At 32.3% G+C, this 115,343-nt stretch carries 113 protein-coding genes, 1 tRNA gene, 1 other RNA gene and 1 pseudogene (1 of these 116 only partly in view); 51 read left to right on the top strand and 65 right to left on the bottom strand.

Annotated features, from left to right (window positions below):
* The 3 genes from OZP07_RS11720 to OZP07_RS11710 form a co-directional block, all read right to left on the bottom strand.
* Positions 1-118, bottom strand: the 5' portion of a protein-coding gene (locus tag OZP07_RS11720; protein WP_194640605.1) for a hypothetical protein. 101 nt of this gene lie to the left of the window's left edge; 118 of the gene's 219 nt are visible here — the first part of the coding sequence; its start codon is at positions 116-118; the stop codon falls past the left edge of the window.
* 172 nt (positions 119-290) lie between these two features.
* Positions 291-731: a KTSC domain-containing protein gene (locus OZP07_RS11715; protein ID WP_194640606.1), complete on the bottom strand. Its 441-nt coding sequence runs from the start codon at positions 729-731 to the stop codon at positions 291-293.
* A gap of 169 nt (positions 732-900) precedes the next feature.
* Entirely contained in the window at positions 901-1,143 is a 243-nt protein-coding gene (locus tag OZP07_RS11710) for a hypothetical protein (RefSeq protein WP_281635214.1), read from the bottom strand.
* 286 nt (positions 1,144-1,429) lie between these two features.
* On the opposite strand from OZP07_RS11710, the gene OZP07_RS11705 reads away from it, so the two are divergent.
* Complete coding sequence (locus tag OZP07_RS11705; protein ID WP_281635213.1) at positions 1,430-1,972, top strand: hypothetical protein; 543 nt, start codon at positions 1,430-1,432, stop codon at positions 1,970-1,972.
* Here the strand turns inward: OZP07_RS11705 and OZP07_RS11700 are convergent.
* On the bottom strand, positions 1,969-2,364 hold the full coding sequence (locus OZP07_RS11700) for a response regulator (RefSeq protein WP_194640609.1): 396 nt from the start codon (positions 2,362-2,364) through the stop codon (positions 1,969-1,971). The two genes, OZP07_RS11705 and OZP07_RS11700, sit on opposite strands and share 4 nt — an antisense overlap.
* Positions 2,361-5,147, bottom strand: a complete 2,787-nt coding sequence (locus OZP07_RS11695; protein WP_281635212.1) for a PAS domain S-box protein — start codon at positions 5,145-5,147, stop codon at positions 2,361-2,363. The genes OZP07_RS11700 and OZP07_RS11695 overlap by 4 nt, the downstream gene beginning before the upstream one ends.
* A 320-nt stretch (positions 5,148-5,467) precedes the next feature.
* On the opposite strand from OZP07_RS11695, the gene OZP07_RS11690 reads away from it, so the two are divergent.
* The 6 genes from OZP07_RS11690 to OZP07_RS11665 all read left to right on the top strand — a co-directional run bounded on the left by OZP07_RS11690 (position 5,468) and on the right by OZP07_RS11665 (position 9,768).
* Complete coding sequence (locus OZP07_RS11690; RefSeq protein ID WP_194640611.1) at positions 5,468-5,626, top strand: hypothetical protein; 159 nt, start codon at positions 5,468-5,470, stop codon at positions 5,624-5,626.
* Between the two features lie 6 nt (positions 5,627-5,632).
* Entirely contained in the window at positions 5,633-5,866 is a 234-nt protein-coding gene (locus OZP07_RS11685) for a hypothetical protein (protein WP_194640612.1), read from the top strand.
* Between the two features lie 9 nt (positions 5,867-5,875).
* Positions 5,876-6,256: a YchJ family protein gene (locus OZP07_RS11680; RefSeq protein WP_194640613.1), complete on the top strand. Its 381-nt coding sequence runs from the start codon at positions 5,876-5,878 to the stop codon at positions 6,254-6,256.
* Positions 6,257-6,273: 17 nt separating this feature from the next.
* Positions 6,274-7,062 carry an META domain-containing protein gene (locus OZP07_RS11675; RefSeq protein WP_281635211.1) on the top strand — a complete coding sequence of 263 codons (789 nt, stop codon included), beginning with the start codon at positions 6,274-6,276 and terminating at the stop codon, positions 7,060-7,062.
* A gap of 84 nt (positions 7,063-7,146) precedes the next feature.
* Positions 7,147-8,265, top strand: a complete 1,119-nt coding sequence (locus OZP07_RS11670; RefSeq protein ID WP_281635210.1) for a vWA domain-containing protein — start codon at positions 7,147-7,149, stop codon at positions 8,263-8,265.
* A 45-nt stretch (positions 8,266-8,310) separates the two neighbouring features.
* Complete coding sequence (locus tag OZP07_RS11665; RefSeq protein WP_281635209.1) at positions 8,311-9,768, top strand: AAA family ATPase; 1,458 nt, start codon at positions 8,311-8,313, stop codon at positions 9,766-9,768.
* A 159-nt stretch (positions 9,769-9,927) separates the two neighbouring features.
* On the opposite strand, the gene OZP07_RS11660 is transcribed toward OZP07_RS11665, so the two are convergent.
* Positions 9,928-10,722: an RMD1 family protein gene (locus tag OZP07_RS11660; RefSeq protein WP_281635208.1), complete on the bottom strand. Its 795-nt coding sequence runs from the start codon at positions 10,720-10,722 to the stop codon at positions 9,928-9,930.
* Between the two features lie 215 nt (positions 10,723-10,937).
* Here OZP07_RS11660 and OZP07_RS11655 point away from each other — a divergent pair, with 215 nt between their 5' ends.
* Complete coding sequence (locus OZP07_RS11655) at positions 10,938-11,834, top strand: IS982 family transposase (protein WP_281635207.1); 897 nt, start codon at positions 10,938-10,940, stop codon at positions 11,832-11,834.
* Here the strand turns inward: OZP07_RS11655 and OZP07_RS11650 are convergent.
* A complete protein-coding gene (locus OZP07_RS11650) occupies positions 11,831-12,139 on the bottom strand; it encodes a hypothetical protein (RefSeq protein WP_281635206.1) in 309 nt (102 codons plus the stop codon). The two genes, OZP07_RS11655 and OZP07_RS11650, sit on opposite strands and share 4 nt — an antisense overlap.
* Positions 12,140-12,325: 186 nt before the next feature.
* Here OZP07_RS11650 and rnpB point away from each other — a divergent pair.
* Positions 12,326-12,651, top strand: an RNA gene (rnpB, locus tag OZP07_RS11645) — RNase P RNA component class A.
* 69 nt (positions 12,652-12,720) lie between these two features.
* On the opposite strand, the gene OZP07_RS11640 is transcribed toward rnpB, so the two are convergent.
* Positions 12,721-13,323 (bottom strand): RsmD family RNA methyltransferase, encoded by a 603-nt coding sequence (locus OZP07_RS11640; RefSeq protein ID WP_281635205.1) that lies wholly within the window; start codon positions 13,321-13,323, stop codon positions 12,721-12,723.
* Positions 13,320-14,132: a DUF3822 family protein gene (locus OZP07_RS11635; RefSeq protein WP_194640622.1), complete on the bottom strand. Its 813-nt coding sequence runs from the start codon at positions 14,130-14,132 to the stop codon at positions 13,320-13,322. Before OZP07_RS11635 ends, OZP07_RS11640 begins: the two co-directional genes overlap by 4 nt.
* A 550-nt stretch (positions 14,133-14,682) precedes the next feature.
* Between OZP07_RS11635 and OZP07_RS11630 the strand changes: the two genes are divergently transcribed.
* The 5 genes from OZP07_RS11630 to kdsB all read left to right on the top strand — a co-directional run bounded on the left by OZP07_RS11630 (position 14,683) and on the right by kdsB (position 18,387).
* Positions 14,683-16,107, top strand: a complete 1,425-nt coding sequence (locus tag OZP07_RS11630; RefSeq protein ID WP_281635204.1) for an ATP-dependent DNA helicase — start codon at positions 14,683-14,685, stop codon at positions 16,105-16,107.
* Positions 16,108-16,215: 108 nt separating this feature from the next.
* The gene (gene ygiD, locus OZP07_RS11625; RefSeq protein WP_281635203.1) at positions 16,216-17,046 is read left to right on the top strand and encodes a 4,5-DOPA-extradiol-dioxygenase; all 831 of its coding nucleotides are present in this window, start codon (positions 16,216-16,218) and stop codon (positions 17,044-17,046) included.
* A 76-nt stretch (positions 17,047-17,122) separates the two neighbouring features.
* Entirely contained in the window at positions 17,123-17,329 is a 207-nt protein-coding gene (locus tag OZP07_RS11620; protein WP_281635202.1) for a DUF2683 family protein, read from the top strand.
* Positions 17,320-17,589 carry a Txe/YoeB family addiction module toxin gene (locus tag OZP07_RS11615; RefSeq protein ID WP_281635201.1) on the top strand — a complete coding sequence of 90 codons (270 nt, stop codon included), beginning with the start codon at positions 17,320-17,322 and terminating at the stop codon, positions 17,587-17,589. The genes OZP07_RS11620 and OZP07_RS11615 overlap by 10 nt, the downstream gene beginning before the upstream one ends.
* Positions 17,590-17,658: 69 nt before the next feature.
* On the top strand, positions 17,659-18,387 hold the full coding sequence (kdsB, locus tag OZP07_RS11610) for a 3-deoxy-manno-octulosonate cytidylyltransferase (protein WP_281635200.1): 729 nt from the start codon (positions 17,659-17,661) through the stop codon (positions 18,385-18,387).
* Between the two features lie 21 nt (positions 18,388-18,408).
* Here the strand turns inward: kdsB and OZP07_RS11605 are convergent, their stop codons facing one another.
* Positions 18,409-19,074, bottom strand: a complete 666-nt coding sequence (locus OZP07_RS11605) for a spermidine synthase (RefSeq protein WP_281635199.1) — start codon at positions 19,072-19,074, stop codon at positions 18,409-18,411.
* 64 nt (positions 19,075-19,138) lie between these two features.
* Between OZP07_RS11605 and OZP07_RS11600 the strand changes: the two genes are divergently transcribed.
* Positions 19,139-19,708, top strand: a complete 570-nt coding sequence (locus tag OZP07_RS11600) for a 1-acyl-sn-glycerol-3-phosphate acyltransferase (protein WP_281635198.1) — start codon at positions 19,139-19,141, stop codon at positions 19,706-19,708.
* Between the two features lie 133 nt (positions 19,709-19,841).
* Here the strand turns inward: OZP07_RS11600 and OZP07_RS11595 are convergent, their stop codons facing one another.
* Positions 19,842-20,294 (bottom strand): helix-turn-helix transcriptional regulator, encoded by a 453-nt coding sequence (locus OZP07_RS11595; RefSeq protein ID WP_281635197.1) that lies wholly within the window; start codon positions 20,292-20,294, stop codon positions 19,842-19,844.
* Positions 20,295-20,604: 310 nt separating this feature from the next.
* On the opposite strand from OZP07_RS11595, the gene OZP07_RS11590 reads away from it, so the two are divergent.
* From OZP07_RS11590 to OZP07_RS11575, 4 genes are all read left to right on the top strand, one after another.
* Positions 20,605-21,759 carry a M14 family metallopeptidase gene (locus tag OZP07_RS11590; RefSeq protein WP_281635196.1) on the top strand — a complete coding sequence of 385 codons (1,155 nt, stop codon included), beginning with the start codon at positions 20,605-20,607 and terminating at the stop codon, positions 21,757-21,759.
* Positions 21,760-21,835: 76 nt separating this feature from the next.
* Positions 21,836-22,315: an Lrp/AsnC family transcriptional regulator gene (locus tag OZP07_RS11585; protein WP_024981770.1), complete on the top strand. Its 480-nt coding sequence runs from the start codon at positions 21,836-21,838 to the stop codon at positions 22,313-22,315.
* Between the two features lie 87 nt (positions 22,316-22,402).
* Positions 22,403-24,988 carry a phosphoenolpyruvate carboxylase gene (locus OZP07_RS11580; RefSeq protein ID WP_281635195.1) on the top strand — a complete coding sequence of 862 codons (2,586 nt, stop codon included), beginning with the start codon at positions 22,403-22,405 and terminating at the stop codon, positions 24,986-24,988.
* A 45-nt stretch (positions 24,989-25,033) separates the two neighbouring features.
* On the top strand, positions 25,034-25,555 hold the full coding sequence (locus OZP07_RS11575; protein WP_281635194.1) for a DinB family protein: 522 nt from the start codon (positions 25,034-25,036) through the stop codon (positions 25,553-25,555).
* Here OZP07_RS11575 and OZP07_RS11570 read toward each other — a convergent pair.
* From OZP07_RS11570 to aroB, 7 genes are all read right to left on the bottom strand, one after another.
* Positions 25,552-26,037, bottom strand: coding sequence for a DNA-deoxyinosine glycosylase (locus OZP07_RS11570; RefSeq protein ID WP_281635193.1), 486 nt, complete (start codon positions 26,035-26,037; stop codon positions 25,552-25,554). The genes OZP07_RS11575 and OZP07_RS11570 overlap by 4 nt on opposite strands.
* 4 nt (positions 26,038-26,041) lie before the next feature.
* On the bottom strand, positions 26,042-28,153 hold the full coding sequence (gene recQ, locus OZP07_RS11565; protein WP_281635192.1) for a DNA helicase RecQ: 2,112 nt from the start codon (positions 28,151-28,153) through the stop codon (positions 26,042-26,044).
* Between the two features lie 84 nt (positions 28,154-28,237).
* Complete coding sequence (locus OZP07_RS11560; protein ID WP_194640635.1) at positions 28,238-28,642, bottom strand: DNA primase; 405 nt, start codon at positions 28,640-28,642, stop codon at positions 28,238-28,240.
* A 94-nt stretch (positions 28,643-28,736) separates the two neighbouring features.
* Positions 28,737-29,708 (bottom strand): deoxyhypusine synthase family protein, encoded by a 972-nt coding sequence (locus tag OZP07_RS11555; RefSeq protein WP_194640636.1) that lies wholly within the window; start codon positions 29,706-29,708, stop codon positions 28,737-28,739.
* Positions 29,709-29,826: 118 nt separating this feature from the next.
* Entirely contained in the window at positions 29,827-31,224 is a 1,398-nt protein-coding gene (locus OZP07_RS11550) for a type III PLP-dependent enzyme domain-containing protein (RefSeq protein WP_194640637.1), read from the bottom strand.
* 54 nt (positions 31,225-31,278) lie between these two features.
* Positions 31,279-31,458 (bottom strand): hypothetical protein, encoded by a 180-nt coding sequence (locus tag OZP07_RS11545; RefSeq protein ID WP_281635191.1) that lies wholly within the window; start codon positions 31,456-31,458, stop codon positions 31,279-31,281.
* A 57-nt stretch (positions 31,459-31,515) separates the two neighbouring features.
* The gene (gene aroB / locus OZP07_RS11540) at positions 31,516-32,583 is read right to left on the bottom strand and encodes a 3-dehydroquinate synthase (protein ID WP_194640638.1); all 1,068 of its coding nucleotides are present in this window, start codon (positions 32,581-32,583) and stop codon (positions 31,516-31,518) included.
* Positions 32,584-32,676: 93 nt separating this feature from the next.
* Here aroB and OZP07_RS11535 point away from each other — a divergent pair, with 93 nt between their 5' ends.
* Positions 32,677-33,849: a proline dehydrogenase family protein gene (locus tag OZP07_RS11535; RefSeq protein WP_281635190.1), complete on the top strand. Its 1,173-nt coding sequence runs from the start codon at positions 32,677-32,679 to the stop codon at positions 33,847-33,849.
* Positions 33,850-33,974: 125 nt separating this feature from the next.
* Here the strand turns inward: OZP07_RS11535 and OZP07_RS11530 are convergent, their stop codons facing one another.
* A complete protein-coding gene (locus tag OZP07_RS11530) occupies positions 33,975-35,762 on the bottom strand; it encodes an ABC transporter ATP-binding protein (RefSeq protein WP_281635189.1) in 1,788 nt (595 codons plus the stop codon).
* A 208-nt stretch (positions 35,763-35,970) separates the two neighbouring features.
* On the opposite strand from OZP07_RS11530, the gene OZP07_RS11525 reads away from it, so the two are divergent.
* Positions 35,971-36,045 (top strand) — tRNA-Val (locus OZP07_RS11525).
* A 176-nt stretch (positions 36,046-36,221) separates the two neighbouring features.
* Here OZP07_RS11525 and OZP07_RS11520 read toward each other — a convergent pair.
* From OZP07_RS11520 to OZP07_RS11435, 18 genes are all read right to left on the bottom strand, one after another.
* Positions 36,222-37,376, bottom strand: coding sequence for a DUF7005 family protein (locus OZP07_RS11520; RefSeq protein ID WP_281635188.1), 1,155 nt, complete (start codon positions 37,374-37,376; stop codon positions 36,222-36,224).
* Between the two features lie 2 nt (positions 37,377-37,378).
* On the bottom strand, positions 37,379-40,276 hold the full coding sequence (locus OZP07_RS11515; protein ID WP_281635187.1) for an NHLP bacteriocin export ABC transporter permease/ATPase subunit: 2,898 nt from the start codon (positions 40,274-40,276) through the stop codon (positions 37,379-37,381).
* 10 nt (positions 40,277-40,286) lie between these two features.
* Positions 40,287-42,485, bottom strand: coding sequence for an NHLP family bacteriocin export ABC transporter peptidase/permease/ATPase subunit (locus OZP07_RS11510; protein WP_281635186.1), 2,199 nt, complete (start codon positions 42,483-42,485; stop codon positions 40,287-40,289).
* A 9-nt stretch (positions 42,486-42,494) separates the two neighbouring features.
* Positions 42,495-43,757 (bottom strand): NHLP bacteriocin system secretion protein, encoded by a 1,263-nt coding sequence (locus OZP07_RS11505; RefSeq protein ID WP_281635185.1) that lies wholly within the window; start codon positions 43,755-43,757, stop codon positions 42,495-42,497.
* A 14-nt stretch (positions 43,758-43,771) separates the two neighbouring features.
* On the bottom strand, positions 43,772-45,307 hold the full coding sequence (locus OZP07_RS11500; RefSeq protein WP_281635184.1) for a TolC family protein: 1,536 nt from the start codon (positions 45,305-45,307) through the stop codon (positions 43,772-43,774).
* Between the two features lie 39 nt (positions 45,308-45,346).
* Positions 45,347-45,886 carry a cyclic nucleotide-binding domain-containing protein gene (locus OZP07_RS11495; RefSeq protein WP_281635183.1) on the bottom strand — a complete coding sequence of 180 codons (540 nt, stop codon included), beginning with the start codon at positions 45,884-45,886 and terminating at the stop codon, positions 45,347-45,349.
* A 53-nt stretch (positions 45,887-45,939) separates the two neighbouring features.
* Positions 45,940-46,068, bottom strand: a complete 129-nt coding sequence (locus OZP07_RS11490) for a hypothetical protein (protein ID WP_281635182.1) — start codon at positions 46,066-46,068, stop codon at positions 45,940-45,942.
* 28 nt (positions 46,069-46,096) lie between these two features.
* A complete protein-coding gene (locus tag OZP07_RS11485) occupies positions 46,097-46,750 on the bottom strand; it encodes a helix-turn-helix transcriptional regulator (RefSeq protein ID WP_281635181.1) in 654 nt (217 codons plus the stop codon).
* 1,319 nt (positions 46,751-48,069) lie between these two features.
* A complete protein-coding gene (locus OZP07_RS11480) occupies positions 48,070-48,732 on the bottom strand; it encodes a helix-turn-helix domain-containing protein (protein WP_281635180.1) in 663 nt (220 codons plus the stop codon).
* 6 nt (positions 48,733-48,738) lie between these two features.
* Positions 48,739-50,793, bottom strand: a complete 2,055-nt coding sequence (locus tag OZP07_RS11475) for a tetratricopeptide repeat-containing sensor histidine kinase (protein WP_281635179.1) — start codon at positions 50,791-50,793, stop codon at positions 48,739-48,741.
* Positions 50,794-51,647: 854 nt separating this feature from the next.
* Positions 51,648-53,912 (bottom strand): alpha/beta hydrolase family protein, encoded by a 2,265-nt coding sequence (locus OZP07_RS11470; protein WP_281638439.1) that lies wholly within the window; start codon positions 53,910-53,912, stop codon positions 51,648-51,650.
* Positions 53,913-53,933: 21 nt separating this feature from the next.
* Positions 53,934-55,406, bottom strand: coding sequence for a type 2 lanthipeptide synthetase LanM (lanM, locus tag OZP07_RS11465; RefSeq protein ID WP_281638438.1), 1,473 nt, complete (start codon positions 55,404-55,406; stop codon positions 53,934-53,936).
* A 160-nt stretch (positions 55,407-55,566) separates the two neighbouring features.
* Positions 55,567-55,902: a hypothetical protein gene (locus OZP07_RS11460; protein WP_281638437.1), complete on the bottom strand. Its 336-nt coding sequence runs from the start codon at positions 55,900-55,902 to the stop codon at positions 55,567-55,569.
* Between the two features lie 85 nt (positions 55,903-55,987).
* Positions 55,988-56,323, bottom strand: coding sequence for a hypothetical protein (locus tag OZP07_RS11455; protein WP_281638436.1), 336 nt, complete (start codon positions 56,321-56,323; stop codon positions 55,988-55,990).
* 86 nt (positions 56,324-56,409) lie between these two features.
* Entirely contained in the window at positions 56,410-56,736 is a 327-nt protein-coding gene (locus tag OZP07_RS11450; RefSeq protein WP_281638435.1) for a hypothetical protein, read from the bottom strand.
* A gap of 111 nt (positions 56,737-56,847) precedes the next feature.
* Positions 56,848-57,183, bottom strand: coding sequence for an NHLP leader peptide family RiPP precursor (locus tag OZP07_RS11445; RefSeq protein ID WP_121323112.1), 336 nt, complete (start codon positions 57,181-57,183; stop codon positions 56,848-56,850).
* A gap of 360 nt (positions 57,184-57,543) precedes the next feature.
* Positions 57,544-59,517: an adenylate/guanylate cyclase domain-containing protein gene (locus OZP07_RS11440; RefSeq protein WP_281638434.1), complete on the bottom strand. Its 1,974-nt coding sequence runs from the start codon at positions 59,515-59,517 to the stop codon at positions 57,544-57,546.
* 257 nt (positions 59,518-59,774) lie between these two features.
* The gene (locus OZP07_RS11435) at positions 59,775-60,101 is read right to left on the bottom strand and encodes a hypothetical protein (RefSeq protein WP_281638433.1); all 327 of its coding nucleotides are present in this window, start codon (positions 60,099-60,101) and stop codon (positions 59,775-59,777) included.
* A gap of 1,175 nt (positions 60,102-61,276) precedes the next feature.
* Here OZP07_RS11435 and OZP07_RS11430 point away from each other — a divergent pair.
* The 10 genes from OZP07_RS11430 (at position 61,277) to OZP07_RS11385 (ending at position 70,933) form a co-directional block, all read left to right on the top strand.
* On the top strand, positions 61,277-62,248 hold the full coding sequence (locus OZP07_RS11430; protein WP_281638432.1) for a GntR family transcriptional regulator: 972 nt from the start codon (positions 61,277-61,279) through the stop codon (positions 62,246-62,248).
* Positions 62,249-62,709: 461 nt separating this feature from the next.
* A complete protein-coding gene (locus OZP07_RS11425; protein WP_281638431.1) occupies positions 62,710-63,939 on the top strand; it encodes an HD domain-containing protein in 1,230 nt (409 codons plus the stop codon).
* Between the two features lie 131 nt (positions 63,940-64,070).
* A complete protein-coding gene (gene lpxD, locus OZP07_RS11420; RefSeq protein WP_194640677.1) occupies positions 64,071-65,114 on the top strand; it encodes a UDP-3-O-(3-hydroxymyristoyl)glucosamine N-acyltransferase in 1,044 nt (347 codons plus the stop codon).
* The gene (locus OZP07_RS11415; protein WP_194640713.1) at positions 65,107-66,495 is read left to right on the top strand and encodes a bifunctional UDP-3-O-[3-hydroxymyristoyl] N-acetylglucosamine deacetylase/3-hydroxyacyl-ACP dehydratase; all 1,389 of its coding nucleotides are present in this window, start codon (positions 65,107-65,109) and stop codon (positions 66,493-66,495) included. The genes lpxD and OZP07_RS11415 overlap by 8 nt, the downstream gene beginning before the upstream one ends.
* A gap of 70 nt (positions 66,496-66,565) precedes the next feature.
* Positions 66,566-67,351 carry an acyl-ACP--UDP-N-acetylglucosamine O-acyltransferase gene (lpxA, locus tag OZP07_RS11410; RefSeq protein WP_100430762.1) on the top strand — a complete coding sequence of 262 codons (786 nt, stop codon included), beginning with the start codon at positions 66,566-66,568 and terminating at the stop codon, positions 67,349-67,351.
* 94 nt (positions 67,352-67,445) lie between these two features.
* Positions 67,446-68,012, top strand: coding sequence for an elongation factor P (gene efp / locus OZP07_RS11405; protein WP_194640678.1), 567 nt, complete (start codon positions 67,446-67,448; stop codon positions 68,010-68,012).
* A gap of 96 nt (positions 68,013-68,108) precedes the next feature.
* Positions 68,109-69,038, top strand: coding sequence for a UDP-3-O-(3-hydroxymyristoyl)glucosamine N-acyltransferase (locus tag OZP07_RS11400; RefSeq protein WP_194640679.1), 930 nt, complete (start codon positions 68,109-68,111; stop codon positions 69,036-69,038).
* A gap of 2 nt (positions 69,039-69,040) precedes the next feature.
* Complete coding sequence (locus OZP07_RS11395; RefSeq protein ID WP_194640680.1) at positions 69,041-69,400, top strand: nuclear transport factor 2 family protein; 360 nt, start codon at positions 69,041-69,043, stop codon at positions 69,398-69,400.
* An 89-nt stretch (positions 69,401-69,489) separates the two neighbouring features.
* Entirely contained in the window at positions 69,490-70,362 is an 873-nt protein-coding gene (gene sucD, locus OZP07_RS11390; protein ID WP_194640681.1) for a succinate--CoA ligase subunit alpha, read from the top strand.
* A 142-nt stretch (positions 70,363-70,504) separates the two neighbouring features.
* Positions 70,505-70,933, top strand: coding sequence for a hypothetical protein (locus OZP07_RS11385; protein ID WP_194640682.1), 429 nt, complete (start codon positions 70,505-70,507; stop codon positions 70,931-70,933).
* A gap of 53 nt (positions 70,934-70,986) precedes the next feature.
* Here the strand turns inward: OZP07_RS11385 and OZP07_RS11380 are convergent, their stop codons facing one another.
* The 3 genes from OZP07_RS11380 to OZP07_RS11370 form a co-directional block, all read right to left on the bottom strand.
* Positions 70,987-72,657: an IS1182 family transposase gene (locus tag OZP07_RS11380; protein ID WP_349293667.1), complete on the bottom strand. Its 1,671-nt coding sequence runs from the start codon at positions 72,655-72,657 to the stop codon at positions 70,987-70,989.
* A gap of 114 nt (positions 72,658-72,771) precedes the next feature.
* Positions 72,772-73,164 (bottom strand): peptide-methionine (R)-S-oxide reductase MsrB, encoded by a 393-nt coding sequence (gene msrB, locus OZP07_RS11375; protein WP_281638430.1) that lies wholly within the window; start codon positions 73,162-73,164, stop codon positions 72,772-72,774.
* Between the two features lie 101 nt (positions 73,165-73,265).
* Positions 73,266-74,135 (bottom strand): alpha/beta fold hydrolase, encoded by an 870-nt coding sequence (locus tag OZP07_RS11370; protein ID WP_281638429.1) that lies wholly within the window; start codon positions 74,133-74,135, stop codon positions 73,266-73,268.
* 194 nt (positions 74,136-74,329) lie between these two features.
* Here OZP07_RS11370 and OZP07_RS11365 point away from each other — a divergent pair, with 194 nt between their 5' ends.
* The 6 genes from OZP07_RS11365 to OZP07_RS11340 all read left to right on the top strand — a co-directional run bounded on the left by OZP07_RS11365 (position 74,330) and on the right by OZP07_RS11340 (position 84,209).
* Entirely contained in the window at positions 74,330-75,760 is a 1,431-nt protein-coding gene (locus OZP07_RS11365) for a glycogen synthase (protein WP_281638428.1), read from the top strand.
* Positions 75,750-77,030 carry a glucose-1-phosphate adenylyltransferase gene (locus OZP07_RS11360; protein ID WP_194640686.1) on the top strand — a complete coding sequence of 427 codons (1,281 nt, stop codon included), beginning with the start codon at positions 75,750-75,752 and terminating at the stop codon, positions 77,028-77,030. The genes OZP07_RS11365 and OZP07_RS11360 overlap by 11 nt, the downstream gene beginning before the upstream one ends.
* 200 nt (positions 77,031-77,230) lie before the next feature.
* Complete coding sequence (locus OZP07_RS11355; protein WP_281638427.1) at positions 77,231-79,162, top strand: alpha-1,4-glucan--maltose-1-phosphate maltosyltransferase; 1,932 nt, start codon at positions 77,231-77,233, stop codon at positions 79,160-79,162.
* Entirely contained in the window at positions 79,162-80,799 is a 1,638-nt protein-coding gene (locus tag OZP07_RS11350) for a maltokinase N-terminal cap-like domain-containing protein (RefSeq protein WP_281638426.1), read from the top strand. Before OZP07_RS11355 ends, OZP07_RS11350 begins: the two co-directional genes overlap by 1 nt.
* Positions 80,800-80,833: 34 nt before the next feature.
* Entirely contained in the window at positions 80,834-82,741 is a 1,908-nt protein-coding gene (glgB, locus tag OZP07_RS11345) for a 1,4-alpha-glucan branching protein GlgB (RefSeq protein WP_281638425.1), read from the top strand.
* Positions 82,742-82,880: 139 nt separating this feature from the next.
* Entirely contained in the window at positions 82,881-84,209 is a 1,329-nt protein-coding gene (locus tag OZP07_RS11340; protein WP_281638424.1) for an MFS transporter, read from the top strand.
* A 165-nt stretch (positions 84,210-84,374) separates the two neighbouring features.
* On the opposite strand, the gene OZP07_RS11335 is transcribed toward OZP07_RS11340, so the two are convergent.
* Positions 84,375-86,045, bottom strand: coding sequence for an IS1182 family transposase (locus OZP07_RS11335; protein ID WP_349293666.1), 1,671 nt, complete (start codon positions 86,043-86,045; stop codon positions 84,375-84,377).
* Between the two features lie 278 nt (positions 86,046-86,323).
* Between OZP07_RS11335 and OZP07_RS11330 the strand changes: the two genes are divergently transcribed.
* The 10 genes from OZP07_RS11330 (at position 86,324) to OZP07_RS11285 (ending at position 92,816) form a co-directional block, all read left to right on the top strand.
* A complete protein-coding gene (locus tag OZP07_RS11330) occupies positions 86,324-87,457 on the top strand; it encodes a hypothetical protein (protein WP_281638423.1) in 1,134 nt (377 codons plus the stop codon).
* Between the two features lie 228 nt (positions 87,458-87,685).
* Positions 87,686-87,874, top strand: coding sequence for a hypothetical protein (locus OZP07_RS11325; protein ID WP_281638422.1), 189 nt, complete (start codon positions 87,686-87,688; stop codon positions 87,872-87,874).
* Positions 87,875-88,195: 321 nt separating this feature from the next.
* Positions 88,196-88,933 (top strand): hypothetical protein, encoded by a 738-nt coding sequence (locus tag OZP07_RS11320; protein WP_281638421.1) that lies wholly within the window; start codon positions 88,196-88,198, stop codon positions 88,931-88,933.
* A gap of 63 nt (positions 88,934-88,996) precedes the next feature.
* The gene (locus OZP07_RS11315) at positions 88,997-89,404 is read left to right on the top strand and encodes a hypothetical protein (RefSeq protein WP_281638420.1); all 408 of its coding nucleotides are present in this window, start codon (positions 88,997-88,999) and stop codon (positions 89,402-89,404) included.
* A gap of 118 nt (positions 89,405-89,522) precedes the next feature.
* Positions 89,523-89,741: a hypothetical protein gene (locus tag OZP07_RS11310; protein WP_281638419.1), complete on the top strand. Its 219-nt coding sequence runs from the start codon at positions 89,523-89,525 to the stop codon at positions 89,739-89,741.
* Positions 89,742-89,856: 115 nt separating this feature from the next.
* The gene (locus OZP07_RS11305; RefSeq protein WP_281638418.1) at positions 89,857-90,033 is read left to right on the top strand and encodes a hypothetical protein; all 177 of its coding nucleotides are present in this window, start codon (positions 89,857-89,859) and stop codon (positions 90,031-90,033) included.
* The gene (locus OZP07_RS11300) at positions 90,002-90,562 is read left to right on the top strand and encodes a hypothetical protein (RefSeq protein ID WP_281638417.1); all 561 of its coding nucleotides are present in this window, start codon (positions 90,002-90,004) and stop codon (positions 90,560-90,562) included. The genes OZP07_RS11305 and OZP07_RS11300 overlap by 32 nt, the downstream gene beginning before the upstream one ends.
* Before the next feature lie 137 nt (positions 90,563-90,699).
* On the top strand, positions 90,700-91,275 hold the full coding sequence (locus tag OZP07_RS11295; RefSeq protein ID WP_281638416.1) for a hypothetical protein: 576 nt from the start codon (positions 90,700-90,702) through the stop codon (positions 91,273-91,275).
* A gap of 38 nt (positions 91,276-91,313) precedes the next feature.
* Entirely contained in the window at positions 91,314-92,369 is a 1,056-nt protein-coding gene (locus tag OZP07_RS11290; RefSeq protein ID WP_281638415.1) for a hypothetical protein, read from the top strand.
* Between the two features lie 195 nt (positions 92,370-92,564).
* A complete protein-coding gene (locus OZP07_RS11285) occupies positions 92,565-92,816 on the top strand; it encodes a hypothetical protein (protein WP_281638414.1) in 252 nt (83 codons plus the stop codon).
* Positions 92,817-93,019: 203 nt separating this feature from the next.
* On the opposite strand, the gene OZP07_RS11280 is transcribed toward OZP07_RS11285, so the two are convergent.
* Both OZP07_RS11280 and OZP07_RS22150 read right to left on the bottom strand, forming a co-directional pair.
* On the bottom strand, positions 93,020-93,616 hold the full coding sequence (locus OZP07_RS11280) for a carbohydrate kinase family protein (RefSeq protein ID WP_349293665.1): 597 nt from the start codon (positions 93,614-93,616) through the stop codon (positions 93,020-93,022).
* Positions 93,606-93,773 carry a hypothetical protein gene (locus OZP07_RS22150; protein ID WP_349293664.1) on the bottom strand — a complete coding sequence of 56 codons (168 nt, stop codon included), beginning with the start codon at positions 93,771-93,773 and terminating at the stop codon, positions 93,606-93,608. Before OZP07_RS22150 ends, OZP07_RS11280 begins: the two co-directional genes overlap by 11 nt.
* Before the next feature lie 146 nt (positions 93,774-93,919).
* Between OZP07_RS22150 and OZP07_RS11275 the strand changes: the two genes are divergently transcribed.
* Both OZP07_RS11275 and OZP07_RS11270 read left to right on the top strand, forming a co-directional pair.
* Complete coding sequence (locus OZP07_RS11275) at positions 93,920-95,149, top strand: multidrug effflux MFS transporter (RefSeq protein WP_194641730.1); 1,230 nt, start codon at positions 93,920-93,922, stop codon at positions 95,147-95,149.
* Between the two features lie 121 nt (positions 95,150-95,270).
* Positions 95,271-96,575, top strand: a complete 1,305-nt coding sequence (locus tag OZP07_RS11270) for a rhamnogalacturonan acetylesterase (protein WP_281638413.1) — start codon at positions 95,271-95,273, stop codon at positions 96,573-96,575.
* Positions 96,576-96,625: 50 nt separating this feature from the next.
* Here the strand turns inward: OZP07_RS11270 and OZP07_RS11265 are convergent, their stop codons facing one another.
* From OZP07_RS11265 to OZP07_RS11250, 4 genes are read right to left on the bottom strand one after another with little or no spacing between them, the layout of a single operon-like run.
* A complete protein-coding gene (locus tag OZP07_RS11265; protein WP_281638412.1) occupies positions 96,626-97,306 on the bottom strand; it encodes an ATP-binding cassette domain-containing protein in 681 nt (226 codons plus the stop codon).
* A complete protein-coding gene (locus tag OZP07_RS11260; protein ID WP_281638411.1) occupies positions 97,303-98,220 on the bottom strand; it encodes an ABC transporter permease in 918 nt (305 codons plus the stop codon). The genes OZP07_RS11265 and OZP07_RS11260 overlap by 4 nt, the downstream gene beginning before the upstream one ends.
* A 45-nt stretch (positions 98,221-98,265) precedes the next feature.
* A complete protein-coding gene (locus OZP07_RS11255; protein WP_281638410.1) occupies positions 98,266-98,748 on the bottom strand; it encodes a hypothetical protein in 483 nt (160 codons plus the stop codon).
* Between the two features lie 16 nt (positions 98,749-98,764).
* Positions 98,765-99,484: a DUF4261 domain-containing protein gene (locus OZP07_RS11250; protein WP_281638409.1), complete on the bottom strand. Its 720-nt coding sequence runs from the start codon at positions 99,482-99,484 to the stop codon at positions 98,765-98,767.
* A 104-nt stretch (positions 99,485-99,588) separates the two neighbouring features.
* Here OZP07_RS11250 and OZP07_RS11245 point away from each other — a divergent pair, with 104 nt between their 5' ends.
* Positions 99,589-99,822: a hypothetical protein gene (locus OZP07_RS11245; RefSeq protein ID WP_432419556.1), complete on the top strand. Its 234-nt coding sequence runs from the start codon at positions 99,589-99,591 to the stop codon at positions 99,820-99,822.
* A gap of 177 nt (positions 99,823-99,999) precedes the next feature.
* On the opposite strand, the gene OZP07_RS11240 is transcribed toward OZP07_RS11245, so the two are convergent.
* The 15 genes and pseudogenes from OZP07_RS11240 to OZP07_RS11175 all read right to left on the bottom strand — a co-directional run bounded on the left by OZP07_RS11240 (position 100,000) and on the right by OZP07_RS11175 (position 111,053).
* Positions 100,000-100,524 carry a hypothetical protein gene (locus tag OZP07_RS11240; RefSeq protein WP_281638408.1) on the bottom strand — a complete coding sequence of 175 codons (525 nt, stop codon included), beginning with the start codon at positions 100,522-100,524 and terminating at the stop codon, positions 100,000-100,002.
* A 163-nt stretch (positions 100,525-100,687) separates the two neighbouring features.
* A complete protein-coding gene (locus OZP07_RS11235; RefSeq protein ID WP_281638407.1) occupies positions 100,688-101,068 on the bottom strand; it encodes a hypothetical protein in 381 nt (126 codons plus the stop codon).
* A gap of 10 nt (positions 101,069-101,078) precedes the next feature.
* A complete protein-coding gene (locus OZP07_RS11230; RefSeq protein ID WP_281638406.1) occupies positions 101,079-101,261 on the bottom strand; it encodes a hypothetical protein in 183 nt (60 codons plus the stop codon).
* Between the two features lie 839 nt (positions 101,262-102,100).
* On the bottom strand, positions 102,101-102,496 hold the full coding sequence (locus OZP07_RS11225) for a c-type cytochrome (RefSeq protein WP_281638405.1): 396 nt from the start codon (positions 102,494-102,496) through the stop codon (positions 102,101-102,103).
* Between the two features lie 3 nt (positions 102,497-102,499).
* Positions 102,500-102,811, bottom strand: a complete 312-nt coding sequence (locus OZP07_RS11220; RefSeq protein ID WP_281638404.1) for an anthrone oxygenase family protein — start codon at positions 102,809-102,811, stop codon at positions 102,500-102,502.
* Positions 102,812-102,834: 23 nt separating this feature from the next.
* On the bottom strand, positions 102,835-103,731 hold the full coding sequence (locus OZP07_RS11215; RefSeq protein ID WP_281635207.1) for an IS982 family transposase: 897 nt from the start codon (positions 103,729-103,731) through the stop codon (positions 102,835-102,837).
* Positions 103,732-104,013: 282 nt separating this feature from the next.
* Complete coding sequence (locus OZP07_RS11210; RefSeq protein WP_281638403.1) at positions 104,014-104,838, bottom strand: NAD(P)H-binding protein; 825 nt, start codon at positions 104,836-104,838, stop codon at positions 104,014-104,016.
* Positions 104,839-104,919: 81 nt separating this feature from the next.
* Positions 104,920-105,684, bottom strand: coding sequence for a helix-turn-helix domain-containing protein (locus tag OZP07_RS11205; RefSeq protein WP_281638402.1), 765 nt, complete (start codon positions 105,682-105,684; stop codon positions 104,920-104,922).
* A gap of 185 nt (positions 105,685-105,869) precedes the next feature.
* Entirely contained in the window at positions 105,870-106,418 is a 549-nt protein-coding gene (locus tag OZP07_RS11200; protein ID WP_281638401.1) for a hypothetical protein, read from the bottom strand.
* A 788-nt stretch (positions 106,419-107,206) separates the two neighbouring features.
* A complete protein-coding gene (locus OZP07_RS11195; RefSeq protein WP_281638400.1) occupies positions 107,207-108,412 on the bottom strand; it encodes an IS4 family transposase in 1,206 nt (401 codons plus the stop codon).
* Positions 108,413-108,496: 84 nt separating this feature from the next.
* Positions 108,497-108,598: pseudogene (locus tag OZP07_RS22255) on the bottom strand (hypothetical protein); the annotation flags it as partial.
* Positions 108,599-108,761: 163 nt separating this feature from the next.
* Positions 108,762-109,301, bottom strand: coding sequence for a hypothetical protein (locus OZP07_RS11190; RefSeq protein ID WP_281638399.1), 540 nt, complete (start codon positions 109,299-109,301; stop codon positions 108,762-108,764).
* A 96-nt stretch (positions 109,302-109,397) separates the two neighbouring features.
* Positions 109,398-109,835: a transposase gene (locus OZP07_RS11185; protein ID WP_281638398.1), complete on the bottom strand. Its 438-nt coding sequence runs from the start codon at positions 109,833-109,835 to the stop codon at positions 109,398-109,400.
* An 80-nt stretch (positions 109,836-109,915) separates the two neighbouring features.
* Complete coding sequence (locus OZP07_RS11180) at positions 109,916-110,512, bottom strand: IS110 family transposase (protein WP_281638397.1); 597 nt, start codon at positions 110,510-110,512, stop codon at positions 109,916-109,918.
* 388 nt (positions 110,513-110,900) lie between these two features.
* The gene (locus OZP07_RS11175; protein ID WP_281638396.1) at positions 110,901-111,053 is read right to left on the bottom strand and encodes a hypothetical protein; all 153 of its coding nucleotides are present in this window, start codon (positions 111,051-111,053) and stop codon (positions 110,901-110,903) included.
* A 271-nt stretch (positions 111,054-111,324) separates the two neighbouring features.
* On the opposite strand from OZP07_RS11175, the gene tnpA reads away from it, so the two are divergent.
* Positions 111,325-111,780, top strand: coding sequence for an IS200/IS605 family transposase (tnpA, locus tag OZP07_RS11170; protein WP_194644296.1), 456 nt, complete (start codon positions 111,325-111,327; stop codon positions 111,778-111,780).
* A gap of 320 nt (positions 111,781-112,100) precedes the next feature.
* Here the strand turns inward: tnpA and OZP07_RS11165 are convergent, their stop codons facing one another.
* The 3 genes from OZP07_RS11165 to OZP07_RS11155 form a co-directional block, all read right to left on the bottom strand.
* Entirely contained in the window at positions 112,101-113,309 is a 1,209-nt protein-coding gene (locus tag OZP07_RS11165) for a hypothetical protein (protein WP_281638395.1), read from the bottom strand.
* A gap of 29 nt (positions 113,310-113,338) precedes the next feature.
* A complete protein-coding gene (locus tag OZP07_RS11160) occupies positions 113,339-113,473 on the bottom strand; it encodes a hypothetical protein (RefSeq protein WP_281638394.1) in 135 nt (44 codons plus the stop codon).
* Between the two features lie 505 nt (positions 113,474-113,978).
* Positions 113,979-115,250, bottom strand: a complete 1,272-nt coding sequence (locus tag OZP07_RS11155) for an NAD(P)/FAD-dependent oxidoreductase (protein ID WP_281638393.1) — start codon at positions 115,248-115,250, stop codon at positions 113,979-113,981.
* Between the last annotated feature and the right edge of the window lie 93 nt (positions 115,251-115,343).

The raw sequence follows: 115,343 nt of genomic DNA, 5'->3' as shown, positions 1-115,343 counted from the left end.
GACAGATAGGATTCGATTTTAGTTTAAAATCAATTTCGGCTTCTTTTTTTCTAAGTCTGTCGATTGTACGCATGGCATTATTGTATTGCCGTTGATACAAGGTGTATTGATCTTTCATATCAGTAAGTTGTTTATTAATTCGGGTACGCTAATTTACTAATAAACTTGTTAAAAAAATGTTAATTTACATCTATTTTAAATTTTAACACCTTAGTGTCAATTTTTTACGCTTTTGTCCAAAAAAAAAACACTCCGGTTAAGAGTGCTTTTAAATATTAAAATTTATATACTTATTCTTGTGCTGTTGTTTTTCTCCAAGGATAGGCATTAAAAATATGTCTTTTTGCAAAACGCCCAGGAGAATCTGCATTAACCATTTTTATATAAATAGCTTTAGGAACACTAATGTATTCATAAATACTTCCGTTAGAAAAATTAACAATTAATCTGCCTTCAACAAATTTGTAATCAGTTATTGTTGCTGTAGCGACGGTTTCAGTATATTCAGGTAAAAGCTGTTTGATTGTCGCTGGATTGATACTTACCAAGAAATGATAAGCTTCAATTATTTTTTTACTGTTTTCTTCAGCAGCTTTTAAACCAGCATCGTCACCTTGAAATTTATCAGGATGCGCATCTTTCATCGCGTTACGATAGATGGTTTTCAATTCTTTAAGCTCAACTGTTTTTTCTACGTTAAGTAGTTTTCGGTATTCAACTATTTTTTTCATAAATAAGGTAACTACTTGTCTTTTACTATCAAACCGAATCTTTTAGGCTGAAAATTGACAATTTTTTGCAAAGGTACACTTTTTTTTAACTTTTTAGTTTTGAGCAAAAAAAAAATCAAAAAAACTGCTTTTTTGATTTTTTAAAATATTTTATTAAACTAAGAGACTGCTATTCAGACTTCATGTTGGCTTTGTCGAAGTTTTTGGATTTCTTAGGATATTTATTATAACTGATGTCGCTTGGGTTTTCGATGACACTTTTTATAGTTATCAAATCGCCAAGATTATATTTTTGAGCCATTTTGAAGTCCAAAAGAAATGCACCGCAAAAATAATTCTTGTTTTCGTCCTGCTCCATTATTCCTGTAAAAACACCTTTTTGAAGCATTTTTTGTTCACCTGTCTTGGTCATAATCAGTTTTTATTATTATTCTGATGCAAATTTAGGCAATTAAATTGGTAATGAATTGTAATTTAAAATGCTTTTTCCGGAAAATGAAAATTTCTGGCATCACTTAAACTGGATAGCAGACTGGGTGAGGGATAGAAGCAAGTTACCGAAGTAACGCGGATAGCCCGGCCTCGTTGAAGAAAGGGGCTGTATAAGCGCATTACAGATTAAGCCCCTTTTTTCAACGAGGACACCCCATAATAATTTAGATTTGGTACTTACTGCTGTTTGCGGCTACCTTTGTTTCATGGAAAAAATATTTCGCCCGAGTCCGAGGTCATTCAAAAATACATTTTGCGTTTTTCATGAGGTACTGCCTGATCGGATTACCGGAATGCCGGTGCAGTATGACAGTCAGTCGGGCAGTAAATATTATTATACCAAAGAGGGGATGTACCGCCTTTCGAACCATTGGGGGAGGTTGGCCAATAGCAAATGGAGACTGATACCGATGGAACCGGAGACGGATTCTAAATTCAAAATTGGTTTCGCGAGATGGGATGAGTTTTATCCCGATAATGCAGAGGAAGAATTGTATTATCTGGAAGCCGATTATGAAAAAAGAACGGTTAATTATCAGCATCGAAATAATCCGAACTATGATTCCAAAGCAATATTAAGAACAAGTTTTGCCACTGCAAAAAGAATTAAGCAGATCCGGAATTTATTTGAACTGACTTCATGGGCCAAGTATTTTGATTATGATGATATTGATGAATTGCGCAGGAAAATTATAGAGGAACTGATTTTTACCGATAAACCTTTGGAGGAAATTAAAAGAGAAATTTAGTTGCTCGCAGCTATTAATATCAAATCATTCGGACTGATTGGCTTTGATAAATAAGCAATGATTTCAGAATATTCTTTTGCTTTGCTTTTATCTTCCAATGCAATTGACGAACTTACAATATATATGTTTGTCTGTTCTTTTATCTGTGATTTTAAGAGTACCATTTCGTTCATAAATTCCCAGCCGTCCATAACAGGCATATTAATATCCAAAAGAATTATATCAGGTGTTGTTTCATTATTATTTAATGTGCATTTTAATGCATCAATGGCGTCCTTACCGTTTTTGAAACTGGAAACACTTGAAAATAATTCTGATTTTTTTATAATTTTATTTACTATAATCTGATAAATAGGGTCATCGTCTATTACCCATATTGTTTTTAGACTCATAAGATATCAATTTTAAATGTTGTTCCCACATTAGGTTCGCTACTTACAGTTATAGAACCGCCCATTGCTTCTATTTGGTTTTTTGTGATGAATAACCCAACTCCTTTTGAAGATGGATCACTGCTGAAAGTCTTATACAGGCCAAAAATTTTATTGCCGTTTTTTACTAAATCTATTCCAATACCGTTATCGGATATTTCCAGATAATTTTTATCATCTTCGGTTATCCACTTTAAATATATGATTATTTTTCGTTCCGGATGACTATACCTGATTGCATTTGAAATTAAATTATAAAGAATGCTTTCTAAATAGGCAGGGTTGTAATTGATAATCAGATCTTCAGGAATATGATTGAAGATTGCTATTTTTTTTGAAATAATCTGCTGGGAGAATACTTTCATCACATTTTCAACATACTCATTCAAATTCAATCGCTGAACTACTAAACTGACGTTTGTCCGTATATTGATTACCTCGTTTAAATGCTGCATTGTTTCATTAAGCAGACCAGAAACTGAAATTAACAATCCTAACATTTGTTCTTTTTCCTCAGGAGTTTCTGAAGTCTGAAGTAAAGTAACAATTGAAGCAATATTACTGGTGTGAGACCTTAGATTATGTGAAATTATATAGGAAAAATTCAACAGTCTTTCGTTTTGCCTGGATACCAGATTAAATGAATTATTTAAATCAGCTTCGATGTTTTTTGATTTTGTTATGTCAATCATTATACCATGCAGACTTGTCGCCACTCCATTTTCATAAACAATATTTACCATATCCCGAAGCCATATAACCGTTCCGTTTTTACAGACCATTCTATATTCGAAATCATGATTTAAAAGCTGATTTGTTTTTTTAGTGCAATATTCCAGTGCCCAATCTCTGTCATCTGGATAAATGTGTTCGCTCCAAAAATTTGGGTTGCTCAACCATTCCTCTGAGGTAAAACCTAAAATCTGTTCGACTTTTTTGCTGACAAAAGTAAATCTAAATGTTTTTATATCACATTCCCAAACAATTCCGTCTATGGTATTAATAAGGGCTTCGACTTTTCGCTGCGAGTTAACGATCAATTTTTCGTTTTTCTTTCGAAAAGTAATATCCTCCGTTGAAATAATCATTCGTCCCATAGTTTTTTCATACCCGCGAATTGCATTCCATTGAAAGTGAATATCTATTGATTCACCGTTGCTGTTCTTTATTTTGGTATCATAGGCAAATTGCCTTTTGTTTTGTGTAATTGCAACTAATTGTTTTATAAAATCGTTTATGGTTTCAGTATCCAGTACCTGTTCTAAATTGTTATCTAACTCATTTTTTGTTTTTATATTAAGGAGCTGCAGGCATTGGTCATTTACAGCAATAACTTTGATTAGTGCAAAGCATTTTAATACTGTTTCTGGATTCTCTTTAAAATAGCTTTCTGCTGTGGATGCTTTTTTGCCAACGAGATTTAAATCCGTCAGGTAATTTTTAATTAAAGACAAATCAATTTCCCACATTGGTATAGGTGAATTATCAAAGAGGTTTCTAAACTGTTTTTCACTTTTTTTAAGATCCTCCAAAATTTGCTTTTGCAAGGTAATATCTTCAACAATAGCAATATTGGTTCTTCTTTCTTTTTTTGTTTTCGAAAGTGACGAAACAATTAAATTTACCCATATGGTTATATTGGATTTAGTAATATATCTTTTTTTGGTGGTATAATTTTTAATTTTTTCTTCTTTAAGTTCATATACGTTTAGCTCATTTTTCGGTAAATCTTTTGGATGCGTGATTGACTGATAATTTTTGGTTTTCATTTCTTGTTCTGAATATCCTAATAACTCACAAAATTTACTATTGATTTCTAGAAATTTACCTGTTTCTTCATCAACAAGAGCAATTCCCAGCGGAGCCTGATCAAAAATAGTTTTAAATTTAATTTCGCTGTTCAATAGTTTTGAGGCTTGAATGTTGACCAGGTGCTGTAATTGACGCGGTCTGTTTAATAAAACTGTGACAAGCGAGGCTATGAGCAGTGCCAGAATAAATCCTAAAATTGAAGGCAGAAAAAGAACAGAGTAATGATACTTCTGCTTTTTTTGACTGAGATATAATTTCCAATTTCCGTCAGGAATCTTTTTAAAAATTTGTTCTTGTTTATAAATATCTTTTTTGACAGGAAGAAAAAATTCTTCTTTTTTAGTATTGGGATTTATTTTTGAAAACTGAAAATAATATTTATTGGTGTCAATTGAATTGATTCCGGAAACTTTTAATAAATCTTTGAATTTAATTACAACTGCAGAAAATCCCCAAAACTTGTTTTTTTTGTAAACTGGTAATCTGCCAACAATGCCAATTCCGCCCTGCCTCAAGACCAAAGGACCGGCAAAATACATTTTTTTATCTGCTAATGATTTAAATGCTTCATTTCTAATACTTGGAATCTTAAAAATATTAAGATTTAAAGCAGATTTATTTTCCTCTAATGGATAAATATACTTGATAACTCCATCTGGTACCAGCTGAACTGCACTAATAGAATTATTTGAAGCCAAAAGCTGTGAACTTATAGATTCAAAATTATCAGGAGTGCCACTGTCATTAATCGTTAATGCAAGTGTTAATGTAGTAGTGTAACAGCCCTTAAGGCACTGTTCTATGTTTTGGTGCAGATTCTCAAGAGTCTGCCCCATTTCACGGCGCTCATTTACTTTAATAACCTGAAAACGCAGAAAAATTGAAAGACCAACACAAAAACTTAGGATTAAAAAAATTAAAAATCCTGTCATTTTTGGTTTCGTTATAAACCAGCGAATATAATTGGGCCATTTAATTTCGTACATCATTGGATATTATACTGTAAGGTCTAAAAAGGTGTTTTTTGGGATAAAAAAAGAAATTATAAATCCTAAAGATACCATTTCTAATTTACAGAAGTAAAAAAATACTCATTTTATTTAATACAGGTCATCCAAAATAATGGTTTATCAAAATAAAAATAACAGTCATTTAAATAATAAATCCGAACTTTGCATGCGTTCTTTTATTGGAGCAATTTTAAAAACAGAACTTCATTTTAAAAAAATGAAATAAAAAAAAGAGAGATACAATGAGCCGGAACAACGAAAAAAACATCAAGAAACACAACGACAAACTGCACAAAGCCCAAGCAAAAGCAAAGCAGGCTGAAATGGAGCGCAAAGAAAAACTGAAACAGATCACTAAAAAATTTAATGAAAGTAAGTCTTCGGATGATATTGTAAATTAGCATATTATGAATAAAAATAAATTTGATGAATTAAAAAACGGCGTTCAGCAAATCATCGATTTGATTGCTGTAAAGAATGCAAAGGATGCCAATAATAAATTGGCAGAAGTGAGCGATGAACTCGATGAGTTACTGGATTATGCCGAAGAAGATGAAGAACTTATTGAAATCAGTAAATATCAGGTATTATTGAACCAACTGCAGCAAAAAATTGTTCTGCTTAAGGCACAGCTTAACTAATTTAGGTTTATGATTCACGAAAATTGCTATTGCGGTTCTGATACATCTTTTGAATCGTGCTGTAATCTTTATATAAGCGGTGCTATAAAAGTCCCAACAGCCTTAGCACTGATGAAGTCTCGATATTCAGCTTATGCCACACATCAGGCGGATTATTTATTGGCAACCACACATATCAGTGAAAGAAAATATTATTCGAAAGAGGATATTCTGCATTGGGCAACAGTCAATACATGGCAGAAATTGGAAATCATTTCTTCAACAGAAAATACAGTGGAGTTTAAGGCATATTTCATTGATGAAAACAATCAAAACCAAGTACATTATGAATTTTCAACTTTTAAAAAAGAAAATGATTCTTGGTTCTATGTTGATGGAAAATTCAAATAATATTACAATAGATAATTATGGCAAAAGGCTTTGGAATTTTAATAATAGCTTTGCTTTGTGCTTCTTGCAAAACAAATCTTCCCACTCCAAAAGCAGTTGAAACTAATGAACCTTCTTTTGCTTATAAACAGCAGATGGAAAATCTGGAAAAAGGAATTTACTTTCGCGGAAGCGGAAACGAACCCCGCTGGAGCTTAAAAATTTCAGAGAAAAACATTGAGTTTACCTCATTAAAATCAGGTTATGAGTCCTTGAGCGGTCATCATACAGAGCCGCTTCTGGCCATGGATGCCAATGTCAAAATGTATCGGGTTCCAATTACTGATGGTACAATGATTGTTCAGATTATGCAACAGGAATGCATAAATACAATGTCTGGCGATAAATCATCTTATTCTGTCCGAATAGAAATTGTGAAAGATAACAAATCTGAATTTTTTAATGGCTGCGGAAATTACATTACAGATTTTAGACTGCATGACATTTGGGTTTTAGAAAAAATAAACGGTGAAAATGTTACTTCAGCAAATTATGCCAAAGAAATACCCAATCTTGAAATAAACAGTACAACAAATACATTTATGGGGTCTGCTGGCTGTAATAGGGTAGGAGGCGATATTTTTTTCGAAAGAGGATTGTTGCGCTTTATAAATATTAATTCTACCGAAATGGTCTGTGCTGATAATAATAATGAAGCTGTTTTACTCAAAACGCTGCAAAGTACTGCCAAATATAAAGTAGAAAACTTACGATTAATACTCACCAATTCTTTAGGAAATGAATTGATCTTTAAAAAAGTAGATTAATTGACTATTTAGACACATCGTTTTAACGTAAAATTATAAATTGTTTGTTGTTTGTTCATTTAAAAATAATCTAAATTTATGATTATGGAGAACACAATAAAAAAAGGGTTTTATTTTAAGACTTACGAAGCACCGTTTCAGTCTCCGTTTGATAAGCTTTTTGAAATTTTCAAGGAACTTATCACGCACACTTCGGGAGATTTTGACGAAGCCATCAGCTGGATGCGCGAATTGGACAAAGAATACAAACTAACCGATGAATCATATACCATCGATGATTTCATTGAGGATTTAAAGAAAAAAGGATACATCCGAGAAGAACTCAAGGACGATGGAACAACTGGTACAGGAATTACCGCCAAAACCGAACGTGCTATTCGCCAGCAGGCTTTGGATAACATTTTCGGCAACCTAAAAAAATCAGGGAGCGGTAACCATAAAACCAAACACGTTGGCAACGGAGATGAACATACGGGTGAGTTTCGGGAGTTTCATTTTGGTGACGGTCTCGAACGCATTTCATTGACCGAAAGCCTGCGGAATGCTCAAATCAATAATGGAGTGGGAGATTTTAAGCTGACCGAAAATGATCTGGTTGTCGAAGAAACCCGTTACAAGTCCCAAATGAGCACCGTTTTAATGATTGACATCAGCCACAGTATGATTCTGTATGGCGAAGACCGCATAACGCCGGCCAAAAAAGTCGCAATGGCTTTGGCCGAATTAATCACTACCCGCTACCCAAAAGACACGCTGGATATTTTGGTTTTCGGTGACGATGCCTGGCGGATTTCAATCCGGGATCTGCCATATTTGAGAGTCGGTCCGTTTCACACCAATACCGTTGCCGGTCTGCAATTGGCAATGGATTTATTGCGCCGAAAAAGAAACACCAACAAACAGATTTTTATGATTACCGACGGCAAGCCAAGCTGTGTGAGGGAAAAAGACGGCTCTTATTATATGAACAGTAACGGCTTGGATCATTATATCGTTGAAAAATGCTACACACAGGCGCAGCAAGCCCGAAAACTTCATATCCCAATAACCACTTTTATGATTGCCAACGATCCTTATCTGCAAAAATTTGTGAATAAGTTCACCGAAGCCAATCAGGGAAAAGCCTTCTATACCGGACTAAAAGGTTTAGGCGAAATGATTTTTGAGGATTATGAAACCAACAGAAAAAAACGAATAAAATAGTTTACAATATCAATTGCAATACAAATTTAAACGAAATCAAAATTAATGGACAATATAAAAACTTTCGGAGAATTAAAGAAATCAGGATACTTAAGCAAAAGCATCAAAGATGAATTGCGCCATAATTTAAGAGAAAAAATAAAATCAGGAAAACCTGCTTTTGAAGGCGTTCATGGTTTTGAGAATACTGTAATTCCAGAATTGGAAAGAGCTATTTTGTCACGCCACAATATAAATTTATTGGGACTACGAGGACAGGCCAAAACTAGATTGGCCCGAAAAATGATTGAATTACTGGATGATTACATTCCTTATGTGACAGGTTCCGAAATCAATGATGATCCTTTTAACCCATTATCTCGTTTTGCTAAAGATTTAATTGCTGAAAAAGGTGACGAGACTCCAATCTCGTGGCTGCACAGAAACGAACGCTTTTTCGAAAAACTTGCTACTCCAGATGTAACCGTAGCCGATTTGATAGGAGATGTCGATCCGATAAAAGCAGCTAATTTAAAGCTGTCATATGCTGATGACCGTGTAATTCATTTTGGAATGATTCCGCGTGCTAACCGTTGTATTTTTGTGATTAACGAATTACCCGATCTTCAGGCAAGAATTCAAGTAGCTTTATTTAATATTCTGCAGGAAGGCGACATTCAGATTCGCGGATTTAAACTCCGAATGCCGCTTGATATGCAGTTTGTTTTTACCGCAAATCCTGAAGATTATACCAATAGAGGAAGTATTGTCACGCCTTTGAAAGACAGAATCGGTTCGCAAATTCTAACGCATTATCCGCAGGATATCCAGATTGCCAAAACGATTACGGCGCAAGAAGCTAAGCTTGACAACGCTCAAAGCGAATCAGTTTATATTCCCTCTTTAGCGAAAGATTTATTGGAGCAAATCAGTTTTGAAGCCCGGGAAAGCGAATTTATTGATAACAAAAGCGGTGTAAGTGCCCGACTGAGCATTACAGCTTATGAAAATCTATTAAGTACTGCGGAACGCCGTGCCTTACTCTCAGGAACAGATAAAACCACTTTACGCTTATCTGATTTTATGGGAGTAATTCCATCGATAACCGGTAAAGTTGAATTGGTTTACGAAGGAGAGCAGGAGGGAGCATCTTTTGTGGCACAGCGCCTGATAAATGATGCCATTCATACCTTATTTCCTTCCTTTTTTCCAAAAATAGAAAAACTGGAAAAGCAAGGCGAAAAAACACCTTATAGTGATATTTTGGATTGGTTTTTCACCGAAAGCGGCTTTGAATTGCTGGACGATTGTACAGATGAAGAATACAAATCAATTTTAGACAGTATAACCCCTCTCGATAAATTAATCGAAAAATACCTGCCAAACCTGGACAAAAAAGACCGCAATTTTATGAAAGAATTTATTTTGTGGGGATTAGTAGAATACAAAAAACTGAGTAAAGACCGTGTTGCTGTAGGATATCAGTTCAGGGATATTTTTGGAAGTTATATCAGCAGATTATAAGGAATTTGAATATCAATGTAAGCAAATTAGACGAATTTCTCACTAAATATTGTTCAAAATATAATTCTCGCAAAGACGCGAAGCCACAAAGAAAAACTAACCTTAACTTTGTGGCTTCGCGTCTTTGCGAGAATAATTAAAACTTATATTTCAATAAAATCAATGAAATAATAACGCAATCAGGATCTCCATAAAAATCAATATAATCACAATCCATTCCAATCGGGAACTTTCATTAACATTCAGAACATCAGTAAAAAGTTTTAAATTTTCTTCTACAATACCCAATCTATAATCAAGATCCCTAAAACGCGGATTAATATCAAAATTGGCTTTCAAATACCGGTTTAATAAATTCAGTTCTTCGTTGTCCCAAACCAAATTTGGGTCATCAAGAATATACAGATTATCAACTATACTGTTTTTTACATTCAGAACTTTCCCGATGTATTTGAGCAGATTTTTTTTAGAAATACTCAGTTTTCCCCGGCGTTCCAATTCCTGAATGTACTTTTTAGACGAAGTAATAAGATCATCTGTAAGCGCTTCATAATAGTCCAGAGCAACTGACTGTGCAATATTGAGCATTACGATCTTCATCACCGAAGCATCAACATGAGGAACCGAAACATAATCATTTTTGATAACTGCTTTTGGAATGTTTTCGTCAATTTCTATGCGGTATTCTTCAAATAAATCCAGATCAACATTTATTGAAGCATAATTTTTGACAAAATCAATAAACTCCTTTTTCTTGGGTGCTGTAAAATTTGCAAAAACTACCACGCCATAATCAAAAATATAGAGGTAGCGCTTTTTATTTGTGTAAGTGTAAAAAATCTCAGATGGCGAACTCGAATGAGGCTGAATCTCAAATTCAGTCCTTAATTTTTTAATGTTAAAAGCTTCTGCAATCTGAATGGCTTCAATTTTGATGAAATTAGTTTTTTCCATAAACACATATTTTCAATCTATAAACCAAAAATTTTGGTTTATAGATTGAAATGTAAATTCGATTGTTTTTTAAACAAAAAGATTTGCTTCGCTGTTTCTATTATTCTTTATAACCTGAACTCGATTAATAATTTTGGTTGAAAATTTTGTAGAAAAAGGTAAAATTTAGTATATTTAAATTTCTGACAATTAAATATTTAACTAAACTCTACCTTATGATTTGTTTTGATAAAATTACAGATATTTTTTCTATTGTTGATGAATTTTGCAAAGATTTTGATAAAACCACACAGTCTTTTCTGCTAGGAAAACCTTCCAAACGTCCTTCGATTATGTCAAAATCAGAAGTAATTACAATTTATTTACTTTTTCATTTGAGTGGTTTTCGCTGTTTCAAGCATTATTACATTTTTTATGTCCAAAAGCATATGCAAAATGAATTTCCTAATACAGTTTCTTATAATCGCTTTTTAGAACTAATGCAAAGTGTTCTTTTGCCAATGACAATTTTTGCCAAAACCTGTTGCTTAGGCAATTGCACAGGCATTTCGTTTGTAGACTCAACACCAATTAGAGTTTGTAAAAACAAACGAATCAGTAGAAACAAAGTTTTTAAAGGTATTGCCACTACAGGGAAATCTACAATGGGCTGGTTTCATGGGTTTAAACTCCACATCATCATTAATGACAAAGGAGAATTGTTAAGTTTTGCTGTAACTCAAGCCAACGTAGATGATAGAGAGCCACTGAAAAATGAGGGCTTTTTGAATGCTATTTTCGGAAAACTATTTGGTGATAAAGGATATATAAGCGAGAAACTCTCTCAATTATTATTTGTTGATGGAATCCAATTAATTACAAGTATTCGAAATAATATGAAAAATAGTTTGATGGAAATGAGTGATAAAATTTTACTCCGTAAACGTTCAATAATAGAAACGGTTAACGATGAACTTAAAAATATTTGCCAAGTTGAACATTCTAGACATCGTTCATTTACCAACTTTTTGTCAAATCTTATCGCTGGAATAATTGCTTATAATTTTCTGCCTAAAAAACCTTCTTTGAAATACGAAACGATTAAAACTAACCAATTGGCTGTATTTTATTAATCGAGTTCAGGTTTATAGCTTTCTATATATAATTTTTCCAAAATCAAACGTGCTTCATTATCAGAATTAGCCGAAAAACCAGCCACAAAAACTCCTTTTTTACCAGATCTTGAAATTATTCCATAAACAACAGATTCTTCGTCTGGATCTGTATCACCTTCGTATCGGTACACATGTTCTACCGTATAGTAATGAGGATTTGATTTAATACCTTCAAAATAAAGATTGAAATCATAATCAAATCCTTTTTCTTTCAAATCATTCAAAGCTTCCAAAACTGTTGTATAATGATAGGTTGGTTTCATTTTTTTAGTTTCTGAGTTATTAATTTTCTAATAAAAAAGATTCATAGGTTTAAAAGCTTTGAAACTTAGAAGCTCAAAAATTTAGAATCTAATAAAGGTAACTATTTTATTTTTAATATGTTGTAAAGGACTTGTTAAAGTAAAAGCGGTATTCTTGACAAACCTTGATTTATGTTGTAGATTTGTACCGCAGACCGCCTTATCGTCGTTCCGATTCATCGGAAGGGAGGAAAGTCCGGACACCATAGAGAAGCATAGCGGGTAACACCCGTCGGTTACGTTTTAGAACGTGATTAGGACAAGTGCAACAGAAAGTATGTACAGGTAATGCTGTAGTGAAACCAGGTAAACTCTATGTGGTGAAATATCAAGTATATCAGCATTTAAGGGCTTCTCGTCCGTTGCTGAAGGGTAGATAGCTTGAGTCTTGAAGTAATTCAAGATCTAGATAAATGGTAAGGTATCGTTAGTGATAGCGTGAACAGAATCCGGCTTATAGGTCTGCATTTTTTGAAAAATACATTTAGACCCGACAGGTTTTTGATACCTATCGGGTCTTTTTCTTATTTAGCTGTTAAAAACTAACCTTCGTCTTCTTCAGTGTCTTTTCGATTAGACTCATCATCAATTTCTTCCTCTTCGGCAGAGTCCAATTCGAAGAAACTAAAGATAGAACCTCCATAACTTTTCTGGAAAGAAAAATTAATCAAATGATCTAATTTGGTATATTTTGAATGTTCAATAATCATCATGCCTTCCTCGTTCAACAATCCTTTTTCGAAAATAGATAAAACGATTCTTTCAAAAGTCTTTTGATCCAGACCATAAGGCGGATCAGCAAAAATAATATCGTAAGTCGTTTTGTTTTTTTCTATAAAAGCAAAAACGTCACTTTTGGTCGCTGCAATGCTAAAATCATATTCGGCAGAAACTTGCTTGATGAATTTTACACAGCCAAAATCACCATCGACAGAAGTAATTGGAAAACTTCCCCTCGAAGCAAACTCATAACTGATATTACCAGTTCCGGCAAATAAATCCAATACTTTAAGGCCTTCAAAACTAAAATGATTATTCAAAACATTAAATAATGCTTCTTTACTCATATCGGTTGTAGGTCGAACGGGCAAGCCTTTTGGCGGAAAAATGCGTCTTCCTTTGTATTTTCCGGATATGATTCTCATGAGTTAAAAAGTATAAAATGTTGTTGGTTTTGAGCTCTTGAAAAAGTATTGCTCTTCTGCAAATTAGTTACATCAAAGAAAGAAACGTTTCGAATGTATTTGAAAGCAATTTTATAAAAATCATCTTCTTCTGAAATTGCTCCTAATAATTCTAAATGAAAACTCTCAGGGTTCATATTCAATTGTTCGGCGCTAAAAAGCAGATAATAAATAAAATCCTCAGGGGTTTTGTATTCGAATGAATTGAACAAAAGCAGTTTTTGATTCTGAATTACAATAATTTCAAAATGACCGGGATTAAAATGCACAATCATTTTCTTGGTATCATTGTTTTTGGATGCATCCAAAAGTCTGGAAACCAAAATAGTATTGGCGTGCTTGTAATCAAATGAACCAAATTGGTCTATGAAAAAATTATTGATATTTACATAAGGAATATAAACCGCATTCATTTGATAATTAGTGATTTCATCAAATGCAAAAAAGTCGGTTTCAAAAACCTTTGTATTGTACTGCAGATAACTTCCCATAAAATTTTCGTCAAATAGGGCAGTGGGAACAAAGGTTGAAAGATTGTTATTATGAATCACGAGAATTTCATCATAACTGTCATTCAATTCCGGATAATTCCGAAAAGCGTTCGAAAACAATTCCTCAATCTTGGTCGATTTATGAAAAGTATCAAAATGGATTTCGTTTATCGACGTAATCCTGTTATGAAGAGTATCAAAACAGCAAAAAGAAAGTCCCGTCAGTGAAACCTGAATGGAAAGTTTTTTGTATTTTTTATCGGTTATATTAATGTTCATAGTATTTTTTGCAACAATGCAAACTTACGAATTTCAATGGCAATATCAATTGCAATTTCAAAAATCAATAACAATCACAATATCAATGACAAATTCAAAAATTAAATAAAATTATAGAATAATTGGTGTTTATTTTTTTCTAGAGCAGAACATTTGTTTTTTTCTCAAGCATCCTCCAGCTATCCGCTGCAATCTTGCATGCCGAAACCCGGCATACAAGGATTTCCACTGCTATCTGGGCTAGCGACAAGTTTAGTTTTTCATAACGAGATTTCGACAAAGAAATATCTATAAAGATTTGTCATTCCTGAAGGAATCTCACACAAAGCAAATAACAAACGTGCGATTCCTACGGAATGACAAGATTGTGTAAAAATCAATTGAATATTATTTGACTTAAATTTTCAAACACTTTACTATTGCCATTTAATTGATTTTGACATTGTCATTGCTATTGCTATTACTATTGATATTGATATTGAATTTGATTTTTGTCATTGCAATTGATATTGCCATTGAAAAAGCCTTACTTTGCAATAAAATGTTCCTGATGAATTCCTCCTCATTTTATAGCCATTTACAGAAAAAATTTCCTTTTCAGCCGACATATAATCAGGATATTTTTTTTCAGAAAATCGCCATTTTCCTGACAGATAGTTATAATGACACCATTTTTGTCTTGAAAGGATATGCAGGAACGGGAAAAACTACCGTGATTTCGACAATTGTAAACAGTTTATTGGATAATAATCAAAAGTCCGTTTTGTTGGCGCCAACAGGACGCGCGGCGAAGGTAATTGCCAATTATTCGAACAAACCCGCTTTTACAATTCATAAAAAAATCTATTTCCCAAAGAAAAATTCAGGTGGAGGAGTTTCGTTTACTTTGCAACCCAATAAACATAAAAACACGATTTTCATAGTTGATGAAGCCTCGATGATTTCGGACGCCAATTCGGATTCCAAATTATATGAAAACGGCTCATTGCTTGATGATTTAATTTCCTATGTATATTCGGGAACCAATTGTAAAATGATCCTTTTGGGAGACACCGCTCAGTTGCCACCGGTAAATTTGGACATAAGCCCTGCTTTGGATATTAACACTTTAAGTATTCATTACAATAAAGAAGTAGAACATATTGAACTTGATGAAGTAATGCGTCAGGAAGAAAGCTCAGGAATTTTGCATAACGCAACCGAATTGAGAGAGTTATTAAAGGACAGTTTTATATCGGAATTCAAGTTTAATGTTAGGAAATTCAAAGATATTGTGCGCTTGGTTGATGGCTACGACATTCAGGATGCGATTCATTCTGCCTACAGTAATTACAGTATCGAAGACACTGCTTTTATTGTTCGTTCCAATAAAAGAGCGAATCAATACAATGAGCAGATTCGGTCAAAAATCCTTGATAAAGAGAGCGAATTGTCCACAGGCGATTTTTTGATGGTGGTGAAGAATAATTATTTTTGGCTAAAAGACTCTGATGAAGCAGGATTTATTGCCAATGGTGATATCATTGAAGTTTTGGAAATGTTTGGAATCAAAGAATTATACGGTTTTAAATTCGCCAAAGTAAAAATCCGAATGATTGATTATCCCGACCAAAAACCTTTTGAAACCGTACTTTTGATGGATACAATTAAAAGCGAATCACCTTCGTTGACTTTTGAAGAATCAAACAGATTGTATCAGGAAGTAATGAAAGATTACGAAAGCGAAACCACAAAGTATAAAAAGTTCCAAAAAGTAAAGGAAAACGAATATTTCAATGCGTTGCAAGTTAAATTCTCCTATGCGATTACCTGCCATAAATCGCAGGGAGGGCAATGGAATACTGTGTTTATTGAGCAACCGTATTTACCAAACGGCATCGACAGGGATTATGTTCGATGGTTGTACACCGCTATGACAAGAGCCAAAAATAAGTTATATTTGATAGGATTTAAAGACGATAGTTTTGTGGAATAATTTTAAAAAATTAACCATTAAGAAATTAAGGATTCATTAAGTTGCAATGATAAAAACTTAATAGCCTTAATTTCTTAATGGTTTAAAAAAACAATAAATGGTTTTATCATGAACACTCTAAACGATTTACATAAAATTTCAGGGGCATTTTCGAATACCGAAAAAATGCCTGTATTGTTTTTGGGACATGGAAGCCCAATGAATGCCATCGAAGAAAATCAGTTTGTGACCGGTTTTAGGAATTTGGCCAAAACCTTGCCTAAACCAAACGCAATTTTGTGTATTTCGGCACATTGGTTTACCAACGGGACTAAGGTTACCGCTATGGAAATGCCTCGCACGATTCATGATTTTGGAGGATTTCCGCAAGAATTATTTGAAGTACAATATCCTGCCAAAGGAAGTCCCGAACTGGCCACCGCAACTAAGGAATTATTATCACCAACAGCTGTCGAATTAGATCATCATTGGGGATTGGATCACGGTGCCTGGAGTGTAATTAAACATTTATATCCCGATGCTGATATTCCTGTAATTCAGATGAGTATCGATTATACAAAATCGGGGCAATATCATTTTGAATTGGCGCAAAAATTAAGTGAATTACGAACCAAAGGTATTCTGATTGTTGGCAGCGGAAACATCATTCACAACTTAAGATTAGTCGATTTCAGAAACATAAATACCGACAATTATGGCTACGATTGGGCTTTTGAAGCTAGAGAAGTTATCAATAAACACTTAATCGATGGCGATTTCCAACCGCTTATTGATTTTGAAAAACAGAGCAAAGCTTTCCAACTTTCCATTCCTACTCCTGATCATTATTTGCCTTTAATTTATACTTTGGGATTAAAAGGAAAATCAGAAGAATTGAGTTTGTTTAATGATAAATTGGTAGGAGGGTCGTTGAGTATGACTTCGGTGAGGATTATGTAGTGCAGATACCCAAGGAATAATTGGTTCTAAAAAAGATTGTTTTTTATTATCTTTGTAAGATTAAAAGTCATTTTGTATGAGTACAATAACCATTGAAGTCGATGAAAAACACATTTCGTTTGTTAAAACACTTTTGGAACATCTAAAAGGAGTTAAAAATGTTACGATACAAGAAGAAGATAGTCCCTATAATCCTGATTTTGTAAAATCAGTTCAAGAAGGCAGAGAACAATATAAACGAGGCGAGTGTACTACTATTTCCACTGAGGATTTATGGAAGTAAAATTCACAAAAAAAGCTCTTGAACATTTAGAATTTTGGAAGAAATCAGGAAATAAAGCTATTCAAAAAAAGATTCAGCTTCTAATCGAAGATATAAAGAAAACTCCATTCACAGGAATTGGTAAACCTGAAGCTTTGAAATACAATTTATTAGGAACTTGGTCTCGAAAGATAAATGATGAACATCGTATTGTTTATGAAATTATTGATGATTCCGTTTTATTAATACATAGCTTAAAAGGACATTATACTGATTTATAAAAATTATAAAACCTCACTCCAAATAAGTGGGGTTTGTTTTTATTGACATAAAAAAATAATTATTTAAAAATGAAAATAATAGCAGTCATTCCCGCCCGTTACGCATCCACACGATTTCCCGCAAAACTAATGCAGGATTTAGGAGGCAAAACGGTAATTTTAAGAACCTACGAAGCAGCCATAAATACTCAATTATTTGATGATGTCTTTGTGGTAACCGATTCCGATTTAATTTATAACGAAATTGTTTCCAATGGTGGAAAAGCCATTATGAGTATCAAGGAACACGAATCGGGGAGTGACCGAATTGCCGAAGCTGTTGAAAATCTGGATGTAGATATTGTAATAAATGTCCAGGGAGACGAACCGTTTATTGACGCAGATCCATTGAAAAAAGTTATCGAAGTTTTCAAAAATGATACCACAAAACAAGTAGATTTAGCCTCTTTAATGTGCGAAATCAAAGATGAAGCCGATATTAATAATCCAAACAATGTAAAAGTAGTCGTAAACCAAGATGGTTTTGCACTGTACTTTTCGCGTTCGGTGATTCCATATCCAAGAGAAGTAAATGTAGGCGTTCGCTATATGAAACACATCGGAATTTATGCTTTCAGAAAACAGGCTTTATTGGATTTTTACAGTTTGCCGATGAAATCTCTGGAAGCTTCCGAAAAACTGGAACAGCTGCGTTATCTGGAGTTTGGAAAACGAATTAAAATGGTAGAAACCAATCACATCGGAATCGGAATAGATACCGCTGAGGATTTAGAAAAAGCAAGAAAAATGCTTCTTTGATTTAGTTCAAAGAAGTATTTTTTATTTTAATTTTTCGATAATAATTAATTCATTGTGAACTTCAACTCTAGGAATGGTCTGTGTTTTGTAGGATTCGTCGCAAAAGTCCTTAATGAAATTTTGATTTCTTAAATTATCTTCTCGCGACAGACACATCGTATTAAAAAGAACGATTCCTTTACTCTTGAGCAAAAAGCAAATTCGGTTTACAAAATAGTTTTCAAACAGAAAATTAGGCATCTTAGTATCTTGAAAAATATCGATAATAATAAGATCGTATCTGTCTTTAGTTTTCAACACAAACTCAAAAGCATCATCAATCACAATGTTTAAATTTTTGATTTCATTAAGACTGAAGTATTTATTTGCAATTTTAATAATATCCGGATCGATGTCAACACCGGTAATTTGTCCTTCAAAATGAATTTCGTCAACTAATGTTTTAATCACACTGCCGCCAGCAACGCCTAGGACTAATATTTGATTCATTTTTACAATTTTATCAAATCCTAAGTGTTTTAATCCGATTCTCAGAATACGCTGCAGACTGCCATAAGAATAATTGGTATTTTCTGAATCAAGAACTAGCTCGCCATTGGCCCATGTAACTTCAATAGTTTTACTTAGTTTAGATTTAGTTGTATAAATTTTGATGGGTATGATGTAACTTAATAATTTGCGAAACATTAATTTATTGGTTTTTTTCAAAAATAAGACATTTAATTATTTAATTTGTAAAAACTAAGAACAAATGAAGAGACAAATCTGCAGATGGTTTTTTGAAAAGATAATGGGCTGGAAAATAGAAGGCAATATTGACAGGGAAATAAAAAAAAGCGTCTTGATGGTAATGCCTCATACAAGCTGGCATGATTTTTATATTGCTATTATTTGTAAAGGAGCAATCGGAGCAGATATTAATTGGGTTGGAAAAAAAGAATTATTCCGTTTTCCTTTTGGTTCCTTCTTTAAATCTTTAGGAGGTTCTCCGCTAGACAGAACAGGAGGATTAAACAAAGTAGATTCTATAGTCAGTATATTTGATTCCAAAGAAACTTTTAGACTAGGACTTTCTCCTGAAGGTACACGCAAAAAAGTAGAACATCTCAAAACTGGATTTTATTACATCGCCGTAAAAGCAAATGTGCCAATTATACCAGTATCGATAAATTTTGAAAAGAAAACTGTAGATTTTGGAAATGCATTTTATCCTACAGGTAATATTGAACCAGACCTAATTCATTTGAACAAACATTTTATTGGAGCAAAAGGAAAAATACCAGAAAACGGATATAAAATTTCTCAAGATTCAACTTGCTGAGAATCGCATAGATTTTTTTTCTTGGCTCTTGGTTCAGAATATTCAATTCTCGTAAATTGTGGGATATTTTTAAAATTGAAAATATGCTCCTTATAAAAGCTCATAGAAAATATTTGTCTAATGAAATTTTAAATTAACTTGGAGAATAAATCTTGAATGTTCCGTTTTTATAAAAAAATACTATTTTTTCTACTTCATCAGGATTTTCACTTTCAGTAAAAGATTCCATCTGTTTTATTTTTTTCGAATCAAACTTAGATTCTGGCGAAACAGAAACTTGAGAAAATAAATCAATTGGAGTAGGGCTGTCAAAATTTGTAGCAGCAGAATCTAAATTTAAATTATCTTTTTCTTCTATTTTCTTTGGGAAAACTCCCGCCCCCTTCAATATCCAATACAAGTCTACATCAGGGAAAATATCAGTAATTTTCAAAATAAAATCCAGACTTGGCTTATTTCTGCCTGAAAGCAAATGAGACAAACTGGAACGCTGCACTCCAATTTTATCTGCAAATGAAGAAGCATTAAGACTGTAATACTCCAGTATTATTTCTAATCTTTTTATGAAATCATCCGTGTTTACCATTGTGAATTCAATTTAAAATTAACTCATTTACAAATGTAACCAAATCTTATGTAATCACCTAAATTCCAAAGGCCAAATATAAATTGAATGATAAACTATATAATTAAATAGTTTAAATAAAGACATTCAATGAATTGATATTTTGAATTTTATATGTTGATACATAAAGTTTACTTTTATATTTTTTCAAGTTATAAATATTTATTTCCATTATTAAAATAGGTGTTTACAAACTTAAAAAAAATAAAAAATCATTAGTTTACAAATGTAAAAATAAAGATGTTTACTTTTGTAAATCAAATTATAAAACATGGATTTAGAACTTTTATTTAATCAAAATAAAGAAAACACAATACAGGGGCGTTATATAACTTTAGAAAATATTGAGCCATTATTAAACAAAGAATCTTTAAAAAAGGATGTAACTATTATTGGAGAATCGGTTTTAGGAAAACCAATATACAGCTATCAAAAAGGATCAGGTAAAACCAAAATTTATCTTTGGTCACAAATGCATGGAAACGAAAGTACGACGACCAAAGCGTTATTCGATTTTATGAATCTTTTAAATAATGGATCGGATTTAGCCAAAGACCTTTTAAATCGTTTTACTTTTTACTGTATCCCGATGTTGAATCCGGACGGAGCTAAATTATACACTAGAGCCAATGCAAACAATATTGATTTGAATAGAGACTCTCAGAATCTTACTCAGCCGGAGAGTAAGATATTAAGAGCGGTATTTGAAGATTTCAAACCGGATTACTGTTTTAACCTTCACGATCAGCGCACTATTTTTGGAGTTGCTGATACTGGAAAACCTGCAACAGTTTCTTTTTTGGCACCTTCTTACAATGAAGAAAGAGAGGTAAATGAATCACGTTTGAAAGCTATAAATCTAATCGCTGGCATTACTGAAGTATTACAAAATTATATTCCTGGCCAAATAGGACGATTTGATGATTCATTTAACATTAATTGTATTGGTGATACCTTTCAATATTTAGGTGTTCCAACAATATTATTCGAGGCCGGGCATTATCCTGATGATTACGAAAGAGAAAAAACAAGAAAATTCGTATTCATGTCATTGCTTACAAGTTTCATTATTCTCAACGAAAACGTTATAGTTGATAATAGAAATGATAAATATTTAAACATTCCTCAGAATAATGTTGTTTTTTTTGATTTTATATACAAAAATGTCAAAATAAATTATGATGGTAATGAAATAATCACCAATTTTGTGGCTCAATATAAAGAAGAGTTAATCGATAACAAATTAAATTTTAATGCTTACATAGTTGAAGTAGGAGATTTAAAGAAATATTTCGGTCATTTCGAGTACGATGCTAAAGGAGCTTTATATCAAGATGATTTTGATAATCTGCCAAAAATTGGACAAATTGCCAATTTTAATTTTGATAAAAAAGTATTTTTTCTTAATGGAAAGATAAAAAAATGATTTTTTTGCCGATTATTTAATTTTTATTTATAATTTTAACTTTTTTAATAGCAAATAACCATATAATAAAAGAATTATGAGTAAGTTTCGTTTAGATGAAGTAGATCACCAGATTTTAGATATGTTGATAGACAACACAAGAGTTCCGTTTACAGACATTGCTAAAAAATTATTGATTTCAGCTGGAACGGTTCATGTTAGGGTAAAAAAAATGGAAGATGCAGGTATCATCATGGGATCTTCTTTAGTCCTTGATTATGATAAATTAGGATATTCATTTATTGCTTATGTAGGTGTTTTTCTTAACAATACTTCACAGACAAAATTCGTTTTAGAGCGTATTAATGAGATTCCATTTGTAACTGTAGCTTCTGTAACTACAGGTAAGTTCAATATTTTTTGCAAGATAAGAGCAAAAGATACTAAACATGCAAAAGATGTTATTTTTATGATTGATGATATCGAGGGTGTTTATAGAACAGAAACTATGATTTCTCTTGAAGAAAGCATTAATGATAAAAAGCGTTTGATGCATACCATTTTCAAAGAAATGTAAATCTTGAATGCTATATGTAAATATAACCTCAAGTGTAACCTTGGGGTTTTTTTATGTTAGATTAACCAATAAACTAATAGTCTAATTATGTATACGTTACCAAAAATAGAACGTTTTAATGAAAATGTTTTATCTAAATACCATATTTACAATAGTGTTTTTATAACATTACCTTTTGATTCTGTGGATAATACAGGTGTTTTATTACCTATTTTCACAGAACTTTGTGATAGTGGTTTCAAAAAACAAAAGACTCCTACTGAAATATTTGATTTCTTTTCAGATAAATACATGCACAGTGATTCTGAGAAAGATAAAATTAATTTGATGTTTCATTTTATACAATACATTGAACGTCAGATTGTTTTGTTTGATGCAATTGAAGATGCCGCTTTTCCTGTCGTAAATAACATGGAGGGAAGAGGTTCACTGCGTGATATAAAAGAAAAATCAGATGTAAGAGGAAACAAGGAAGAGTTAATCGATTTCTTAGAAAACTTCAATGTGCGTACTGTATTAACTGCACATCCAACTCAATTTTATCCTGGTGCTGTTTTAGGAATTATTAACGATTTGACAGAGGCAATCCGTAAAAATAATTTACTGGAAATCAAACAATTACTTGCTCAATTAGGAAAAACTCCTTTTATTCAAAACGAGAAACCCAATCCTTTTGATGAAGCAGTAAGCTTAATCTGGTATTTGGAAAATGTTTTTTATAACACTTCTGGAGAAATGGTTCATTACCTGCAAAAAAATGTTTTTGAAGGGGAATCTATAAAAAATCCATTGATTAAACTTGGTTTCTGGCCAGGTGGTGACCGTGATGGAAATCCATTCGTAACTACCGAAATCACTCTGAAAGTTGCTGAACGTTTAAGAACTTCTATTTTAAAATGTTATTATTTTGAAATTCGAAATTTAAAAAGAAAACTGACTTTCCCAGTTGTAGATTCATTGGTAATGGAACTTGAACAAAAATTATACCGTTCCGTTTTCTATTCTAAAGGAGATATTTTCATAACTCTTGATGAGTTTAAACTACAGCTGAACAAAATAAAAACCATAATAATTGAACAGCATCAGTCACTTTATGTTGACCAAATAGATGCGCTGCTTATCCGAATCAATTTATTCGGTTTCCATTTTGCTACTTTGGATATTAGACAAAATAGTAAAATTCACCAAAGTGTTTTTTATGATATTGTAGATTATTACTCAAAATCAAAAGAAAATATTTTTCCAGAAGATTATTTCCAATTAACAGATGAAAAAAAATTGGAAGTATTGTCTACATTAAAAGGGAATCTTGATGCCACTGATTTTGAAAATGAAATGACAAGATCAACTATTGAGTCAATTCAATCTATTAAGACAATTCAACAGAACAATGGCGAATTTGGTGCCAACCGTTATATCATTAGTAATAATGAAAGTGCACTTAATGTCATGGAAACTTTTGCCTTGTTCAAATTATGCAATTGGGAAAATGCTACAGTAGATATCATCCCGCTCTTTGAATCGGTAGATGATTTGCATAATGCCCATTTAGTGATGGAGACATTATATACAAACCCTGAGTATGCTCAGCATCTGGCAAACAGAAACAATAAGCAGACAATAATGCTAGGTTTTTCTGACGGAACAAAAGATGGTGGTTATTTAATGGCGAACTGGAGTATTTATAAAGCAAAAGAAGCTTTGACAGAAATGTCAAGAAAATATGGAATAAATGCAATTTTCTTTGATGGACGCGGTGGACCTCCTGCACGTGGTGGCGGAAAAACACATAAATTTTACGCTTCGCTTGGACCAAATATTGAGAATAACGAAATTCAGATTACAATTCAAGGACAAACCATTAGTTCAAATTTTGGAACTTTAGATTCTTGCCGCTATAATTTAGAAAACCTTTTGAGTGCTGGTGTTGCTAATCAGGTTTTCAATTTAGGACAAAATGAATTATCTGCTGAAGATAAAGAAATCCTAGATCAGATGGCTGAATTGGGTTATAACAAATATTTGAATTTCAAAAACCATCCTAAGTTTATTCCTTATTTGGAACAGATGAGTACTTTGAAATATTATGCAAAAACAAATATAGGAAGCCGTCCATCTAAAAGAAGCAAATCTGAAACACTTGATTTTGCTGACTTAAGAGCAATTCCGTTTGTAGGTTCCTGGAGTCAGTTAAAACAAAACGTACCTGGATTTTTCGGTGTTGGCTCAGCACTGAAACATTTTGAAGATACCAATCAATGGGAGAAAGCACAAAATCTATATGATAGTTCGTTATTTTTCCGAACACTCCTTGAAAACAGTATGATGTCATTGGCTAAATCATTTTTCCCATTGACTGCTTATATGAGTAAGGATCCTGAATTTGGTGCATTTTGGCAGATTATTTATGATGAATTTTTGGAAACAAAAAGATTGTTATTAAAAATTGCCGGTCATGCTCAGTTAATGGAAAACTATCCTGATGGTATAGCTTCTATTCAGATGAGAGAGCGTATTGTGTTGCCGCTGTTAACAATACAGCAATATGCATTATTAAAAATAAGCGAACTTAACAAAGCAGAAAACCCTGATTTGAACTTAATAAAAGTATATGAAAAAATTGTGACCCGTTCACTTTTTGGAAATACTAATGCAAGCAGAAATTCAGCTTAAAATATTAAAGCAAAATTAAATTCTAAATTCAAAAAAATTGTCATTATGAATTCCAATCAATTGCCAGTAGATGAATATTCAAAATTTAATGCCACCTACATACAAGCATTAGAAAATGTTGAATTATTTGAAGAATTAGAAATTAGTTTGCATGATTTTATCAAATTTGTCCAAAATATTCCTTTGGACAAATTTGATTACAGTTATGCCGAAGGTAAATGGACCATCAAAGAAATTATTCAGCACATTATTGATACTGAAAGAATTTTTAGTTATCGTGCTCTGAGAATTTCCAGAAATGATAAAACATCATTGCCTGGTTTTGAAGAAAATGATTATGCTGACAATACTGATGCCAAAAGCAGAAGTATTCAGGATTTATTAACTGAATTCTCAGCGGTAAGACATTCTAACTTACTGATGTTCAAAAGTTTTTCAGATGAACAGCTAAGAAGAATAGGGACTGCATCAAATCATGAAATTTCAGTAAGAGCCATAGGTTTTATACTCCTTGGTCATCTTAAACATCATCAGAGAATTTTCGCAGAAAGATATTTAAACAATTAGTTTTGTTTAAAACATTCTGTCCAGATTTTTAATTTATTTTCAAAAGTCATAGTATTAGCTGGGCTAGTTGAAGGCATCACATGATAGGTGATGCCTTCAATTTTTCCAAACTTCTTTATAAAAAAAGTATGACTCTGTTTTCCATTAAAAATGATATTTCTGATTTTTGGAAATTGCTTAAATAAATTTTCAAAATCATTTTCTTTATGATTTTTAATGTGAATGTCTAAACTTCCTTTTCTTTCACAATTTTCTAGGACATCCCAAATCCCAATTTTATTTTCTTTAAGAATTTTAATTTTTTCTTCAAAATTTACTGGAATTGGCAATGCATCAAATAGTGTACAGATTATTTTCCAAAAATGATTTCTTGGGTGTGCATAATATTCTTGTTTTTCAAGAGACATAGCTCCAGGCATAGTTCCCAAAATTAATACCTTGGTATTGGAATCAATAAAATATGGAAAAGAATATATTGCCATAAAATTAGAATACTAAGTTTTCTTTTTCGAGTATTGTTAATCCAACCCTGATTTTGTCATACGAAATTTGTTCTTCAAAAAAATCAAAATAAGGTTTCAAAGCATTTGGAGATTCCAGTTTTATTTTTGCTTCCGCTATTTTTGCAATTTCCTGATCATTTATAAATTCTCTCAAATTTATTGGATGACCGTCATTGTATAATTTAGCTAAATGCGAAATTATAGTTGCAACTCCCAATTTTCTTTTTATTGCAATTTCTTCAACTTTTATTCCGCTTTGAAATAGTTCCAAAGTTTCTTTATAAGTTGAACTTTCTTTTTTTGCTCTTATTTTTTTTATATTTTCAAATTCAATAATTGCTTTAATAAAAACGTCACCGTATTTTTCCAATTTTGCTTTTCCAACTCCATCAATCGCTAAAAAGTCAGAGTCGCTCATTGGCCGGTGAATTTCTAATTGTTTCAAAGTTGCATCACTAAAAATTACATAAGCTGGAACTGCTTCTTCTTTTGCAATTTCAGTACGAAGTTTTCTAAGAAACTCAAAAAGAGAATTTACAGCTGATTTTGTTTTAACAGTTTTAGCTTCAGCTTTTTCTTTATTCATTTTTTGAACAGTCGTCAGCTTTACTTTTTCGCCGTCAAATAATACTTTTTTGGCAAAAGTGGTCAATTTTATTTTATTCTGTTGATGAAAAGCAATTTCGCAATATCCCAAATTGATCAATTGAATAAGATATTGATTCCAGTCGTACCATGATAAGTCTGCACCAACTCCGTAAGTTTTTAAATTTTGGTAGCCTTTGTCATAAATGGAAGCATTTTTTGAACCTCTCAAAAAATCCACAATTACAGGCAGCGCTTCAGATTCCTGAAGGCGTGCAACTGCCGATAAAGCTTTTTGAGCAATAATAGTTCCGTCAAAAAATGCTGGAGGGTTTTTGCAGATATCACAATTACCGCAATTCTCAGTTACCAATTCACCAAAATACGAAAGCAGTATTTTTCTGCGGCAGCTCAGTGCATCAGCATATTGTTTCATCCGCTCCAATTTGGCCAGCTGTACTTCGGCGTTTAATCCTTCAGAGGCAAATTTTTGCAGCTGAATCATGTCACCGTAGCTTTCAAATAAAACGGTTTCGGACGGCAAACCGTCACGGCCGGCTCTTCCAATTTCCTGATAATAGCCTTCAATATTTTTTGGCAGATTATAATGAATTACCCAGCGGACATTAGATTTATCAATTCCCATTCCGAAAGCAATGGTTGCACAAACAACTTGACAGTCATCATTGATAAATTCGTCCTGAGTTTTAGAACGCATTTTGTTGTCCAAGCCTGCATGATAAGCTTTTGCATTTATTCCTTTTTTCTGAAGTTTTTCAGAAAGTTCTTCTGTGGTCTTCCGGCTCAGGCAATATACGATACCCGATTCATTCGGTTTATTTTTTATGAAATCAATAATCTGCTGCACACGGTCTAAAGCCGGTCTGACTTCAAGACTCAAATTTTTCCTGTCAAAAGATGCTACAAAAATTTCGGGTTCCTTCAATTCTAATTGCTTGCAGATGTCAGTACGGGTTGCTTTATCAGCAGTTGCAGTCAAAGCTAAGATTGGAGTAGAAGGAAAGCGGTTTTTGAGATAACCTAAATTGGTGTAAGCCGGACGAAAATCGTGACCCCAAGCAGATATGCAATGTGCTTCATCAATTGCAATGAGACTAACAATTATCTGGCTAAAAGCATTTTCTAAAAATGACAGACTTTCCGGCGCTACATATACGAGTTTGACTTTTTTATCTTTTAGGTTTTGAATATGAAAATCCTGTTCTTCTGAAGACTGACTGCTGTTGATATAACAAGCAGGAATTCCATTGGATTTTAAACTGTCAACCTGATCTTTCATCAAGGCTATCAATGGCGAAATCACAATTGTAATTCCTGGAAGAATTAGGGCAGGAAGCTGAAAGCATATTGATTTTCCACCTCCAGTTGGCATGATGGCGAGAGCATCTTTTCCGGAAAGAATGCTATTAATAATGTTTTCCTGATTGGGTCTGAATTTTTCAAATCCAAAATTTTCCTTGAGTTTGGCGTGTAAAATTTCTGTTGTCATGTTGGCGTATATTTAGAAATCTAAATCTAATAAAAAAAGGAACTCAATTGCGAGTTCCTTTAATTTTTTTATAAACTTATAGAATTAATCTTCGTCATCTTCATCATCATCGTCATCAGCGATATCTTTGTCATCACCATCTTCATCGTCATCATCACCATCAACATCCGGCTTATCTAAATTTTCATCATCATCGTCATCATCTGCATCTTCATCTTCAACATCTAATTCTAAACCGCTGATTGGTTCTACAACATCATCAATTTCATCATCATCTTCATAATTACCAATTCTATCAGCCAATTTGGTGCTTACTTTTACTAAATAAATTGTATCTTCAGTTCTAACTTCAACAGCTTCTACCAATTCATTTTTAGCATTTCTAAATCGAATGATATCTGAATCATCATATCCATCAGGGAATTTTTCGACCAAAAGATTTAAAATTTCGTTGGTCAATTTGGCGTAATCAACTATTACTCTTTTCATGTGCAGCTAATATTTTTTTTATTGAAACATGGTATCGCCAGATTCTCATTTGTATTTGCAACAAGTTCTATCTTGGCGATTTCATAAATAATTATTATAGATCTAACAAATATGCAAAAATTAATGGAGCCACAATAGTAGCATCAGACTCAATAATGAATTTAGGAGTTTTAATATCTAGTTTACCCCAAGTGATTTTTTCATTAGGAACTGCTCCGGAATAAGAACCGTAGCTGGTTGTTGAATCTGAAATTTGGCAAAAATAACTCCAAAATGGAACATCATGCATTTCCATATCCTGATATAACATTGGTACAACACAGATAGGAAAATCACCAGCGATACCACCGCCAATTTGGAAGAATCCAACACCATTAGAACTATTTTTTGTATACCAATCGGATAAAAAAGTCATGTATTCGATACCCGATTTCATGGTAGAAGCTTTCAATTCTCCTTTAATCACATACGATGCGAAAATATTTCCCATTGTACTGTCTTCCCATCCAGGAACAATAATAGGTAAATTTTTCTCAGCCGCCGCATACATCCAGCTGTCTTTCAAGTCAATTTCATAATATTCTTCCAAAACACCAGAAAGTAACATTTTATACATGAATTCATGAGGAAAATATCTTTCTCCTTTATCATCAGCATCTTTCCAAATTTTGTAAACATGTTTTTGAAGACGGCGGAATGCTTCATGCTCAGGAATACAAGTATCAGTGACTCTATTCAATCCTCTTTCCAATAAATCCCACTCATCCTGAGGAGTTAGATCACGGTAGTGAGGTACTCTTTCATAATGTGAATGTGCCACCAAGTTCATGATATCTTCTTCAAGGTTTGCTCCTGTACAAGAAATAATCTGGACTTTATCCTGACGAATTATTTCGGCAAAAATCTTTCCAATTTCGGCGGTACTCATAGCACCGGCCATAGTTACCATCATTTTTGCACCATTGGCCAACTGCTGCTCATAAGCTTTTGCGGCATCAACTAAAGATGCAGAATTGAAATGCAGATAATGCTTTTCAATAAACTGACTGATTGGTCCTTTACTCATATTCTTTTTTTCTTTTTTTTTCTTTTTTGTTTACTGCTCAAAAGGGTAAGTGAGATTTTGATTTACAAATAAAAGAAATTTATAAATATCAAAATTCCTATACCCCAATTTAAATTTGTTATTTATTATAACCTAGTATTTTTAGTACATCCTCAGCAGTTTGAGCTTCAGAAAATACTTCGGTTGCCAATATTCCGTTCTCGTCACGATCTATCAAAATATGCTTTGGCTGCGGTATAAGACAGTGCTGCAGTCCGCCAAAACCACCAATGGTTTCCTGATAAGCTCCTGTGTTGAAAAAACCTAGATATAATGGTTTTTCTTTATTATATTTTGGCAGATATATTGCATTCATATTCTGCTCAGAATTGTAATAATCATCACTGTCACAGGTCATTCCGCCCAGCAGAACACGTTCGTATGTATCATTCCATCTGTTGATTGCCAACATGATAAAACGTTTGTTAATTGCCCAAGTATCTGGTAAAGTGGTAATGAAAGAAGAATCAATCATGTTCCATTTCTCTCTGTCATTCTGCTGTTTTTGATACAAAACCTGATAAATAGCACCGCCGCTTTCTCCAACAGTGAACGATCCAAATTCAGTAAAAATATGCGGAACATCCACTTCAGCTTCGTCACAGGCAATTTTTATCTGATTAATGATTTCATCAATCATATATTGGTAATCGTATTCGAAAGCCAATGAATTTTTGATAGGGAAACCACCGCCAATATTCAAACTGTCAAGGCTTGGACATTCTTTTTTCAAGGCAACATATACTTTGATACATTTTACAAGCTCATTCCAATAATAAGCATTGTCATTAATACCGGTATTGATAAAAAAGTGAAGCATTTTAAGTTCCAGCTTTTTGTTTTCCTTGATTTCTTTCTTGTAAAAAGGAACAATATTTTTATATCCTATTCCTAATCTCGAAGTATAAAACTCAAATTTTGGTTCTTCTTCTGCAGCAATACGGATTCCTATTTTGAATTTTCCGCTTATCTCTGCCTGCAGTAAATCCAGCTCTTCATAATTATCAATAATAGGAATAGTGTTTTTATGTCCATTATTGATTAGTCTTGCAATGTTATGAATATATTGGTCTCTTTTAAAACCATTACAAATGATAAAAGTACTCTTATTTATTTTTCCGTTTTCTAATAAATTTTCAACAATGTTTATATCAAAAGCTGAAGAAGTTTCAACGTGAATGTTATTCTTGAAAGCCTCATTCATAACATATTCAAAATGAGAGCTTTTTGTGCAGTAACAATAGTAATATTTAGCCTCATATTTATTTTTTTCCATCGATTTGCGAAACCAGCTTTTGGCTTTGTTGATGTTGTTTGAAATTTGAGGCAGGTAAGTAAATTTTAAAGGGGTACCATAAGTTTCGACCAATTTCATTAAATCAATATTATGAAACTGTAGGTTATCTTTATTTAATTTGAATTCTTCTTGAGGAAAGTAATATGTTTGATTTATTAAGTCGGAATATTTCGTATTCATTTGTCCTTTAGAGTTTTACGTTAATTGTATTTAAAAAATAGAATTAATTAAACTTCAAACTCTAATATTTGCATAGACAATCTGAAGTTTTTCGTAATCGGCCTTGAAATATTGAAATAAATCAAAACTGAAATTCCCTTTGATACCATAAAAACGTTTCAATAAGCTCAAAAAAGACCTATTGTTTCTGTTTCTTTTAGCAGAAAATTTTTTATTATTTTGATTTTTATTCATTGAGGCAAATGTAAAAAATAATATAGACGTAATGCAACGCTTTTTATTAAAAAAAAACTAAGATTTATAATCTTCAAAAGCGTTTAGAATCAATTCGTTTTCAACAGATTGATTTATCTTTATTTTACCGATGCCTTCAATTAATGCAAATTGTATCATTCCATACTCATTTTTTTTGTCATGAATCAGTAGGTCCAGAATAGGTTCTATATCCTCTTCTTCAAAAATAATATCATCATATATTGATTTCAGCGTAGACTTTATCTCACTATATTCTTCATGAGAAATCAAGTTTTTATGCAATGAAATATGACTTTCTAAAATCATTCCCGCCGCAATAGCCTCACCGTGCAGCAATGTGGTTTTATTTTCATTTTCTAAAAAATAGCTTTCAATCGCATGACCTAATGTATGTCCAAAATTCAAAGATTTTCTAATATTCTTTTCAGTAGGATCCTGCATTACGATAATGTTCTTGATTTCCACAGAACGGTGTATTAAAGTATCCAACTGATCAAAGTCGATTCCTTTAATGTCCAAAAATGACTCCCAGTAAGGTTTGTCAAAAATCAATCCGTGTTTCAGCATTTCGGCAAGACCTGAACGCATTTCATTCTGAGGGACAGTTTCTAAATACTGTGTATCAACCAATACCATTTTTGGCGTATTGATAACTCCAATCTGATTTTTTAAATTACCCAAATCAACCCCGTTTTTACCGCCTACAGAAGCATCAACCATAGATAATAAAGTAGTTGGAATATGGATAAAATCGACGCCTCTTTTAAAAGTTGAAGCAACAAATCCTCCTAAATCAGTTACAACACCGCCGCCAATATTGATAATCAATGTTTTTCTGTCAGCGCCCAATTCAGTCAGTACATTCCAGATTTCGATACAGGTTTCAATATTTTTATTGATTTCACCAGCTTCAAATTCAATAATTTCAACCGTCAGATCTGTTTCTAATAATGGAAGTAATTTTGGCAGGCAAAACTCATTTGTATTGCTGTCAACTATTATAAACAGGTTCGAATATTTATTATCTTTTAAGTGCTGATTTAGTTTTTCGTACCCAGTTTCATTGAAATGAACAGGATAATTATTTGCTTGAATAGACTGCATGATTTTAATTTAATTGAAAGCGCAAAATAAGGCAAATTTTACTAATTATAATCGCTTACTCTCTTTATATTTGCATAAAAAATATAACAAAATATGGATAATATTTTCAATAACACACAAAATGCGTTTGCTTTAAAAAGCGATACCGAACTTGAAAGAGCATATTTTCTTTTTAAATTAATCAATAACCAGCCCTTGGTACGTATAGGAACAGCAGTGACAAACTTTGCAATAAAAGCGAATCTGCCTGTCGAAAATCTGATCCGTGCAACTGTTTTTGATCATTTTTGCGGAGGCGTAAACGAAAATGACTGCCTGACGGTTGTAGATAAAATGTTTACCAAAGGAGTTTCTTCAGTATTAGATTATTCTGTTGAAGGAAAAGAAGAGGAAAATCAATTTGATGCCGCGCTGCAGATGACTCTAAAAACAATTGAATTTGCTAAAGAACGCCTGGCAATTCCTTTTGCCGTATTTAAGCCTACCGGATTAGGACGTTTAGACTTATATGAGAAAGTAGGAGAGAAACAAATATTAACTCCCGAAGAGCAGGCTGAATGGGATAGAGTAGCAGCACGTTTTGATTTAGTCTGCGGTGAAGCCCACAAAAAAAACGTAGCACTGCTGATTGATGCCGAAGAAAGCTGGATGCAGGACGCAGCTGATGATTTGGTTACCGAAATGATGCGCAAATACAACAAAGAAAAAACAATTGTTTTCAACACGCTTCAAATGTACCGCTGGGATCGTCTGGATTATTTGAAAAAACTACATGAACAGGCAAAAGCTGAAAGATTTTTTATTGGAATGAAATTAGTTCGCGGTGCCTATATGGAAAAAGAAAATCTTCGTGCCGAAGAAAGAGGTTATCCAACTCCAATCTGCTCATCCAAAGAAGCTACTGATGTAAATTATGACGCAGCTGTCCTGTATATGGCAGAACATTTGGACACCATGTCTATTTTTGCTGGAACACACAACGAAGAGAGCACCTATAAACTAATGGAGATAATGAAATCCAAAGGAATTCCGTCCAATGATGACCGAATTTGGTTTGGACAATTATATGGAATGAGCGATAATATCAGTTATAATTTGGCGGCACACAGCTATAATATTGCTAAATATCTTCCTTTTGGTCCCGTAAAAGACGTGATGCCGTACTTAATCCGCCGTGCTGAAGAAAACACTTCGGTAGCAGGACAGACCAGTCGTGAACTTTCAATGATCAAAGCTGAACGCAAAAGACGAAAAGAGATAGCTTAGTCTTTTACAGATAGCAGCTTTCAGCAAACAGCTGTCAGATTGAAAAAATTGATACTGAGATTTACAAAAAAATCCATTTGTTTTTAAAGACAAATGGATTTTTTTATTTGAAAGTGTTTATAGAACTATGAATTACTAAACTGTAAATTACTCAAATTCTTATAAAGACCATTTTCAAGATTAATTAATTCCTGATGCGTTCCCTGTTCACTGATTTTTCCATTATCAAGTACCAAAATCTGATCGGCAGAACGAATCGTTGAAAGCCTGTGTGCAATAATAATACTTGTTCTTCCTTCCATCAAAACCTCAAGAGCTTCCTGAACCAGTTTTTCACTTTCGCTATCCAAAGAAGAAGTCGCTTCATCCAAAATCAATATCGAAGGATTCTTCAGCAAGGCTCTGGCAATTGCGATACGCTGTCTTTGTCCGCCAGATAGCTTAATACCTCTTTCACCAACGATAGTGTCAAATTTTTCAGGAAAACTTTCTATAAATACAAAAGCATTGGCTTGTTTTGCTGCCGTGATAATTTCTTCATCAGTGGCATTTGGCTTTCCATAAGCTATATTTTCTTTTATGGTTCCGCCAAAAAGAATAACATCCTGAGGAACAATACTCATATTTCCGCGAAGATCTACCAGATTATAATCATAAATATTTTTTCCGTCAATTAAGATTTCCCCGCTTTCTATATCATAAAAACGCAGTAATAAAGAAGCAATTGTAGATTTACCCATCCCGCTTGGTCCAACGAGAGCGATTTTTTGTCCAAATCCGGCAGAAAAATTAATATCTTTTAAAACCTTTACTTCTTTTCTTGAAGGATAACTGAAAGCCACATTTTTAAAACTAACATCTCCTTTTAATTTGTTTATTAAAGAAATACCTACATTAGAATTAATTTTTTCTGGTGTTTCACCCAAAAGCTCAAAAACTCTTTCAGTAGCACCAATAGCTTTCTGCATTTGAGCATATAATTCGGCTATACCTCCTGATGAAGCCCCAACATAACTGGAATATAATATAAAGGTAAATAATTGTCCAACGGTTATTTCGCCGGCAATACTCAATTGTACTCCGTACCAAACTACAGCTACTATAGTTCCAAATAGACATACAATAATAAAGGAAGCGAAAAAACCTCTGAATTGTCCGCCTTTAATCCCCATTTTAACAACCTCTTTGATTTTTTCTTTATAGCGGGCAATTTCATACCATTCATTAGCAAATGCCTTAACAATACTAATTCCCTGCATCGTTTCTTCAACAACAACCTGGCTTTCGGCAACCTGATCTTGAACTTTTTTTGAATATTTTCGAATAAATCTTCCAAAAATAACTGCAGCTACACCAACAAAAGGAACCACAGAAACCATCATAATGGTCAGTTTAATATTGATGCTGGCCAGCATAGCAAAACTTCCGATAATCAAAATAAACTGTCTTAAAAATTCAGCAATTGTTGTAGTTAGAGTATCCTGAATCTGGGTTATATCGTTACTTATCCGGCTGTTTAATTCGCCCACACGTTTTTGGGAAAAAAATGACATTGGCAGTTTAACCAAATTAGTATAGAGTACCAATCGCACGTTTGCCAAAGTGTTTTCGGTAAAATTAACGAACAATGAAAGTCTGAAAAAAGAAAATAAAGACTGCAATAATAAGACAAGTCCTAATCCCAATGCAATCTGATTAGCGAGATGTGCATCTTTTTTGTGAACACAGTCTACAAGCATTCCCATAAATTTAGGGAAGGCTAGGGCAGTAACACTTGTAAGCAGTAAAAAAAACAGTCCTGCATAAAATTTCCACTTATGATTATTGGCATATTTAAAGATAAGAACTGCTTTTTGCAATGAACTTGCTGTAATTTTTGATTTTGGTAAATCATTTTCCTGGAATCGAGCCATTTTATTTTTTTTATGATACAAATGTAAGGCTATATCAATAGGATAACAAAAAAAATGAGGAGTTTGAACACTCAATAAAGCACTGTTAATGAGCAGACAAATAAAAACCTTTAATTTTTTTTATCATTTTTCCAAAAAAATGCTTGCAATTACGAGTTCTAGTTGTATATTTGCACTTGCAATCACGAAATGATAGCAACTAAAAATAGGGCGATTAGCTCAGCTGGTTCAGAGCACCTCGTTTACACCGAGGGGGTCGGGGGTTCGAACCCCTCATCGCCCACTGTGAGGGATAATTGAAAAAGTATCCCTCTTTTTTTGGTATATAAGGTATCCCTTTTCCTCCATTTTACGGATCAAGTCTTAAATCTGTGGATTAGCAAAAATTAAGCATAAATACTCTTTGCTGATCTTCAGCTGTATTATAATTATATTCCATAGTTTATTTATAACCAAACTCTAGATTTTGATGGTGGCTACTACCTTTTCCAGCCTTTTATTATAATTATCAAGAAGTAAAGAAGCTCCATTTGTAGATGATAATTCTTGTAAACTTGTTTCACAAAGGGTATCTATTCTGCACATTTGATCTATATTTGATCGTAACTTGCCTTGAATTTTATCAAAAATGGAAATATTTTCAATTGCAATTTTAATTAGTTTAATTAGTTGTTTAAAGTCTACTTGAGATAATTTATTGTCTGATATATAATTTTCTAGCCTTGCTCCTTTCCTATATTTAGGATAGTTTTCAAGTCCCATAAACAGTAACATCCATGACTTATTGTATCGTCCAATAGTTTTTATAATTCCTATATAATCTGCAATTAACTCATCGTGCAGGTTATTTGATGCCACTCCGTATTTTTTTAATGTATATAGGTGTGTACATTCGTGTTCTTCTCTTATCGAAATAGAATAAGATAACCATAAATTTTCAGTCAAACCCAATTGTTTTGCCGTTACATTACTATAGGGTTTTGTGCTTAGAATAATTAATTTATCTTTATATGAACTCTTATTTGGTAACACATTACAAGAAAACTCTTCGACCCAATTTTCAGAAGTGTTAGCTGCTAACCAATCGTTTTTTAAAATAGTTAATCTCTCCCTGTTATTAATTCCATTGATTAATACTGCACCCATAGACTGCGGAACATCTTTGGGGTTGTTTTTATATAATAGTGATTGTATAATTGTTGTGAAATCTTCTTTATTTGGAATCGTTACTATTGGTATTTTACCTGCAATGCTTTTATGAACTTTAAAAGCTATATTTTTAGAATCGTTTAGCTTTAGTGAAAAAGGCAAATTTATATTTTCAGTTTTTCCTCTTAAAACTATATCTTTATAAATTTCTGTTTTTTCTATGCCTATTTCTATTGGAAAATTCAATTGAGGATAGCTTTTTTTTAATTCATTAAAAACTGTTTTACCTTCCGTAATTCTTTTTGAAATTCCTCCCCAATATTCAAGATCTATTTCGTCTACTAAAGGCGAAAATGACTGTTCCTTTGACCAAAATTTATTTAACAGATAGGTTTTAAGCTCTTCAGAAAAATCAGGGCTGATACTATGGTCTGCCTTTTTTAATAAAGGTAATTTATCTAACATTATTAAGCAATTTGACGTTTAGCAAGTTCTGTAAATAATCCGTCCATTTGTATTAGCTCATTATAAGTTCCTGTTTCTTTAATTTCCCCTTTTTCCAAAACAAAAATACGGTCAGCATTTTTTATAGTACTCAACCTATGTGCAATAACAATACGGGTAGCTTGGAGTTTATCTAAACTTTCTGCAACAATATTTTGAGTTTTATTATCAAGAGCACTTGTTGCCTCATCCATAAATAATAATCTAGGTTTATGAACAATTGCTCTAGCAATCATTAATCTTTGTCTCTGACCTCCTGAAAATGTACCTGCTCCTTCACTAATAAACGTATGCATTTCCATTGGCATATTCTTTATATCATCTTCCATCCCAACCATGCGTGCTGCAACCCAAGCATCATCTAATGTTAATTCTGAATTGCCAACAATATTTTGATAAATACTGCCTGACATAAGTGCTCCATTTTGCAGCACTACACCTATTTGTCGTCTTGTAAGTTCTTTATTCATCGCGTCAAATGTATTTCCATCATAGAATATAGAGCCTAACTCAGGATGTTCAAAACCTAAAAGTAATCTCATAATTGTTGATTTTCCAGAGCCAGATGCACCTACAAAAGCAACCATTTCACCAGGTTTTATTTTAAGTGTAATATTTTTTAAAATTAAAGGCTGATCAGCATAATATCTAAAAGATATAGAATTCAGTTCAATTTCACCCATTAATTCACCTGGATCAATACTATCTTCTATCGATTCTGTTTTTTCTTCTAAAATTGGCTTAACCCTTTCATACAGAGGAATAACACTAAGCGAAGTAATAAATGCCATGCTTAACTTTAAACTATCATTTAAAAACTTATTAAAAGAAATAATAAAAGCCATAAACGATCCTACGGATAACATGCCAGAATTTTGAGAATTTAAAACAGTATAATATATAAATGAAAAAAATAGTATACTTGTAAAAAGGGGATATGAACTATTAAAAACTTCTACATAGTTTTGATAACTCCCTGAACTAAACCCCAATTTTTTTAATTTTGAAAATTTATCACCCCATAAAGAAAAAATTCTTTTTTCACCTCCTGTTATTCTTATTTTACTAATTCCAGATAAAAATTCGAAAAGAAAACCTTGAATTTCCCCTTCGTATTTAGAAACCTCCCGATCATACTTCAATTTTAGCCAGCCTATTAAAACCATAAAAGCAACAGCAATTAAAGCAAGCCCAATTCCAACCCATGCTAAACTCGAATCATAATAAAATAGAAGTAACAAATTAACAAATGAGAATGCACCAGTAAGCACTACCGTCATAAGTGTATTAGAAAGAATCTGTCTAATTGAGTTAATACTTAAAACTCTATTTGTGAGGTCGCCAGCAGTATATTTTTTGTAAAAAGCTACAGGTAAGCGAAGTATATAATCCATTACACCAGCTTGCAAGTTAACACTTGATTTTGACTCTACTCGCATTTGTAAGACTCCTTGAGTAAGCTGCAGTCCAGCAGATACCAAACCGATAATGATCATAATCGTAAAGATTTCTAAATGTACCGATTTATCTGCAGTTGGTATTACATCGTCATATATCATCCCAGACAAAATCGGAATTAATAAACCCATTAGACTTCCGAGTAAAGAAGCAACCAATAATAATTTGGCATCTTTTTTTACACCATTCATAGCGAAATTTAATACTTTTTTTACGGAATTCATTTTTACATCAAATCCAGAAAAAAACATATAACCTATTGGGTCTAAAGATTCGGCTATTTTATTGTTAACTACAGTTTCAGTCCCTTTTAAAAGATTTTTGATTATGTAAGTTGCAGAATTTTGCTGTATAAGGGCAACTGGCTCATTAGACTCTTTTATAAATGCTAATAAATGCCCGTTTTCATCTTTCCACCACACATCTCTCAAAATAATTTTTCGTATTCTTACTTTAGAACTTTGTGCAATAGCATATAGAAGATTGTTTGCGTTATGTATATCTAATTCAAAATGTTTTGGAACTTCAAATTTAAAGCCGGCATGTTCGCCTATTAATTGACATGTTAAATAAAGTATGTTTTGTTTTTTATTATTGGTGTGATGTGATTTTTTTTTATTACCTGTGACTATAGATTTTATTTTTTCTAAAGTGTTTTTTAATTCTTCTTCTTGATAAATTAATTTATCATTGAGATTATTTTTTTCGAACAAACTATTGATCTCAATATTTTTGCAAAGCTGATTGTAAAAATGGGCTTGTAATTTTTCTAAGGAAATTAAAAAATTAATTTCATCTTCTAGAACTTCTCTGGTACTCATTAATTTTAATTCAGAAAATTCAGATAGAGACTTAATCCATAATTTATTACAAACAGGAATTGGAAATTTAAGGGAATCGTCAAAGTTAATAGTTTCCTGTTCTGAGAAAACGGAAAGTTCTCCATGAATTAAACTTACCCAGTTTATTCCTTGAGACGGGTATGCTACGGTATTTTGATTTAAAATAAAATCATTATAGGTATCTAACGTGTTGTAAGATTTTGGAGCACTCTTTGAATTAATTTTAAATGAAGTTTTTAATATCCATTTATCAATCATACCTTTTAGAAAGAAATGATCTATAGTAGTGAGTTCGTGTTTATTTATAGATAATAAACTCGCTTCGTTTGAAAAAACAATTAAACGAGTGTCATTAGTACACTCAGAAGATAGTAAACTAAATAATAAGTCTCCTTTTTTTGCAGAGTAAAGATATTTTAACGCACATAAATATTCTCCTTTTTCATCAACTCTAACATAAAACACATTTACTTCACCAGAAACTACCATCCAAAATTTGTCTGTGCTATTAAGTATCAATGGTTCTTCAACTCCTATACCTATTTTATCTTTCGTTGACATATCTTAATTTTTATTTTATTTCAATCAGTTTTGCATAAACACCATTTAGTTTTAATAATTCTTTATGAGAGCCTCGTTCTACAATTTTACCAAACTCCATTACAATTATCTCATCACAGTCCATTATTGTGCTTAGTCTATGGGCAACAATTAAACAAGTACATCCTCTTTTCTTAATATTATCCATCACAATTTTTTCTGTGGCAGAATCTAATGCACTAGTAGCTTCATCCATAATTAAAATTGTTGGGTCACAAACTAAAGCTCTTGCAATTTCAATTCGCTGGCGCTGTCCTCCGCTAAAATTCGAACCGCCTTCTAATACTTCACTATCATATCCATCATTTCTAGCAGCAATAACATCATGAATATCAGCATCTCTTGCTGAATTTATAATGTTTTTTTGGGGAATCATGGTGTCCCAAAAAGAAATATTTTCTTTAATCGTACCATTAAACACTAAGACTTCCTGATCTATTACCGCTAATGATTCTGTAATGATATGTCTAGGTATATCTCTTCTATTTTTATTATCAAATAAGATATCTCCTTCCCATGGATCATAAAGTCCCGAAGCTATTCTTGCAACGGTTGACTTTCCGCTACCGGAACCTCCAACTAAAGCGACTCTGCTTCCAGGTCTTAATTTTAAATTAAAGTTTTCTATTAATGCAGGCATGGTGCGACTATATCCAAAAGTCACATTCTTCATTTCGAAGTATCCAATCAATTTGTTATTAATAAATTCACTATTTGCCTTTTGGATATTTTCATCTTCTTTATCAATAAATTGTTTATCAATTTCATAATTCATTACATCATCAATGCGTGCCATATCACTTTCTGTTTCGTGTAGCATGGATGCCACTGATACAAGCTGGTTTACTGGTGTAATAAAATTATTCATTAAATAAGTAAAGGCAACTAAAGCGCCTAAAGTCATTTCTCCTTCCATTATCCTTAATGCACCTATTCCTAATATTAAAGTATTTGTTAAAGATGAAATTAGATTTGGCAGTATATTAAGTCTTATGGTTAACCATCCAAATTCTTGTTGAGCATTCATTACTTTAGCTAAATATCCTATCCAATTCGTGAAAAAATCATTTTCTCTACCAGAGGATTTTAATGTTTCAATCATACTAATTCCCGAGGTAGTAGTACCTAACAACTTTCCAGTTTCATTGCTTAATCTTCGACTTCCATCTTTTCTAGCTGTTGAAACATATCTTATGGCAGCAACATTTAATGTTGCCATAAAAACACCAATTACTGTCAGGGTAACATCATAGGAGAACATTAAAATTGCATAAAAAAACACAACAATAACATTTAATGCAGCGTTTGCTAAATCCCCACTTAAAAGTTTTGCTACTTTATCATTTAATGAGACTCGATTACCTATTTCGCCACTGTATCTTTGAGTAAAAAAAGCAATTGGTAAATGAAAAACATGCCAAAGAAATTTACTAGAAGTTACCAATGCAAGTTTTGTTTCTAATTTAAGTAAAAAGTATTGCTGGAGATAAACTAAACAAGCATTAACAATTAGAAGTGCACCCATAATCAGTAAAAGAGGCATTACAAAACCTGAAAAATGATTAATTAAATATTTATCTATAAATATTTTAAGGAATGAAGGAATTACTAAACCAGGAATTACTAAAAACAAGCTTGCTATAACGATGTAGATAATACTTAATTTTGAATTGGTAATTCTTGAAATTAAAGATGCTATTAATCCTTTTTTATCATTTCCTTTTTCAAATTCTTTTGAAGGACAAAAGGTTAAAACCACACCTGTATAAGAATCATCAAATTCTTTATGATTTACGTAATACCTACCTTGAGCTGGGTCACTAAGGTAGACTCTGTTTTTTGTAAAACCCTCTAGAACTAAAAAATGGTTAAAATTCCAAAAGATAATCGATGGAGTTTCTAATTGCATTAGCTTTTCAATAGATTTAGCATATCCTTTTGCTTCTAATCCAAACTCTTTAGCTGCTTTTATGATATTAGTAGCCTTCAATCCATCTCGTGATACTCCACAAGCTATTCTCAATTTTTCTAATGGAACAAACTTGCCAAAATGTCCTAAAATAATACTTAAAGCCGCCGCCCCACATTCAACGCTTTCCATCTGTAGAACAGTCGGCACTTTAACACGTTTAGGTTGTTTTTTTATAAGTAAGTTTGTGTTATTTTCCATTTTGATAGATCAATATAGGTCAAAAAATTTCTTAAATGCAGGAACAACTAGTGTTACAGGAGGCTCACGTTTGATAGTAATTTTACCCAAACATGATGTCCCTTCTTTCAGAAAAATATCGGGTCCTTTAGCAGAAGTCCATTTATAACCACTATACGATACAGGGTCCTTTTCAAAATCGACATAAACTTCAAACAAAGGGCCACCTACTAAAAGCTGCTTTGTAAGCTGATCATTTTTAACAGAGGTTAGCATTCCTTGCTGGGTTATCGGAAAATCAGACACATAAGTTACTTTCCCTTTTATAAAACCATATTCTTCAGGCTGCACAGTCGAAGGAACAATTAAAGCTTCCATTCCTTTTTTAATTTTTTTTCCATCTTTTGAAGGAATATATAGAATTCCTCTTAGCTGTGACTGTTTTGTGTTAAATGTATTCTTAAGTTTAAATAATGGAGATCCAGCTGATACTACAATTCCAGCATCGGTTAAAACTTCAACTACTTCTCCATCATAAGGACTTTTCACATTTCTTTGATTGTCATATTTTTCAGTTAAAAACTGAAGATTTCTTTCAGCTTCTGCAATTCTCTGTCTTTGTAATGTAACTTTCTGCTGTATATCAAATATCAAATCATTTTGTTGACGGGATGTTTCTGCGATTTGTCCTTTTAATCTTTCGATTGTGTTTTTTGAAGCCTCAATCTGCTGTTTTGTATTTGCAACTTGCGATTTAGTTATTAAACTTTTTTCAAGTAGTACATTCTCTGATTCCAATTGATTATTCAGAAATACGATCTTCTTTTTTTCTGATTCGATTTCGCCTGTAACACTTATGCGTGACTGAATAATTATTTTACCTTGTAATTGAGCACCTTGATTTCCGTAAGACAATAACTTTTCCATTTCAAATTTTCTGTCTGACAATATCACTTTTGCATCTTCTATTTGCTGAAATAGTTCCGGTTGTCGTATTGTAGCTATAATATCTCCTTTTTTGACTTTATTACCGATAGCTGCTTTTAACTCCACTAATTGTCCTTGTGCAGTAGCTACTACCTCATGAACGTCACCACCTAATACAACCCCAACTACATCTAATTTTGTTTTTACGGTACCCATAAATGACCATATTAATGCTGTAAAAATTGCGACCGCAATTGTAATTAGAGCTATCCAGGCTTTTGTGCCAGTAACCTTAATCAATTGATCTAGTTTTTCTGGAGTAGAAAGTTTCTCTAATGCCGATTTTCTAAAAAAAGGTGCTGACATAATTTTATATGTTTTTAATTTTCCGTATTAGGAATAGTATAAAATGCATTTTGAGTAATCTTAAACCCAAGATCTTCTTTATAAATAAGAGTTCCTGTTTCATGTCTAAGAATTATGATTGCATTTGAAAACTGCTGCTGTGCGTTTAAATTCTGTAATTCTGAAGAAGTAAGCCTTTCTTGAAATATCATTAAATTTAAGAGAGTAGTTAAACCTGATTGAAACTTTATCTGTTCATTATTAAAAGCATTTTGAGAAAAATCAAAAGCTTCCTTTGATTTTATAAGAACCAAAACGCTATTAATCAAATTATTAACTGCTAAATCAATATTCAATTCAATATTTCTATTAGTGTTTTCATTTATTGTGGATTGATTTTGTAAAGCGATTTTACTTCTTGAATAATTCCCTTTTGCCAGATTGTTATTGAGTGGAAAAGAGAATATTAGTTTAGCTCCAGCTCCAATATCCTGACCTTGATTGTTAGTAAGAGAAGACCAAGATTTATCAAGACCATTCCCAATGCTTGCACTTCCATAAAAAGCAAATGCTACTAAATTTAATTGAGGCTCTAGATTGTTTGCTGCTAATAGGTATTGAAGCTCTATTGCTTTATATTCTTCTCCAATTGCCTTTACGTCACCTCTATTATTCTTAGCAATTTTAATAAGTGCATTTTTATCAATATCACTATAATATCCAGATTCTGAAATAGTTGGAAAGTCATTAATAGGGGTATCCAATCTTTGACTTTCGTCATCGCTTAGACCAATAACTCGTCCTAAATTTAATCTTGCATTAAATAGATCTTGTTTTGCAAGAGCGGTTAGCCTTTCTTGATTACTTAAATCGGCATTAACCTGATCTAAATCACTTTGTGGTTTTTTATCAGCTTTTACAAGCTCAATAGTCATATTTAACACTTCTCTTACCCTATTTTCATTTTGAATATAAATGGATAAACTCTTATATGCAGTATAGTAACTCCAATAGGCAATACCAATTTGCTCAATTTCATAAGAATTTGCAAATTCATAATCATGTTTACTTTTATTGATATAAAAAACTGATGCTTTTTCTGATGCTGTAGTTACCTTTCCTCCTCTTCCTCTTAAAAGAGGCTGGGTTAATGTAAGATTAACATTGCTAGAATGATTACCATAAAAAGCGCCAACATATTCAGCAAAGGAATTATAGGGATAATTACTATTATTATAATTATAATTTAAACTTACATTTACTATTTGTCCGGAACGTAATGTTTTTTGTAAGCCCGTTGAAACATCAAATGAATTATTTTTTAGGGCTTTATCGACGTATTTATTTCTAGAATCGGCATCAAAAAGATTGTATTTATCATTTTTATATGCAATTTCTGAATTTAAGTTAAAATCAAATATACTTTTTTGAAGTTGAAAATTAGCTTCGGCATTTTGGATAGAGTAATTAGCGCTTTTTATCGTTGGATTTTTATTAAATGCAATACTTGAGACCTCTATTAAATCACATTTAATTTTAGACTGACAATATAAAATATTACTTGTAGTCAATAAAATATAAAACAAAAAGTAACTCCTCATATTTGAACCTTAATAATTAACGCTTAATTTAACCTCGGAAAATTTATTTAATATTTGACTAAAACGAGCACCAGCTTGAGAAAGCACATCTAATACTTTTGTATCAATTAAATCCTCTTCTTCAGGAACCCCATATCCTAAACGATCTGTTGTTTTTCTTAATCTATTAGAAAGAAATAATGCCAATGAGTAATAAAAATTAGCTTTAAAATCTGGATTTGAAGAAAGCCTTGAGTCTATTGCATTACGAGATATTTTATAGACAACGGATGCATTTTTTGAAATGACAGAAACCGAAGGAGGCCTAGATTCTAAAAAAGACATTTCACCTACAACTTCTCCAGCTCCCAGCAGCGCAATTTCTTCACCACCAGTCTCATCTGAAAAAATTGACAATTGACCTGATAGTAAAATGAATAAACTATCAACATAATTTCCTTTCTGGATCAGTTTCTCGCCAGTTTTTAATTCTATTTTTTGTCCATTCTGGATCATCCATTCCACATCTCTGTCATCTAATTGACCTAAGAAAAAAAGCACTCGTTTCATAATATATATTTTTAAGGTTATGGTTATTTAATTATGCTTTATTTAAAAATTCATTAAAGAATCTTACAGCCTTTGATAATCAGTAATAATTGTACACTGCTCAACAACGTTACATTAATACAGCCTAAATTATTTTCGTTTAATTCAAAATCTTTTAAAGTGGATTTAAAGAAATTCTGCATTTAATTAATACTTTTTTATCAGACTCTTTTAGGCTAGTGAGTTTATTAATGCTTTGGGGGATATATCATATTGATTACTGAACAATTTTGAAAAATAATGAGAATCATTATATCCAACAGAATAAGAAACTTGAGAAATGGAATCTTGAATATAGTTATCTATTAGTTGCTTTGCTTTATGCAGCCTTAGTATGCGTATGTATTTATTAGGAGTTAAGTAAACTAAATTTGCAATTTTTCTATGAAGCTGTCTTTCACTTACAGCCATTTTACACGATAAATAATACAAATCAAGATCATCCTTAGAAATGGAATTATAAATTTCTTTCTCTAAGTTTATTAACCAATTTTGGTCGTTTTTTGTAACTTTTTCAGGAGTGATCTTATTTGAGCATAAATGCTGAACATTCTTATTTGATTCATAAATCTCAAAAATATCAGGCCGACTTCGTATTGTTAAGCTTACTGATTTAGATTTCATTTCATTTAATATTTCCTCTATAAGATCATTAATTTCATTACTGCTAGAAAAAATAATCTCATTTTTAATCTCGTTCCCAGGTGTGCCAGCTGTACTAGCTGTAATAATAGAATCTAATGGACTCTTTATATGTGAGAATAAATGATTTAAAATATCTGGTGAAGACCAATCTATTGCAGTTTTCTTTGCTGTTGTATTCATGATTTGTAATGGTAATTAATTCTATTGATTACTAATTTTCAAAAATCGAGTACTAATATCTTTTTAAGCAGATTTAAAGTCATTTGATTTTTATTTTCAAGACTCTCAAAAACAGATTCTTAAAACGACTTATACGCTTTTATTACTTAAATTATCATTCTGTTTTATCAGCTTTTCTAAACTCTAAAATTTTAGTTATAAATAATTCTAAAGCAATTTGATATGTCAAAACTACTGTAAGATTTTTTTGTTTTTTTACACTTTAAGTGTAAAAAAAGTTAAAAATTACTAACTATTCAGCTCGATGTATGGGAGTGAACATCTATGAAATCGGTCAACTTACAAGAAAAAAACCTCGTATTACTTCAATCTGTAGTGATGTTTAAAGTTATTTAGGTCGTTTTTATAAAGAAGAGAAAAGTACATATTTAGTCATAAAAAAACACTGCAAAGTCACAATGATATCATTCTGGCTCTTTTTAGTTTTTTTACAAAGAGTAAAAAAAAAATTCAGCTTTACATCCGTAAATTTAAATATAAATAATTCATATTTATTAATCTTAAAATCAGTAAAAACAAATCTTTAACAAACTAAATGGTTACAAAAAATCATAATTTATTTAATAAAAAACATATACCAAGACTATATCGGCACCACAAAAATTATATAAGAATAAATAGACCAATGTAAATTAGCATTAGGCAACGATTTTTTTTAATAGTAAAAGAGGGGACTAATACAAATATTAGATATGAATATACCCAAAATATAAATTGTGAAGCAAATCAAAAAAGTAATCTTATAGCATCTTTTATGACGAAAAACATCTAAAAGAGAAATACCAAATTTCAAATATATAAGAAAATAATTTCAAAAAAAAAATGATCATCGCTAAAGGATTTGCATAATAATCTTGAGAAGCTATATCAACAATGAAAATTTATCTGAAACCAAAGATAAAAATATCTAAACCTATAGTCATTTGCAATTAATTTAGCATAAGTCTGTTGAAAAAAAGAGTTTTCTATCCAGATAAAAGAAGGAGAGATTAAGATTATGCATCCCGATTTTTATTGCTTCTTCTTAAACATTGCAACCTTTTTTTGTAGCTAAAAGGATTAATCTCCGTATGATTTGTTGTGAAATAAAGTTTTTTCAAATAGAAAAGGTTTGTCTGTATCAAGTTCTGTAATCAATAAATTTAGCAGCTAGCTAAACATTTACGTACTTTTAAGTAGACAGCATAAAAGTGTTTATAATAAATTTTATCCTTGTAGAATGACGTAATTATATAACAAAAAAAAACATTTAACTTTTTCTATATCATTCGTAATAATCTACACTCACGCAAAATATCTTCGTCATTGCCTTTATCAATACCTAAAATATCCTTTATCTTACTTTTGCGTTTTTTAACAGTATCTTCCGAAACTTTTATAGTACTTGCAATGGTTTTTATTTGACATCCATTGGAAATAAGTGTTATAATTTGGCGATCAATAGTATCAAAATGACCTTCGGCTAACAAACGTTCCGTTTTCGCTTTTTTGGCAGTTTTACTAAAATAGTTTTCACCAGTCATGACTTTTTCATAAGCCAGCAACAATTCTTCATCGTCGAAATCAGTTTTGACCATAATTCCGTTGACATGTGTTTTTTGATAAATATTGTACAAAATAACACTTTCAAAATGCGAAGTTATAATTAATGTTTTTGCAGTAGGAATAAACTCATGAACCAAAAGTGCTAAATCACCACCATCAAAAATGTCCTTTTCGGGAAAAGATGGTAAACTATAATCTAGCATTACCAAATCAAAAGGAATTGATTGAATTTCATTTGAAATAAAATCGTAAGCAGCTTTACAATTGTTTGCAGAATAGAACTCTAACTGATGTCCTAAGTTATTGTGAGACAGAATAGTTTGATATCCAGTAATCATTGAAGGATGGTCTTCAACTATTAGTATTTTTCTTGTCATTAGTATTTAAAACTCAAAGCTATTAAATTCTATTGGAATTGACAAATTTATTTTTGTTCCTATATTTTGTTTCGATTCTATAGAGAATTGTCCCTTAAGCTCCATTGTGCGATGATTCATATTTTTTAATCCAATTCCTTTTTTTGTATGCGTTACATCAAAACCTTTACCATTATCTGCAATTTGAATACTTATACTTGTTTCATTTTTAGCAATTGCAATCGTTATTAAATTAGCATCTGCATATTTATTAATGTTCTGTAATGCTTCTTGAAAAATTCTGTAAAGATTCATTTTTACATTTTTATCAATAACTGACCATACTATTCTCGGGTCAACTTCTATGCTTATTTTAGCTAATGGATTAATATTTAACTCACTAAATAACGCTTTAATAATGGCTTCAAAATCATCAGAACCTGAAAAAACTGTAGTGTTTAGTTCGTGTGTTAGATTCCTAATTTCTTCCTCAATATCTTTCATACAAGCAATATGTTCTAAATGCTTTTTTATCGATTCCGGCGATTGACTGTGTTTTATTTCGTATAAGTTCATACGTATTGCTGACAATTTCCCAATTATCCCATCATGGAGATCTCTAGAAATTCGTTGTTTTTCAATAAGCCTGCCTTCTTCCATCTTTTGCTGATTTGAAAGCATTAAATTATAAATTTGCGAATCGTTTAGAGCTTGTTCTTGTTTGCGAAACAATTTTTCAAGTTTGATATTCTTGTTTTTGTGATATAAAATAATTGATAATAATAATAAAGCTAAGCTACTTATGACAGCATATAGAATAAATTGTTTAGAGATTTCATTTTTTTTATTCTCAACTATTTTTTTTTCTTGGATTATTTGGTCGGTTTCAAACTCTATACGGGCATATTTATTACGAGAAGTACGTTCTACATCTTGAAGACTATCATTAAGATGTATGTATTTATTCGTATAATAGAATTTTTTTTGAGGATTTGCTGAAGATAATAATTTAAGAATTCTGAGTTCGTCTTCAAAAAGATTATTTTTATGTGCTTGTAATTGCGCATCCTTTAAATAGTAGTTGGCTCTTAAATTGTTTTTTTGATTTAAATGATATTCACCTAAATAAGTTTTGGAAGTAATTTGAACGGGAATGTTACTAATACTTTTACCCATTTTTAAATTTTCTTCAAATTGTTTTAATGACGATTTGTTACCCAGTTTAAATTTAGAATAAGCCAGTTTATTAGTAAGATAACAATAAATAGGAGGATCTATTTTTTTGAAATCTGCTATAGCTAACCCTTGTTCTGCAAATGCAATAGCTTTTTTATATTTTTGAGTTTTTACATATATATTAGCAATATGATTGTAGGGCTGGCATTTGTAAGATAAATAATTAGAATTTGTTTTTAATTTTTCACAAATTCTAATAGCTTTATTATAATAATCTACAGCTTTTTCATAATTATCTAGCCCCACAAGTGTACTTCCTAAAGTGAGATAACAATTGTAAATCAGCAGGTTGTTATCTTTTTCAATACCCAGTTTTAATGCTTCAATCGCTAATTTTTCAGCTCCTACATAGTCATTTTTAAAAGATAATATTTCTGCTTTCCATATCTTTAAATTACCCAATAAATTATCATTCTTTTTTTTTAAATGGATTTTCTCTGATTTTGTAAAGTAATAATAAGCCGAATCATATTTTGTTTCTTTATTATAAACAATTGCAATACTGTAACTTGCATTCTGAATACCTTCGTTATCATTTAATAAAATTGATTTTCGATACAGCTTTTGCAGTAAGTGTATACATTTCTCAGTCTCGCCAAGTTGAAAAAATGAATCTGCCAATTCAAAATAATAGTCAGATGATATCACTAAAGTGTCATTATTTTGAATAATTTCAGAAGCTAATAACGCCTTTTCTAACCTTTCTTCTTTAGTTATGTTTTTATATGTAGAAGTTGAAATCAACGAATCTAAATTATTAGCATTTGAAGTGTAAGAATTTTGATTTTTACGCTCGCATCCAATAAAAAAAATACTAAAAATAAATATTGTTGTAAATTGTTTCAATCGTTTTTAATTAAAATAAGTGTAAAAGTACATTTTTTCAGACTTTTTAATATGCAAAAAAAATAATACTAAAAAAATTAAAAAGGTTATTTTTTTGGTGGGATTATGCTGCCAGAATTATTTGGGTCAACTTCAGCTTGAACTTTAGGTTTGTCAGTTTCTATTTCGTCTGCAGTACAAGAGTTTAAAGTGGCTAGTAATGATATAATCGCGATAATATAATAAAAATGTTTCATGACGTTTTTGGTTTTGTTAGAAAATATTTGTTTGAGCAACAGCTTTATAATAGTCGTTGGATTATTAAAAAAATGCTTTTCAGGAATTCCTTGTACTTGTAATATTACATGACAAATCTATATCGTTTTTAGGATTTGATTTTAGACTAAAAGTGTAAAAAATGTTAAAATTCTTACTTTTAATGGTTTGTCTTTTTGAAAATAATCTGACGATTTCAGTTAAAAACAGAATCATCTTGCGATAAGAGTTTCGCTTTGAATTGCTAAATCACCAATAAAACGGAATCATTTCATTAGTAATATTACATTCTCTTTTATAGTAGTAGTAGTAGTAGTAGTAGTAGTAGTAGTAGTAGTAGTAGTAGTAGTAGTAGTAGTAATTTAGAAGTTTTTTTCTACCTCATCTTATAATAAAGCAGCGCCAAAATAATAATAAAGATGATAAAGGAACACGATGACAATAGAAAATTGCCAAAAAGTAAATAGGAATTTTATATATTTATTCAGATACAATGTATGTAATAATAAGATTTCCTTTTTTAATCATGAAAAGGAAATCTTATTATTATAAAGTCACAAGAGATACTATCTTTCTAATATTTTTTTGGCAATGTTTAATTATTTTAAATTTTCGATTAAAAAACCCAGCATTGTTTGGTACAATTCTATTTGATTTTTTTCTTTGTGAAATCCGTGTCCTTCATCATATTTTACCATATAAGGAACAACAAATCCTTTTTTACGTAGTGCTTCAACTATTTGGTCTGACTCGTTTATGTTTACTCTGGGATCGTTTCCTCCCTGTATCACAAATAATGGCTTTTTAATTTTATCAATATGAAAAACAGGAGAAACTTCTTGGGCAATTATTTTCTCTTCTGGATCATCAACATCATACCAATAGCCTTTAATAATTTTTATGTAAGGTTTCCAATAAGCCGGTATAGAACTCATAAAAGTAAAAATATTGGAGACTCCACAGTAATCGACACCACAAACATATAAATCCGGGGTTTTTTCCATCCCTCTCAAAACAGCATAACCACCATGACTTGCTCCATAAATAGCAACTTTAGTTTTATCGACAAGACCTTCATTAATTACATATTGCAAACCATCTTCCACATCGTCCATCAGTTTTCTTCCAATTTGTTTAAAACCTGACTTAAAGAATTCTTTTCCATACCCGCCAGAAATTCTGAAATTGACCTGTAAAGTAGCATAGCCCCTGCTAGCAAACAATTGAGTTTCCGGATTAAAACTCCAATGATCTCTAACACCTTGCGGACCACCGTGTGGATTTACAATTAAAGGGAATTTTTTAACTTCTGATGTTGCTTTTGGTAATGTAATATAGCCATGTATCGTTTTTCCGTCTCTGCTTTTAAAGATGATTGGGCGCATCTCTGCCATATCTTCCTCTTTCAATTGAGGCATTAAATCATACAGAAAGCTGAATTCGTTTTTTTCGGGATCATACGTATAATATTTCCCGACCACTTTATCGCTTGTAACAACAACTAAATACATTGATTCATCGTCCGTTACACCAATGATTCTATATTGGTAACCCGTAAATTGTTTTCTTATATTTTGATCTAAATTTTTAAAGAATTTACTTTGAGGAACAATCTCTTTTTTATCACCTTCGTAAATAAAGCAATCTATTTCATAGCCTCTTTTTCTGGATAAACTTATATCACTGACGTCATAATCATCATTTGAGAAAATTGATTTAATGGGTTTATTTAATTTTAAATCATATAATTGAATTTCAGCTTTGTCAGACTCCAAATTTGTTAAAACATAAGCATCATCAGGATTTTTAGAAGAATAGTTATACTGCAAAACCTCAAAGGTATCTTCCATCCCATATTCCTTTATTAGGCTAAAGGTTTCACCTCCGTCTTTTGTGTAAAAGTATTGCGTAATAACGCCATCTTTAATTTTTGTATAACCTCTTAAATTTCCGTCTTTGTCAAAATCATAATCTACAATTGGGGTTTCAACATTTTCATTTTTATAGAGTTGCTGAAATTCTCCAGTTACGATATTTAATTGATAAGGATCAGAAATTTGAGGTTTATTTTTGTTCATTGAAATAATGATATGGTCAGGATCTTCTTTAAGAAGGGCTAAAATATCTGCTTTTACACCATCAAACGGAGTCAGCTCTTTATTAGCACTACCATCAATTTTTACAGAAAACAAGTGATAATTTTCGTTTCCGCCTTTATCCATTATGTAAATTAAATGATTGTTGTTTACCCAAGCATATCTGCGGATCAATTCTCCTTTTTCTTCTATCACTCTTTTTACTTCTCGTGTTTTTATATTTTTTACATACACGTGATTTTTAAGATTGGCATCTTTTTCTTGATAAGACATATATTTTCCATCAGGAGAAAGCTGAAAAGAAGATGCTTTTGGCTTAGCAAAATAATCTTCTACTTTGTATTTGTAGTTACCATTGTCTTTTGCAGCTAATGCTTGTAACTCTTCTTCAGAACTAGGCAAAGCTTTATTTCCTGGTAATTTGTTTTCAAGTTTAGATAAGGTCAAAGGCGATTCCATTCCGGATTGTTTGTAAGATCCAACCAACTGGTCATTTTCAAGTACACCCACATAAGTTATACTCATTTTACTGGAAGAAATAGTGATTTCCTTGGCATTGATTACGGTATTGTCAAACAAAATCCCTTTTTTTTCTTGTATAGGAAGGTCTAAGGTAGTAGCTAATTTGCCCCTGTCATTTACTATATGGAAAATTAAATCCAATTTGTTACCCCGCCTATCTATTGTGCCTTTCCAGTCACCGGTAAACTCTTGTGCAAAACCATAAATGCTCATACTAAAAAGTAAAATAAATAAGATTAGTTTCATGTAGTAGTTGATTATTGGTCCTTATGTAAGACTTTCCAGAATTATTGCTTTTTGGAATTCCTGATCTTCTAATGAAAGTTTTTTTAATTTTCTTTCTATATTTTCTACCGCATTGAGTTCGAAAAAATCTTTAATTGTTCCAAATTCCGTTTTCAAATCCCTGGATGAAGAATTTACCTCAAAGTAAGGAATGTCGCCCCTTAATACTTGAGTTATTTCGTGTTCTAAAATTTTTAGCAAGGGAGAATTTTGTGGAAAATCGTTATAAGCTACAGATAAATATTTTCTTACTTTATATTCATACTGTGTTTTATCTATCAGGTTTCTAGGCTCCTTCATAAAATTGATAATTATTCGATATGCGCTAGTAGATCGCCAAATATATCGTATTGGTACATTATTAAAATGTTGTATAGGAGAATCTTTAGATAATAAAAAATCCTTGTTTTTTAATAATAATTGATAGCAGCCTTCAAATCCGCTTATGAAGTCTTCCAAGTACTCTTCTACAAAAACCTTTTTACCATTTAACGTAGGTACATTACATTTGATATAATCTTCTTCTGCTAACTTGGTAACCATTCTCCAATATTTAGTAAAACGGTTAACCCCTAATTTTTTATCTCTGTAACCGTGGGTTTCTTTAGAACATCCTAAACCACATGCTCCTACCGGAAAATCTCCTTTAGCTCCATTATTAGGAAGTAAAAAAGTATTGAGAACCGTATCTTTTTTCCCCTCATTAAATTGTCTGTAGTACTCTTTGAAATGAGTAGATATTTTGGGTAAAATAACTGTTTCGTGATCTATCAGTACAGGAGTGTCTCCATGAGCAATAAGATTTTCTGCATGGTAATCTGTAGCATTAATTACATACAAAATACCTAACAAATATCCCGCTCTTTTGTAGTAGGTTTGTAAATCTTTTGAAGTATTGCAATGTTGTTCAGAGACAAATTCTTGCCAATGGTAATTTTTTTTATTGTGAATTTGATACATACTATTACCCATATCCAAATGCTGACCAACCCAATCCAAAAGTATGAAATATGATTCTGAAATTCCAGCATCTGTAGGTTTGAAAATTAATTTTTGATTTTCTGATAATATTAATATTGCAGTTGATTTTCCATTATGCTGATCTCCTTCACCAATATTTATATCTTCTAAATATTGATCCTGAATGATACTTTTTTCCTGAAGAAAAATTTTATCTTCATAAAAAGAATTTGTTATATCATAAAATAAACTCTCTATATTTTTTTTGTGAAACATAAAATTTTCGTCCATTACAGGAAATTGTTCTCTAATATCCTGCCAATTACTTTCCTCCAGCTTTTTGAAATATTCATCAAAAGAAAAGTTAGTTTGTTTGATCCTACTGGATGTAAGATGTTCTACCAACACATTCTCATTAACAGAACATAGAAAATTTGTAACTTTATTTTTAATTTCTGTTTGCTGCAGAGATTCTAATATTGTAAGATTATCCATTGTATTAGTAGATTAAAGATTTTGCATTAATAATTTATAAAGGATTACACCACTAATAGTTATTAAATCTAAAAATTAATCAGTGGGCAGAAAAATAAAATGCAACCAAAGAAAAAAATGGTTGCATTTTATGATTATAGTTTTCTTAATATCTTTATTATTACCAAGTAATAATACAAATACAACCATTTGAACCAGCTGCTTCTAATGCTGTTGCTGCTCCTCCAGCAACCAGCTCTAACTCTTGCTCAGTAAGTTCAACATTACTAGTTTTGATAAGATCAACATAAATAGTATTTAATTCTGGTTGATCCTCAACGATAAGTTCATATCCACTTGGAACATTAAATTTTGGATTAAATGCTTTAAGTGTTTTTTCTGAATCAGCTAATAAACTAGCTTTAAATGATGAATCTTGATTAGCTTTTGCTACAACTGAATACAAAAATGCTTGATTGTTAACTAGATTTTTTCTTATTTTTTCTGAATTACTCATAATTTTAAATATTTTAAATGATTATTAATTAATTTTATGTGTTTTTTATCAAAACAACTTATTTTATTGAAATTAGAATTTTTTATTACCAAGTAATAATACAAATACAACCATTTGAACCAGCTGCTTCTAATGCTGTTGCTGCTCCTCCAGCAACCAGCTCTAACTCTTGCTCAGTAAGTTCAACATTACTAGTTTTGATAAGATCAACATAAATAGTATTTAATTCTGGTTGATCCTCAACGATAAGTTCATATCCACTTGGAACATTAAATTTTGGATTAAATGCTTTAAGTGTTTTTTCTGAATCAGCTAATAAACTAGCTTTAAAAGATGAATCTTGATTAGCTTTTGCTACAACTGAATACAAAAAAGCTTGATTGTTAACTAGATTTTTTCTGATTTTTTCTGAATTGTTCATGATTTTAAATGTTTTAAATGATTATTAATTAATTTTTATATGTTTTTTATCAAAACAACTTATTTTATTGAAATTAGAATTTCTTATTACCAAGTAATAATACAAATACAACCATTTGAACCAGCTGCTTCTAATGCTCCTCCAGCAACTAGCTCTAACTCTTGCTCAGTAAGTTCAACATTACTAGTTTTGATAAGATCAACATAAATAGTATTTAATTCTGGTTGATCCTCAACGATAAGTTCATATCCACTTGGAACATTAAATTTTGGATTAAATGCTTTAAGTGTTTTTTCTGAATCAGCTAATAAACTAGCTTTAAATGATGAATCTTGATTAGCTTTTGCTACAACTGAATACAAAAATGCTTGATTGTTAATTAGATTTTTTCTAATTTTTTCTGAATTGTTCATGATTTTAAATGTTTTAAATGTTATTTGTTTACTTATTAAATCCTTCACTGCTTTTAATAAATAATTCTTAAATTGTTTTTAACTACACCACTATTTTAATTTAATAATTATTTAAATTTTTATAAAATCTCTAATTGTTGGGAACAAGTTATTTAACAAATCTGTCCATACCGTTTGTCCTCCTCCTGCGATAATTTCTAATTGATCTTCTGTAAGTTCAATATCCTCAATATCGGGTTCACTCGGAATATTCATGTACACCTTTGATTTATCCGTCTGATCATTCACCACTAGTGTTTTACCTTCTGGCAATATGATTTTTGCTCCTGTAAGATTTTCAATTGCTATTATTGGATCAGATATTAATTTTTTTCTAAACTCAATATCTTCCCATGCTTTTGAAATTATCAATCGTAAAACTTCTTCTTTATTTTTTCTTTGTTCCATGATTCAATCTCTTAATTAATGTAAAATTAGTTGATCTATTAATGACTAAATTGCCAAATAAACCGTCAAAAAAACATTCTAGTTGTAATCTTTAAAAATCATAGATCATAAGTTTTATTTTACGTTTGCATCTTAAACCGATCTCATTATTAATGTAAAATTAGTGAGTCAGTTTGTTATGAAATTGCCAAATAAACTGACAAAAAATATTCTGGCTGTATTCTTTAAAAATCATAAATCAAGAACTTTATTTTTGCTTTAGCTTCATAACCGCTCTTTTTGTTAATGTAAAATTAACCCGTTGGTTTGTGATGAAATTGCCAAATAAACTGGTAAAATATAATTTTAAAGTAAAGATTATTAATATTGTAAATTATTTAGAATATGAGGGTTTCTTTCCACGAAATACATCTTTAGTTCTCCCTTTCCCTTTGCTTGAATACTTCCTCGATATTCAAACCTAAAGCATTCTTCATTTTTTATGAGATGATAAAGCGATTCACTGATGTTAACTTTACCTACAATTCCGTTGCTTTCTATTCGGCTTGCAGTATTCACAGTATCTCCCCAAACATCATATTGGAATTTTTTAACCCCTACAATTCCCGCAACTATTGGGCCTGCGTGAATACCTAATCGCATCTCAAAAGCAGGATTATTATTGGCGTCATTGTTAATTTTTCTTTCAGCCATAAAATCCTGCATTTCTAATCCTGCCAATACAATATTTTTTAAAGATTCTTTATCTGGTTTTGGGATACCACCAGCTGCCATATAAGAATCTCCAATTGTTTTAATTTTCTCTATATTGTATTTTTCAGTGATTAAATCAAAAGCTTTGAAACAGGTATTTATTTCTTCTACTAAATTTTGAGGAGACATTTTCTCAGCGGTTTGAGTAAAGCATTTAAAATCTGAAAAAAGTACCGAAACTAAAGTGAAATTTCGCGCATTAACAAAACCTTTTTGTTTTAGTTCTTGTGCTATTTCCTCAGGTAATATATTTAGTAATAGTTCATCGGATAGATCCTTTTCTATTTTTAAAGCTATTTTAGACTTTCGTGTGTAGTTTAATCTATTCCATAATCCTAAAGCTATAAGAACTATAAAACACAGAGAGATAATAATAATATTTTGCTGTCTTTCCTTTTTTTGAACTTCTTCTTTATGTTTGGTTTCAATAACATGTTCTTTCCTTACATGAGATATACTATCTAGTAATTGTTGATGTTGAAACTCCATATTCATCATTTTATTAGAAGTTTCTCCAGATTTTAAGCTGTCCTTGAAATTAATTGATTTTTCATAAAAATACAGAGCCAATTTGTCGTTTTTAGTAAACTTATAAGCATTATAAAGACAATCACAAGCATCTTTTTTAACCGATGTAGCGCCTATTTTTTCAGCATTATTATATCCTTTTAAACATTTTGTAATTGCTTGTTTGTTTTTATTTAACTTATTCAATATTTTGCCAAGGGCAACTTCTGTAATACTTATATATTGAAGACTATTAATTTTAGTAGAATATTCAAGTGACAGATTATAGTAATATAATGCTCTCTCAAAATTAGATTGTCTAAAAAACAATTCTCCTAAACTAGATAATACTTCGATTTTTAATTGTTTATCATTTATTTTATCTGCATTAACTAGCGCTTGGTTAAGATTTTTTTGAGCTTTTGTGTAATTACCTAATTTTACATATACTATCCCAGAAGCATTTAAATTTTGAGAAATAGCTTTTATATCTGTACTTTTTTTATAAATTAAATACGATCTATCATAGTATTTCAATGCATTTGTGTAATCTTCAACTTGTGAATATATGCCCCCAATATTTTGTGAAGTTGCCGCAATCATTTTCGTATCGTTTAATTCTTCTTGAATAACAATAGCTTGTTTGTAATAGTTTAAAGCATTTAAATAATTTCCTAAATAATAATAAACACCTCCTATATTATTTAATATTGAAGAAATTCCTTTTCTATATTTTGTTTTTTTATATTCTTCAGTACTTTTTTTAAAAAAGATTAGAGCATTTGAATAATCTCCCTGATAATAATAAGTTACTGCTTTATAACTATAGCAATCACCTACTTTTCGGCTTTTACCTAAAGAATTATACAAGATTAGGCTTTTATCAAAATACAATAGTGACTGCGCATAATTCCCAGCATCCTGACTTTTCATACCTAAATTGAGAATGGAATCTGCATCCTTACTATTTTTACTTGTCACGATTTCTTTTCTCTCTATTTTTGATTGTCCAAAAAACGATATTACATTCAATAATAGAAATATAGAGAAAACGGTATTTATGCTCGTTCTCATGAATATGTTGTTTTAATAAGAGCCTGTTTAAATTTTATTTTTGAGATTTATTATTAGAGGATTTTTGAGTGAAACAAGGCAAATTTTTATAAAATAGCAGAGCTATTGTATGAAAATTTAACGAAGTTGTAACAAAAAATCATCATAAGAGAGCCAATAAATAAAACTTAAACAGGCTCTAAATATCAAAACGTACATATTCAAATGGAGAACAGGTACGTTTTTTAATCTTTAAATTACCTATAACTTAAATTTTATTAAAAGATAGTGCTAGAAGAATTAGTAGGCTTAATAATTATTGGCGGGGTTATATCTCCATCTCCGCCAGAAACTGTATCAAGCTGTTCTTCACTCAATTCCACATCCTCCATATTGATTTCAGCAGGAATATTAATAAAAATGGTTGAAGAGTCTGTTTGGTCAACAAAGGTAATACTTTTACCTTCAGGCAGATGAATTGGACGGCCTAAGAAATTTTCTATAGTTGCGACGGGTCTAGTTATTAAATCGTTCTTAAAAGTTGGATCTTTCCATGCTTTTTTAACAAGTACATCTAAAATTTTTTGGTCATTAGTTAATTCCATTTTTCGTATGTATTTAATTAGATTTTACATTAGGGAAATTAGCGTCATTTTTAGGTATAGAATTGCCAAATGCGCTGACAAAATAATTTATTTTAAGATAATTTTATGGAATTATACAATCAAATGCATCTTATATTTTCAAGAAAGCTATCATTGAAACATTTTAAAAGATCAAAAAAAAGAGATTGTTAATTCCATTACATGATGGGGTGTTGTATGAAATTGATACTGAAGATTCTGAAAAAATAAAACCTCAAATAGTAAACATTTTTGTCAAAACATTTCAAAGTAAATGTAGTTTACTTACCAATCCACAAGTAAAAGAGCAGAAATTTCATAAGAATCAGGCTTAACAGCCCGTAACCACAATCAGGAGATTTCTGTAAATTGCCTTTGGTTTTCACTAAGATATTCTATCTTAATAGAGAGATCTTAGCCCCTTTGACACGCAACTCTAAGTTAAATCCGAAACGTTAATGTACTTTTTGCTTCATAAAATAGTTTCCTTTATATTATCAAAAAAAATCAAAATAGGATCAAGTATTCTATTGCAGTCCCTGACAGCCCACAGAAAGACAAAGAGGAGGCTGTCCAAAAAGTAAGGACAGCCTTTTTTAACCCTGATATTGAGACTTAGTAACGTAACAAAACGGGGATCAAGTCGTAAATCTGTGGATTAGCAAAAATTACGCATAAATATTAGTTAGCCTAAAAAGAAAATATTCAACATTTCGTACACCTCTGAACTTTGATCTGAACGCTTTTATTTATAGGATTGAAAAATTCCGCAGAAGCATTCGACAATTACCAAATCAAACGATCAGATAAATTCTTATGTAAAAAAAATAAGCAGCCATTCAATTCAATTAAAATCAGCAATAATTAAAGACTAGCCTTATTGATTATAAATAACCAAGGTTATATTTTGAGACTAGAATTTTATTATTTTTGAACCATTATTTAGCAGATTTAACATGCTTTAAAATAAATAAAATTTAAAAGCTTTAGATTATGCTCAATATTGTTAAAAACATATAAGAGTATTAAAATCTTCTCTTATTTCAAGGATTAAAGCATTATTAAGATTACAAGTGTAAATGCAGCATCAAAAGTTAAAACTAAACGTCAGTTCACGTTCAAGCGTGCCAAAATACAAGCAGGTAGCAGAATGTATCATGAATGATATAAATTCAGGAACACTGGAAGCAGGCCATCAAATACCTTCAATTAATGAGTTAAGCCATTCAAGCTCTCTGTCGCGCGATACAATTCAAAAGGCTTATAAATATTTGCGGAATAAAAATCTAATTATTTCCGTTAAAGGCGTTGGTAATTTTATCAATATAAAAAAATCCTCAGATAAACTCAATATCTTTTTCCTTATTAATAAACCAAGTTCTTACAAGATGGAGATATGTAATGCTTTTGTAGATACAATAGGGGACAAAGGTAATATCGCAGTATCTTTTTATTATTGTGATGAAAATCTTTTTATTGATGGACTAAAAAAAAGTTTGGGCATGTTTGATTACTACGTAATTATGCCACATTTTAAAAACGAAAGCAACAATCATGTCAGTTATACAGATAAAGCCTTTGAAGCGCTTCAAAATATGCCCAAAGACAAGCTAATTTTACTGGATACCGTAAAAGAGGGGATTACTGGAAATTATGGTGCAGTATGTCAGGACTTTAAAAATGATATTTTCCATGCATTGGAACAAGCTTCAGATAAACTTGAAAAGTACGATAAGATCATTTTAATATACCCGAAAAATGCTGTATTTCCATATCCAGAACCTATCATAACTGGATTTAAAGCATTCTGTAGTTCTTACAATTTTAATTTTGAGGTTATAGATACCATTGATGATTGTATAAGTTTTGAAAGCAAAGATGCTTACATAGTAATTGAGGAATCGGATTTGGTTGATTTAGTCCAGCAGACCAAAGCCAAACATCTTGTACTAGGTAAGGATGTAGGTGTCGTTTCATACAATGAAACTCCGTTGAAATCATTGCTTGACATAACCGTTATCAGCACTGACTTTAAAGCGATGGGTGTGCTTACTGCTGATCTGATATTATCGAATAAAAAAGAAATAATTAAAAATGAGTTTAAATATATTGAACGCAGTTCATTATGATCCCTAAAAACTGATTTACAATTGTATTGCAATAGAAGCAGTTTCCATACGACACAGACAGTACAACAATATACTTCAAAATGATTTTTAATTTAAAATAACATATCAGAAAGTTAAAGAAGAATTATGCAGAAACTTCTTTTGGTATAAAATTTGTAATCTTGACAAGCAGAAGACAAGTAACAAAGCTTTTGCACTTAGATCACAAATTCGATTCCACGGCATTCGCATTTAAAAAAAGATAAACACGAATTTCACCAATTAACACTAATTCTTATCAAAATTGAAATCAAATTTTACAACTTTTACAGTTTCGAATATTTTGTGTAATTAAACAGCAATCTTAATTCGTGCAGATTAGTGTAATTCGTGTCAGAAACTTTTAAAAGCGAATGCCGTGATTCGATTCCTAATACTATATACTATTTTGACTATATTTGTTTTCCTTAAATCATCTGACAGTGTCTCAAATAAATAAACTCAAAATATTCAATGATCCAATTTATGGATTTATCACAATACCCAATCCTTTAATTTACGATTTAGTTCAGCACCCTTATTTTCAAAGGCTGAGACGTATTTCACAAATGGGATTGTCTTATCTCGTATATCCGGGAGCTAATCACACTCGTTTCCATCATGCGCTGGGATGCATGCACTTAATGCAGAAAGCTGTCGATGTTCTCCGTTTTAAAGAAGTAAACGTCAGCCCTGAGGAAGAGAATGCTTTATACATAGCTATTTTACTGCATGATATTGGTCATGGTCCATTTTCTCATGCCATGGAAAGCAGTATTGTCGAAGATGTTCATCACGAGGAAATATCCTTATTATTAATGAATCAGCTCAATATTGAATTCAGTGGTAAATTGAGTCTGGCTATTCAGGTTTTTAAGGGAGAATATCATCGAAAATTCATGCTGCAGCTGATTTCAAGCCAGCTTGATATGGACCGAATGGATTATTTAAAAAGGGATAGTTTTTATTCTGGGGTTTCAGAAGGAAATATTAATTCCGAAAGATTGATTCAGATGATGAATGTTGTAGATGATGTTCTGGTTATTGAAGAAAAAGGAATATACTCAGTCGAAAAGTTTTTAATGTCAAGACGATTGATGTATTGGCAGGTTTATTTACACAAAACCAGTCTAGCAGCCGAATTGATATTGACCAAAGTACTGAAACGTGCCAAAGAACTGACCGAAAGAGGAATGGTTTTGCCCTGCAGTAAGTCATTATTATTTTTTATGCAAAACAAGGTAACCTTAGAAACTTTTGATCAAAAAACAGTAAAACTCTTTACCAAACTTGATGATTTTGATATTATCAGTGCTTTAAAAGAATGGGAAAGCCATGATGATTTTATACTCTCTTCATTGAGCCGAATGATTATCAATAGAGATTTATTAAAAATCAAATTAACCAATGATAAAGTGTCACTCGAAGAATTACAGGACCAGAAAGAGCGTTTCGCTTCTCAAAATAAAATTTCTTTGACTGAGGCAGGCTATTTCATATTTAAAGGAAAAATAAAAAGCCAGGCATATAACAAACTAGCTGAACCTATAAGGATTTTAAATAAAGATGCTACTATCGAAGATGTTGTAGAGGCATCTGACCAGCTGAATTTGAAGTCGTTATCAAGACTGATAACTAAGTATTACATTTGTTTTCCAAAACAACTGCTTTAAAATTAACATTTAAAACCTATTTTTCATATTTTTGTCGCCATGAATCAAGCTAATCTATTTTTATTATATAGTGTGAGAACTAACTTTTAGTCTGTTCCATCTTATACTTTTTAAAAATACAATACAATAAGATGAAATTTACAGCTGAACAAATAGCAGGGATTTTAGAAGGAGAGATTGTTGGTAATGCCAATGCTGAAGTATCCCGTTTATCCAAGATCGAAGAAGGAACAGAAGGCTCACTTACTTTTTTATCCAATCCAAAATACACAAACTTTATTTATACCACAAAAGCATCAATTACGATTGTTAATGATTCTTTTGTTCCCGAAACTCCAATAAGTACAACACTTATAAAAGTAGCAGATGCTTATAAGGCATTTTCGAAACTGCTTGAATTTTACAATCAGGTAAAATTAAATAAAAACGGTATCGAAACACCTTCCTTTATTTCTGAAAGTGCTGTTTATGGCGAAAATCTATATTTAGGAAGTTTTAGCTACATAAGCGACAATGTGAAATTGGGGAATAATGTAAAAATATATCCTGGGAGTTTCATTGGAGACAATGTCTCTATTGGAAACAATGTGATTATTTTCGCTGGCTCTAAAATTTATTCAGAAACTGTAATTGGAAATAACTGCACCATTCATTCAGGAGCAATTATAGGTGCTGACGGTTTTGGCTATGCTCCAAACGAAGACGGCACTTATGATAAAATTCCGCAGATAGGAAATGTAATTATTGAAGACAATGTGGATATTGGTGCCAATTCTACTATAGACAGGGCAACATTAGGATCTACTGTTATCAGAGCTGGTGTAAAAATAGACAACCAAGTACAGATTGCCCATAATGTCGAAATCGGTAACAACACAGTTATTGCTGCTCAAACAGGAATAGCCGGTTCTACAAAAGTAGGAGGCAACTGTATGATAGGAGGTCAGGTAGGGATTGTAGGGCATTTAACAATAGGAAATAACGTCCGTATTCAGGCTCAGTCCGGAGTAGCAAGTAATATAAAAGACAACGAAGTTCTTCAGGGAAGCCCAACATTTGGATATTCTGATTTTAGTAAATCGTATGTTTATTTTAAGAATTTACCTAAAATGGTAAAAGAAATAGAAGAGTTAAAAAAACAAATATTAAACCAAAAAAATGGAAACAATGGTTAAACAAAAGACCATCAAAACAGAAATTTCGCTGACAGGAGTTGGACTGCATACTGGAAAAGAAGTAAAAATGACTTTTAAACCTGCTCCAGTAAACAATGGATTTACATTTGTTCGTGTAGATCTTGAAGGACATCCTGTTATTGAAGCTGATGCTAATTATGTAGTTAATACACAACGCGGTACTAATTTAGAAAAATTGGGTGTAAAAATTCAGACACCTGAGCATGTTTTGGCAGCCTTGATGGGTTCTGATCTGGATAATATTATCATCGAGTTAGATGCTTCTGAACTTCCAATTATGGACGGCTCTTCAAAATTTTTCATGGAAGCAATTGATCAAGCAGGTATTGAAGAACAGGAATTAAACCGTAATATATATGTAGTTAAAGAAGTAATTTCATTTACTGATGAAGCTTCCGGAAGTGAAATTATGGTAATGCCGAGTGATCATTACAGTGTAACGACTATGGTTGATTTTGGTACAAAAATATTAGGAACACAAAATGCCACTTTAAAAACAATTGACGATTTCAAAAATGAAATTTCTAATGCAAGAACATTTAGTTTTCTGCATGAACTAGAAGCTTTATTAGAAAACGGATTGATTAAAGGCGGTGATTTAAATAATGCCATTGTATATGTAGATAAAGATATTTCGGAGTCTACAATGGAAAGCCTGAAAAAAGCCTTTGGCAAAGACGAGATTACTGTAAAACCAAATGGTATCTTAGATAATCTTACACTGCATTATCCAAACGAAGCTGCAAGACATAAATTATTAGATGTAATTGGTGATTTAGCTTTAATCGGAACAAAAATTCAAGGAAAAATCATCGCTAATAAACCTGGACATTTTGTAAATACTCAATTTGCAAAAAAAATGTCAAAAATCATCAAAAACGAACAAAGAAATTATGTTCCAACTTATGATTTGAATCAGGAGCCTTTGATGGATATTCATAAAATTATGGCTATGTTACCGCATAGACCTCCGTTTTTACTGATTGACAGAATTATCGAAATGTCTGACAGCCACGTAGTAGGAATGAAAAATGTTACAATGAATGAAAATTTCTTTGTTGGACACTTTCCTAATGCACCGGTAATGCCAGGAGTACTGATTGTAGAAGCAATGGCGCAGACAGGAGGTATCCTAGTCTTAAGCACAGTTCCAGACCCAGAAAATTATCTGACTTTTTTCATGAAAATTGATAATGTAAAATTCAAACAAAAAGTATTACCTGGAGATACACTTATTTTTAAATGTGATCTGATAACTCCAATACGCAGAGGAATCTGTCACATGCAGGCAAATGCATACGCAAATGGGCGATTAGTAGCTCAAGCCGAACTAATGGCACAGATTGCCAGAAAACAATAATTTTTTTGCTGATTTGATTAATCGTTTATCCGATTAATCAATCAGCAAGTTAAACGACTAAACAAAATATATGAATCAACCGTTAGCATACGTTCATCCAGGTGCAAAAATCGCCAAAAATGTTGTAATTGAACCTTTTACAACGATACATAACAATGTTATTATCGGAGACGGAACTTGGATAGGTTCTAATGTTACTATAATGGAAGGCGCACGAATTGGCAAAAATTGTAACATTTTCCCTGGGGCAGTAATTGCTGCTGTACCGCAGGATTTAAAATTTGGCGGAGAAGACTCTCTAGCCATTATAGGTGATAACTGTACTATCAGAGAATGTGTTACCATAAACAGAGGAACTATAGCTTCTGGACAGACCACTATCGGAAACAACTGCCTGATTATGGCTGCCGCGCATATTGCTCACGACTGTCATGTAGGTGACAACGCAATCATTGTAAACGGTGTTTTACTTGGAGGTCACGTTACAATTGGAAATTACGCAGTTATCGGAGGTCTTTCAGCTGTTCATCAATTCATAAGTGTTGGAGATCACGCTATGATTTCCGGAGGATCTTTATTAAGAAAAGATGTTCCTCCTTATACAAAAGCAGCAAAAGAGCCTTTATCATATGTAGGAATCAATTCCATAGGACTAAGAAGAAGAGGATTCTCAACAGAAAAAATAAGAGAAATCCAGGACATATACCGCATTCTTTATCAAAAGAACTACAATACAACTCAGGCAATCGGTATTATTGAAGCCGAAATGGAAGCTACGACTGAACGTGATGAAATATTAGATTTTATCCGAAATTCATCTCGTGGCGTTATGAAAGGATACACTGGAAATTATTAAAAAAAAGTCGGTTAATCGTTTATTTATCAAATCGTTTAATCGGCAAATAAATAAAAGATTAACAAAAAAAACGAATTAACAAAAAAACACAAAAATGGCATCTACATCAGATATTAAAAACGGGCTTTGCATAAAGCACAATCACGATATTTACAAAATCATTGAGTTCCTTCATGTGAAACCAGGAAAGGGACCTGCATTTGTAAGAACTAAATTAAAGTCTTTGACAAATGGAAAAGTGCTGGATAATACTTTTTCTGCAGGACATAAAATCGACACAGTAAGAGTAGAAACTCATACTTTCCAATTTTTATACCCAGAAGGGAATGATTTCCATTTCATGAATGCTGAAACTTTTGAGCAGATTACTTTAAACAGAAATGTTCTAGATTCTCCAGATTTATTGAAAGAAGGTGAAAATGTAATGATCCAGATCAATACAGAAACTGATTTACCATTATCTGTAGATATGGCTCCATCAGTGATTTTGGAAGTAACTTATGCTGAACCAGGAGTTAAAGGAAATACAGCAACCAATGCTACAAAACCTGCAACTGTTGAAACAGGAGCAACTGTAAACGTTCCATTGTTTATTAACGAAGGAGACAAAATAAAAATTGATACTGCTACTGGTTCTTACATGGAACGAGTGAAAGAGTAGTTTGTCAATTAGACAATGAATCAATGTGATAATTAGTCAGTTAACAAATTACCTAATTATCACATTTTCTAATTTTCAAATTATCTAATTAAAAAGATGAAATTCCCAAAAGTTTATTCTCTACAATTTATTGCAGATTTACTTGAATGTGAATTTGTAGGAGATGCAGCATTTCCAATCCAAGGTATGAATGAAATTCATGTTGTTGAACCTGGTGATATTGTTTTTGTTGACCATCCAAAATATTACGAAAAAGCTTTAAACTCTGCAGCTACGATTGTTTTAATAAACAAAAAAGTGGAATGTCCTGAAGGCAAAGCATTATTGATTTCTGATGATCCTTTTAGAGATTTCAATATTTTAACTAAGCATTTCAAACCTTTCGCGCAGGCAAATGCTATAGTTTCTCCTTCTTCAAAAATTGGCAAAGGAACCGTTATCCAGCCAAACGCTTTCATTGGAAACAATGTCACTATCGGTGAAAATTGTCTGATTCATGCTAATGTTTCAATTTATGACCATACAATTATAGGTAACAACGTGATTATTCATTCCGGATCTGTCCTTGGAGCTGATGCTTTTTATTACAAAAAAAGAGCCGAAGGCTATGACCAATTGCTGTCAGGAGGCCGTGTTGTCATAAAAGATAATGTTGGAATTGGAGCCCTTTGTACAATTGACAAAGGAGTTACTGGAGATACAATTATTGGCGAAGGCACAAAAATTGATAATCAGGTACATGTCGGCCACGATACGATAATTGGTAAAAAATGTTTAATTGCTTCTCAGACAGGTATTGCAGGCTGTGTAATTATTGAAGATGAAGTTACAATTTGGGGACAAGTTGGAACTACGAGCGGTATTACTATAGGTGCCAATGCTGTCATTATGGGACAGACAGGAGTAACAAAATCAATTGAGGGCGGAAAAAGTTATTTTGGCACACCAATTGAAGAATCAAGAGAAAAATTAAAGCAATTAGCAAATATTAAGAAGATTCCTGAGATTTTAAATAAATTGAAATAATTATGTCTGCTAAGGAAATTGTAAAAAATTTTTATAAATCAGATGCCTTCATTAACCCTGAGATAATGAAAGAATATTTGCATCCGGAATGTATTTTGGATTGGAATAGCAGCAAAGGTTTTATTCAAATGGATTATGAAGCTATACTAAGTTTAACTTACGATATTAGCAGAGCTTATGTACGGACTAAAGCAAGAATCAGTCATATTGTAGAAGAAGGAAATACGGTTTCAGTTCGTTTTACACATTATGTAAAAACAATAGAGAATCCCAGAGAAGAAATGTTTTTGGCTCATATGATGATTATATGGGAAATAAAAGACAATAAATTATACAGAGGTTATCAAATGAGTCAAATTTAGTTAATTATTTTTATTATAAATAAGTTTAAAATAATTACAAAAGACTTACTTTTGCGAAACAATTTTAAAAACTACATAAAAAATATATCATGAGTGTTTTAGTTAATAAAGATTCAAAAATAATTGTTCAAGGATTCACGGGAAGCGAAGGAACATTCCACGCTACTCAAATGATTGAGTACGGTACAAATGTTGTTGGCGGTGTTACTCCAGGAAAAGGAGGAACTACACATCTAGATTTACCGGTTTTCAATACAGTAAAAGATGCAGTTGTTCAAGCTGGAGCTGATACTTCAATTATTTTTGTACCGCCTGCTTTTGCTGCAGATGCTATTATGGAAGCTGCTGATGCAGGAATTAAAGTAATTATTGCAATTACAGAAGGAATTCCTGTTGCTGATATGATTAAAGCAAACAGCTATGTTAAACAAAGAAATGCTAGATTAATCGGACCAAACTGTCCAGGAGTTATTACTCCAGGTGAAGCTAAAGTTGGAATTATGCCAGGTTTCGTTTTCAAAAAAGGAACTGTTGGAATCGTTTCAAAATCTGGAACTTTAACTTACGAAGCAGCTGATCAGGTTGTAAAACAAGGGTTAGGAATCACTACTGCTATCGGAATTGGCGGTGACCCAATCATTGGAACAACTACCAAAGAAGCTGTAGAGTTATTAATGAACGACCCTGAAACTGAGTGCATCATCATGATTGGTGAAATTGGAGGTCAATTAGAGGCTGATGCTGCTAAATGGATTAAAGCTGATGGTAACCGCAAACCAGTTATTGGTTTTATCGCTGGTGAAACTGCTCCTGCAGGACGTACAATGGGACATGCTGGTGCTATAGTTGGAGGATCTGATGATACAGCTGCTGCTAAAAAACAAATTATGAAAGACAACGGAATTCACGTTGTTGATTCTCCTGCTGAAATAGGAAAGAAAGTTAAAGAAGTACTTGGATAATCTCCAATTTATTTAAATAATAAATTCCAAAAAAAGTCTCAATATTTTGTTGAGACTTTTTTACATTTTTAAAATGTCTGGAAAATAATCAAAAACTTAGCAATTCAGACTATAAGAATCTTGTTGCTTAAAAAATTAAAATATGTACAAAGAATTAGAAAAGTTTACTGTAAATGGAAATTTTACATTTACACAGGAAGATAATTTAGAAGCAGTTTGTAATGCTTCACAAACTGGAAGCGGCGTTTTTATTGTTTATGCTGTGGCAAATGATACTAAAGAATTAATAATGGCTGGTTCTACAGGAACCGTTCAGAATGACGGGACTTTAAAAAGTAAAAACGGAGGTCTTTATGACAAAATTGTAAATGGACATCAATTTGCAAAAACAGGAAGAAAATATTCTTGGCCTGCACAAATGAAAAAAGAAAGTATTGATACGCTTGAAGTTTATTGGTTTGAAACTTTTAATGATACTGTAAAATCAATACCTACTAGTGTTGAAGGACAGGTTTTGCAAAATTTCTTAGACGAAACCGGAAAACTTCCAAGATGGAATATAGCTTTTTAAATACATTATCTTTTAAAAACAAAAAAGAGGCTGTCCGAAAAGGACAGCTTTTTTTATGCTGCAAATTTCAGGAATCGATTTTGGGTTGGTTGATTAATGAAAAAATATTCTGTTACAGTATTTAAAAAGTGAATTTCGACTTTTATAGCTCTATTTAGAACTCTGAAGGAGATTTTTAGATGAGTTTTCGACGCATCATTGTTCTTTGCTATCATTTTTCTGAAATTATGCCCGATAGCCATCAATAGAAATTCCATTTCCACTTTTTCGATGCTTGTGAAAGTAAACCGGCTGAATTTATTGTTGTTTTTTAGCTGTCCGAATACTGCTTCAACTTCTATTGGGCGTTTGCTTCGGTGTTCGAGTCCTTTTTCGCTCATGAGCAGCTCTTTGGCCTGAGCCCTTAATTGGTTCAGGCGGTGGTTTACTTCTATTGTTCTGTTTCCTTTGGCTTTATGGCACAAACTTCTAAGTGGACATCCATCACATCTTTTTGCTTGATAATAAGATACTTGTGATTCGTATCCGTTGGCCGATGTCCGTTTTCCACTGCCAATGTTTTCCATTCTTTGTCCCATTGGACACACATAAAAATCCTGCTGTATATTGTAGAACAAATTCTGGACAAGAAACGGATTGTCCTTCATTTTTTTCTTCTGTTCTTTGTGAAAATAATTATACTTTACATAGGACGTTATGTCTTTATTTTCAAGCATTTCGTAGTTTTCTTCGCTTCCATAACCAGCATCGGCTACAACTGTTTTGCTTTGTTTTTGATACATTTTTTCAAATTCCTCCAAATGGGATTTTAAAGTCGTAGTGTCGTTAGGTGTCTGATGAATGGTTACGTTGGTAATGAATTGATTTTCAGTAGAAATCTGAGGATTGTATGCAGGTTTTAACTGTCCGTTTTTCATATGGTCTTCCTTCATTCTCATAAAGGTAGCGTCAGGATCTGTCTTACTGTAGGAGTTTCTATTGCCTAAAATCACTAAATCTTTTTCGTATTTTTCAAGCTTTGGCAGGTGCTCTTCCTGAAGCTTTTCAAGCTCTTTGGTTATCTTCTTGTTGGGCTCTTTGAGTTTTTTATTGAGTTCTGATAATTTTTCTTTCAGCTCTTCCGAGTTTATTTTTTTTGGTAATTCTTCCTTGTTGACTTCTTGATTATCTGATAAAATACTGTTTTCAATGTCGGATAAGATACTGTTGATTTTTACTTCGAGCTTTTCTTTGTATTTCTCAATAGAACCCCGCCAGACAAAGGTGTATTTATTGGATTTGGCTTCTATTTTTGTTCCATCAATGTATTGGATATCCAGACTGACATAGCCCATTTCCACAAGCATTTTGACCACCTCTGCAAATAAATCTTTGATGTTTTCTTTTAAAATCTTTCCTCTAAAATCGTTAATGGTTCTAAAATCAGGAGTTGAGTTGCCTGAAATAAACATAAAATGAATGTTCTCAGTAAGTGCCTTTGCTATTTTTCGGCAGGAATAAGTGTTGCTTAAATAACTGTAAAACAAAACCTTAAGCATCATTCTGGGATGATAGGCCGAGGTGCCTCCTCCTTTATATATTTTAAGTATATGACTTATATCCAATGAATTGACAATCTTATCCACTAAGCGGACAGGATGGTTTTCTGAAATTTTATCAAAAATATTTATCGGAAAAAGTTCCGGTGTATTGATCGATTGCGATTTAAATATTACTTTAGCCATTGCTCGTTTTTTGTGCAACTCTAAGATACTATTTTAGATTAAAAACAGCAAAAAAAAGGCTGTCCTTACTTTTTGGACAGCCTCTTTTTTTTATCGGTTTTTTAAATGAAAGCTTTATTTTTCTTTAAAATCCACTGATAAAGAATTCACACAATACCGCTGTCCTGTTTTTGTCGGGCCATCCTCAAAAACATGACCTAAATGCCCGCCGCAATTTGCACAGACAATTTCGGTTCGAGTCATTCCATGTGTTGCATCAGGTATATATTCTACTTTTCCTGGTATTGATTCATCAAATGAAGGCCATCCGCAATGAGCATCAAACTTTGAATTGCTTTCAAAGAGGGGAGTACCGCAGCCACCGCAGCAATAATGACCATTCTCAAAATGCAGATTATATTTTCCTGTATGCGGATATTCAGTTCCTTTCTGACGAAGAATTCTATACCGTTCAGAACCTAATTCTTCTTCCCATTCTTTCTCTGATTTTACAAAAGGATAATTCATAGTAGGTGAAATTTTTTTTTTTAGTTATCATATATATTATCGCCTTTTTTTATTGGTATTTTGCTAACGCAAACTTATGGTTAATGGCGATTTCATGATTATTATTTTTTAATAAAATTAATTATTTTTTCAATCACTTGATGATCTGCCAGTATTTTTCTGTGACCAAGTTTCTCAGTCAGCATTAATTCTCCGTTTTTAAGATGCTTATGAATATGTATTCCAGCTTTTACTGATACTTCAGGATCATTTTTGTCGTGAATAACCAATGTAGGAATCAAAGTTATTTCTGCTGCTTTATAAGCACTGTAATCATTCATCTTTCCGCCATATTTGTGCTCAAAACGCTCACATAACAGTTTGCTTATAATTGGTTTTAAACCCAATTTAGCTACAAAATCATCAGTAATATCCTGGACAATATCTCCGCTTCCAATAATAACAGCTTTATCAACCTTTAATCCTTCTTTTATCGCATTCATAACAGACATTCCTCCCAATGAATGGCCAACAGCAATTTCAAAAGGCCCGAACTGCTTGTCAATTTCAATAATAGATGCAATAAAGTCAATCATAATTGTAGAATTTCCAGGTGATTTTCCATGCGCAGGAGCGTCAAAACTTACTGTTTGGTAACCAAGATTAACCATTTCTTTTGCAATCTTACACAGCTGAGTGCCTCTTCCGGACCAGCCATGAACTAAAAGCACTTTTTTGCTTGAATCGTTTTTTCCGTATTCGTAAATATTTATTTTTCTGTTTATTGATGGAACTGTAATCATTTGCTGTATACTTTTTTCATCCATTTCAATTTCTCGTTTTGGAATCTTATGTTTTATTGGTGTAATGAACAATTTCGAAGCATACACAACAGCCCATTTTGTAGACAGAAACGCAATAACCTTACTAGATAGTAAGATAATTTTTGGAATTTTTAAAGGCTTAGTATGATTTGAAGCATTTTTTGTCATATTGATAAAATTATTAAAAGTCTTTAAATGTTAACTTTTTTTAACTAAATTTAAAAAACACAAAAGTACTATAAATTTAATGTTAATATAATTTAGTTTTTCGCAATAAAGTTTGCAGTTTTTTAAATTTAGTAAACTATTGAAACGTCTGAAAATATAAGCCTTTTTTTAAGAGAATTTAAATAAATAATTGGATGGAAATACTTCACGTGGGTGCAGAATGTTACCCAGTTGCAAAAGTGGGGGGATTAGCTGATGTAATTGGTTCATTACCAAAATATCAAAACAATAAAAACAATAATGTTAGCGTGGCTATTCCATGTTACCAGACAGTATTTAGGTTAGAAAATAATTTTGAATGCATTCATTGGGGAAAATTAAAATTAGGGCAGTTTAATTTTCCTTACAGCGTACTAAAAGAAACAACAGATAAACTGGGATTTGAGCTTTATTTAATTGAAATACCTGAACTCTTTGACCGGCCAAATGTTTACAGCTATAGAGATGATATCGAGCGGTTTTTATCTTTTCAAATTGCTGTCTTAGACTGGATTTCCGGGCGAAGCTCGATACCGGACATTATTCATTGTCACGATCATCATACAGGGTTAATACCTTTTATGAAGAATTATTGCTGCAAATATGAAAAATTAAAAAATGTTGCTGCAATTATTACAATTCATAACGGATTGTATCAAGGAATATTCACGTTTAACAAATTATATTATCTGCCTGAATTTGATTTAATACACATAAAAGAATTAGAATGGGGAAACTGCATTAATTCATTGGCGTCAGCGATAAAATGTTCGGACGAAATCACAACTGTGTCAACAACTTATCTGAACGAAATAAATTATTCTGACAATGGTCTTGAAACATTATTTCAGCGGGTAAGAAACAAGTCAAGAGGTATACTTAATGGAATTGATATGGATGTTTGGGATCCAAGCAGAGATACAATGTTAGAAATGAATTACTCAGTGACTGACTTTAGTGAAGGAAAACAAAAAAACAAAGAGCATTTGTGTTCTCTTTTTAAGATGAATCCAGATAAACCCCTTTTTAGTTTTATTGGAAGATTATATAATGAAAAAGGAGCCGATTTATTGGCTAAAACCATATCATCAGCTTTGACTACATATAAAAATGAAATAAATTTCTTAATTTTAGGATATGGAGATATTGAAATAGAAAATCAGCTTAAGCAATTATTGGAAGTATATAAAGAAAACTATCATGTTCATATAGGTTATAATGAAGAATTAGCCCATAAAACTTATGCCGGATCTGATTTTCTTTTAATCCCTTCACGCATTGAGCCCTGCGGATTAAATCAAATGTATGCAATGCGCTATGGAACAATTCCAATAGTAAGAAGAACCGGCGGACTAAGAGATACTATTATTGATTTTGAAGATAATGGAAATGGTATTTGCCACGATCAGGCATCTGCAGAAGACATTTGTGATGCTATACAAAGAGCCGTAAATCTATATTCAGATAAAGATGCGATCGGCCAAATTAGAATTAAAGGAATGAATACAGACCATTCCTGGGAACACGTAAGCCAGGAATATATAGAATTATATAATTTAATTATTGGAAAAAGACATGAAAACTAAAAAGAAAAATGTTATCGCTATTATTTTAGGAGGCGGTCAGGGTTCTAGATTATTTCCCTTAACTGCAAGAAGATCAAAACCTGCTGTACCAATTGGCGGAAAATACAGATTAGTAGATATTCCTATTTCAAACTGCATTAATTCTGATATATACAAAATGTTTGTATTGACACAATTTAATTCGGCTTCTCTAAATGCGCATATTAAAAATACTTATAATTTTGGATTTTTCAGTAATTCATTTGTTGATATTTTAGCTGCAGAACAGACTCCAGACAATCCCACATGGTTTCAGGGAACTGCTGATGCAGTACGACAATGTATGCCGCACTTTTTAAACCATGAATTTGATTATGCACTAATATTATCCGGTGACCAATTATATCAAATGGATTTTAATGAAATGATTGAAGCCCATATTGTAGCCGAAGCAGATATTACTATTGCCACATTGCCTGTAAATGACAAAGATGCTCCTGAATTTGGAATTTTAAAAACGAATTCAGACAGCACAATTCAATCCTTTATAGAAAAACCTGCCAAGGAATTATTACCTGATTGGACATCAGAAGTAAGCGATGAAATGAAAAGGCAGGGAAAACTCTATCTGGCTTCTATGGGGATTTATATTTTTAATAGAAAGCTATTAATTGAATTGATGTCTGACCCTGAAACTAAAGATTTTGGAAAAGAAATTATTCCGCAAGCTGTAGCAAACAACAAGCTCTTAAGTTATCAATACGAAGGCTATTGGACTGATATAGGAAATATTGATTCTTTTTTTGAAGCAAATATTGGATTAACAGACGATATTCCTCAATTTAATTTATTTGATAATGACAATAGAATCTACACCAGACCTCGTTTATTATCTCCATCCAAATTTCATAATACATTAGTCGAAAGATCTTTAATTTCGGAGGGATGTATTATTCATGCCAAAGAGATTACCAAATCTGTTATAGGTAACCGCTCTAGAATAGGCGAGGGTACTGTAATCCAGCACAGTTATGTAATGGGTAATGATTTATACCAAAGTATAGAGGATATTAATGAAAACATTCAGAACAAGATCCCATTAATTGGTATTGGTGAAAGATGTTTTATTCATAATGCAATCGTAGACAAAAACTGCAGAATAGGGGATGATGTGTATATTAAAGGAGGTACTCATCTCGCTGACACAGTAACCGAATTGTATTGTGTTAAAGAAGGAATTGTTGTAATTCGAAAAGGAGCTATAATTCCAAACAACTTTACCGTTAAATAACTTCAAGTAAATAAGCATTAACAAGTTATATTTTTTCTACTACTAAAACTGATTACACCAAATAGACAGTACAATTTATTGGACTTCGGTTTGGTGTAAAAGGTATTTTATAGACACAAACAATTGCATAAATATCCAAATTTATTTAAATTAGTTACCCTAAATAAATATCCAATTATATATCCAATTTTACCAATATCATGCAGAATCAAACCCGTATCATAATAGAAAATGTTTTGCCGCAGCTTAATAGCGGCAGTTTTGCCATTAAAAGAATCGTTGACCAAAAAGTATCTGTAACAGCCGAAGTTTTTTCAGATGGTCATGATGTCATAGAATGCTGTGTTAAGTTCAAACACGAATTTGATAAAAGCTGGAATGAAGTCCGAATGGTTCATAATCAGAATGATGAATGGTCAGCGGAATTCCACGTAGAAAAACAGGGAAAATATACTTATTTTGTAGAAGGCTGGGTAGATTATGCACTAAACTGGCAGCATGGTACTGAACGAAAAATCAATGACAATCAATATGTAAAATCTGAACTGCTGGAAGGAGCAGAGTATATCCGTGAAATCCTTAGTGCAGTTGATGCTTCTGACAATGAATACCTTAATCAGCTGGTATATTATTTCACAACTGAATCAGAATACGATAACGCTGTAAGAGAAACAAAGTCAGAAAGGCTTATCAGTATTTTCAAAAAATATCCTGTCCGATTTTTAGAAAATAAATCAATTGATTTAGAAATATATGTTGACCGAAAAAAAGCGCTTTTCAGTACTTGGTATGAATTTTTTCCGCGGTCAGCTTCTTCTGAAGAAGGAAAACACGGAACTTTCAAAGACTGCGAAAGACTCCTTCCCAGAGTTGCTGAAATGGGATTTGATACGCTTTATTTTCCGCCGATTCATCCTATTGGGGAAGTAAACCGAAAAGGCAAAAACAACGCTACAAATGCTGAATATGGTGATGTAGGCTCTCCTTGGGGAATTGGTTCCCATCACGGCGGACATAAATCAACACATCCTGAATTAGGTTCTATCGAAGATTTTAAAGAATTGGTACAAAAAGCTAAAGATTTAGGAATTGAAGTCGCAATGGATTATGCCCTGCAGGCCGCACCGGATCATCCTTATGTAAAAGATTTTCCGCAATGGTTCAAATGGAGGCCTGACGGAACCGTACAGTATGCCGAAAACCCTCCAAAAAAATACCAGGATATTCAGCCTATTTATTTTGAGAGTTCTGACTGGAAGAATCTTTGGAAAGAACTGCTTGATGTTGCTTTATTTTGGATTGAAGAATGCGGTATTCAAATATTCAGAGTTGATAATCCGCATACCAAGCCATTTTATTTTTGGGGCTGGTTAATTGCCGAAATCAAAAAGAAGCATCCAGATGTTTTATTTTTGGCAGAAGCTTTTACACGTCCTAAAATAATGAATGAGCTGGCCAAACAAGGCTTCAGCCAGTCTTACACTTATTTTACATGGAGAAATACCAAACAGGAATTAACCGAATATGTTGAAGAATTGACCAAAACTGTGCAAAAAGAATTTTACCGCCCCAATTTTTGGCCAAACACACCAGACATTAACCCTTTTGCTCTACAGAATGGAAACGAATCTGTCCATTTGCAAAAATATTTCCTCGCAGCCACATTAAGTTCAAATATTGGAATTTACGGACCCGTTTTTGAATATATGGTCAGCACACCTATGGCTCCTGGAAAAGAAGAATACCTGCATTCTGAAAAATACCAATGCTATACCTGGGACTGGAACATACAAAACAAACTCACTACGCTGATAGCAAGAATAAACACAATCAGAAAAGAACAAATTTCATTACAGCAGACCAATAATATTGTTTTTTGCGAAACCAATAATGATCAAGTGATCGCTTATTATAAATTCGATGATAATAAACAAAATGAAACACTGATGATTGTCAGTCTTGATCCGTATCATACCGGCAAAGCAATGATAAAACTTCCATCACAACTTGAGAGCCATAACATCCAGATTGATGATTTGATTACCGGAAATACCTATTCATGGAATAATGAATGGAATTATGCTGAACTCCCTCCAGAATTGCCTTTTCATCTATTTAAAATTCAGAAATAATGGTTGATAAAATTAACGAAGCCGAATATAAAAACCCGCTTGTATTTCATACAGACTGGGGAAATGCTTTTGAAGACGAAAGTTTTATTAAAATTTTTGCTTCCGATATTTTAGAAAATTACATTATCAACAAAAGGTGGTATGGAGGCAAAGCCAGTACATTAAAATACATTGAAATTGTACATTCTTTCAAAATCACTTCAGCAGACAATACATATTACGGTGTTTTATTAGAAGTTAATTTTAAAGAAGCTTTTTACCAGCATTACTTTATGCCATTGGCTTTTTTACCGCAAAAGGATTTAGATACTAATACTATCATTGCTCCGGTAGTAATGAATGAAAAAGAAGGTTATCTTGTAGATGCTTTGCATCAGGAAGATTTCAGAAAATTACTTTTTGAAAAAATTATTCATTCCAAAAAAGATGAAGAAACCAAAGTAAGCTTTCACAAAGGAAAAAAACTGCATGCCAAAGAATATATTTCCTCTCATTTTATGGGGGTAGAACAAAGCAATACTTCAATAGTTTTTAATGACAATTTAGTGTTGAAAATTTTTAGAAGAATATATATCAGCATGAATCCGGATTATGAAATCAGCCGTTTTCTTACTGAAAGAATGAACTTTAAGCATTCGCCAGCCTATACCGGAAGTATCAGCATTGTCTTTTCGGAAGGAAATATTACGTTGGGACTAATGCAGGAATTGGTTCCCAATCAGGGAGATGCATGGAAATATATGCTTGAAGAAGCTGACCGGATTTTTGAAAATCTGAGCACTAAAAAGATCATAGTGAGCAGACTTCCGGAAATAGAATTATTTAAAAGGCTTCCGTTAAAAGATGTACCCCATGAAATAATTGATTGGGCTGGACTGAGTATTTTTTTAAGAATTCAGACTTTAGCTTCCCGAACCGCCGAAATGCATATAGCACTTGGAAGCGATATTCATGAAACCGCTTTTACACCTCTTACTTATAATGGTGATTATTCTGTTTGGCTAAAAAACAGATTGACTTATCAATTTCAAAACAGATTGAATATCTTAGAAAATAATCTGCACAAATTAGATGGTTTAGAATTAGAGTTAGCTAATAAATTTTTGGACAATAAAAAAGAAATCAGAAAAGTTTTCCTTGATTTTGACTGGACTCAGATGAAATCGGAACGGATCCGCATTCATGGTGACTATCATTTAGGCCAGGTTTTAATGAATGGTGATGATTTTTGCATTCTTGATTTTGAAGGAGAACCGGAAAGTACGATCAGGGATCGAAAAGTAAAACAGCCGCCGTTAAAAGATGTAGCAGGGATGTTCCGATCCTTTCATTATGCAATTTATGCCACTATATTCAACAGCAATGATAAATATCCTTATACGCAGGAAGAACTTTTTCAGGCAGGAGAAATTTTATACAAATATTTTGTAGGCGTTTTTCTAAATACCTATACTGAAGTGGTTCAATCTGGTAATTTAAATATTGGCTATCAAAAAGAAATTGATTTTTTACTAAAATACTGTCTTCTTGAAAAAGCAATCTACGAATTGGGTTATGAATTAAATTCCCGTCCCAGATGGTCAGTAATTCCATTAACAGGAGTTGCCAGTATAATGGGGTTTAATACAATTAATTGATTACAATTTCACAAGAAAAAAATAAAAATACACAATGAACAAAGTACAAACCTATTCCCTTTTTACAGATTTCGACATTGATTTATTCAAAGCCGGCAAACATTTCAGACTTTACGAAAAATTAGGAGCTCATCTTATCGAAGTGGATGGAGTGAAAGGTGTTTATTTTGCAGTATGGGCGCCATCAGCAAGAACGGTTTCGGTTGTAGGAGATTTTAATTATTGGATACAGGGAGAACATCCTTTACAGGTACGATGGGATTCATCAGGAATATGGGAAGGTTTTATTCCAGGGATAGAGCAGGGAACCACATACAAATATAAAATACAATCCCATAATGAGGAAATTATTACAGAAAAAGCAGACCCATTTGCTTTTTACTGCGAAAAACCACCGCATACTGCTTCTGTTATCTGGGATCTTGATTATAAGTGGGATGATAAAAAATGGATGCAGACCCGAAAAGAGCATAACGATTTAGACAAACCATATTCTGTTTATGAAGTTCATTTGGGCTCATGGAAAAGGCATGGCGAAGAAAACCGTTTTTTAACTTATCTGGAATATGCTGAAGATTTAGTAAAATATGTCAAAGAAACAGGCTTTACTCATGTGGAATTTATGCCTGTTATGGAGTATCCGTATGATCCTTCGTGGGGTTATCAATTGGTCGGCTATTTTGCACCTACCTCCCGTTTTGGGAATCCTCAGGATTTTATGACATTGGTAGATAAACTTCATCAGGCTGGTATTGGTGTGATTTTAGACTGGGTTCCGTCACATTTTCCAGAAGATGCTCATGGTCTGGGCTTTTTTGACGGTTCTAATTTATTTGAGCATCCAGATAGAAGAAAAGGATATCATCCTGACTGGAAAAGCTTAGTTTTTAATTATGGGCGAAATGAAGTCCGTTCCTTTTTAATAAGTAATGCGCTGTTTTGGCTGCATCATTATCATATTGACGGTCTTAGAGTAGACGCAGTGGCTTCTATGCTGTATTTGGATTATTCCAGAGAAGAAGGTGAGTGGGAGCCAAATATTTATGGCGGAAGAGAAAATCTGGATACTATCAGCTTTTTAAAAGACTTTAATGAAGCCGTTTATGGCAATTATGAAGGAGTACAGACTATTGCCGAAGAAAGCACTTCGTTCCCTATGGTTTCAAGGCCTGCTTACGCTGGAGGATTAGGTTTTGGAATGAAATGGATGATGGGCTGGATGCACGATACACTTCAGTATTTTCAAAAAGAAACCGTGTATCGAAAATACCATCAAAACGATTTAACGTTCTCAATGACTTATACCTATACTGAAAATTTTATGCTTCCTCTTTCACACGATGAAGTAGTATATGGAAAAAGATCTATTCTAGGAAGAATGCCTGGTGATGAATGGCAGCGATTTGCAAATCTGCGCTTACTTTATGGTTATATGTTTGCACATCCCGGAACCAAATTACTGTTTATGGGAGCAGAATTTGGGCAAAGCAGGGAGTGGGATTTTCAAAATAGTCTGGATTGGCACTTGCTTCAATATGATTTTCACAATGGAATAAAAAAGACAATTACAAAACTCAACCAATTATACAAAACGGAGCCAGCTTTGTATGAAAAACAGTTTAGCCCTGAAGGTTTTGAATGGATTAATTATTCAGACCATGAAAATGCTGTAATGTCATTCATCCGAAAAGGAAACAATCCTAAAGACGATTTAATCATTGTACTGAATTTTACACAGGTAGTAAGAGAAAATTATCAGATAGGTGTTACTAAATCAGGAAAATTAAGCGAAATATTTAATAGTGATGATACCGCTTTTGGCGGCAGCGGTGTAAAATCTAATAAAGAACCAGTAATAAATAATACTCCGTATGATGGAAAAGCATATTCTGCAGTAATTACACTTCCGCCATTGGGAGTAATCATTTTTAAAATAGAATGAGTTCAATTATAAAAAACAGATACTACTGATAACTAAACGATAAGATATAATATTTAAAAAATAATACTGCGATTACTTCAATTTAGATTATTACAAATTAAAAATAAATACATTCGCAGAATAAACAAAAAAGACAAACATGGCAGACTTAGCAAAAGGCAGTAAAAAATTATTAAACGCATGGGCATTTTACGATTGGGCAAATTCAGTATATCCATTGGTGATTTCTTCAGCAATATTTCCAATTTTTTACGAAGCATTATTTTCAGAAAGAGATCATTATATAGACGTTTTTGGTCTTCATTTAAAAAACTCTGCGTTAATTAGTTTTGTTACAGCAGCAGCTTTTTTAATGGTTGCAATTTTTTCTCCATTATTATCAGGAATAGCTGATTATGTAGGAAATAAAAAATCTTTCATGAAGTTTTTTTGTTATGTAGGTGCTTGTTCCTGTATCGGTTTAAATTGGTTTAGTTTAGAGAACATTTATGTTGGCTTATTTTTCTATTTTTTTGGTTTAATAGGATTTTGGGGGAGTTTAGTATTTTATAACTCTTATCTGCCAGATATAGCTTACACTGAACAGCAGGATGGAGTGAGTGCCAAGGGCTATTCTTTGGGCTACATCGGCAGTGTTATTTTATTAATTCTAAATTTAGCAATGGTAATGATGCCGGATACTTTTGGAATTACAGGAAGTAAAGGAGAAGCAGCCATGAAAGCAATGAAATATTCCTTTGTTATGGTTGGAATCTGGTGGATACTTTTCAGCCAATATACTTATTATTATTTGCCTAAAGGAAATAAAAACACCGATAGAAAAGTAACCAAAGCTGTAGTGTTTAATGGTTTTAAAGAACTCAAAAAAGTTTGGGGGCAATTAGAAGCCAATATTCCGTTAAAAAGATATCTAATTAGCTTTTTTGTTTACAGTATGGCTGTTCAGACAGTAATGTTAATTGCAACTTATTTTGGTTCGCAGGAAATAGCATGGGAATCGAGCAGTCAAAGTCAGATAGGACTAATTATATGTATTTTATTAATTCAGCTGGTAGCCGTAGCTGGGGCAATTCTAACTTCAAAAGCATCTGCTAAATTCGGAAACTTACCAACACTTATCGTAATCAATTGTTTTTGGTGCTTACTTTGTTCTGCTGCTTATTTTATTGTCACTCCTGAACAGTTTTATGTAATGGCAGCATTGGTAGGTCTTGTAATGGGGGGCATTCAGGCATTATCACGTTCTACTTATTCCAAGCTATTACCAGAAACTGAGGATACAGCTTCTTTTTTTAGCTTTTATGATGTAACTGAAAAAATTGGAATTGTAATAGGAATGTGTGTGTATGGCATTATTGATCAAATTACAGGAAGCCCAAGATTAGCAATTGTTTTTTTGGCAGTATTTTTTGTAATAGGTGTTTTGCTTTTGAATAGAGTTCCAAAAAATGACGCTGTATCAAAATAAACAACTGTTTTCAAATAAAAACAATTCTTTTGTTTAAAAAAGTGAAAAAATATAAAATCTAACAATCTTAAAATGTATTTACCAAAATACAGATTTGAAAAAATTTGAATTCTCTATAATTTAGTTTTACTCAACTTAGAGGCTGTCCGAAAAGGACAGCTTTTTTTATGCTGCAAATTTCAGGAATCGATTTTGGGTTGGTTGATTAATGAAAAAATATTCTGTTACAGTATTTAAAAAGTGAATTTCGACTTTTATAGCTCTATTTAGAACTCTGAAGGAGATTTTTAGATGAGTTTTCGACGCATCATTGTTCTTTGCTATCATTTTTCTGAAATTATGCCCGATAGCCATCAATAGAAATTCCATTTCCACTTTTTCGATGCTTGTGAAAGTAAACCGGCTGAATTTATTGTTGTTTTTTAGCTGTCCGAATACTGCTTCAACTTCTATTGGGCGTTTGCTTCGGTGTTCGAGTCCTTTTTCGCTCATGAGCAGCTCTTTGGCTTGAGCCCTTAATTGGTTCAGGCGGTGGTTTACTTCTATTGTTCTGTTTCCTTTGGCTTTATGGCACAAACTTCTAAGTGGACATCCATCACATCTTTTTGCTTGATAATAAGATACTTGTGATTCGTATCCGTTGGCCGATGTCCGTTTTCCACTGCCAATGTTTTCCATTCTTTGTCCCATTGGACACACATAAAAATCCTGCTGTATATTGTAGAACAAATTCTGGACAAGAAACGGATTGTCCTTCATTTTTTTCTTCTGTTCTTTGTGAAAATAATTATACTTTACATAGGCCGTTATGTCTTTATTTTCAAGCATTTCGTAGTTTTCTTCGCTTCCATAACCAGCATCGGCTACAACTGTTTTGCTTTGTTTTTGATACATTTTTTCAAATTCCTCCAAATGGGATTTTAAAGTCGTAGTGTCGTTAGGTGTCTGATGAATGGTTACGTTGGTAATGAATTGATTTTCAGTAGAAATCTGAGGATTGTATGCAGGTTTTAACTGTCCGTTTTTCATATGGTCTTCCTTCATTCTCATAAAGGTAGCGTCAGGATCTGTCTTACTGTAGGAGTTTCTATTGCCTAAAATCACTAAATCTTTTTCGTATTTTTCAAGCTTTGGCAGGTGCTCTTCCTGAAGCTTTTCAAGCTCTTTGGTTATCTTCTTGTTGGGCTCTTTGAGTTTTTTATTGAGTTCTGATAATTTTTCTTTCAGCTCTTCCGAGTTTATTTTTTTTGGTAATTCTTCCTTGTTGACTTCTTGATTATCTGATAAAATACTGTTTTCAATGTCGGATAAGATACTGTTGATTTTTACTTCGAGCTTTTCTTTGTATTTCTCTATAGAACCCCGCCAGACAAAGGTGTATTTATTGGATTTGGCTTCTATTTTTGTTCCATCAATGTATTGGATATCCAGACTGACATAGCCCATTTCCACAAGCATTTTGACCACCTCTGCAAATAAATCTTTGATGTTTTCTTTTAAAATCTTTCCTCTAAAATCGTTAATGGTTCTAAAATCAGGAGTTGAGTTGCCTGAAATAAACATAAAATGAATGTTCTCAGTAAGTGCCTTTGCTATTTTTCGGCAGGAATAAGTGTTGCTTAAATAACTGTAAAACAAAACCTTAAGCATCATTCTGGGATGATAGGCCGAGGTGCCTCCTCCTTTATATATTTTAAGTATATGACTTATATCCAATGAATTGACAATCTTATCCACTAAGCGGACAGGATGGTTTTCTGAAATTTTATCAAAAATATTTATCGGAAAAAGTTCCGGTGTATTGATCGATTGCGATTTAAATATTACTTTAGCCATTGCTCGTTTTTTGTGCAACTCTAAGATACTATTTTAGATTAAAAACAGCAAAAAAAAGGCTGTCCTTACTTTTTGGACAGCCTCTTTTTTTTGAACTCTCATTAGTATTGTTCGGGAAAGAGGCAGAGTTTCTATAAGGATTATAATTGCAGTTTGTTTTTGAATCTAAATTAGAATTTGATGTAGGTCAAAGTATAAAGCAGTATGGGTTTATAAAAATTCTATTTTACATAATATAAATTATAGTTCACTACAATATCTAAACATTTGTAAGTCAAATGCTTAGTTCTTTTAAAACAATTCCCGTTAATGTTCCCTTAACGGATTCGTTCAGCTTAAAACTTTTATTTGCTGATTGTGAAGTTATTGACCAGCGTTTAACTTCTCAAACAGCAATTTATTATGAAAGTTTGGATGCTGTTGATTGTGAATTGCATCCTCCGAAACCGTTAATGATTGTTCAAAATGGAATTACTGTAAGGATTGGACTTGCTGAAATTCCGTTATTTAATCATGAAACAAAAGAACAGACTAAAACTAAATTTATAAGTCTTACAGTTTCTTCTAAATTGTTAAAATCTCGATATTTTGAGGGAATTAATAAGTCAAACATAAAACTCTTATATGAGGAATTTTTAAATTTCAATGTATTTAAATGCTCTTTTGAGGCATTTTTAGACGGTTATATATCAGATGTAGACATATGTGTTAATCGTTACGCAGATACTCCTCAAATCTTTAGTGATGCCCTAGACGCTCTTATTAGTCAAACTGGCAATAAAGAGAAATATACACATAAAGTTTCAGAAGCTTTCAATTTGGGATTAGCATTTAATAAACGTGATTACGCCAAACCCTCATTACCATTTATTAAACTATATCATAAAGAGTTTGAGTTAATGAGTAAATCAGTTGAATTTTATAATACTTATTTATTTCCCGAATACTACCATGCGATAAAAAATTTAACTCGTATTGAGGTCACTATCAAAAATTATGACCATAAAAAAAGACTTCAAAAATATGGCATATGTCCACAATTCAAAACTTTAAGAGAATATCTTGATATCCCTGGACCCGATTTGTATAATGTTGTAGTCTTTTCGATTAATGCTTATATAGAAAATAAAGTAAGACAAAAAGCCCCGCAATTATCCCCTACAGACCATATAATTTATGAATTGATTCAAAACTGCATACAGAGCGGTTATGATTTCAAAACACTTCAAGCAATCGCTTTGACATTTAAAGGCAGTTCAAAGGAAGCTACTGAGGTAGCACAATCTCGAATGAGGAAAAAAATTAAAGATTTATTTGATTTACTCATTCATAAAGATTTAAAAATTGAATCTCAAGCAAGACACAACGCACACGTTTTAGAATATTTAAAATTTATAAACTTCAAACTTTAAAACTATGAAAAAAACCTTACAAAAAATGTATAACATTTGGACGCTAAACTTTTGGATTTTCAAAATTTATGTGTCTCGCAGATAGTCGACCTATGATAGTCGACTATTCTTATCAAATATGTTAATTTCTTCTTACAAGCTAAACTTTAAATTCTTACAAAATGTTTAATCCTTTTTTTTTAACTGAACTAATTTCAATTTTGATTGATTTTTTTAAAAAGCGAAACTATGAAAGCAACAACCCACCAACAAAAAAAAGCCCTTACTCCAAGTATGGTAATTAAAACGGAAAAGGAAAAAAATTACATGTACAAACTGTCAAACGGTACTTATTTAGAATTTGAAAGTAAAGAGTTCCCGACAGGTAACAAAGTACAGCAAAAAGGAAACCCTAATCAAATGACATTATTTTATTAACTAAATAGGAGGGGTGCCTCCCTCCTATTATCTCTAACCAAAACCAATATGAATACAATCGCCTTAACAAATGTAATTACACATAAAGATGTAGCCAGATTATTAAATGTTTCCGAAAAGACAGCCCAAAAGCATCTAACAGATATAAAGCGAGAAAAGAATTTAAAAGTCGTTTGTATGAAACATTTTAATGACTATTTCAAACTATAACGGCAAATATACCCCTATTTCCTTAAATCTCAAATTTGAGGGTTTTTTTATAGTAATATTTGTCATGTAAAAAAATAATTGTCGGATAAAAACTGACCTAAATTAATTAATATGGAAATATTTAAGCAAGTTGCTGGGGCTGATAACCCTACAGAAGTAAAATTGCAAGTTTCAAAGAGTATCGGGACTCTTTTAATTGCGTGTAGTGCGGACTACGAAATTCTTCAAGATGAAACTATTCAAGTCGAAATTGAACGTGCTAACGGCTCAAATTTTGAAATTACGAAAGGAGCAGTTTCTTTACAGCGTTTTATGCTAGCCACTACTTACGGTGACGATGCTATAGTTTCTGATGACAATTATCAGACTATTGCTCTTTGTGAAATTTGCCGTGAAGGTTCTATCCATCTTTTTGAAAAAGATGTACTTAAGGTTAATCTTAAGAATCTCAAACCTACCGTTTCTTATGAAATTAGAGGTATCGAAGAACCAACCACTAGTTTAGAGGTTTATTCTTATGAGTCTAAATCTATGGCAAGCGATGACACCAATAAGGATTTTAACGTTGAGGGTTATGATATTGCGGTTTTGGATATTAACTCTGACATCACGGAAATTTCCTATACCGTTGCATTGTCAGGCGGTTCTTCAAAAATTATTAAGTATGATTTGTTTGAACTTCGTTCGATGTCCAGAAGCATTGACCCTGTAGCTTATGTTAAAAAGAATGGGACTCTAAAATCTTCTTTCCAGAATTTTGTACAGTTACCTCTTATCGCTGTTTCGAATTTGAACATTCGAAAAACACAGGGGTCTGTTGTCAATTTATTATTAAGAAATCATATTTAAGAAATGGGTTTCTTTAAAAAAATAGGTACAGCCGTTAAGAAAAACGTCAACCTAAAGAACGTGTTGAAAATAGCTACACCCTTAATGTCTATGATTCCAGTTGCAGGCGGTTTGCTTCAGAACATTACTCAGGGGGCAGTTGATGCACACGCTGCTAAAAAAGCACAAAAAGAGTACGATTCCCAAGTGGCTCAGCAACAACAAAACCAAATCGCTCAGCAGACAGCGCAAGCATTGGCTCAAGCGACTACTCAGACACTTGGTGACGCTTTAGTTCAAGGAACTTTTGACGGTATGTCAAACAGCGCAAAACTTACTACAGCTAAGTATGGTGCAACGGTTGCAGATATGACTATATCTCAATGGTTTAAGGAACACTGGTTAGCCGTTTCCCTTGGAGTTACTGCTTTTTTCGGTGCAATCTGGATGCTTACAAAAAGCCATAGTTCTGGTGCAAGAAGGAGAAGGTAAAAAAAAGTTTAGTTACTACGGTGTCTGTAAATTGATTTTTATATTAGATACCGTAGTGCTAATACTTAAGAAATTAGATTTAATTAAAACATTAATAATTCATTTAATACATTAAAAAATGGCACAAAATCAAGCTAGAATTAACACAGACAAATTTGGCAATCCTTATCAGCTAATCGGCTGTAAAGATAAAAAAGGTACAGGTTATGGAGTTGGTTATATTGAGTTGAAAGGACAGCTCTATAAGCTAGAACCTAGCCCCTCAAAGAAAGACGGTGTAACTGATTGGATAAAAGTTACAGCTATCAAAAAGAGACCTACTCATTCCTCAATGTAATGTTTCGGAAAGGTCTTTATTCTTTACTTCCGTTATTCATTCACGAAATAGCGGAAGTTGTAAAAGAAGCAATTAAGAAAAATCGTGAAAGAAAACAATCTTTAAAAACTTAATTATGAAATTATTATCATATATCCCTAATGCACTTAAGTTTGTTGTCAAGTTTGGTGCAATTATCGCTTTAGTGGTAAAAGTCGCACAATTTGCGCATGATGAATATGAAGCTTATTTAGCCAGTCAGCAACCAAAAAACGTAGACAATGAGCAAAAGCTTTCTGAACAATCCGAGTAAAGTAAGAGGTCTTAGAAATAATAATCCGGGCAATCTTATTAGAACATCTATTACATGGCTTGGTAAAGTTCCTTTTACGCAAAGTGAAGACCCAAAATTTGAACAGTTTACAACCTTATCGTACGGCCTTAGAGCAATGCTCAAAGACCTCATAAACGATATTAATAAAGGCAAAAATACTGTACAGCTTTTAATCCGTGAGTACGCACCTCCTATTGAAAATGACACGAATGCTTATATTAATTCCGTTTCGAAAACATTAGGTTATAAGCCTACTCAAAAGATTACCTCTATCAATGCTAATTTTATGTTACGCCTTGTTAGAGCAATTTTAAAAGTCGAATTGGGACAATCCAATATTGAGGTTGCAGATAGCGATATCTTAGAGGCAATATCAAATCTTGGAGAAGTTTCGACCTCAATTCTAAAAGTAGATACTAATGTGTCTTTTTTTAAAAAATTCATGATTCCAATTTTATTAACTGTAGGTCTTTTTTTTTATACCTACGCAACTCAAATTCTAATTTAAAAAACAAAAGAAATTATGCAAGCAATTATCGATAAATTAAAGAATTTTTACACCGAACACAAAACAGTAGTTCTTGGTGCATGTGCTTTACTTCTTGGATTTTTCATTTACAAAAAAATGAATAATAAAAAATAGTCATGTCAATCCGAAGAAATCAAAAGCAAAATTTCTTAGATAGTAAAATTATCCCATTCATTAAAAAGTATGGGATTTTTATTATAGGCTTATTTGTGGTGTTCCCATATGCTTATAAATATTATAAGTTAATGATTGAGAGTGTAAACAACTCGAAAATGCAAGCGGAACAAACAGCAAATACAAACGAAAATGCAAAAGCAGACCCTCAAATTACCAAAAAGAAAACTGAGGAAGTCGCTAAGAAATATCCAAAAATAGATACTAAAACTATGGCAACCCTTGTAGCATCTGCCCGAGGTATTGCTAGTGCATTTGGCACTAATGTAGAAGACAATCATATTATTTTTGGCGGTACAGTAGAATTATTCAATGTCAATGCTTGGAATGAAGACGAAACCGAAGCCATGCGCTTATTAAAAAAGCATACAGGTACATTCCCAGTATTGGAGGAATTATATTACAAAACCGCCACACGTTCAAGGAATTTAATATCTGATATTTTGAAATATTTATCAGATGCACAAATTCAGAAAATGCGAACTTATTATAAATCAAAAGGTTACACGTGGTTTTAAGAAGGAAAAGCCTGCATGTAGCATAAAACTTATACAATATGTATACACTATATTATTTAAACAAAAATTTACAAATGGACTGCCTAAAAGCTCCCAGTTTGGATACTCCAATTCTCATTCCAGAAGATTTAATTTTTACTAATCTTAGAAAGGGAATACACTTTATAAAAGAGCCTCACGAATGTATTAATTTTACCGATATGGAACGATTGATAATAAATTCAGAGTTCTTTGATACTGAACTAGTAAAGCAAGGCGAATTTAGAAAGCAGAACACCTATTTAACACCATTATGCCAAATTGATGAACCTGTTATAGTTCCACCACCGCCTGTCTTATTTCGCATTGAGGGTACTGCTGTAGCTCAAAATTTAACTGCTCATTCTTCTTCGGGTTATCTTCGCATAACTAAAGACGGTTCTGATGCTAATTTCAGTTGTGTAGTTAATGGTTCTTCCTTTCGAGATACAGACTATACAACTACTTCGAATCTTAATGTTTCTTTCTCTAATGCCGTTTTTTTAGATACTCAAGCATCTTTTTTATCTAGTGTTATGTTTGATTTTACATATTCTTTTGTACTTTTAGACGGATCAACTACTAGTTCAAATACTATTACAACAGAAGTTATGCAAAATTCTACTTATAGTAATATCCTTTCAGTTCCTAATAATGCTGTTAAATTAATTTGTTTATTAATTATAAGACAGCTTCCCGTTGTTGTTCCAGTTGAACCATTGCCAGCAATACCAATGCTTGTAAATACACCACATTTAACTTGGTATCGTGCTGACAATCAGCAAAGATTAAGTTTCTTGTTTTTAAGTGCTTTATCAGGAAATAAAACTTTCCAGATATATCATTGTAATAATTTAACAGACCCTTGGGTTTTGTATCCTACTGTATTTACTCAGAATCTTCTTACTGACGGTTCTGATGCAGGACAATCTCTGGTAGTTATAGATCCTTTTGTTTTTGGTGATTCAGCAGTTAATTGGAATCATATAAAAATTAAAGACTTGTCTAGCGGTCAAGAGTCAATCCCTTATCAAGCAGTTACATATAGTAATGATGGTCATTACGTTGCTCCTTAAGTTTTTTTTTCAATAATAATTTAAAAATCAAATTTTTATGTATATTTGGAAAATAATAGAAAATAAGTAAGCTCTGCAAGGCTCTTATTAGTAAATAATCTGATATGATATATAAAAACTACACCCTAATAAGTGTACTCCTTTCATTTGGGGTACACTATTTTTTTTTTATCTCTTACCCTATTCTTTTGAGTTATGGAAGATTTTAAAAAGAAAAATGATTACTCCGTTACAGTCTATCTTAATAAAGAAAAAAGACTATTTACAGAATTTGTCCACTCCGTTTATAATTATACAAAATGGCTTGAGCAGAAATCTATTGAATGGGATTACATTTTAATCTATGTAAGGCGTTCAAGGCAGGTTTTATGCTACTATAAGAAAGGCGATTTAATAGACATGTTCCCAAATTTTACTACTCGTGGGCGTGTCAAAACAGGATGGTAATTTTTTTTTTATCTCTTACCCCTAGAGTAGGGGCAGAGTTTGCAAACTTAATATAAACAAAAAGAGCCTCAAGCGGGACTGCAATCCCTCGGCTCTTAATAGAAAAATAATCTATGGCAAATATAAACAAAATTTTCGAACATACTATAAATTATAGTTCAAAAATATATGCTGTTAATTTTGGCTAGAAATGGCTGTCAGTCTTAGGTTTTAGCGTTTTTGTGTAAAAAATCATTTATTTCAGACAGTGTTATTACAGGATTAGCTCCTTCGCTTTGTGCGGCAATAGATCCAACAGCACATGCAAAATCTACAGCATGCTGCGGATTATTTTCATTAAGCAGTTTAAAAATTAATGAAGCCAAAAATGAATCTCCTGAACCAACAGTATCGACAACATTTACTTTGAATCCATGATTATGGTAAAATTTATTTTCAAAATATAAAATTGCTCCATGAGCTCCCAAAGTCACGCAAACAGTTTTTGTATTGGTTTTTTCAGCAATAAATTTAATATTCTGTTCCAAAGAATTTTTATCTGAATTTAAAGCTGCGCAGATTTCATTTAATTCATCATCGTTAAGTTTCAGTAAATCAGATTCAAGTGCTAAATTTATTATAGTTTTTATGTTATAATATGGCGCTCTTAAATTGACATCAAAAATTTTATATTTAGCAGCGTTTAAAAGCTGTTTTAGTGTGTTTTCAGAAACGGAATCTCTCGAGGATAAACTTCCGTAGACAAAGAAATCGGCATTTTTGACCATGAGTATATTCTCTGCCGTTAATTCAATTTCCATCTTCATCGTTTCCAATTCCGCTGATTACAGCAATATCTACGGCCAAAGAGCTTAGTCTTGAGGCAGCATTCAGCGGTGCTCCGCCAATTTTTTTCTGGTGCGGAAAAACATCAAAAAGAATTTCTCCGAAACAAACACCTTTTAGTTTATTTTTCATTTTTTGGGTTAAAAGATTGAATCTGATCTGTTTAAATTTTAAAGTTAAAGATACTAAAGATACGCTGAATATTACAGTTCAAAGCAAAGTACAATTATTACATAAGAGATTTCAAAATACTATCTTTGCAAAAGACAAAAAAGATTATGACAAAAGGAAAATATATTCAGCTGATACTGATTTTGGGTTCTATGACGGCTCTCGGGCCATTTTCAATTGATATGTATTTGCCCAGTTTTTCGGGCATTGCCAAAGATCTTCACACTTCGGTAACTTTGGTTTCAGAATCACTTTCCAGTTATTTTATCGGAATTTCATTCGGACAGCTGCTTTATGGACCGTTATTGGATCGTTTTGGCCGAAAAAAACCTTTGTTTATAGGACTGTTGGTGTATATTCTGGCTTCTTTGGGCTGTGCTGTGGTGGCTGATATTCATGTGTTTATAGGGCTTCGCTTTATTCAGGCTGTTGGGAGCTGTGCGGCTACAGTTGCAGCGGTTGCCATGGTTCGGGATTTGTTTCCAGTAAAGGAAATACCAAATGTTTTGTCTAAATTAATGCTGGTTCTTGGGCTTTCGCCAATGCTGGCACCAACCATTGGAAGTTATGTAACCACTTATTATGGCTGGCATCCAATTTTTTATATCTTAATGTTCCTAGGAACTTTTGTACTGATTGCATCACAATTGGGTCTGCCGGACAGCCATAAACCAGATCCTGATATTTCGCTGAAACCCAAACCAATCATTGCTAATTTTGTATCAATCATCAAGGTGCCACAGTTTTATACATATGCATTGACGGGATCTATTGCATTCTCTGGATTGTTCACTTATGTTGCCGCTTCTCCAATTTTGTTTATGGATATTTTAAAAGTTGATGCCACGGTTTACGGATGGATTTTTGCTTTTATGTCGGTGAGTTTTATTGGTTCCAGCCAATTGAATTCTATATTACTGAGAAGATTTTCCAGTGAGCAGATGATTTTTGGAGCTTTGACCGTCCAAATAACGATCAGTGTTATCTTTTTGATTTTGGCAATAAATGATGATCTGGGATTGTATGGAACAATGACACTGCTGTTTCTATTTTTGGCCTGTTTGGGGATTTCTAATCCCAATACTGCAGGATTGACCCTCGCTCCTTTTGCCAAAAATACTGGAAGTGCTTCAGCATTGATGGGTGCGACTCAATTAGGAATTGGTGCTTTGTCATCGTTTGCAGTTGGGATTTTTGTAAAAGATTCTATGGTTCCGATGGTTGCAATTATGACCTGCACCACGATTCTTGCTTTTATTGTTTTAAATATTGGCAAAAGAAGAATTAAAGAAACCATTGTGAATACTGGTGATGATGAGATTGTGATTGGGCATTAAAATCCTATTAATATTTTTTCAGAACTTCGAAAAAAGGACTATCAAATTTCATAAAAATAACAGCAATCATTGTACATTAGCAATCCCTTTATATCGAATAATTTTTTAAGAAACACACATTATGAAACACTTTAAAAGCATTTTTTTATTTCTATGCATAACCCACTTTTTCATTGCTAATGCCCAAGAAAACGCCCCTATTAAAGAATTTAATTTTGGTGCAAATACTGATAAAAAAACTGGTACAGTCATAAATAAAACTGTTGCTTATACTAAAGCTGCTGGATACGGATTTGATTTACAATCGGATAAAAATGTGGTGTTTGACGAAAAATCAATATCGGCTAAGAGTCCGTTCTATTTTTCAATGAAGCTGCCAGAAGGTAATTATAGTGTAGAGGTCGTTTTGGGTGGCAGTAACAGCGGTATTACAACTGTGAAGGCCGAGTCCAGAAGACTGATGCTGCGGGAAATTAAAACTGCCGCCAATGAAACTAAAACAATGCGTTTTATGGTCAATGTCAGAACTGCAAAATTTGATATTAACAATACCATTACTCTTAAACCTGCTGAAATTAAAGGACTGAACTGGGATGAGAAATTAACTTTGGAGTTTTTAGGAACATCAATTGTTCAAAGCATCAAAGTCACTCCTGTTTCCAAAATTACAACAATTTATATGGCCGGAGATTCTACTGTGATGGAACATGATCTGGAGCCGTGGGCATCCTGGCCGCAGTTTTTTCAAAATTACCTGACGACAGATGTCGTGATTGCTAATTATGCTTATTCAGGCTTGACGCTCAGGTCTTTTGAATCCACATATCGGTTAGAGAAAATTTTATACTTAATGGAGCCGGGTGATTATCTTTTTATTGAGTTTGGCCACAATGACGAAAAAGCAACAGGAGACGGAAAAGCAGCTTCGGGAGTGTATACAGCTTTATTAAAAGATATTATTGTAAAAACCAGAAATAAAGGAGGTTCTCCAATATTGGTAACTCCAATACAAAGACGTATTTTTAATCCAAATGGGACATTAAAGCCTACTCACGGTGAGTTTCCAGATGCAATGCGAAAAGTGGCTCAAGAGATGCAGGTTCCTTTGATAGATGTTACTAAAATGACAACTTCTTTATACCAAAGCTGGGGTAATGAACTTTCAAAAAAGGCCTTCGTTCATTATCCAGAGAACACCTTTCCCGGACAAATAAGTGCTTTGGCTGATAATACCCATTTTAATAGTTTTGGTGCCAATGAAGTGGCTCGATGTATAGTACAGAATATTAAAAATGCAGGTTTGGATCTTGCTAAAAAAATAAAACCTACAGTTCCTCATTATATTTTTAAAAACCCAGGCAAACCAAGTGATTGGACGGTGCCAATGAGCGCCCGATTTGGAATTGATAAACCTGATGGGGAGTAAAAAATTATCACAAAATTGGCAATATTGCCAAGTCTTTTACCAGCCGTTTTTTATTTTAAGTTTAATTTTTCTATTTTATTTCCAATTGTAAATGCTTTCATTTCACTTTCTAAATTGCTAAATTCATCTTTTAAAACGCTCTTAATAATTTCCCCATTTTTCAATAAAAATATTTCATCGCAAGTGTCGTTTAGTGTCGAAAAAATATGAGAAGAAATTATAATTGATTTCCCCATTTCTTTCAATTTTTGAATTATTTCGGTAATTAATATATTACTATGAATATCAACACCATTAAAAGGCTCGTCTAAAATGAATAATTTATTTTCCTGCAATAATATTGCTGTAAATGCAAGTTTTTTTCTCATTCCCGTCGAGTATTTTATTACATATTCATTCAATGGTAAATCAAAAATGTTTTTTTCATTTAAATCGGTATTTGTTACATTTCTAGCATTGCTTAATAATTGAATATACTCATTACCTGTTATTTTTGAAAAGAAATAAGGTTCTGTTTGTAAATAGCCCAGAAAATCTTTAGGTTTTCCATATTCACAATTGATTACTCCGTTATGTTTTTCTAATCCGGCAATGCATTTGAACAATGTAGTTTTTCCTGCCCCATTTTCGCCAACAATTCCATAAACTTTTCCTTTTTCAAAGTTTAAGTTAATGTTTTTCAAGACTACTTTAGAACCGTATGATTTTGACAAGTTTTCAATGCTGATCATTGTAATATTTCTTTTAATTTTTTCGTTGTTTGAATGTATAAATAAGGAATAATTAGCAATAATAATGGAGGAAGCCACAATGTTAAAGCAAATATAATTCCAAATCTAATATTTAATTTTTCAGGAAAAACGGAATATTTTGCTAACATAGTTGTGAAAATAAATAAATATCCTAAAAATTGAAAACCTAATATTATATCAATTTTTGTATAGAAAAATAGAGATAAACTTATAATTATTGGTAAGCATAAAATGGTTGAATATTGGATAATGTTTTTTAATTTATACCTTATAAATTCTTTTGGGGTCAAAGAAAATATCCAAACATAAAATTCATTTTCTGAATTTGTATAATAATTAAGACAAGAAAGTAAAGTCAGAATTAATGAAAAAATACCCAAATTGAAATTATTAACACTAATTGACATAAATGTCAAAAAATAAGCAAATAAATAGATGAAATAATTTGACCTAAATCCTACTATAAACTCAAACGGATACTTATAAAAAGGAGTTGGTAATGTAAAGCTTGATTTGTTTTTTAAATCTATTAGAGAAAAAAGACAAGCCGAAATAAAAAGTAAAATCGAGCTCAAATATTTTTCTTGAAATAACAAAAAGGCTATAAATACTATTGAAACAATTATGTTTTCGATTATTCTTATTTTAATATACTCTGTTTTAGAATAACAAAGTTTCAAGAAATTGTTTCTGTTTATTTCATTCAATTTTAGTACTAAACTTAAAGCCAATACAATATAAATATATTCAGCAAATTGAGTTTTTTCAAATAATTTCAACGAAATACCAATACATGCAAAAAGACCAACAACATATCCAATTATTGGTTCAATTCCCCATTCGGTTAATTGCCTGTTTATCATTTTGAATTGTAAGATAAAATATTCTTTCATTATTTTTGGTGCGCTAAAATGGTTTGGAGCGTTCTGGTGTCGTAGTTATTCTTTCCTCTGAATTACAGTTCCTCCAAACCTCGCTTCTTGTGCAAAATATTCTTTGCCGTCAATAATACATTCATATTCATTTTTAGTGTCGTCAACTAAATTTCCATTCTTATCTAATTTATCTTTCGTAGCACATTCTCTGCAAATATACTTAGAATATCGTCCGTAATAACTTATTTCTTTATGGCAATTGTAACAATATTGTTTTAACTCTGTTCTTTTATATTCATCACTCCAAACGCTATTTTCCCACTCATTTATTTTGTTGTATTCTGCATAAGTAAAGCTATGGTATTTACGCAAATTATTAAAAAAAGAAATGATATATTTCGCCAGAATAAGTGGTTTTTCTGAGATACTTTGATGATGTCTGTACTTTAAAAACCATTTTTTCATTTCTATATGTTCAGTGGTGTATGAGGTGTACTCCGTTCTATTAGGAGATGAAGCCGTTTTACTCAATTGTGCGTTCGGCAAAATATTTATCGTTTTTTTAGAATGCTACTTTTATAGTTTTTCCGTCAATAAATTTACCTTTAGAAATACTTATTTTAAGTTTTTGCTCTTCAGTAAATCCGATTGTTTCTCCATTTTTTAATGTTACATCAGAAACTAAAATGTAATTGACTAAATTTAGTAACATTTCGTTTACTTCTTCAACTGAATGTTTCGTTTCTATAATTTCAATTTCTGTTTTGTTGAAATCTGCAAGTCCATAAGTGTACATTGAGTTTTTTCTGTTATCAGTTCTGATTCCAAAATAAATCCAATTATATAATGGTAAATTTTCATCATTCATTTCTTTAGTCTGCGATTGATAGAAGTCTTTTTTCAATAAAAGTGTTCTGCCTCCAATATAAATTCCTAATGATTTACTGTTATTTAAAATAGATGAAGCAATTTTATTATAAAGTAAATTTTCTTTAATTGGATTTTTACCAGCATTCATAATAGACAAAATTATATGTCCTTTATGTTTTGTAGCTTCTTCTTTTCCGTTTTCCCAGAAGTAATTATATTCAGCAGTTGTTTCAATTTCGTCTCCAGGAATTGCAATATTCATATTTGCAATTGCAATTTTGTAACCATCAATTTCTAAAACCGAAGTTTCATTATTTGATTCTTTATCATCAATTTCTATATTCCATTTTTCTCTCAACTCAGAAACTACTTTTTTTATATCCATAGAATTTGGTTCTTTTAAAAGAATCATTCCTAAAATATTTTTACTTGTTTCTGATTTTTTTTCTTTACTAAAAAAACTAAATAACCCCATAATTACGATTCCACTAAAAATTAATATTATTACTTTTTTTATTGCACGATTGGAAGAAACCCGAACGGAAAAGAAAAAACCTGATTCGGCTTGGAGTTGACCAAGACCACGCCTATGCATTTAGCCGAACGAGAAAAGGGGGCTGGGCAATTGTACAGAGTTCGATTCTGAGTACCACCATCACTTTGAAACGCTTAAAACAGCGTGGTTATCAATCCTTAACCGATGTTTACATCGAACTCAACCCATCTCTTTGCGAACCGCCGAGTACGTGACGCTCGGTGGTGTGAAAGGCGCACTCCGTTCCTTTAGGGGCGGAGCCGTCTACTCGATTAGCAGCGGTTTTTTAACCACAATATTTTCGGTTTAGTTTCCGCACCGTTTAAGTTGGAAATACATTTTTAAATTAAACATTATGCTAAAAAATAAAATTAAATATAAATTTCTTCATTTTATTGTTTTGTTTTTAAAGAATCGTTTTTACTCTTTAAAATACTGTCTTTTTGATGAGCTAATACGAAATCCTTTATTATTGATTCCTTTTGCTTTATTTCTATCAAAAGAGAATCTGTCAAAACTTTATAATTCTGGATGGTTTGCTCTTTTAATTGCATTTCCTTTTCATCTTTGGTTGTTTCATTGTTTTCTTTGCTGTTTATCCAACTGTTTGAGATAAAAATTGTACATAACAAACCTAAAACCCATAAGGTTCCACTGTCCTGTATGTTTTTAATTTTCGGGTCATTTATTTTTATCCACTTCCACAAATTCATAAGCCACCATTTAATTATAAAAAATAAGTATGGCTTGTAAGGAAAGTTTTTTATTTCGTCATTATTTTTTAAATTGTTATTTATGAGAAATTCAAAGTTCTTTTTATCATACGTACATTTTTGCCATTTACCGTGTTCAAATAATTTTACTCGATAGATTTTATAAAATCTATTGTATGAATACTTAAAATCGTTAATGTTCATATATTTATCATTTCTGTTTCGGTTCTTTAAACTGCCTGCTAACGTGTTGCTACTACAGCGGGTTTGGGGTTAAATTAAGCCTTATTTTCGGATTTGCCAAATAATTCCAGATACAAAACCAACTTTCCATTAAGCCTAATGCCCAAATCCGTTGTAGTAGCTGTTATGCCTTCGTGCTTTCTTCTATATTGGTTTTATTCACTTCCTTTCCATAAATGTCAAGGTTTTTCTCTTTGGAATATATTTTCCAATTCTTTATTAATTCAACAAACTGAATTTCGGTACAATTATCAAATTTTTTTAAAGCAAAATACATTGCGGTTATAGAAATTGACCTAAGCTTTGAGCGATGTCTTTCTTGGCATTTTGGACACCACATCATTGGAGCTTGAATATTTTTTTCGGCTCTAATTTGATTCAGTTTATTATCTAATTCAGCTACAAGTTTAAACTGTTTTGTAATTGTCAAATTTTCTTTCCAATTTTCTTTTAAAAGCTGTTTTAATTCAGGAAACCAAATTGTATGCGCTTCTCCAGTTGACATTTATTTTCTTTTATATTATATAGTCAGTTTCGTGGTTTTCTTTTTCAATATCATTCATCTCTTCGTGTGTCAATCCATACGGTGCACCACCAGAAGTGTATCCCACAATAAAAGCAAAATTTTCATCGCTATCAAATTCAACGTCTTCAGCTTTTATTTCTTTATTTCGTTTACGATTTTTTCTTTCGCTCATCTTTCGGTTTTTTAGCATGAGGCATAACGTTCCCTTGCTACAAGAGGTTTGGGGTTAAATTAAGCCTTATTTTCGGATTTGCCTAAACTTCCCAAGTACAAGACCATTTTCAAATTAAGCCAATTGCCCAAATCTATTGTAGCAAGTGTGTGTGCCCTGCATGAGCAGGACACACGCTGTAAGCTTTGATAAAAATTGAAAAATACAAATTTCCAATTAGAAAACAAATCTTACAGCGTGTTATTTTTCCAGAGGGTGCAAGTCCCTTATGGGCGGATTGAAAACCCGAACCATTAGCACGTCGCAAGGTTGTTAGCTGTGAAGCTAGAATTGAAGGAAGCGAACCGGCAAAATCCGGTACTGACGAACAGAAACTGTATACGAGGCATTTGACAGGGGATAAGCGTCCACACCAACGCAACGTCCGAAGATTACCAAAATCGTTGATTTGTAGATGGCGCAGGAATTGGATGAAGGAAAAAGCTCTTACCAGGGGAGGTCTCTTGAATGTCGAGAACATTAGAAAGAGAAGTCAGCAGAGGTCATAGTACTTGGGGCAACGAGTTGCGAATAGATACCGCACAGGACTCACAAACAAGGAAGGACTGAACGCAAATCTCCAAGAAATTCGATTAGGAAAGTTTACTTAGCCTAATCTTAAAGTAAATTATGGATAGCCCAAAAGGTGTAAAGAGCTTTTGGATGATGATTTGCGAACCGCCGAGTACGTGACCCGTACGCTCGGTGGTGTGAGAGGCGCACTCCGTTCCGTTTGGGGCGGAGCCGTCTACTCGATTAGCCGTTCGTTGCTTTTCGATTTGGTTTTGGCATTCCTAAATTTACAAAGTTTTCAAATATTCTAAAAGGTCTTTTTTGTCTTGGTCATTCATTTTCCAAATTACACCAATGTTAGCTTTTGTCCCGTCACTTTTTATGTCGTTATCAAGAAAACGATACAATAAACTATCGGTATATGGAATAGTAAAATTGTTTCGATTAGAAAGATAGCTAAACTTTATAGAAACTTTTTGCATTGCATCGCCATTTTTTCCGTGACAGGTTTTACAACTATTTACGATTGTTATTCTTGAAGCTTTTTTATCAAGCATTTTTTCACCTTTTAAGTTTTTGCCTGTTTTGTAGATGGTTTCCCCATTTGTAGAAAAAATTTGTCGGTTACAGGAGAACTGCAAAATTGTTATCAAGCTCAAAGAAATTAATTTTATGAATTTCATAAGTTAGATTTTATTTTTTATCAATGCCAAAATTGTCAAACAGAATGTAATAATAGCAGCAACTGTTCTTATGGTGTGGTATTTGTTCCAAGTGTTTTCAAAAAGTACTCTCATTTGAGAAACTTCAGTTTTTGAAGCATTTATAATGGATAAGTTGGCTAATTGCTCATTGAGTGGAACATTACCTAAAATGGTAACTCCCAAAACACCAATAGTATAAACACAAGTAGCTGATAAAAAAAAATAAAATGATATTGCTGTTGAGTTGGATGAACTCAACCAAGTTGCCAAAGGCAATACAATAAAGCTACCCATAAAACTTAAAAACCTGAACTCGATTAATAAAATACAGCCAATTGGTTAGTTTTAATCGTTTCGTATTTCAAAGAAGGTTTTTTAGGCAGAAAATTATAAGCAATTATTCCAGCGATAAGATTTGACAAAAAGTTGGTAAATGAACGATGTCTAGAATGTTCAACTTGGCAAATATTTTTAAGTTCATCGTTAACCGTTTCTATTATTGAACGTTTACGGAGTAAAATTTTATCACTCATTTCCATCAAACTATTTTTCATATTATTTCGAATACTTGTAATTAATTGGATTCCATCAACAAATAATAATTGAGAGAGTTTCTCGCTTATATATCCTTTATCACCAAATAGTTTTCCGAAAATAGCATTCAAAAAGCCCTCATTTTTCAGTGGCTCTCTATCATCTACGTTGGCTTGAGTTACAGCAAAACTTAACAATTCTCCTTTGTCATTAATGATGATGTGGAGTTTAAACCCATGAAACCAGCCCATTGTAGATTTCCCTGTAGTGGCAATACCTTTAAAAACTTTGTTTCTACTGATTCGTTTGTTTTTACAAACTCTAATTGGTGTTGAGTCTACAAACGAAATGCCTGTGCAATTGCCTAAGCAACAGGTTTTGGCAAAAATTGTCATTGGCAAAAGAACACTTTGCATTAGTTCTAAAAAGCGATTATAAGAAACTGTATTAGGAAATTCATTTTGCATATGCTTTTGGACATAAAAAATGTAATAATGCTTGAAACAGCGAAAACCACTCAAATGAAAAAGTAAATAAATTGTAATTACTTCTGATTTTGACATAATCGAAGGACGTTTGGAAGGTTTTCCTAGCAGAAAAGACTGTGTGGTTTTATCAAAATCTTTGCAAAATTCATCAACAATAGAAAAAATATCTGTAATTTTATCAAAACAAATCATAAGGTAGAGTTTAGTTAAATATTTAATTGTCAGAAATTTAAATATACTAAATTTTACCTTTTTCTACAAAATTTTCAACCAAAATTATTAATCGAGTTCAGGTTAAAAAGAAATAAGGATTTTGTATTGCTTTGTTGATTGATTGGAATGATTGTAAATAAAATTCATCTTGTAAGTTTCCCAAACCTTTTATTACGGAACAGTTGTAACCGTAAAAAAGTCCTGCCAATAAACCCGTCAGTACAATTGCAATAAATTGAATGAGTTGGAAGAAATTTAGATTTATTGAACTTTCCATATTCCAGTTTTTAAAGTTTTTGATATGTATTCGTGAAACGATGTAGGCTTTCTGCCTAAAACAGTTTCTATGTCATTGCTCAAGGATTCGTTTCTTCCGTCAAGCACTTCGGTAAATAAATACTGCACTAACCAAATAAAATCTTCTGGTAATTGGTAGGATTGCAATGCAGCCACATAGTCGTACATTTCTATTTCTTGGTAAGCAATTGGTTTGTTTAATGCTGTTGCGATTTGGTTGGTTGTCGATTGAAAAGACAATAGGTCTGTACCAGTAAGTTCGTAGATTTTGTTAGAATGCTTACTGTCCGTTAATGCCGCTACTGCAACGTCTGCAATGTCGTCTGCATCAACAAAAGGTTCTAATGCTTTGATAGTAGGGAGAACAACTTTATTACTTAAAATAGAATCGAGTAAAAAGTTTTCGCTAAAATTTTGCATGAACCAACTTGCTCTAATAATTGTCCAGTTCAGTCCTGATTGAATAACTATTTGTTCACAAGCTTCTGCTTCTTTTTCGCCTCTACCAGACAAAAGCACCAATTGCTTTACATTGTGTTGTTTGGCAATTTCAGTAAATTGTTTGATTTTTTCTATGGATTGCGGTACGGCTAAATCAGGTTGAAAGGTGATGTAAACACTTTGAATTCCAGTAAGGACTTCGTGCCAATTGCTCGGTTCATCCCAATTAAAAGATGGTTGTCCGTTTCTTGAACCTAAACGAATGGGTAATTGAAGATTTTGTAAACGCTCGGCAACTCGTTTGCCTGTTTTACCTGTACTACCTAAAACTAAAATGGAATTGCTCATATTTTTATTGTTTAAAAGTATGATGCAAAATTAAGATAGGGTTAAGTCATAGAATTGTATAAAACCGACAAAGTGGTTTTTCTACTTAAAAGCCTTTGGCGTTTTGCCTGTGAATGATTTAAAAACCTTCACAAAATGAGACTGATCGGCATAACCATTTTTGTAAACGACATCAGTTAGTTTAGAAAAATCCTTTTGAGTTAATTGTTCCATTGAAAGTTGGAATTGAATAATGGAAGAGAATTGCTTCGGTGGAACTCCAACTTCTTCTTTAAATCTTCTTTCAAAAGTTCGTTCTGTCAAATTTATTTGCTTACAAATGCTTCCTATTGCAATTTGTCCTTTGTTTTCGATAATAATTTGAACGGCTTGTTTGATTTGAAAATCAAGTGTTTCTTTTTTGTCTTGGAAGATTTTGAAAAGCAGATTTGATAAAATAGTAATTCTTTTTTCATGTCCCTTACTTTCAATGAGTTGTCTTGTTATTTTGCTGGCACTCTCTAATTGTTGCAAGTCATAGCAACCGTCATTAATATCTTTTGCTGTAACATTGAAAAAACTTTTTAGAACAAATGGATATAATTGAAAAATTATGAGATTATATGATCCATTTATGACTAATTCTATTGGCTTTATGGTTTGTCCGTAAAGGAATAAAAAAGGCATTTGTTTATTGTATGGGTTTACAAATAACCCATTTTCGGTATCTTGTAACATTAATCCGGGATAACCGTCAGCAAAAAATGGAAGCACTGTTTTTAGATTCGGTTCAGCTTCTTCAAATACCAAAATACTCTTTACAAAAAGAGCAATTGATTTATCAGGGTTTAAAGTTTTGAAGTTCATTTTTTGATAAGATATCTACGTGTACAGTGTTGCTCTGCAATGACGGCTAACGTGTTGCTACTACAGCGGGTTTGGGACTAAATTAAGCTCATTCTTCGGATTTGCCAAATCATTCAAATACAAAACCATCTTTCGATTAAGCCAATTGCCCAAATCCGTTGTAGTAGCTGTTATGCGTTCGGCCTTTAGTTTTTCAATAACTCTTCTTTTAAGCTTCCATTTTTATATGCTTCCAAATAAATTTGGGTTTCTGTGCTCAAAGTAATTTTGTTTTCAGGCTTTATGGCATATGTTAAAAATATTTTGGCACCTTCAAGTTGTACTTCTCGGACATCATCTTGGTCTTTATAAATTTGCCCTTTGACAGGTTTATTCTTTAGTGACCTTTGATTTGATTCTTTTTGATGCAAAATATAATTAATCATTGAAATAATATTAAGGAATTTTTGATTCTTATCTTTACTTAATGTTTGATGAAATTTTGTGCCTATCGGTATTCCAAACCAAGTATCTCTATCCATCCAAAAAGCAACGATTTTAGAAGCACCAATAAAGTCTGGGTCTTTTACATCAAGAGTGTTACTCAAAATATAATCTGTTGCTTGAAGTAATAAATTTTCATAATTTTCAAAGTCTGGGTTTGTATCTTTTATCATTTCATTATTAGCTTTTTCGAATTGTGGATAGCAAAAAAATGGAACGAGTATAAGTAAAATTAAGCTTATTTTTTTCATATAACTTTTAGGGGTATTTGCTCTTGGCTGACGCATAACGTCCCCTTGCTACAAGAGGTTTGGGATTAAATTAAGCCTTATCTTCGGATTTGCCTAAACTTCCCAAATACAAGACCATTTTTAAATTTAGCCAAATGCCCAAATCTATTGTAGCAAGTGTGTGTCCTGCATGAGCAGGACACACGCTGTAAGCTTTGATAAAAATTGAAAAATACAAATTTCCAATTAGAAAACAAATCTTACAGCGTGTTATTTTTCCAGAGGGTGCAAGTCCCTTATGGGCGGATTGAAAACCCGAACCATTAGTACGTCGCAAGCTGGTTTACCGTGAGGTATGCAGTGAAGGAAGCGAAACGGCAAAATCCGGTACTGACGAACAGAAACGTCATAGGAGGCAAGTCAGCGAGGATAAGCGTCCACACCAACGCAACGTCCGAAGATTACCAAAATCGTTGATTTGTAGATGGCGCAGGAATTGGATGAAGGAAAAAGCTCTTACCAGGGGAGGTCTCTTAAATGTCGAGAACATTAGAAAGAGAAGTCAGCAGAGGTCATAGTACTTGGGGCAACGAGTTGCGAATAGATACCGCACAGGACTCACAAACAAGGAAGGACTGAACGCAAATCTCCAAGAAATTCGATTAGGAAAGTTTACTTAGCCTAATCTTAAAGTAAATTATGGATAGCCCAAAAGGTGTAAAGAGCTTTTGGATGATGATTTGCGAACCGCCGAGTACGTGACCCGTACGCTCGGTGGTGTGAGAGGCGCACTCCGTTCCGTTTGGGGCCTACCGTGTGGACACATCTAAAAACAATTGCCATCCCTCCATTATTGAAGCAAATTTCTGTATTCCGATAGAGAAAGTGGTTATTCCTGGTTTTCTCCCACTTGCATATCCTTTCCATCCACCAAGCCTTGCAATAACCCAAACATATCTTTTTAAATCCTTTTGGATATGAGGATTTTTTAATTTTTCTGTTTTTCCTTCTAATTTTATCATTTGATATTCTAAACATTCAAGTTCTTGATCTGAAAAACAACTTCTCGCTTCTATTTCTTCCTCTGGAATACTATATGCTATTTGCATTAAAAATAGTTTGACAATTGTCTCCATCATCATTAAAGACAATTTTCGAATAGATTTTGCAGAACCTAATTCGCTTGCTTCTATATTAAATCCTTCCTTTTTTAGAATTCTAAAAACCTCTTCTATAATCCATCTACAAGTATACCATTCGATACATTTTAAGGCTGTGTCTAGGTCTAAGACTTTAATGGTTGTTAGTAATCTCCAGCATATTGGATTATCAATGTTATCGCCAATTTCTTTTGCTTCGATGATATATAAATCAAGGCTTTTGGGTGCATTCTTTGAAACTAAATCATTTTTTTGGATAGTTACTTCAGAAAATCTAACTTCTAAGGTAGCTTCCCGTTTGTTTATATTTCTTCTTTTATCACCTTCTAATTCTATCGTATATTTCCCTTTAAGAGGTTCATTGGCTATAAAACTAAACAATTTAACCTTGTTTAGTAGCGTTCTGTTTGCTCTTGCTCTTACCAATAATTCCGTCTTTTGATCTGGAATCATTGCAAATTGCTCATAAATATCACCTTCTCGATCCTGAATGATGATGACTTTTTTTGATTTCTCTAAAAGTTCCTTGGATTTTTGGGAAGATTCTATCCATTTATAAGATTCCTTTTCTTCAATTGGAAGCAAATTATAATTCCTTTCCTTTTTTGTAAGTTTCTCTAAAGGCCTGTTCCATATTTTTACATCTGAAAAGCCATACGGAACAAAACTATAAGCATCTATAACGAAACTAGGATGCAGTAAAAATCCAATTCCTCCTTTTGCTGCAGCATTAGTCAATCCTATAAATTCGTCTTTTTTAACTCTGTTTTTATGATTATATAAATTGACCTCACTTGTGTCCTGTATACATAAAACTGTTTTGTCTTGAGCTGAAAAACAGCAGTTTGCTGACATGTTTTTAATTAATTTCGATTCTGAAACTCTTTTGTTCTGCAAGAAACGATAAACTGCTTTACATTCTGAATCGCTTTGTGTAAGCTGACGTATCGAATGAACACAATTATGAAATAAACTATCTAATATTAAATTACTCCTTTTTAATAGTCGAGAATCATCAATGTCTGTAAAATATCTTCGCATATTATATCTTTATTTAGTGATAAAAATAACGAAATTGTATTTGTGTCCACACGGTAGGTTTGGGGCGGAGCCGTCTACTCGATTAGCAGTAGCCAATTTTAGTGCGATGTTGTTACATATTCTTCAAATAAGCGCAATTACAAAACTATAATACTGAATTGCTTTATGAGCTACTTCGTTCAAATATTATTCTTTTTTTATCCTTTAAAAATGCAACTTTAAACCATTGTTCATTTTTATTGTAATACACAATTTTAATTTCCTTTTCAGATACATTCTCTGTTAAGTTATAATATTCTTTTGTAATTCCCATTTTCTGATTTGAAGTGTCAATTGCAAAATTTTTAGACTTTGAAAGGTCTGATTGCAACTTTACATATTCATCTTCATTTAGCTCAATAATTGCCGACGACCAATAATCTCCAAATTGGTCAGGATATGTAGCATCTTTAGTTAAAATTTTTGCTGTAGCTGGTAATTTGATATTTGTATTTGATTCAAAATCTTCTTTGTAAAAACTGTCTGTTGGATAAAAGGCAGTGTAAATAAAGTAAGTTAAAGTTCCTAAAATGAGAGATGGAATAATAAAAGCATATTTTCTAAATTCTGTTTTTCTTAACTTACGATAAATAAAATAACTTATAACGATTGGAACTCCAATAATTAGGATGAATGTTAAGATTAAAAGAAGAAGAAGTTCCATTTATATGTTTTTTTCAAGGTTTTTTCTCAAATATAAGTTGTTGTTTTACACTTCTGCCGATTGGTTCTAACTAACGTTTTTGTAAATATCTAAAAACTAAATTGTTACAAAGTTAAAATCATCGACTTTGAATTGATGTTTTTCCATTTGTTTTTGTATTCTTCTTTGTACCGCTAGTTTTCTTTTTTCGTCTAAATATAAGTAATTTTCCGGATTATAGTAGGAGGTGTTTTTTACAATCATATTCCAAATGATTATACCTAATTTTCTTGCTGTTGCGCTTATGGCAGATACTCTTCCTTTTCGAAAATTAATTCGATGAAAAAAGTCTCTCAGAGGTGTTGATTCTTTTAAATTTCCGATGGCATTGGCAGCATTCCTCAGGGCTATTTTCAAGCGGTTACTCCCTTTTGGCACGCGAGAACTGAGTACTTTTCCGCCACTTATTTTATTGTTCGGAGTAAGTCTGAGCCAGCTTGCAAATTGTTTGGCTGTACCGAATTTTTTAATCCCTTCTAACCCCACTTCGCTCATTAATGTAAGTAAGGTTTGATGGCTGAATCCTTCTATCTTTAATAAATCTACTCCTTCGAAGTATTGATAGCCAATGAGGTTTAAATCAATATTTTTAGGTGTAATTTCTGAGAATCAGTTTCGCCATTACAAATGGCTTCTATCATCTTAAGTCCTGTCAAACCACAAATATCTTTAACAATTATATCCAGACGAAGGTTGAGTAAACGAAGGTATTTTTGCATTTTCTTGCTTGTGTCAGCAGCAACATCAATTAAACCGGCTCTGTGTCGGCAATAAGTTCGGAGTTGTTCAGTTTGTAAATCTGGCAAAAAACTTCCAGATAATAGGCCTATGGAATGTAATTTTTGTATCCATTGGCAGTCTTGTACATCGGTTTTCTTTCCTTTGATGTTTTTGGTAAATTTTCCATTGCACAATATCACTTGAAAACCATCGTTTATCAAAACAGCATATAATGCTTGCCAATAAGTGCCTGTACTTTCCATTGCTACAGTTTGGATGCCATTTCCTTTGAGCCAATCTGATATTGCTTTGAGGTCTTCATTATAAACACCAAACTCTCTTACGTGTTCTTCTTTTTGACCAATAGCTACAAAATGACTCCTGCTTCCGATGTCTATTCCTGCTGCTTGAGGATTGACAATCTCCATCAAAATTTGATTTTGTTCTTTCATTCTGATTCTGAACATTTAAATTAAAAAAATACTCAAAGAGGAAGTTCTTTCGGATAAATAAAATATTCTAATCGGGGTTACAAAAAAAATGTACCACCACTGGAGGTATCACACACTTCCCAACCAGGATTACACTCGTGCTATTACGCAACAGTTTACAAATCGGCCTTGCAATGAGCGTAGCTAATTTATGTTTTTTTGATTTTTTATGCAATGGCCGTTAGCTTCGGGAGGTAAGGCAGGCGGACTATGAGGGATTACTGCTAACGTTCTGGTACTACAGCGGGTTTGAGACTAAATTAAGCCCATTCTTCGGATTTGTCAAATTATTCCAAGTACAAAACCATACTTCCATTAAGCCAATTGTCCAAATCCGTTGTAATAGCTGTCAGCAAACGGCTTTTTTTCTAGCATCCTCAATTAAATTCACCCAATATATGTATTCTGATTCTTCTTTGATATATTTTTTATTGTAAAGAAGATTAACCTTTGCTTCAATTAAATTAAGCAATTCAATAGACTCAATTTTATTTTCACTCATAAAATAATATAAAAAGCAATCTAAAATAGTACTAGCTAAGTTGTCAGGAGATATGCTAAAAATATACCCAATGAAGAAGTTGTCAATAATTTTATTACCATCGCCATGTTCGTCATGTAAAGTATTAACTAAAACATCTAATTGGTCTTCACTCCATTTTGGTAATTCATTTTTTAAATGATTCCAATCTTTTATTGTGAAGGTTTTTAATCAAAAGAATTCCTCGAGGCTCTGCCTCGGGGTGATGCGCAAAGATTAGTATATTTGTTTGATGAGTGAACATATTTTCAAACGGCATAATAAAAGCTTGTTGCTTTATCATTTGGTTTGTCCGATAAAATATCGAAGAAATGTTTTATCGGAGGATGTAGAACTGAGTTTGGTAGAAGTTTGTAGAAATATTTCGGAACGATATGAAATTCATTTTGTTGAGATAGGAGCAGATGAAAATCATGTACATTTTTTGATACAAAGCGTGCCAAAGATTTCTGTTGAAATTATTGTCAGGACAGTAAAAAGTATTACAGCAAAAGAGCTCTTTCGTTTACATCCAGAAGTTAAAAGTAAGTTATGGGGAGGTAATTTTTGGACGAGTGGATATTATGTAAATACGGTTGGTCAGTATGGTAATGAGAATGTGATTCAGAAATACATTCAAAATCAAGGAGAAGAAAAGACTGTTTACAAATCGTTTAACAAAAATCAGCTACGGTTGTCTTTTGAGTAATGCGATACCTCGAGGCTCTGCCTCGGGGTAATTCATTATTTCATATGCTCTATAGAAAAAATCAAAATCGACCTCACCGCTTGCTTGCAAAAAGCTCGTTAACTCCGTTACAGTTTCTAGTAGATTTTTATTCTTTATATTTTCGGTTTCCATGTTTTTCGTTATGCTTTTTGAAGCTGTTTGCTAACGTTTTGCGGCTTGGCGAAGGTGGCGATTTTCACCACAAATGTAGATGCGGAGAACCAAACTTTGATTAACCACAAATGTGTCTGCGGAGCACTGAACCGCCACTTTTGCCAAACCGCTGTTAGGCGTAGTATTTATTTGTTAATTCTTATATAGTAATAAACTGCTACATTTTTCGGTCTAGTTTCTTTTTCTGAAACATTACCTGTTGGTCCCGTTGTTGTCCTGCCTTGATCCCAATTAACACCAACATATCCAATGCCAGAGCCTTTATTACCATTATTGTACCAACCGCCAGTGTTAAAGTTATGTGTGTGTGTCTGAATAGCGTCATTTTGAAAACTCTTTTCCTTTCTTGGATTTCCTTTTACATCAGGGTCTGGGTCGGCTTGTTGGGGATTTATACTTGGCGCTAAAGGTACTTTGAAGTCATTTAATCCTCGTAAAAAAACACCTCGTAAATCAGGAACGACTGCATCGTAGTTTGCATAGTCACTTCCTGCAACACTTCTACCGTCACATGGAGCCCATTTACTTTTTTTAAGATTCAAAACTTCTGATTGATTATTTAATTTACAAAATGTTGGATAATCTAATACTGAAGTTACAATAGTCCCAACAGGCATACCTGAAGAGTTGTTTTCTACTTCTACTCTTGGAATAACAACTTGTAAAGCATCATAATCTTTGACATTAACGGTAATAACTACGTCTTGATTTGCATTTATCCTTTTATAAGTGCTAGTTAAAGCATTTTGAGATTTAATATTATAATATTGACATAAATCACCTGATTGATATTCTGCGTTTAATGGTTGAATGGTTCCAATTTTTGTATATCGTTGGTTTGTTTTTGCATACCATTTTAAAGTAACATTAATCATATCTCCAGATATCGTATAGCTTATTACCATTCTGTCTTGGTTTGAGCATTGTACTTCAACGCATTTGATCCAAGTATTATAAACAGTCTCAGATGCAATTTTTTGTGAGATAAATAAATAATCATTTTGCGATATGTTATTTGTTGCTTGAAATGTGGACTTCATATTTTCAAACTTGGCTTTTTTTTCTTCTTTCGTCATATTATCTGAAAAACTTGATGAAAAGATTGAAAAGCCAGCATCGAGGTCTGTAGTTTTATTTTGATAGGAACTATAATTTTCCCAAAAAGTATAGTCTTGTGAAAAGAACGTTGTTGTAGCTTGTTTAAAGTCTCTACCTGTTTGAGTTGTAAATTCGTTCTGTGTATTAGTTTCTAGCGCCTTGTTGCATGGACAGTCTTGTGAAAATGTTTCTAACGATGTTAGAAATAGAACTGAAATTAAAATTAATTGTTTCATTTTTATTTTGTTTTTAAGAGTTAATAAATTTATTCCCAAAGTGGGTCACCTTCTTGAATGATAGAATGGTCTTGAGAAATATTACAAGACGTTAAATGTTCTTCCATGTCGATTTCAGCTAAATTTCGGTCAGCTCTAATAGGTCCTCTCCAAATGAGTGTCATGGAAATACCATGAATACAAATTGCTCTAAATTTTTTGTTTGTCGTCATATTGTTTATGTTAAGAATTTATTATAGTCTGGTTGGTTGGGTTGTTAATATTACGCCTAACTAGTTTATACAAGAAACAACCCATCGTAAATTGACCCAAATCGGAATGTTATATGAAGGTTTTTTTTTTCAAATGTATAGTTTTTTTATCAGAAATTATGTCTTAATAAAAACTAAATAGATACACGTTATTTTCTTTTTTTATCAAAATAAAACCACTTTATATTTAGGCTAATCATAATCATCAAAATTATTCCGATTAAAATATAATCTTTCATTGGAAGATTTTTAAAAGCTGGTTTCTGAATTTTTTCCATTAAACCAATACAATAGGGTATAAATAGATAAATTGTTATAAATAAAAATATAAGTTTTGCTATAAATTTCATTTTGAATCGATTTTTCAATTGTGTCATTTTATAATCTAGATTATTCACAATATGATTTTTTTCGTAAGTTACACCTCCTCTTTTACCCTCTTCTCAGGTCTGATAATCATTCGCAACGATTGATCTTTTGAAAAATATGCAATCATCCAATGGTAGAAAGTATTGATTCGGTTGCGGTAGGTTATCAAGGACATCAGGTGGACAAATAACCAGATCATCCAGGCAAAAAAACCTTTGAAATGCATTTTGGGTTTGGGCAAATCGACAACCGCTTTGTTTTTTCCAATGATTGCCATAGAACCTTTGTCGTTGTATTTGAATGGTTTTAAGGCTTTGTTTTGAAGCATTAGTTTAAAATTTTCGGCTAAGTTTACACCCTGCTGGATTGCTACCTGCGCCACCTGCGGATGACCGCCGGGAAAATCGGTGTCACTCAGCTGTATGCAGGTATCGCCGATGGCATAGATGTTTTCGGTTCCGTTGACTTTGTTGAAGGTATCGGTTGCCATGCGCTTGCCGCGTCCGTAACTTTCTGCCGGAATTCCTTCAAATTCTTTGGCTGAAACTCCTGCTGCCCAGATTAAATTTTTGGTCTGAATGGTGTTTCCATCAGCAAAGAAAACCGTATCATCTTTATAATCAACTACTCGGGTATTTAATTTTACGACCACTCCGAGTTTGGTCACTGCATCCAAGGTGTCTTTTTGGGATTCTTCGCTCATTGGCGACAGTAAGGCATCTCCTCCATCGACCAAATAAATATTACTGGCAGATGTTTGCAGTTCAGGATATTCTTTTAGCAATATGTTTTTTCGCATTTCGGCAAACATTCCCGATACTTCCACTCCAGTAGGACCTCCACCAGCAACAACTATCGTCAAAAGTTTTCTTCGCTTATGAATGTCCTTGCAAATGGCTGCTTTTTCCAGATTTTTCAGTAATGTATTGCGCATTTCGATAGCATCATTGAGTGTTTTCATCGGAATGGCATTTTTTTTGACATTTTCCATTCCAAAATAACTCGTTTCGGCTCCCGTTGCAAAAACCAGGTAATCGTAATTTAATTCGCCGTTATTGAGGATGATTTTGTTCTCTGCTGGAATTACTTTTTCCAATTCGCCCAAACGAAACTGCAGATTTTTTTTGCCTGCAAAGAATTTTCGGAAAGGATAACTGATGCTTGAAGGCTCTAGAAAGGCTGTTGCTACTTGATAAATGAGCGGCGGAAAGAAATTATAATTGTTTTTGTCTACAAGAGTTACCTCGATTCCTTTTTGATTGGTAAGTTCTTTGGCTAAATTAATGCCGGCGAAACCTCCGCCTATGATTACTATTTGCATATTGACTTTTTTTAGTGATTAGTGAATAGCTGTAGTGAGTAGTGGCTACGAGATTAATTCAGGAAAACGTTGAAAATGTTTTACCGCAAATTC

The organism is Flavobacterium marginilacus (genome assembly GCF_026870155.1).
Classification (GTDB): domain Bacteria; phylum Bacteroidota; class Bacteroidia; order Flavobacteriales; family Flavobacteriaceae; genus Flavobacterium; species Flavobacterium marginilacus.
Note: the sequence above shows the minus strand (reverse complement) of the source record. Positions and strands in the feature narration are given on the sequence as shown.

Coding starts and splice junctions, on each gene's coding strand:
- OZP07_RS11485 (WP_281635181.1), bottom strand. CDS start 46,750: ATGAATACAACAGCAAAGAAAACTGCAATAGATTGGTCTTCACCAGAT.
- OZP07_RS11305 (WP_281638418.1), top strand. CDS start 89,857: ATGAAATTATTATCATATATCCCTAATGCACTTAAGTTTGTTGTCAAG.
- OZP07_RS11440 (WP_281638434.1), bottom strand. CDS start 59,517: ATGAGAACGAGCATAAATACCGTTTTCTCTATATTTCTATTATTGAAT.
- OZP07_RS11520 (WP_281635188.1), bottom strand. CDS start 37,376: ATGTTAGATAAATTACCTTTATTAAAAAAGGCAGACCATAGTATCAGC.
- OZP07_RS11670 (WP_281635210.1), top strand. CDS start 7,147: ATGGAGAACACAATAAAAAAAGGGTTTTATTTTAAGACTTACGAAGCA.
- OZP07_RS11710 (WP_281635214.1), bottom strand. CDS start 1,143: ATGACCAAGACAGGTGAACAAAAAATGCTTCAAAAAGGTGTTTTTACA.
- OZP07_RS11360 (WP_194640686.1), top strand. CDS start 75,750: ATGAAAACTAAAAAGAAAAATGTTATCGCTATTATTTTAGGAGGCGGT.
- OZP07_RS11455 (WP_281638436.1), bottom strand. CDS start 56,323: ATGAACAATTCAGAAAAAATCAGAAAAAATCTAGTTAACAATCAAGCT.
- OZP07_RS11350 (WP_281638426.1), top strand. CDS start 79,162: ATGGTTGATAAAATTAACGAAGCCGAATATAAAAACCCGCTTGTATTT.
- OZP07_RS11260 (WP_281638411.1), bottom strand. CDS start 98,220: ATGAAAGAATATTTTATCTTACAATTCAAAATGATAAACAGGCAATTA.
- OZP07_RS11225 (WP_281638405.1), bottom strand. CDS start 102,496: ATGAAATTCATAAAATTAATTTCTTTGAGCTTGATAACAATTTTGCAG.
- OZP07_RS11180 (WP_281638397.1), bottom strand. CDS start 110,512: ATGAAAGAACAAAATCAAATTTTGATGGAGATTGTCAATCCTCAAGCA.
- OZP07_RS11340 (WP_281638424.1), top strand. CDS start 82,881: ATGGCAGACTTAGCAAAAGGCAGTAAAAAATTATTAAACGCATGGGCA.
- OZP07_RS11700 (WP_194640609.1), bottom strand. CDS start 2,364: ATGAGTCTAAAAACAATATGGGTAATAGACGATGACCCTATTTATCAG.
- OZP07_RS11310 (WP_281638419.1), top strand. CDS start 89,523: ATGGCACAAAATCAAGCTAGAATTAACACAGACAAATTTGGCAATCCT.
- glgB (WP_281638425.1), top strand. CDS start 80,834: ATGAACAAAGTACAAACCTATTCCCTTTTTACAGATTTCGACATTGAT.
- OZP07_RS11200 (WP_281638401.1), bottom strand. CDS start 106,418: ATGAAAAAAATAAGCTTAATTTTACTTATACTCGTTCCATTTTTTTGC.
- OZP07_RS22150 (WP_349293664.1), bottom strand. CDS start 93,773: ATGAAAAATAAACTAAAAGGTGTTTGTTTCGGAGAAATTCTTTTTGAT.
- OZP07_RS11715 (WP_194640606.1), bottom strand. CDS start 731: ATGAAAAAAATAGTTGAATACCGAAAACTACTTAACGTAGAAAAAACA.
- OZP07_RS11210 (WP_281638403.1), bottom strand. CDS start 104,838: ATGAGCAATTCCATTTTAGTTTTAGGTAGTACAGGTAAAACAGGCAAA.
- OZP07_RS11460 (WP_281638437.1), bottom strand. CDS start 55,902: ATGAGTAATTCAGAAAAAATAAGAAAAAATCTAGTTAACAATCAAGCA.
- OZP07_RS11595 (WP_281635197.1), bottom strand. CDS start 20,294: ATGGTAAACACGGATGATTTCATAAAAAGATTAGAAATAATACTGGAG.
- OZP07_RS11615 (WP_281635201.1), top strand. CDS start 17,320: ATGGAAGTAAAATTCACAAAAAAAGCTCTTGAACATTTAGAATTTTGG.
- OZP07_RS11190 (WP_281638399.1), bottom strand. CDS start 109,301: ATGGAACTTCTTCTTCTTTTAATCTTAACATTCATCCTAATTATTGGA.
- OZP07_RS11160 (WP_281638394.1), bottom strand. CDS start 113,473: ATGACACTCATTTGGAGAGGACCTATTAGAGCTGACCGAAATTTAGCT.
- OZP07_RS11430 (WP_281638432.1), top strand. CDS start 61,277: ATGAATGATATAAATTCAGGAACACTGGAAGCAGGCCATCAAATACCT.
- OZP07_RS11685 (WP_194640612.1), top strand. CDS start 5,633: ATGAATAAAAATAAATTTGATGAATTAAAAAACGGCGTTCAGCAAATC.
- OZP07_RS11585 (WP_024981770.1), top strand. CDS start 21,836: ATGAGTAAGTTTCGTTTAGATGAAGTAGATCACCAGATTTTAGATATG.
- OZP07_RS11270 (WP_281638413.1), top strand. CDS start 95,271: ATGAAACACTTTAAAAGCATTTTTTTATTTCTATGCATAACCCACTTT.
- OZP07_RS11600 (WP_281635198.1), top strand. CDS start 19,139: ATGAAGAGACAAATCTGCAGATGGTTTTTTGAAAAGATAATGGGCTGG.
- OZP07_RS11590 (WP_281635196.1), top strand. CDS start 20,605: ATGGATTTAGAACTTTTATTTAATCAAAATAAAGAAAACACAATACAG.
- sucD (WP_194640681.1), top strand. CDS start 69,490: ATGAGTGTTTTAGTTAATAAAGATTCAAAAATAATTGTTCAAGGATTC.
- OZP07_RS11530 (WP_281635189.1), bottom strand. CDS start 35,762: ATGGCTCGATTCCAGGAAAATGATTTACCAAAATCAAAAATTACAGCA.
- OZP07_RS11690 (WP_194640611.1), top strand. CDS start 5,468: ATGAGCCGGAACAACGAAAAAAACATCAAGAAACACAACGACAAACTG.
- OZP07_RS11165 (WP_281638395.1), bottom strand. CDS start 113,309: ATGAAACAATTAATTTTAATTTCAGTTCTATTTCTAACATCGTTAGAA.
- OZP07_RS11155 (WP_281638393.1), bottom strand. CDS start 115,250: ATGCAAATAGTAATCATAGGCGGAGGTTTCGCCGGCATTAATTTAGCC.
- OZP07_RS11515 (WP_281635187.1), bottom strand. CDS start 40,276: ATGTCAACGAAAGATAAAATAGGTATAGGAGTTGAAGAACCATTGATA.
- OZP07_RS11480 (WP_281635180.1), bottom strand. CDS start 48,732: ATGACAAGAAAAATACTAATAGTTGAAGACCATCCTTCAATGATTACT.
- lpxA (WP_100430762.1), top strand. CDS start 66,566: ATGAATCAACCGTTAGCATACGTTCATCCAGGTGCAAAAATCGCCAAA.
- OZP07_RS11285 (WP_281638414.1), top strand. CDS start 92,565: ATGGAAGATTTTAAAAAGAAAAATGATTACTCCGTTACAGTCTATCTT.
- OZP07_RS11415 (WP_194640713.1), top strand. CDS start 65,107: ATGGTTAAACAAAAGACCATCAAAACAGAAATTTCGCTGACAGGAGTT.
- OZP07_RS11575 (WP_281635194.1), top strand. CDS start 25,034: ATGAATTCCAATCAATTGCCAGTAGATGAATATTCAAAATTTAATGCC.
- OZP07_RS11450 (WP_281638435.1), bottom strand. CDS start 56,736: ATGAACAATTCAGAAAAAATTAGAAAAAATCTAATTAACAATCAAGCA.
- OZP07_RS11355 (WP_281638427.1), top strand. CDS start 77,231: ATGCAGAATCAAACCCGTATCATAATAGAAAATGTTTTGCCGCAGCTT.
- OZP07_RS11660 (WP_281635208.1), bottom strand. CDS start 10,722: ATGGAAAAAACTAATTTCATCAAAATTGAAGCCATTCAGATTGCAGAA.
- OZP07_RS11220 (WP_281638404.1), bottom strand. CDS start 102,811: ATGGGTAGCTTTATTGTATTGCCTTTGGCAACTTGGTTGAGTTCATCC.
- OZP07_RS11215 (WP_281635207.1), bottom strand. CDS start 103,731: ATGATTTGTTTTGATAAAATTACAGATATTTTTTCTATTGTTGATGAA.
- OZP07_RS11650 (WP_281635206.1), bottom strand. CDS start 12,139: ATGAAACCAACCTATCATTATACAACAGTTTTGGAAGCTTTGAATGAT.
- OZP07_RS11230 (WP_281638406.1), bottom strand. CDS start 101,261: ATGAGCGAAAGAAAAAATCGTAAACGAAATAAAGAAATAAAAGCTGAA.
- OZP07_RS11510 (WP_281635186.1), bottom strand. CDS start 42,485: ATGGAAAATAACACAAACTTACTTATAAAAAAACAACCTAAACGTGTT.
- OZP07_RS11545 (WP_281635191.1), bottom strand. CDS start 31,458: ATGAATAAAAATCAAAATAATAAAAAATTTTCTGCTAAAAGAAACAGA.
- OZP07_RS11265 (WP_281638412.1), bottom strand. CDS start 97,306: ATGATCAGCATTGAAAACTTGTCAAAATCATACGGTTCTAAAGTAGTC.
- OZP07_RS11505 (WP_281635185.1), bottom strand. CDS start 43,757: ATGTCAGCACCTTTTTTTAGAAAATCGGCATTAGAGAAACTTTCTACT.
- OZP07_RS11395 (WP_194640680.1), top strand. CDS start 69,041: ATGTCTGCTAAGGAAATTGTAAAAAATTTTTATAAATCAGATGCCTTC.
- OZP07_RS11385 (WP_194640682.1), top strand. CDS start 70,505: ATGTACAAAGAATTAGAAAAGTTTACTGTAAATGGAAATTTTACATTT.
- OZP07_RS11370 (WP_281638429.1), bottom strand. CDS start 74,135: ATGACAAAAAATGCTTCAAATCATACTAAGCCTTTAAAAATTCCAAAA.
- OZP07_RS11580 (WP_281635195.1), top strand. CDS start 22,403: ATGTATACGTTACCAAAAATAGAACGTTTTAATGAAAATGTTTTATCT.
- OZP07_RS11365 (WP_281638428.1), top strand. CDS start 74,330: ATGGAAATACTTCACGTGGGTGCAGAATGTTACCCAGTTGCAAAAGTG.
- OZP07_RS11175 (WP_281638396.1), bottom strand. CDS start 111,053: ATGAGTGAAAATAAAATTGAGTCTATTGAATTGCTTAATTTAATTGAA.
- OZP07_RS11655 (WP_281635207.1), top strand. CDS start 10,938: ATGATTTGTTTTGATAAAATTACAGATATTTTTTCTATTGTTGATGAA.
- lpxD (WP_194640677.1), top strand. CDS start 64,071: ATGAAATTTACAGCTGAACAAATAGCAGGGATTTTAGAAGGAGAGATT.
- efp (WP_194640678.1), top strand. CDS start 67,446: ATGGCATCTACATCAGATATTAAAAACGGGCTTTGCATAAAGCACAAT.
- OZP07_RS11295 (WP_281638416.1), top strand. CDS start 90,700: ATGTCAATCCGAAGAAATCAAAAGCAAAATTTCTTAGATAGTAAAATT.
- OZP07_RS11250 (WP_281638409.1), bottom strand. CDS start 99,484: ATGATTCTTTTAAAAGAACCAAATTCTATGGATATAAAAAAAGTAGTT.
- OZP07_RS11240 (WP_281638408.1), bottom strand. CDS start 100,524: ATGAACATTAACGATTTTAAGTATTCATACAATAGATTTTATAAAATC.
- OZP07_RS11470 (WP_281638439.1), bottom strand. CDS start 53,912: ATGAAACTAATCTTATTTATTTTACTTTTTAGTATGAGCATTTATGGT.
- OZP07_RS11555 (WP_194640636.1), bottom strand. CDS start 29,708: ATGAGTAAAGGACCAATCAGTCAGTTTATTGAAAAGCATTATCTGCAT.
- OZP07_RS11570 (WP_281635193.1), bottom strand. CDS start 26,037: ATGGCAATATATTCTTTTCCATATTTTATTGATTCCAATACCAAGGTA.
- OZP07_RS11235 (WP_281638407.1), bottom strand. CDS start 101,068: ATGTCAACTGGAGAAGCGCATACAATTTGGTTTCCTGAATTAAAACAG.
- OZP07_RS11495 (WP_281635183.1), bottom strand. CDS start 45,886: ATGAAACGAGTGCTTTTTTTCTTAGGTCAATTAGATGACAGAGATGTG.
- OZP07_RS11380 (WP_349293667.1), bottom strand. CDS start 72,657: ATGGCTAAAGTAATATTTAAATCGCAATCGATCAATACACCGGAACTT.
- ygiD (WP_281635203.1), top strand. CDS start 16,216: ATGAACACTCTAAACGATTTACATAAAATTTCAGGGGCATTTTCGAAT.
- OZP07_RS11330 (WP_281638423.1), top strand. CDS start 86,324: ATGCTTAGTTCTTTTAAAACAATTCCCGTTAATGTTCCCTTAACGGAT.
- OZP07_RS11550 (WP_194640637.1), bottom strand. CDS start 31,224: ATGAATACGAAATATTCCGACTTAATAAATCAAACATATTACTTTCCT.
- OZP07_RS11320 (WP_281638421.1), top strand. CDS start 88,196: ATGGAAATATTTAAGCAAGTTGCTGGGGCTGATAACCCTACAGAAGTA.
- OZP07_RS11195 (WP_281638400.1), bottom strand. CDS start 108,412: ATGTCAGCAAACTGCTGTTTTTCAGCTCAAGACAAAACAGTTTTATGT.
- tnpA (WP_194644296.1), top strand. CDS start 111,325: ATGAGTGAACATATTTTCAAACGGCATAATAAAAGCTTGTTGCTTTAT.
- lanM (WP_281638438.1), bottom strand. CDS start 55,406: ATGGATAATCTTACAATATTAGAATCTCTGCAGCAAACAGAAATTAAA.
- OZP07_RS11695 (WP_281635212.1), bottom strand. CDS start 5,147: ATGACAGGATTTTTAATTTTTTTAATCCTAAGTTTTTGTGTTGGTCTT.
- OZP07_RS11185 (WP_281638398.1), bottom strand. CDS start 109,835: ATGAGCGAAGTGGGGTTAGAAGGGATTAAAAAATTCGGTACAGCCAAA.
- OZP07_RS11605 (WP_281635199.1), bottom strand. CDS start 19,074: ATGTTTCGCAAATTATTAAGTTACATCATACCCATCAAAATTTATACA.
- OZP07_RS11300 (WP_281638417.1), top strand. CDS start 90,002: ATGAGCAAAAGCTTTCTGAACAATCCGAGTAAAGTAAGAGGTCTTAGA.
- OZP07_RS11205 (WP_281638402.1), bottom strand. CDS start 105,684: ATGAACTTCAAAACTTTAAACCCTGATAAATCAATTGCTCTTTTTGTA.
- OZP07_RS11290 (WP_281638415.1), top strand. CDS start 91,314: ATGTATACACTATATTATTTAAACAAAAATTTACAAATGGACTGCCTA.
- OZP07_RS11640 (WP_281635205.1), bottom strand. CDS start 13,323: ATGAGAATCATATCCGGAAAATACAAAGGAAGACGCATTTTTCCGCCA.
- OZP07_RS11280 (WP_349293665.1), bottom strand. CDS start 93,616: ATGGAAATTGAATTAACGGCAGAGAATATACTCATGGTCAAAAATGCC.
- kdsB (WP_281635200.1), top strand. CDS start 17,659: ATGAAAATAATAGCAGTCATTCCCGCCCGTTACGCATCCACACGATTT.
- OZP07_RS11490 (WP_281635182.1), bottom strand. CDS start 46,068: ATGCAGAATTTCTTTAAATCCACTTTAAAAGATTTTGAATTAAACGAA.
- msrB (WP_281638430.1), bottom strand. CDS start 73,164: ATGAATTATCCTTTTGTAAAATCAGAGAAAGAATGGGAAGAAGAATTA.
- OZP07_RS11665 (WP_281635209.1), top strand. CDS start 8,311: ATGGACAATATAAAAACTTTCGGAGAATTAAAGAAATCAGGATACTTA.
- OZP07_RS11335 (WP_349293666.1), bottom strand. CDS start 86,045: ATGGCTAAAGTAATATTTAAATCGCAATCGATCAATACACCGGAACTT.
- OZP07_RS11325 (WP_281638422.1), top strand. CDS start 87,686: ATGAAAGCAACAACCCACCAACAAAAAAAAGCCCTTACTCCAAGTATG.
- OZP07_RS11400 (WP_194640679.1), top strand. CDS start 68,109: ATGAAATTCCCAAAAGTTTATTCTCTACAATTTATTGCAGATTTACTT.
- OZP07_RS11635 (WP_194640622.1), bottom strand. CDS start 14,132: ATGAACATTAATATAACCGATAAAAAATACAAAAAACTTTCCATTCAG.
- OZP07_RS11620 (WP_281635202.1), top strand. CDS start 17,123: ATGAGTACAATAACCATTGAAGTCGATGAAAAACACATTTCGTTTGTT.
- OZP07_RS11445 (WP_121323112.1), bottom strand. CDS start 57,183: ATGGAACAAAGAAAAAATAAAGAAGAAGTTTTACGATTGATAATTTCA.
- OZP07_RS11535 (WP_281635190.1), top strand. CDS start 32,677: ATGGATAATATTTTCAATAACACACAAAATGCGTTTGCTTTAAAAAGC.
- OZP07_RS11560 (WP_194640635.1), bottom strand. CDS start 28,642: ATGAAAAGAGTAATAGTTGATTACGCCAAATTGACCAACGAAATTTTA.
- OZP07_RS11435 (WP_281638433.1), bottom strand. CDS start 60,101: ATGGAATTAACTAATGACCAAAAAATTTTAGATGTACTTGTTAAAAAA.
- OZP07_RS11705 (WP_281635213.1), top strand. CDS start 1,430: ATGGAAAAAATATTTCGCCCGAGTCCGAGGTCATTCAAAAATACATTT.
- OZP07_RS11675 (WP_281635211.1), top strand. CDS start 6,274: ATGGCAAAAGGCTTTGGAATTTTAATAATAGCTTTGCTTTGTGCTTCT.
- aroB (WP_194640638.1), bottom strand. CDS start 32,583: ATGCAGTCTATTCAAGCAAATAATTATCCTGTTCATTTCAATGAAACT.
- OZP07_RS11680 (WP_194640613.1), top strand. CDS start 5,876: ATGATTCACGAAAATTGCTATTGCGGTTCTGATACATCTTTTGAATCG.
- OZP07_RS11275 (WP_194641730.1), top strand. CDS start 93,920: ATGACAAAAGGAAAATATATTCAGCTGATACTGATTTTGGGTTCTATG.
- recQ (WP_281635192.1), bottom strand. CDS start 28,153: ATGACAACAGAAATTTTACACGCCAAACTCAAGGAAAATTTTGGATTT.
- OZP07_RS11630 (WP_281635204.1), top strand. CDS start 14,683: ATGAATTCCTCCTCATTTTATAGCCATTTACAGAAAAAATTTCCTTTT.